Below are 83,866 nucleotides of genomic sequence, written 5' to 3'. Positions count from 1 at the left end.
TTATCTGATCAACCTATTCCTCATTAGTTGCTCCTCAGCAGAGCTAATTTCCGCTTCAGTTGATAACAACAAATGTAAAACTATTTTAGGACTAAAATTTAAATGTAAATTTGTACAAGGACTATCAATAAATAAAAGTTAAATCTGTAAACTTTTTTTAGGACGGGTCAGAGCAAAGTCGAAGCCACCAAGAAAAAAAGCGGGAGTGGAGGGCGGAAATGTGCGCCCCCAAAAAGATGAGAAAAAAGCCTTTCATCAAAGTCAACTGTGCGCCCCAAATAATTTAAACACGAATCCCAGTATCTAAGCAAATTTTCTTAAATTTGTAAATCTTTAAAAAAAATAAATATCTAACAAAAATAATATGAATCTTCACGAGTACCAATCGAAAGAAATTTTGGCAAAATACGGCGTAAACATCCAACGAGGTTTTATCGCAAATAATGTTGACGAAGCTGAAGCTGCAGCGAAAAAGTTGACAGAAATGAACGGAAACGAAGGCTGGGTTGTTAAAGCTCAGGTTCACGCAGGTGGACGTGGAAAAGGCGGCGGCGTAAAGTTTTCTCCAACCATGGAAAAACTGAAAGAAAATGCTAAAAACATTATCGGAATGCAGTTGGTGACTCCACAAACTTCAGCAGAAGGGAAAAAAGTGAATTTCATTTTAGTTGCGGAAGATGTTTATCAGCCAGGCGAAACTGAAACTAAAGAATTTTATGTTTCTATCCTTTTAGACAGAGCGCAGGGAAAAAATATGATCGTTTATTCTACAGAAGGTGGAATGGATATTGAGCACGTTGCAGAAGTAACGCCGCATTTAATTCATAATGAAGTTGTTGATCCTGCAACAGGATTGCAAGGTTTTCAGGCAAGAAAAATTGCTTTCAACTTAGGTTTAAGTGGTGCTGCTCACAAAGATTTCGTAAAATTCATCGCTTCTCTATACAATGCTTATGTTGGAATTGACGCTTCACTTTTTGAAATTAACCCCGTTTTAAAAACTTCTGACAATCGTATTCTTGCGGTTGATGCTAAAGTTTCTTTAGATGACAACGCATTATTCCGTCACAAAGATTTGGCTGAATTGAGAGATACAAGAGAAGAAGACGCGACCGATGTTGAAGCTGGTGAAGCCGGTTTGAACTTCGTGAAATTGGATGGTGACGTTGCGTGTATGGTAAACGGAGCTGGACTTGCAATGGCAACAATGGATATCATTAAGTTATCTGGTGGTAACCCAGCGAATTTCTTAGACGTTGGTGGTACTGCCGATGCAGAAAGAGTTCAGAAAGCTTTCGGAATTATCCTGAAAGATCCAAACGTAAAAGCAATTTTGATCAATATTTTTGGTGGGATTGTTCGTTGCGACCGTGTTGCGCAAGGTATCGTAGATGCTTACAAAGCCATGGGAAGTCTTCCGGTTCCATTGATCGTTCGTCTTCAAGGTACAAATGCTGTTGAAGCAAAACAATTGATCGATGATTCTGGTTTGCCGGTTCATTCTGTGATCACTTTGGAAGAAGCTGCTAATAAAGTAAAAGAAGTTTTAGGTCACTAAGATTTTCAAAATATAAAAGAGAAACCGTTTCATTAATTTGAGGCGGTTTTTTTTATTTCTTTTTAGGAGCTATTTCCGGCTTGGAGTTTATCCTGAGCCTGTCGAAGGGCTGTATCTTTTTCTCCTCGTTCCTCCTCAAAAAAGGATGCCGTTTCAATCCGGGCTAGTTTGGGGCGTGTTGCTGATTGAAGACTTTTGCAGAATATTTTTGTTATTTTTTGTAGCACAGATTCCACAGATCTTCACAGATTCAGCTGAAAAATAATGTCTAAAATTTCAGTTTAATGATTTGAAATGTCGTTGAGAAATCCTCATTCAGACAACTGATAAAATCATCTTCCTGTAGTTAATAGAAATCCCTACGCATTTTTGAAAAACCGATTTTTATAAAACCGTGTCAAGGTTCGAAACCTTGACACGGTTAAATACGCAAACGATTCATTTTAATACTTCATTTAAAAAGCCGAACGTTTTTATACTTTCATAAATTCCCAAAAATATCTTTGCGTGCATTGCGTAAAAACTTTTCGCCTTTGTGAGAAATCACCACAGAAATAGCAGATTTTCTTTCAAAAGATTTTCCACTGTCCAAAGTTTAAAATAAGTGTACATTTATATTGAAATAATTTTTCTTTATTCTACAAAACTTTTGAGCATGAAAAACTTCACCATCCCAAAACCATGTCAAGAAAACTGGGAAGATATGTCGCCCGAAGAAAAAGGAAAATTCTGTGGTGTCTGTCAGAAGAAAGTCTATGATTTTACGGAAACCCCTTCACTTGAAATTGCAAAGATTTATGAGCAGGAAAACAGAAACATCTGTGGCAGATTAAAACCAGATCAAACAATCAATTACAATAGGTTACAGAAATTCGTTGTCCGGATGAATCTTTATATCAATCAACATTTTTCACGGTTTGGCTTGCTGATTTCTGCCGTCACTTTTTTATTCGTACTTACAGGTTGCGAGAAAAAAATCGTGGTGCAGCAGCAGACTTTGGCTTCAGCAGTTGGGTCAGATACAACAAAACCGAAAATGCAGCCACTCGGTCAAGGTTTTCCTCTTGGAAAACTTGCACCGGTGAAGACAGATTCTTCTCTAATAAATCCTCAATCGAAGCCGAAAAAAAAATCGCTGGTACAGAAACCTAAGAAGAAAGTAGTGTCTATTCCTCCTCCATTTGTTACCGGTGAGATCGTGATGGTAGATTCTGCGAACATGCATAAAAATTAAGTGATAAATTTTAAATAAATTTATATCGGCAAAAAATTTAATTTCAATTAATGACCTGTTATTTCCCTTAAAGAGGATTTTTCTAAATATTTGTTGATCAAACAGGATATTTCTTGAGAATCGTTTTACTTTTCTTACGAAATGGGTCAAATAATAAATAATTTAAAACACACTATTATCGCTACTTATGAAAACTATCGCACTGCTTTTATCACTCTTTTTTATATCGTGTTTATCTCAAAATAAATCGAAAAAGATGAATCTTGAATTTGAAGATGTTTATCATCACAACTTTAGCCTTACGCCGGAAAAATTTTTGATTATCGATTCGCAAAAGCAAATGAACGCCGTCTATGAAGCAATCCGAAAAAATTATGGAGGCCAAAGATCACCTCCAATTCCACACGTAAACGATGACGAATCCTACGTAATTTTTAAACCGCTCTTAAAAAATTCGAACGATGTGAATATTAAAAGGGTGTATCTTCAAAACAATATTTTAATGATCGATGTAGAGGATTTTGACAATCCTCAAATTGCGAAAACGATTAGAACAGCGCCTAATGTTTTAATTAAAATACTTAAAAAAATAAGTCCCCAAAAAATAGACATTAAATATCCTAAACAATAAATTCAATTCCTACTTATGAAAACAAAAATTTTTACTCTTTCGCTGATGCTCCTCGTACTGATGGGTTTTGGCCAAAACTACTGGACCAAAGTTAATACTGTTCCAAAAGAGAATGTTGCGCAACGCTGGGTTCAGCCAAAAAAGATCACGGTCTATGAAGTCGATCTGGCTCAACTGAAAAATGATCTGTCAAAAGTTCCGCAGCGATTTTCTGCTGATGAATCAAAATTAATTACTTTTCCTCGTGCAGACGGCACTTTCAAACAGTATATCGTACAGGAAGCTTCTGTAATGGAGCCCCAACTTCAGGCGAAATATCCGGATATCCGCTCCTATGTTGGTTGGGAACAAAATAACAAACAAAACTCAATTCGTTTTAGCGTAACTCCAGACAACGGGATCAGTGCGATGTATTTTGATGGATGGGAAATCAGTTATTTAGATAACTATACCAAAGATCTCTCAAAATACATCTTCTACAAGAGAGAAGATCTGCCTGCAAACGACCGTCTTTTTCAATGTGATGTAAAAGAATTAAAAGAGCAAACCGAAGCCGATGTTAATTCAAAAGCACCTCTTGTATTTGATGGTAAATTTCGAACTTATCGTCTTGCACTTGCGGCAACCGGAGAATACACAGCTTTCCACGGTGGTACCGTTCCAAAAGCTTTAGCAGCAATGGCGGTAACAATGACAAGAGTGAATGGAGTTTATGAAAAAACAATTTCGGTTACCATGGTAATGGTCGCTAACAACAATTTAATTGTTTACACTAATGCAGCGACAGATCCTTACACTAATGATGATGGAGTTGCAATGTTAGATGAAAATACAGCAACTCTTAATTCTAAAATCGGGTCAGCTAATTATGATATAGGACACGTTTTTTCTACAGGCGGCGGTGGAGTTGCTGGTTTAGGAGTGATCTGTACAACAAGTAAAGCAGAAGGAGTTACAGGTTCTGGTGCGCCGATCAATGATGCATTTGACATTGATTATGTTGCGCATGAGATGGGTCATCAATTTGGGGGGAATCATACTTTTCGTGCAGGAACGGGATCTTGTGGTGGCGGAAATGTAAACAACGCGACCGCATTCGAACCGGGAAGTGGAACAACAATTATGGCTTACGCCGGAATTTGTGGGGTAAATAACGTACAACCGAATAGTGATGCCTATTTTCACTCTGCAAGTGTGAATGAAATGTACAATGTTGTTAGAAGAGGATCAGATTGCTCTGTAAAAACAGCAAATAATAATCAGGTTCCTACTGCAGATGCAGGTCTGGATTATACAATCCCGAAAGGGACTGCTTTTGTTTTAACAGGTGTTGGAACCGATCCGGATAATGATCCGATCACCTATTTATGGGAACAGCTGGATAATACCAGTAATACTCAACCGCCTGTTGCTACAGCTACAGGAGGACCAATTTACCGATCTTTGTTTGCTACAGTTTCACCTTCCAGATATTTTCCGGTGATGAGTTCAGTTTTAGCAAACAATCTTGTTCCAAAATGGGAAGTGACGCCAAGTGTCGCAAGAAATTTAAATTTCTCTCTTTTAGTTAATGATAACAGACCAACTGGAAATCAGGCAGCAAGAGATTTAATGTTGGTAAAAGTTGACAATTCAGGTCCGTTTGTTGTGACTTCGCAGTCTACCAATATTCAGTATGACGCTGCAAATGCAATTACAGTGACCTGGAATGTTGCCGGAACAAACGTTGCACCAGTAAATACAGCTCAAGTTCAAATACTTTTGTCTAAAGATAATGGTGCCAACTTCGATATTGTTCTTGCTACTGTTCCAAACAACGGTTCAGCTTCAGTAATGCTGCCAAATCTAGATATTGCTTCTGCAAGAATAATGGTGAAATCTGTAAATAATATTTACTACGCTTTGAATTCCTCTTTCTTTTCTGTAAAAAAGAATTTGGCGACAGGAGAGAATAACGTCAAAAGTATGGGCATTTATCCAAATCCTGCAAAACATGAAGTAAACATTAAAATGAACAAATATGAAAGTGCATCTTATAAAATTTATGATGCTTCAGGAAGATTAGTAAACTCCGGAAGCGTAACAAAAGACGGAAAAATTAATGTAGAGAAATTGATCAACGGAAATTACATTTTGAATATCGAAATGAAAACCGGAGAAAAATTAAGTGAGAAATTAATGATCAAAAAATAATTCTAAAATTTTTTAAAATATAATAGGATGCTGTTAATTCAGCATCCTCTTTTTTTATAAAATTTAATTTAAAGTACCTATTTATTAAGTACTTGGGTCAATCTGAATTTGAGTTGCTAATTTAATTCCAGATTCTTCTAATTTGTTTTTTAGTTTTAACAGCGCATCACTTTTAACCTTCGCGATATTTTCTCCTTTCTTCATGAAAAAACGGGCCTGCAAATAGAAAATTCCAAAAGATTGTTTCAAGATAATGACCTGAGCTTCATCGATATGATCTGTAGCATCGAAAGTTTTAATTTCATCCAGAATAACTTTTGTCGTTTTCTCCAGATCCTGATCGCTTGCAATTTGTAAATCAAGGAAAACTTTTCGCTGTCCTGATGCCGAATAATTGATGAATGGCGCACTGAAAATAAGTTGATTTGGGACGAAAACTTTTTTACCTTCATCGGTAATAATTTTAGTGGTCAAGAAGCCAATTTTCTCTACAACTCCCGTTACATCTTTAATGGAAACGTAATCGCCATCTGCAAAAGATTTGTCAATTCCGACCAAAGCTCCAGAAAACATCGAAGAAACTAGATCCTTCAGCGCAACTCCGGCGACCACTCCGGCAACTCCTAAACTTCCAATAAATTTCAGAACAAATCCGCCCATTCCCATTATTTCCAGAGAGATAAATGCGCCCGAAAGAATGATGAGAAATTTGAAAACTTTAATTAACGCGACAACCGATCTGTTCTTACTTTTGGGGAAAAATTTATGAAAAATCCTTACCGAAATCTTACTCAGAAAAGAACTTAGCGCTAAAAAAAGCAGGAATACCAAAATCCCTACCGCAATTCTGGGCGTTGCTTCCGCAAATCCTTTATACCATTTATCCAGAACAGAAAGTATTGTTTCGTAATAATTCATAATTCAAATGTAAGACAATTTTTAAAGTCTCTTCTTAGCAATTTTCTGTCCAAAACCTAAAATCTAAAATTGCACAACTAACAAATATTCAGAATTATCTTATATTTGCCCTCCACAAGAAAAACGGCTTGTTGATTCCAGATTCGTTTGGGGTAGGAAAGTCCGGACACCTTAGAGCAGCAAAGCGGATAACATCCGTCGGTCGTGAGATCAGGACAAGTGCAACAGAAAGTATGTATATTAATTTATAGTGAAACCAGGTAAACTCTTTGCGGTGCAATGTTAAGTATATCGGATTTTTTCAGAAATGAAAATAGGAGTGGCTCGCTCCAAAAACCGAGGGGTAATCAGCTAAAGTTTTGCAGCAATGTACAACGTAGATAAATAACAGGCATTTTGACTTCGGTCAGTTTACAGAATCCGGCTTATAGTTTTTCTTGTGGGTTTTTTAATTCTGCTATTCTCAAATTCTCTTTTACTAAAGCTTTCAAAAGAACTTTATATCCGAAGTATAACAATATGCAACCTCCCAGATTAATTGCCCAAAATGTGGCGTTAAAGGCATTCCGTGAGAAATAAGAGTGAAATTTAAATCCAAATTCTGAGTACGCCAAATAGAGGAAAGATGCATTTAAGAGGAAATGTAGAAGAATCGAATAAATGATTTTTCTGGTCTTATAGTAAATAAATCCTGATAGCATTCCCAGAAAAAAGGTCGGTAATAAATTATTGTAGGAGGGTAAATGAATTGCTGAAAATAGGATGGAGGATACAATGATCGATAACCAAAAATTATATTTTTCTAAAAGTTTCACAAATAAAAATCTTCGAAAAAATATTTCTTCAAAGACAGGCGCGAAAATTATTAAACCAATGACATAAACGATACTGTAATGATTTTTTAGATTAGCCCACGTTTTTTGATGATAATTATTAAAGGTGCCGTTTCCCACTTTCAAATACTGATAAATATAGAAAAGAGGTTTTGTGAAAAAGTAAAAGCCTGTGAATATAATAATTACAGCAAATATTATATCAAAATTAACTTTCTTTTCGTCCTCATATTTGAAGTGAACTTGTTTAAATATATAATAAGTCCACAACCCATAAAACGTAAAATTCAAAAAAAGTTGAGTAGCTAAAACAAGATCAGTTCCTTCAGTATTATAAAAGTAGTCTCGCGAAAATAGAAGTGGAAAGTCGATTAGAGTTGTGCTTAACTGAAATAAAACGCTAATTAAAATCGCTTTCCAAATCTTCATATTTTCTACTGCTGACTGAGTTTATTCACTTTCCAGATGTTTTTTTGCATCGGCCAAAGCTGCAGTTTCTTTCTCTGAGAGCGTCAGGAATTTCAGATTCATTTTTTCTAAAGCATCAATGATGATCTGAATTGCGGCAACTCTCGTAAACCATTTATGATCTGCGGGAAGTACGTACCAAGGCGCGCAATCTTTTGAAGTTTCGTTGATCGCTTCTTCGTAAGCTATCATATATTGATCCCACAACGCACGTTCCGGCAAATCACCGGAAGAAAATTTCCAGTTTTTATCGGGCTCGTTAATTCGGTCCAGAAATCTTTTTTTCTGCTCTTTTTGGGAGACGTTCAGAAATATTTTCACAACGGTTGTTCCGTTTTCAGCCAGATGTTTTTCAAAGTTTCGAATGCTTTCATACCGGTTTTTCCAAAATGTAGCGTCAAAATCATCGACAGAATCCCAAACTTTTTCGCTCAGGTTGTATTCAGGATGAACCTTGCACACCAAAACACTTTCGTAATGACTTCTGTTAAAAATACCAATTTTTCCTTTTTCCGGAAGCGCAATATAATGACGCCAGAGAAAATCATGGGAATATTCTTTTGTACTGGGTGCTTTAAAACTGTGTACAACACAACCTTGTGGATTTACGCCACCAAAAACATGTTCTATTAGAGAATCTTTTCCCGCCGCATCCATGGCTTGAAGTACGATTAGTAAAGATTTACTGCCGTCAGCGTACATTTTTTCCTGTAGTGCACGCAGTTTTTCCTTTTCTTTCTCCAGCATTTTTTTGCCCTCCTCTTTATCCAGTTTTCCGGAGTATTCAGTGTCGGCTTTTTTGATGGAGAATTTTCCTTTTACGATATAGTTGTCGCTGAAATTTAAATCCATTGTTTTAATTTTTCATTAAAAATAAAAAAATCACTTCAATTAAGAAGTGATTTCATGATTTATTTAAAAAACTTTTAATTAGAAAGTTTTCTTTTACTATTTTTTTGCTTTAGCTGACTTTCCTTTTTTCATAGAAGTGTCAGTGGTAGCTTGATCCATACCCATAGTCGAAACTTTAGCGTCTGCTTTGGTTTCTACTACCGCTGCTGCTGTAGTCGCTGCTGTTAAAGCCGCTCCTCCTTCAATTGTTCCTTTGATGTTGATCACTGATCTGCTGTTTGCAGGGTCGTTAGAATAAACTTCAATAATTTTTGTGAAAGGACCTACAAGTGTTGTGTTATAACCTACTTTGATCTGAGCTGTTTTTCCTGGCATAATAGGATCCTGGCTCCATTCTGGTGTTGTACATCCACAAGATGCCTGAACTTTAGAAATAATTAGAGGTTTGTCTCCCGTATTTTTTACTACGAAAAATCGGTGGCCGTCTGCACCAGCTTTAACATTTCCGTAGTCAAAGGTTGTTTTGTCAAATGAAATTGTTTGTGCTGAAGCAAATACTAAAGATGCGGTTAAAAATAAACCTGATAAAATCTTTTTCATATTTTTAAATTGTTTTTATTGATTGTTTGATAAAATTTCTATGACAAAGTTAAAAATTAAATCAATATGAAGATAATTTTTTTTTATTTGCCTATTTTTGCATCAATTAAGCCAAAGAACAGCCTTTATGCAGATTTCAGAAAAATATAATCCACAGGAAACAGAAAATAAGTGGTATAAATACTGGTTAGAAAATAATTATTTCCATTCAGAACCTAACGAAAAACCACCATATACCATCGTCATTCCACCGCCAAATGTGACGGGAATTCTTCACATGGGCCATATGCTGAACAATACGATTCAGGATGTTTTGGTTCGTCGTGCAAGAATGCAGGGTTTCAATGCTTGCTGGGTTCCGGGAACTGATCATGCTTCTATCGCAACGGAAGCGAAAGTAGTGGCAAAACTGAAATCGGAAGGAATTAACAAATCAGATCTTTCCCGCGAAGAATTTTTAAAACATGCGTGGGACTGGACCGACAAATATGGCGGAACTATTTTGGAACAGTTGAAAAAATTAGGATGTTCTTGCGACTGGGAAAGAACGCGTTTCACTTTAGAACCAAAATTATCTTCTCAGGTTATTAAATCTTTCGTAGATCTTTATAATAAAGGACTCATTTATCGAGGTTACAGAATGGTCAATTGGGATCCGGAAGCTAAAACCAACATTTCTGATGAAGAAGTGATCTTCAAAGAGCAAAATGGAAAACTCTATTATTTAAAATATAAAATTGAAGGAACAGAAGAATTTCTTTCCGTTGCAACAACCCGTCCTGAAACCATTTTCGGTGATACTGCAGTTTGTATCAATCCTAATGATGAGCGTTACGCCCATTTGCGGGGTAAAAAAGTAATAGTTCCCATCGTTGATCGCGTCGTTCCTATTATTGAAGATGAGTATGTCGATATTGAATTCGGAACAGGTGCTTTGAAAATTACGCCAGCTCATGATATTAATGATTATGAGATCGGGAAACGACACGGTTTGCAAATGATCGATTCTTTGGATGATGATGCGAATTTAAATGAACACGGTTTACATTACGCCGGAAAAAACAGATTCGAAGTTCGGAAGCAAATTGCGAAAGAACTGGAAGAAAAAGGTCTTTTATTAAAAGCAGAAGATTACGTCAATAAAGTTGGAACTTCTGAAAGAACCGGCGCCGTTATCGAACCAAAAGTTTCTGTACAGTGGTTTTTGAAAATGGCAGATATGGCAAAACCTGCTTTAGATGTCGTGATGAATGATGAGGTGAAATTTCACCCGGAAAAATTCAAAAATACCTATAAACACTGGATGGAAAACATCCGCGACTGGAATATTTCCCGTCAGCTTTGGTGGGGACAACAAATCCCGGCTTTTTTCTATGGTGAAGGACAAGATGATTTCGTAGTTGCTGAAACAATTGAGGAAGCTTTAATTTTAGCAAAAGAAAAATCCAACAACCAACAATTGACGGTCGATCATTTAAAACAAGACGAAGACGCACTCGACACTTGGTTTTCATCTTGGTTATGGCCAATGTCAGTTTTTGACGGAATTTCAGATCCAGATAATAAAGACATCAATTATTATTATCCAACTTCAGATTTGGTAACAGGACCCGATATTATTTTCTTTTGGGTCGCCAGAATGATTATGGCTGGTTTGGAATATCGAAAAGAAGTTCCTTTCAAAAATGTTTATTTCACCGGAATTGTTCGTGATAAACAGCGTCGCAAAATGTCGAAGCAATTAGGAAATTCTCCAGATCCAATTGAATTGATTGAAAAATATGGCGCAGATGGAGTTCGTGTAGGAAGTTTACTAAGTTCCGCTGCAGGAAATGATTTGCTTTTCGACGAAGAGTTGATGTTGCAGGGAAGAAATTTTGCCACCAAAATCTGGAATGCCTATAAATTGATTCAAGGTTGGAATAAAGACTCAACGATCAAAGCCAACGATTCTGACAAACAAGCCATCGCATGGTTCGGAAATCAAATGGATAAAACCATTGCAGAAATTGCTGATCAATTCGCAAAATTCAGGATTTCTGATGCATTGCATTTATTGTACAAATTGATTTGGGACGATTTCTGTTCCTGGTATCTCGAAGCCATTAAACCAGCTTATGGTGAACCAATTTCACAAGAAGTTTATGATCAAACGATTGTTTATTTTGAAGAATTGATGAAATTGCTTCATCCATTTATGCCGTTTTTATCAGAAGAATTATGGCAGAACATTTCCGAAAGAACAACCGAAAATGCTTTGGTAATTTCTCAGCAGAAAAAAGATGCAACCTTTAATGAAAGCATTATTAGGGATTTTGAAACTTCAAAAGAACTCATTTCCGGAGTTCGTAATTACCGTCAAAGCAAAGGGATTTCTCCACGCGAAGAAGTAGAAGTTTATACCAATGCTTCCGGTTTTGATAATGAACAATTGGTGAAGAAATTAGCCAATATCTCTCAGATCAATTTCACTGCAAAAACCGATAAACCAAGTTATTCTTTCTTAATTGGAGGAACAGAAGTTTCAATTCCATTGAGTGAGAACCTTGATCTAGGGGAAGAAAAAGAGAAAGCTGAGGAAGAAATTAAATATTTGAAAGGCTTTTTAATTTCCGTGGAAAAGAAATTATCCAACGAAAAATTCGTAGCCAATGCAAAACCAGAAGTGGTAGAATCTGAACGTAAAAAACAGAAAGACGCACAGGACAAAATTGTTCTTCTCGAAGAAAAATTAAAAAAACTCTAGTAATATTCATTCTACAATCAAAAAATAAAAGGCTTAGGAAACGTTGTTTTTTTAGCCTTTTTTCTATTATCTTTACTTTTTCATCATAATTATGCAGCACCTGGATAACATAAAAAACCTTTTTACCAAAAATTTTGTAGAGAATCCTTTACTCGAAAGCTTCGACGCGGGAATAATTAATCTTCCGACTGGCAGAGTTATTGCCTGCGATCCGTTGATTACGAACGATATGAAAGAATTCAAAATAAATTTTCCACAGGGGGAATTTCCCGTTTTGGTGCATAAAGAAAGAGAAAGCAATTGTATCGCTTATGTAGAAATTATTTTTGCCGATGAGGAAATTGTAGAGTGGAAACTCGCAACTACTGAAGATCAGAATACTGATGACCTAAAAGGTGAAGAAATTTTTGGATATCCTGTAGAAAGCGGAATGGGTTGTTTCATGGATTTTGAAACTCAGGATTGTCTCAATCATCTGGAAACGAGATTGTTTCATCGGAAAGGCGCAGAATTTCTAGGAATTTACGAGGAGTTTTTCCACGAACATTTTTTTGATCAGAATGGTGCAATCGATCAGTTTGCCTTTTTAAAACCCGATGAGGAAAAAGACGGCAATATTTTCGCTTTCGAAACCGGTTATGGAGAAGGATTTTATGCAAGCTATATCGGTTTTGGAAAAGACAGTCAACCTTTGAAACTCGTTACAGAATTTATAGAAATCGGGAGTTAATTAAAGTTAAATGATTTTCCAATCTCTAATTAAAAGAATAAATTTGTAAGCAGGTCTTAAAGGCGCGATTTATCGCGTCTTTATCTTTAAATAAATTACAGGTATAAAAATTTCAGAAAAAATGAATATCACTTCAGAACAACCGAAAATTATCGTCGTAGGAAGTTCTTCCATCGATCTGGTGCTGAACACGCATCATTTGCCGAAACAAAACGAAACCGTGATGGCCGAAAAATCGGAAAGTTTTTTTGGTGGAAAAGGCGCAAATCAAGCCGTCGGAACTTCCCGACTTGGCGCGAGTGTATATTTTATAGGTTGTGTCGGTATGGATCCTTTTGGTCAGCAGATCCTGCGGAATTTAGTTGATGAAGGCGTGAATGTTGGATTTGTTTCGGAGAACGAAGAAGTTGCAACAGGAACAGCGTATGTCACGGCCGCAGAAGGTATTAATTCTATCGTAGTAGTTCCTGCCTCTAATTATTGCTTAAAAATTGAGAATATCATTGAAGCTGAAAAATATTTTACAACGAGTGATTTAGTTTTAGTTCAGCTGGAAATTCCTATGGAAGTGGTTGAGTTTACTGTCGATCTCGCCAGAAGTAACAACAAAAAAATCGGAATTTATGCTTCTCCCGCAACAAAATTATCGCAGGAGATGATAGAAAGTGCAACTTTCATTGTGGCAAAAAGTGATGAGCTGTCAATTGTTTTTGGGGATGAAAACCGGGAGCAGATTTTAAGAAAATATCCGAACAAACTTTTTGTACGCGACGATTCAAATTCTACGACTTATTTCAACGGTTCTGAGATGAAATATTACCGAAATGATCACGATTCCGTTCTGCATAAAATGGGGATGGGCGATGCTTTTACTTCAGGTTTTGCAATCGCGCTGTGTCATCAAAATTCGGTTGATGAATGCGTTAGATTCGGGAATGATGTTTCCCTGAAAGTTGCAAAAAACCGCGGCTCTCAAAGTGGTTTACCTTATCTTAAAGATTTCATCGCAGAGTAAATCCTATTTTTAACATATAGAAATTTATCACTCTTCTTTTCTAATTACTTAATTTTAGAGAATGTTTTCACCCTTAATTATTAAGGTGAAATTTAAATCTATGCAAGAAATTATACTTACAACTTCTGATGAACTTCCTATTTCTGTAAAAGTTTTTGATCCTGAAAATTCGAACGGAAAGTTATTGCTCATCAATTCTGCAACAGGAGTAAAACAGCAGGTTTATTTTTCATTTGCCAAATATTTCGCCGATAATGGCTTTACCGTGATCACTTATGATTATCGCGGAATTGGAGAATCGAAACCTTTAAAAATGAAAGGTTTTGATGCAACCATGCGGGTTTGGGGAACTGAAGATTTTAAAACAGTCACCAATTTCATTAAAGAAAGTTATCCCGATCACCGAAAATTTTGTCTCGGACATTCTGTTGGAGCGCTAATTCTCGGAATGAATGAAGATGCTGCTATTTTCGAAAAATTTATTTTCGTTGCTACGCAAGATGCGTATGTTGGAAATCTTACCTGGAAGGTCGCAGTTGCCGGAATATTAGGTTTTGGAATTGCCGTTCCTTTTACGACCGAGTTATTTGGCTATTTCCCTGCTCATCGTTTTGGTTTGGGCGAATCTTTACCGAAAGGAGTGGCGTATGATTGGCGGACTTTAATTTTAAATAAAAAATCGACGAGCCGACTTTATGAAAAACTTGAGAAGAATATTTCCAAAGATTTATTGCAGGAAACTTTCATTATTTATGCAGAAGACGATCCTTGGGTGACGATGCAAGGAATGGAAAATCTCATTAATAATGTTTATCCAAATTTAAAGAAAACCTACCGCAAAATTCTCGTTTCAGAATCGACCAAAAAAGAAATTGGTCATGTTAATTTTTTCCGGAGTTTTAATAAAAGTCTTTGGCAGATCCCATTAGAGCAACTTTAAAAAAAATCCGGAAGATTTTCCCTTCCGGATTTTTCTAAATTATTGAAATTGGTTTTCAAGACTTTTCAGTTCCGAAATGATGCCGTCTAACTTAGCATCCTGTTTTTTAATTTCCTTTTTACCGAGATAAAAATAGGCGAAAAGCATCCAGGAATAAGTGATGGCAAATGCAAGGACCATCTTCCATAGATCTGTATTTTTTAGCAATTCGTACATATAAATTCCTATTGCAGTGCCCAGAAACAGATAATAAATTGGCATGTTCCAGTGTCTTTGTTTTTTCTGAAATTCTCTGAAATTCTGCCACTGTTTTAAATGAAAACTCGGTGTTTGAGTTTCATCGATCTTACTGATTTTTTTTGCCGTAAAGATCATTAAAAATGCCTGAAGAAAGCATACTGTTGAAATGATAACCATCGATAAAATAATAGGGATGGTTTTTAAATTCGAATCTAATGAAATCATTAAACCCAAGATGAAAATTCCGGTTACTAAGAGCAAGATTGCGCCTTTGGTGTACGTGTTTTTAAGTTTCATACGATTGTTTTTTATTTTTGAAATATTGGTATTTTTTGTTGGAATCTTTGTTTCAGATTGTTGCCAAAGATTTTCCAGTTCTTTAAATTCTTCCATAATTGGTATATATTTCCTGAAGTTCTTTTTTGATTCTGTGAATTTTTACACGCAAATTATTTTCTGTTATTCCGGTGATTTCTGCGATCTCTTCGTAGGATTTCTCTTCCAAAACTAACGTAATAATGATCCGTTCGCTTTCTTTTAGTTTGCTGATGCATTCGTACAAACGGTTGATTTCTTTCGAATTGTCGTAGGTTTCTTCGTACACTAATTTTGAAAGAATAATTTCGGAATTTTGATCTTTATTTTTTTCTTTCTTTAATCCAACCAAACACGTGTTGATGGCAATTCTATAAATCCAGGTTCCGATTTTACTTTCATTGCGGAATTTGGGCAAACTGTTCCAGACTGCAATCCAGGTTTCCTGATGAAGATCGTCTGCAAATAATTGGTCACCCGAATAACTCAGACATAATTTGTAAATCCTGGGAGAAAATTCCTGATAAAGTTGATCAAAATCGTAAGTCATCTTTTTGATGTTTTGTAAAAGTCAATTTTAAAATGATGATTTTTCATTTGCAATTTTTTAACGTTAAGAAATTCTCGTTTTCTACTTTCTGTACATTGGATACAAATATTCTGAAATTATTACAAGAATTTTAAAAAAAATTAATTCAAAAATTATAATTCTACATTTCAGCACATCTTTTAAATTCCTTAAATTTACATCAAGCATTTAAAAAAAATGAAAATATATACAAAAACTGGCGACAAAGGTGAAACCGCATTATACGGTGGAACCCGCGTCTCTAAAGCTTCCGCAAGAGTAGAATCGTACGGAACAATCGATGAACTGAACTCTTTTATTGGTTTTGCGAAAGCTGAGATCTCTGATGCAAAAGTTTTAAATCAACTTAAAAAAATACAGTTCGATTTATTTACCGTAGGTTCAGAATCTGCAACTCCAACCGATAAATTAACTTTAGCCAACGGGAAATCACGCTTGGCTTTAATGATTGCCGATACAGAGATTGAAGAGCTTGAACATTGGATGGATGATTTTGAAAAAGAACTGAAACCGCTTCAATATTTTATTCTTCCCGGAGGTGGAAAAGGACCAACCTCGCTTCATATTTGCAGAACGGTTTGTAGGAGAGCCGAAAGAAGCTTGGTTTTCTTAAATGAATCTGAAGAAGTTCGTCCGGAGCTGATCAAATATTTGAATCGACTTTCTGACTATTTATTTGTTTTAGCACGTTATGTTTCGCATTTACATAACGAAGCAGAAGAATATTGGAATCCAAATGACCGATAAAGCTCTCCTTTTCATCAACGGAGTTCCACCCAAAAATCTTCCCGAAATAGAAGGCTATTCTTTGATTGCCTGTTCCGACGGTGCATTTCATTATTTAAAAGAGAAGAAATTTCCGCTTGAAAAATTAGATTTTATTTCAGGTGATTTCGATTCACATTCCGGGAAAGATGAAAATATTTATGAAGAGAAATTCATTTATACTCCAGATCAGGACAAAACCGATTTCCAGAAATCCTTGGAAATTATTGCAGCACGAGGTCTTATAAAAGTTGATGTTTATGGGGGAAGTGGCGGAGAAATGGATCATTTCCTTGGTAACTTGACCGTAGCTTTTCTATTTAAAAATACTCTCAATATTACTTTTTTTGATGAATACGGAATTTATTTTTTTTCACCGAAAGAATTAGTTTTAAATAATGTGAGGGGAAAAACAATTTCGTTGTATCCGTTTCCGATAACTAAAAATATTACGACAAAAGGTTTGCAGTGGCCTTTAAATAAAGGAGATTTAGACATGACAAAGAGAATTGGCACAAGAAATGTTGCATCCGAAGAAACCGTTTCTATTGATTTTGAAAATGGAGATTTGGTGATTTTTGTTTCAAAGTAGATTAATTCCACTTCGTTTTGAATGATAAAATTTCAACCTAATTCTTTTGTAGTCTTATCAAATGTCAATAAATAAATCTTTAAAACCACTTTTTTTCCCCAAATTTGCATTTCTAATCCTTAAACACTTTTTTATACAATGAAGATTAAATACTCAGAGCTTATTGACCAAACCCTCTATTTCCCAACCGAAGAATTTAACGTTGCTGATAATACTTTACAGTTCCACGATATTCCTTTAATGGAAGTGGTAGAAAAGTTTGGAACGCCTTTGAAGTTTAATTATCTGCCGAAAATATCGATGAATATCGAGCGCGCCAAAGGCTGGTTCAAAGAAGCTATTGAAAAACATGACTACAAAAAAGGATATAAATACTGTTATTGTACCAAATCGAGTCAGTTTGCTTTTGTTGTAGAAGAAGCCTTGAAAAATGATATTTCGTTGGAAACTTCTTCCGCGTATGATATGGATATTATCAAGTCACTTTACGAAAAAGGTACTTATGGAAAAGATGTTGAAGTGATTTGCAACGGTTTCAAAACCGACGATTATCTCGCAAAAATTTCCGATCTTATCAATAACGGTTTTCAAAATATTATTCCGATTCTCGATAATTATCGGGAGTTAGATAAATTGACAGAAAGCATTGATTCTACCTTTAATATCGGAATTAGGATCGCTTCTGAAGAAGAGCCGAAATTTGAATTTTATACCTCCAGATTAGGAATTGGTTACAAAGACATTATTCCTTATTACAGTCAAAAAATTGCAGAGCATCCGCATGCTCGATTGAAAATGCTGCACTTCTTCATCAATACCGGAATCAAAGACACTGCCTATTACTGGAACGAATTATATAAATGTTTGCGTGTTTATGCCCGTTTGAAAAAGATCGCTCCGGAAGTTGATTCCCTCAATATTGGTGGTGGTTTCCCAATTAAAACTTCTTTAAATTTCGATTATGATTACCAGTATATGGTGAACGAAATTGTGTCCCAGATCAAAAAATTCTGCGAAGAAGAAGGCGTTGAAGAGCCAAATATCTATACTGAGTTTGGTAGTTTTACCGTTGGCGAAAGTGGTGGTCATCTATACAAAATAATTTCTCAAAAACGCCAGAATGACCGTGAAAAATGGAACATGATCGACTCTTCATTCATGACGACTTTACCCGACACTTGGGCGATCTCCCGAAAATTCATTATGCTTCCACTCAACCGATGGGAAGATACTTATGAACGTGTTTTTCTGGGTGGATTAACCTGTGACTCCGATGATTACTACAATTCTGAGCAACATACAAATGCCATTTATTTACCCGTTTTCAGCGAGACGAAACCTTTGTACATCGGTTTTTTCCACACTGGAGCGTATCAGGAAACCATTGGCGGTTACGGCGGCGTTCATCACTGTTTGATGCCTCAACCAAAACATATTCTGATCGATAAAGACGAAGAAGGAAACTTCACCTACAAAGTTTTCCGCGAAGAACAAAAAGCAGAAGATGTTTTGAAGATTCTGGGATATTAAATAGAAATCATTCTTCGAGAAAAGAAGAAATTTTAAAAATAGTAAAAGGAGCAACAAGTGAGTTGCTCCTTTTTAATTGAGGTCGCGCTGTCCACTTTATCTTTTCCTTTTTTTGAAAAAAAGAAAAAGGATGCCGTTTCCATCGCGGCTAGAATTTCAGATATTTTGTTATTTCAAAGCAAAATATTGTCGTTGTAAACAGTGATACATTTTAAATGACGGAAGAACTATTTATAAATAACAGTAATAATATAGCGGTCATAAGGTTCTGCTTTTACAACGGTAGTTCCATATTTAAGATTTAAAATCAAATTGGAATTCAGATTCTCAGGATCAATAAAATTCTTCTTTTTAAAATTATAATTTTTACTTCCAAAATAAGTTTTGTAAATCTTAATTTGATCTTTTTCTACCAAACCTTCCGTAATTATTTCCTTATCAACCACGGTAACGGCTCCTCTGGATTTATTAAATCTCATCGGAATAAATAAAAACATAATTGACGAAGTGTATCTGCCACTAGTATAATTCACGGATTTTTCAATATCGCGCTGAATTTTAATCACATCTCCTTTAAGTGTATAACGGCCATATTTTGTGAGAGGAACTTCGATTCTTCCTAGGTAGTCAAGCGAATCTCTAGAAGTGTTTTTTATTGTAGCTACATAAAGATGTTTTTCTTTATCGTGAAAAAAATAAAAAGTGAGATCTTTATTTTCTAAAATCTCGGTGTAGACTGCGTTAGGTTTGAAATTAGCCCGACTAAATTCTTGATTTTGTGCTGAAATTATTTTTGTAGAACTACAGCTCAATACACTATTAATCATAAACATAGAAAGCAAAAAGTATTTCATAAGCATTATAATTTTTTATACTCAAATAATTTTTAACTAAACTCAGCGAGGTAGATGTTATTCAAATTTGTTGTGAATTAGCCATAAATGTACTTTCAATCTTCTCAAACTCAATTTCTGCAAAGTCTGAAATGACCAAATTTGCTTTTTCATAGTTTTGAGCCAACGAATGTTCACTTTTGTAAGCCACGCAAAATATACCTGCAGAATGTGCTGCAATAATTCCATTCGTAGAATCTTCAATCACCATGCAGTTTTCTTTGGCTTCATTCGCTATTTCAGCAGCAATTAAAAATACTTCCGGATGAGGTTTTGACTCTTTCAAATCGGCACCACTTATTTTTCCAATGAAATATTTCTCCAATGCAAATTTCTCAAAAACCATATTTATCGTCGTCATACTTGCAGAAGAAGCCAACACGAGTTTAATTCCGTTTTCAAAATAATTTTCAATCAAATTTTTAACTCCGGGAAGAAGATGGAAATCTGCATCATTATAAAAATAATCCTTGAAATATTTTCTTTTAATGACCGCTAATTCTTCCTGATTTTTTTCAAGTTGATATTTTGAGACCAAAGTTTCGCAAACTTTCTTTGTCGACGCTCCCGTGAAAGAAGTGTATAATTCTTCGGAAACCTCAATTCCCAGATCATGAAACATTTTATAATACGCTTTTCGGTGGAGTGGTTCAGTGTCAACGATGACTCCATCCATATCAAATAGTACTGCTTTTAATGGCATTTGAGAATTTTTACAAATTTAAGGATTTAGAATGAGTAATTAAAAGTAGAACCTCAAAAGAGATTTCATTTTTATTAATTGTAACGCCATTTTCTTATCTTTGACAATCTAAATTCAAAACTTAAAACCGAAAATAATTCATGAAAACATACGCCGGAATTCCCGAAGAAAATGCTCAGCTGGAAACTTCAAAAGTAATGCTCGTAACCGTTCCTTACGATGGAACTTCCACTTGGGGAAAAGGTGCTGACAAAGGTCCGGAGCTTTTTTTAGATGCTTCCGAAAACATGGAATTGTATGATATCGAAACCAATACCGAGCCTTATTTGGAAGGCATTTTTCTTGGTGGCGAAATCATAGAAAAATCTTCACCCGAAGCAATGACAGAAGCAGTTTATCAAAAAACGAAAGAACTTTTGAGCAACTACGGAAAATTATTCACGCTTTTTGGTGGGGAACATTCTGTTTCTATCGGTTCAATTCGTGCAGTTGGAGAAAAGTATGAAAAATTAACTATTTTGCAATTAGATGCGCATACTGATTTGCGTCCAGATTTTCATGGAAGCACTTCCAATCATGCTTGTGCCGTTTTTGAAGCGAGCAAAAAGCACAATTTGGTACAGGTTGGAATTCGTTCTTGCGACATCGAAGAAATGGAACATGTAAATAAGGAGCAATGTTTCTGGGCACACGAAATCGCTAAAAAAGCAGACTGGATCGATGATGTTTTAGAAAAAGTTTCCGGAAATGTTTATATCACGATTGATTTAGACGCATTCGATCCATCGATTGCGCCTTCAACAGGAACACCCGAACCAGGTGGTTTGCAATGGTATCCAACTTTAGAATTGTTAAAAAAAGTTTTTGAAAAATGCAATGTGGTAGCTTTTGATATTGTAGAATTAATGGATTCTCCGATGCCGAAACCAACTGCTTTTTTAGCGGCAAAATTATATTATAAAATGTTGGCTTATTACCATTTGGGAAAAGGAAAATAGAAAATACAGTTTAAATTTATTTAGCTTTTCAGAGTAAAACAGATTTTATTACATCGTGATTCAAAATCTAAAAAGGATAATATTGATGAAAAATAGTACAATTTAGATTTCAATAAATACTACCATTGAATCTTGTGCGACCAATAATTATTTTTTATAAAGCGGATTTCTTTTCATAATATACTGTAAAGGATCGGCGAAAGAACCGTCTGTACTGGGAAAAAATGCTTTGTGTGAACGGCTGTAAATACTGGTATTGTCATCTTTGTAAATATGTACAGTTACGGCCACATTGTAATTTTGCTGTTTACTTTTGGAGCCAGTCGCAATACCGGTGATGCCAGTAAGAACATCATTACCCTTGGTTTCTGGTTTTACTTCGACACGTCCTCGCTCGTTTTCAATTTTATCGGCTTTGGTTTGCGATACGGTTCCAGTAATAATATATTCAGCGCCCACGATCTCACAAAGATCTTCCATCGTAAAATTTGCAATATTTTCTTTCTTAGCACCGGCTCTGTTCAAAAGTGCATTTGTAGTTCTGGCATCTAAAATTGTGTAACCAGGTGTATTCCTGGCGATCAATCCATAAGTGTCTTCCTGCGCTTTCAAACCGATTTGCTCGGGTCCCAAATCATTTTCAACAAAAAAAGTAAACGGCATTATTGCAATCTTATTCTTTCTTTCAGCGCGGGTATATTTTTTTGCAGATAAATCTTTATTGTCGTTTTTAACCACTTTATTATTATACACCTCAACTCTTCCACTTGAATGTTCGATTTTTTCAATGTCAGAATTTTTCACCGTGTATTCTGCTTTTTCTCCCTCATAGACAAAAGTAACTTCATTGGCAGAAACTTTTACAACAGTTCCTTTCATTTCTTTTCCATCCATCAATTTAATAATGTGAGCGCTTTTTGATGCATTTTGTGCACTTAAATGCAGCGACAAGCAAACGATAGCAACTAAGGTGTAAATTTTTTTCATCTCAATATGTTTTTATACAAATATAAAACTTAATCTTAATCTAAAAATATGTTTTGCAAATGTTTATTAAGTGATTCATGAATATTCAGAGCTATCAATTTCAATTATATTAAGTTGTTGTTAAAAATTTGAAATTTTTCGAAGAAAATTAGGATAAATTTGTAATTTTTAGGTAATGTTAAAAGGTGCAAAATGTGAGGTTGTTGCTACTGCTGTTGATATATAAATATTACTTTAAAACATCAACTTCTAAAGAACTGTCCCCAAATATTTTGATCATCGCTTTTGTATAATCTTTCTTAGTCGCAAAATTTGGATTATCCATAAATTTTTGAGGGTTTACCGTAAACAAAGGAAACCAGGTGCTTGAAATCTGAATCTGAATTCGATGTCCTTTTTTGAAAGTATGCATCACATCCTGTAATTTAAAATCGACCGCGGTTTTTTGATTCGGAACCAGAGCTTCCGGCTTTTCCCGCGAATTTCTAAATCGTGCAGGCATAATTTCGCTTCGCACCATTTGGTGATAATTGCCATAAATCACACCGTCTTTTTTCTCTTTCGGTACAAAATCTTCTGGATAAACATCAATTAATTTTACGGCGAAATCTGCATCAGTAGATGTAGAAGCAATATTGAGTTTTGCCATTAATTCTCCGCCGAAGGTCATGTCTTCTGTTAGAATATCTGTCGTAAAAGTGGCAACATCTGGTCTTCCTTCTGCAAATCTCTGGTCTTCGCTCATGTAATTTCTAGGAGTAAAACCATTAAAATCTTTCAAGTTCGCTGAACTCAAAACTGGGTTTGAAGGATCGCTGTAATATTCCGTAAAATTATTAGCAGCGGAATTTTTCAAAGTTCCATCTGCCATATAAAAATTCATTTTCTTCGCGTTTTTCGGCGGATATTGCGCAAATTCCCGCCATTCTTTACTTCCGGTATCAAACATCACAGCTTCCGGAATTCCCGCATCGGTTTTGGTATCGCCTTTTAAATAATGATTAAAGAATTTAGTTTCCAGATTTTTCTGGTAGTAAGTCGCGATGCTATCTCCGAAATAAATGTCGTTTTGAAATGCTTTTCCGGTTTCTCTTCCCCAACCACCGTGAGAAAAAGGTCCCATAACGATAGTATTCTTCGCTTTCGGACTCGTTCTTTCAATCGTTTTATAAATATTTAAAGGTCCTGAAAGATCTTCAGCATCAAACCAACCACCAACAGTCATTACGGCGTGATTGACGTTTTTCAAATGAGGAAGTAAACTTCTTTTTTGCCAGAAATAATCATAGTTTGGATGGTTCATAATTTCGGTCATGAAGAAATTATTTTTATAATATTTTTCGTAACCATCTTTCAAAGTTCCCATGTCTCTGTAGAATTTCAAACCATCTTCTGACGTCGGTTTAATGAAAGTGTCCATAAACCAACCCTCTTTTTCAGCCTTCGTTTTCTGAATTCCAAACACAGGGAACGTTCGGAAATATCCTAACATGAATTTTCCATTATGTAAAAAATCATTGTTCCAAAAATCTGAGATTGGCGCTTGTGGAGAAGATGCCACTAAAGCCGGATGATCAGACAAAATCCCTGCAGCCGTATAAAATCCCGGATAAGAAGTTCCGTACTGACCGACTTTTTTATTATTGTTATCTACATTTTTGATGAGCCAATCGATGGTGTCATAAGTATCGGTGCTTTCGTCCACATCTTTTTTAGATTTGTGTTCTACTTGCGGCGTCATATTCGTCCAGCTTCCTTCACTCATATATCTTCCGCGAACATCCTGGTAAACGAAAATATATTCATCCTGCATCAAATATTTATTAGGACCCAAAGATCTCGGAAATTCAGTTTCTCCGTACGGTGCAATGCTGTAGCAGGTTCGCTGCATTATAAAAGGAAGTTTTTTATTTTTCGAAATATCTTTTGGCGTGTAAATAGAAGTGAAGAGTTTCACACCATCGCGCATCGTGATATAAACTTCTTTTTTGGTGTAATGATCCTTAACAAAAGTATTATCCGGCTTGTTTTGAGCAAAGCCAAAAATCATTAAAAAGATAAAAGTAATTTGAAAGTATTTTTTCATATGTAAATTTTATTATTTTTAGTGGTCATATGTAATCGCCTTTTCAGTTGTCGTCTCCTTTAAAAAAAACCTAGCGATTTCATAGAAATAATTTTGAACGAATTTATAAAATAAAAAACAGAAATTTGAACTTTAAATTATATTCATGGAATTATTTGAAAATATCGCAGATCCACAGAAAAATCTCCTTCCACAAGATGGAACGGTAAATTATTACGGTAAAATTTTAAAGGAAGAAAAAGCGAATGAATTCTTTGATCATCTTTTCAAAACAATCGAGTGGCGAAATGATGAAGCCATCATCTTCGGTAAAAAAATCATTACGAAAAGAAAAGTGGCGTGGTACGGCGACGAAAATTTCGAATACACTTATTCCAATTCCACTAAAAAAGCTTTGAAATGGACGCCGCAACTTTTAGAACTCAAAAAATTAACAGAAGAAAAAACCGGTGAAAAATTTAATTCCTGTTTGCTCAATCTGTACCACGACGGAAATGAAGGAATGGCTTATCACAGCGACGGCGAAAAAGATTTGAAAAAAAATGGTGCAATTGCTTCTTTAAGTTTTGGTGCCGAAAGAAAATTTTCCTTCAAACATAAAATAACGAAAGAAAAAGTTGAATTGGTTTTAGCCAACGGAAGTCTGCTGATAATGAAAGATCAAACTCAAAGTTTTTGGGTTCACCGATTACCGCCCACAAAAAAAATATTTGCACCAAGAATCAATCTGACCTTCCGGATGATAGTTAACAACTCTTCTCTTTAACCATCTTTATTGTGCCATATTCTCTACGAATTAACTGTTATATGATAAATTTTAAGAAAAATTTATCATATAGAAAGATTTAAAAGAAGATATTATTATTAAATTTGAATTCATAATTTTTAACATTAAATACATATAACTATGAAAAAAACAATTGCAATGGCTGCTTTGGCACTTGCCGTGTCTATCGGTTCTATCTCTTGTAAAAAGAAAGTTTCTGATGCAGAGCTTCAAACTCAGGCAACTACTGTTGTAACTGCGAATCCAAATGCGTCGGTTGAAGTAAAAGATGGTACTGCACATTTAAGCGGAACTTTTGCTGATCAAGCTTCAAAAGATAATATGATAGCTTCCTTAAAAGCGATTCCTGGCGTGAAAGATGTAATGGATATGTCTACGATCGCAGCTCCCGTTGTAGTAGAGACAGTTTCTGCAGTTGATCCTATGGTTCAGCAAAAAGTTACAGATGCCGTGAAAGATTTCCCTTCTGTAAAAGTAGAAGTGGTAAATGGCGAATTAACTTTGACAGGAAACGTTTCTCAAGCACAGGCAAAACAAATCAAAATGTCTGTAGATGCTTTGAAAGCAGGGAAAGTAAATTATAACTATACCGTAAAATAATTAAAAATGAGTGCATTACAAGATAAATACGCTGGAGTAATTTCTGCAGCACAATCAGCCGGAGTTTCAAATCTTCAGGTTACAGAACAGGATGGGATTCTTTATGTTTCAGGTCACGCTGGTTCAAGTTCTGCAAAAGATGCGGTTTGGAACGCTTTAGGAGCGATCGATTCTACGTATTCCGCTTCCGATATTAATGTTGATGTTCAGGTTGCTGGTTTGGCAGCTGGAGCTTCATTAACGGTTGCTACAGAAGATTCTAATTTGAATATCCGACAGGAAGCTTCTACAGATGCTGCCATTGTTGGTAAAGCTGCAAAAGGCGAATCTGTCACTTTGGTTGAACAAACCAACGATGATTGGTGGAAAGTGAAAACTGCCGATGGAGAAGAAGGTTATGCTTACGCAAGATATTTGAAAGCTTAATTTCTACTTAAACATACTACGGAACCTCTGATTTTTCAGGGGTTTTTTTATTTTGGGCCATCCCGATAAGAAACTGATGTTTCTTATCGGGACCGCGCTTTTCGCTGCAATCTTTTTTTGCCAGCGCTTTTCCCTGCACAAAAAAAAGGATTTCCACTTCAATCGCTTGTCCAGAGTTTCGGCGATTAAATTAAAAATATAAATAGCATTGAGCTAATCGCTTGTCCAAAAGCAGAAATCTAAATCAGTGTTTCGCAAAAAAACATATATTTGTAACCGTTACAAAAAATCAACATATGAAAGGTCAAAACAAACTGTTCATCTTTATTATCATTGCCTTAGTTATCGGGGTCATTATGGGTGGAGTTGTTCATACGCAATATCCAGAAAGTTCAGCGGGATTTTCGAAAAATATTAAATTACTCGGAACTATTTTCATCCGTCTTGTACAGATGATTATCGCGCCTTTGGTTTTTACCACTTTAGTAGTGGGAATTGCAAAAATGAGTGACATCAAAATGATTGGTAGAGTCGGCTCAAAAGCGATGCTTTGGTTTATTACCGCTTCTTTAGTTTCGTTAATGATCGGATTGGCTTTTGTAAATTGGTTAGAACCTGGTCGCGTTATGCAACTCGCAAAACCTGCTGCAGATGCAGCCGGAGATGTGGTCGCAAACAGTCAAGGTTTATCTTTAGAAGAATTTGTAAAACATATTATTCCGAAAAGTTTGTTTGAAGCATTTGCCACCAATGAAGTTTTACAGATCGTAGTTTTCTCCATTATGTTCGGAATTGCTTTAGCTAATATGGGCGAAGAATATACGAAACCTATTGTTCGCGCTTTAGATATTTGTGCACATGCCATTCTAAAAATGGTCGGTTATATTATGTGGTTTGCGCCACTTGGAGTTTTAGGAGCCATCGCAGCAGTAGTTGCCACAAATGGTTTTGATATTTTCAAAGTTTACGCCATTTATTTAAGAGATTTTTTCTTCGCCTTGGCAATTTTATGGCTTGTTCTCTGCATCGTAGGATATTTAATTTTAGGAAACCGACTTTTTGAATTATTACGAAGAATAAAAGAACCTTTGCTCATCGCATTTTCTACCACAAGTTCCGAAGCGGTTTTCCCGAAACTCGTTGAAGAACTGGAAAGATTTGGGTGTAACAATAGAATTGTCTCCTTCATTTTACCTTTAGGATATTCCTTTAACCTCGATGGAAGTATGATGTACATGACTTTCGCAGCGATATTTATTGCCCAGATTTATGGCATCGAGATGACTTTGGGGCAACAGATCATTATGCTTTTAGTTTTAATGTTAACCTCAAAAGGAATTGCCGGCGTTCCAAGAGCGAGTTTGGTCATCATCGTCGCGACTTGTACCATGTTTGGTATTCCACCAGAAGGAATTGCTTTGATTTTACCAATCGACCATTTTTGTGATATGGGAAGAAGTATGACCAACGTTTTAGGAAATGCTTTAGCAACATCTGCTGTTTCCAAATGGGAAGGACAACTTGATAATCATGGCGGAGATTTGTAAATTTTTATTAAAAGAAAGTATCAAAACTTTAGTAAAAATTTGAAAAGGCTGAATTAAAAAATCCCGCATAATTGCGGGATTTTCTCGTAAAAATCTTTAGTAGATTATTTTACAGCTTTCATTGCATCTTCAGAAGCTTTTAAATGACCTTCCAAAGTTGAAACTGTTTTAGAAGCAAATGCTTTCAAATCTCCTGTTCCCTCGGTAGCTTCTTTTTTGAATTCTGCGATATCTTTTTTGTGGTCAGTTACCATCAAATCGGTATATGCTTTATCGAAATCTGCTCCTTTCTTCATTTTTAAATCGTCATACATTTTTTGTTGATCTGCATCCATTTTGGTAGGTAGCATATATTTTGCGGTCATTGCCCAACTTTTCAGTTCGTCGTTTGCTTTGGTATGATCTTCTTTCATCATTTTTCCTAAAGCTTTCACTTTCGCGTTCATTCCGCTGGTTTCAGCAAGTTCACCCATCATCACTTCCATCATTCCTCCTTTTGCTGCTGCATCTGCGAACATTTTGTCTTGGGCACTCATGGTTCCCATTGTTCCCGTCGTGGATGTCATGGATGTAGAATCCTTCGGCATCATCGAAGAATCAGTGGTTGGTGCAATCATCGAACTGTCTGTAGCATTATCTACCACGGTTGTTTCATTTTTTTTGCAAGAAGCTAATGCAGCTACAGCCAAAATTGCTAAGATTGAATTTTTCATAAAAATTGAATTTAAAATGTTGTGTATAAATTGTTTAATGTTTTTTAACTTTTTATATCGTGCAATTATTTTGCCAAATTAGAATTGAGTTATTCAGAGGTATTTCAACTTCATCGAAGTAATTTTCAAAATAGAATTTTCCTAAATTAAATTGATGTTAAAAATTTAATGATGTAAATCTTAGAGTCCTCTAAAAAGCGATGTTTACTTTAAAGTTTATTCTATAAAAGAAAACACCAACTTTGCGAGAGTTGGTGTTTTTAAATATTTATAATAATTTTTTTATTCCTTAAAACTTTTGGGATTTTCAATTAACGCTCCGTGCACAAGAGCTGCTACAGCTCCTCCTAATATTGGCGCAACGATAAATAACCAAAGTTGCGAAATTGCTGCTCCACCGGCAAAAATTGCGGGACCGATACTTCTAGCCGGATTTACAGAAACTCCCGTAATTTTTATTCCTACAATATGAATGAGCGTAAGAGACAAACCAATTGCTAACCCGGCAAATCCACCGTTGATATTTTTTGTTGAGGTAGAACCCAAAATAACCAGAAGGAAAATAAAGGTGAAAATAAATTCTGCTACAAAAGCCGCTACCGTATTGTATTCTCCCAAATAACCTGCTCCCCATCCGTTGGATCCTAAAGCGTAAGGTTTTAATTCAAAACCTGCAATTTGATTTGTTACTATAACATATAAAATCCCGGAGCCAATGATTGCTCCAATAATTTGGGCAATGACATAAAATGCTGCTTCTTTGGCTTTCATTCTTCCCGCAACGACCATGGCGACTGAAATAGCTGGATTAATGTGGCAACCGGAAATGTGGCCGATCGCATAAACCATGGCGAGAACACTTAAGCCAAAAGCAAAAGCGATCCCTAAAAGTCCGACCCCATTTACGTCTGGAATTCCATTGGATGCAGCAATTATCGCGCTTCCGCAACCCATTAAGACCAGGACCATTGTGCCGAGCATTTCTGCTACAATTTTTGATGTTAAGGAAACGTTCATTTTTTTTTAGTTTTTAGTTAATATTATGATATCAGTTATTTAAAAAGTATAATGAAGTCTTGTGAAAATCTGTCTTCCAGAGAATCCCATTTGAACAGGGTCGAAAATTCCTCCAGACTCAGTATTTCCATCAGAAACAGCCGGAACCTGTAGGTTTGGATATCTGTTGAATACGTTTTTACCTCCTATGGTCCAGTTGAAATTTTTAGTAAAATCATAACCGAAAGAAAGATCCGTCGTTACTTTTGCACCATATTTTTGATAATCGTCTGGACCATTATAACCGATCAAAGTGACCTTATCGAATCTTACCAGCTGTAAATTCGTATTGAATTTATTGATCTTGTAATTTAAACTCAAATTAAATTTGCTCTTAGGAGCCGAAGCCAAAATGAATGCTCTTTCTCTTGGACTTAAATAAACATCTTCTTTGCCCTTCAGTTCAGGAGTTGTATTCACAGAAGTGATTTCCATATCATTAAAGTTAGCGGCAAAACTTGAAGTTAATTTACCGTTTCCAATATTTTCGGTGTACGTTAAAATAAGATCAAGTCCTAAAGTTTTGGTGTCGATGGCGTTGGTGAAAAACTGTGCCTGATCAATATGATTGTCAATCAAGATTTGGCCAATTTTATCATCGGTTTGATCAAAATTTCCGGTCAGTACGATTCTGTCTTTCACCTTTACGTAATAACCATCAACTGTTGCGGTGAATTTATTAGAATTAAAAGTAAATCCGGCACTTCCATTAACCGATTTTTCCTGTTTCAATTGTGGAATTCCTACCGATTTCGCCAGGAAGCTGTCATTCGAAGCTAACTGAATTGTCACGAGTTGACCACCCTGAAAATTGGTAAAGTTTAAACCATAAAATTTCTGAACCAAAGAAGGCGCGCGAAATCCGGTAGAAACCGATCCCCGAAAAGCAAATTGATTGGTGATCTTATATCTGGTTGCAAATTTTCCGTTAACGGTACTTCCGAAATCACTGTAATTTTCGAATCTTCCTGCAGCACTGATCATCCAGTTTTTCGTAAGATCAAGTTCTGTGTCCAGATAAGCTGCAACATTATTTCTTCCTTGATTCACTGCCATAGAGTATCCCGGAAATCCTTGTGAACCAGCTGGTCTCACATTTCCGGAAAGCGGATTTATGACCAATAGATCTTCGGGAGTAGAAGCCGTTACAATGTTTCCATTAATGTCGTACGCTGCATAAGATTGCTCTTCTCCCTTGATGATTTTAAATTGTTCGTATCTAAATTCTGCTCCAAATGCCACATTTAATCCTTCTAAAACTCCAAAACCTTTCGACGCATTGAAGCCACTCGTATTCTGTAAAAGCGAATGACCGCCTGCATCAAAACTTGTTTTCGAATTGGCACCCAAAGTCGCGTTTACGGTATTGTTGATGTTGTATGTGAACTGATTGCTCCCGAACGCATTGTATAAATCGACATCCCAGTTGGTAACTTTAAATTTAAGTCCATTATTAAAATTGAAATCTTTGATTTGCGTGTTTTCGATCGGATTGAAACCATCCGGATAGATCGAAGGTGCATTTCCATCTGCATCGGCGCTTCTTGTCCAGGCGTAAGCATCGGTGTTGCGGTAAGAATACCCTCCAAAAGAGTAAAAATCGGTTTTCTCAGAAACGGGGATTTGCGCGTTGTAAAAAAGATAATAATTGTTTGATTTTGCATCTCCAAATCTTTGTCGTGGCGCAGTATATAAATCCGGATTAGCATTTCGAATGGCGTAACCTTTAGAAATAACCTCGCCCGTAATGTTGATGAATCCGCCTTTGTTACCGATTCTCGCACCGTAATTTCCGCTGACATCTAAAGTAAGTCCGTCTAATTTTTTGTCAGAAACAATTTCATTTCCACCGTGCGGACTTCTAAATAAATTTAAGCCGTAAAAAGCCTTTGCTTCAAAACCTTGTTTTCTGTCGTTTAAAATAACATTGATTACACCTGCAATTGCATCGGAGCCATACTGAGCAGAAGCGCCATCTCGCAAAACTTCTATTCTTTTGATCGCATCAAGAGGAATCGTGTTCATGTCTGTACCAGAATTTCCGCGACCTTTTGTTCCAAATAAATTGACGAGAGAAGATTGATGATATCTTTTTCCGTTCAGTAAAACCAATGTTTGGTCGGGACCTAAACCGCGCAAAGTTGCAGGATCTACCGCATCTGCGCCATCAGAACCTGACTGTTTATTAGAATTAAAAGAAGGTGCTGCAAATTGCAAAAGCTGGTTTACATCAACCTGTCCTGTTGCCTGGCTGATTTGTTTTACATCGATTACATCTACCGGAACAGGAGTGTCAATTGCTGTCCTTTTTTTATTTCTGCTTCCGGTGACGGTGACTTCATCAATTCCCTGAACAGATAATGAATCAGAATCTTTCTTTTTTTCCTGTGCAGACACAAATAGAGAAGCACAAAGAACGATCGGTAGAATGAGTTTTTTCATGTATTTTAATTTTAAATCAAATGTAGATAGAAAATTCCGAAATATTAACCTTCTTTGTGTTAAAAACAACAACAATTTAACATAATTAGTAAGTTTAATGTAATTCAAATATGGTTTTTACTGATCATGTTTAGTGGCAAAAAAACGGAACACAGAAAAAAATCTTTTTCTTTGAATTAACAAAATGCAGACATTAATCATAACTTTTACTCATTCTAAATAACAAAAATTTCCGTAAATTTGTCATCCAATTTATTATACAGAATTATGTTGACGAAAGAAAAAGTTCAGGCGTTTTTGAAAGAAATAGAAGTTGATGATCTAGTACACAATTTCCAGGTAATGGGAAATGATGTTTATATTGATATGACGGCACATTCACCGGCAATGCACGAAAAAAAGAAACTTGAAGCAGCAATGAAACAGGCATTCGCTTCAGAATTTGGGGAAGAAGTTGTTTTGAAATTAAAGATCGCTTCACCGGAACCTTCGGAAGTTCAGCAAAATCAGATCAAAGGAAAACAAATCAAAGGAATTCAAAATATCATCGCCGTAGCTTCCGGAAAAGGAGGTGTTGGTAAATCTACTGTTGCGGCAAATCTTGCGGTAACTTTAGCAAATATGGGTTTTAAAGTGGGTATTTTAGATGCTGACATTTATGGACCATCAATTCCTACCATGTTTGATACTACAGATTCAAAACCAATTTCAGTAGAGATCGACGGTAAGAATTTAATGAAACCTGTAGAAAATTATGGTGTGAAAATGCTCTCTATTGGATATTTCTCCGGAGCAAACCAAGCCGTAGTTTGGCGTGGACCAATGGCTTCAAAAGCTTTAAATCAAATGATTCGCGACGCAGCTTGGGGTGAATTAGATTTTCTTTTGATCGATCTACCTCCGGGAACCGGTGATATTCATTTGTCTATTATTCAGGAAGTTCCCGTTACAGGAGCCGTGATCGTGAGTACGCCGCAACATATTGCATTAGCTGATGTTCGTAAAGGAATCGCAATGTTCCAAATGGAAAGTATCAATATTCCGGTCTTAGGTTTAATTGAAAATATGTCGTACTTTACTCCGGCTGAATTACCGGATAACAAATATTACATTTTCGGAAATCAAGGCGCACAATATTTAGCAGAAGATTTAGGAATCCCTGTTTTAGGAGAAATTCCTTTGATTCAAAGCATTAGAGAAGCGGGAGATGTTGGTCGACCTGCAGTTTTGCAGGAAGGTTCAAAAATCCAGGAGATCTACATCAAAACTGCCCAAAATATGATCGAAAGTCTGGTAGAAAGAAATAAATCACTTCCTCCAACTGAAGCGGTAAAAATTACCACAATGGCGGGATGCTCTTCAAAAAAATAAGCTGGAATTTACTTCCAGAAGCTTATAGAAATAAAAAATAGCGGTTTAGAAAAAACCGAATTTATATCACAAAAGAAAAATGAAAACAGAGATGAAACACGAAGAAACAGTGACGAAAGTAATGGATGCGCTGGAAAGTATTCGTCCGTTTCTTAACAAAGACGGCGGTGATATAGAATTGATCGATGTGAAAGATGGTATCGTGTCCGTAAAACTTCAAGGGAACTGTAATGGTTGTCCCATGAGTTTTTCGACCATGAAATTAGGCGTAGAAAATACCATTAAACAATTTGCACCCGAAATTTTAGAAGTAATAGAGGTAGAATAAATAAATGATACCCTGTAAATAAACTTGGCAATTCAGTTTTGGATTGCCTTTTTGATTCTTATATTTAAAAATTACAGCAGAATTAAAATAGTAGCGTAAAAAATTAAAGGTTTAAAATTAAATTGATATTTTAGCGCATTAAATTTAATAAAATATGATTGCCATTGTTGACGGCGGCTCCACAAAATGTGATTGGGTGATCCTCGAAAATTCCGGAAAAACCCATTTGAAAACCACCACTTTGGGATTCAATCCAAATATCATTAACCCCGATTTTATCGTAAAAGAGATCGACAGAAATCAGGAACTCTTTTTTCTAAAAAACCATATAGAAAAAGTCTTTTTTTACGGTTCAGGTTGCGGAACTCCCGATAATGCCAAGAAAGTAGAAAATGAATTTGTAAAAGCTTTTCCGCAGGCAGATATTTCCATCAAAGAAGATATGACTGCAGCTGCTTATGCCGCTTATAATGGGAAACCTGCAATTGTGTGCATTCTCGGAACCGGTTCTAATTCCTGTTTTTTCGACGGTGAAAAAATTAGAGTTGATCTACCTTCGCTCGGTTTTTTAATTGGTGATGAAGGAAGCGGAAGTGCTTTGGGAAAACACCTTTTGCGCAGATTTTTTATGAAAAAGTTACCCTCAGATTTAGAGCAGGATTTCCGCGCCACCTACAACCTTACGATTGAAGATGCCATTCATAATATGTATCATAATCCCAGAGCGAATGCTTATCTGGGAGAATTTAATAAATTTATTGCAGAACGAAAAAAACATCCTTATTTTCAAAATATGGTTTTCGATGAATTGAAGAATTTCTTAGATTATCAGGTCCTTCCATATCCTGAAGCCGGGGAAATAGAGATCAATTTTATTGGATATATTGCTTTCATTTATGAAGATATTTTAAGATCAGCTGCGGCTGAACTCAATTTAAAGATAGGAAAAGTAGTTCAGAAACCCATCGAAAGTTTAGTAGATTATCACCTTAAATATATTTTGAATTAAAGTTTAATTCAAATTTCACCTTCAACATTGATGATTAGAACTATCATTAAATGTTGATCAATTTTCACATTTGCACTTGCAAAAAACAGAAAAACATGTCAAACAAAACGAACAGAGACGAGAAGAATTTTAAAGAAGCAGTCCTCGATTATCATAGAAGTGAGCCGAAAGGAAAGATAGAAGTTGTTCCTTCAAAGCCACATTCTTCGCAGCGCGATCTTTCAATCGCATATTCTCCGGGTGTTGCGATCCCTTGTTTAGAAATTGAAAGAGATCCGAAATTAGCTTACGAATATACAGGCAAAGGAAACTTGGTTGCTGTTATTTCTAATGGAACTGCAGTTTTAGGTTTAGGAAATATTGGTGCCGAAGCTTCAAAACCCGTGATGGAAGGAAAAGGACTTCTGTTCAAAATTTTCGCCGATATTAATGTTTTTGATATTGAAATTAATGAGACTGATCCCGATAAATTCATCCAGATCGTTAAAGGAATTGCGCCAACTTTTGGTGGTATTAATTTAGAAGACATCAAAGCTCCTGAAGCATTTTATATAGAGCAGAAATTAAAGGAAGAGCTCAACATTCCTTTGATGCACGATGATCAGCACGGAACGGCAATTATTTCTGCGGCTGCACTAATTAATGCCCTGGAAATTGCCAATAAAAAAATTGGTGAGGTAAAAGTTGTTATTAATGGAGCCGGAGCTGCAGCAATTGCGTGTACGAAACTTTATTTAGAATTGGGTCTGAAAAAAGAAAATGTTTTGATGTGCGATTCAAAAGGAATCATCAATCACAAAAGGGAAAATCTTACTCCAGAAAAACTCTTTTTTGTAGCGAACACAGAGATGGAAACTTTAGCAGACGCATTAAACGGAGCTGATGTTTTTATAGGACTTTCAAAGGCAGATGTCATGACTGCAGAAATGCTTTTGACGATGGCAGAAAATCCTATCGTTTTTGGTTTGGCAAATCCGAACCCTGAAATTGAGTACGAATTAGCGATGGAAACTCGAAAAGATACCATCATGGCAACTGGAAGAAGTGATTATCCTAATCAAGTGAATAACGTTCTTGGTTTTCCTTATATTTTCCGTGGCGCACTCGATGTTCAGGCAACTGGAATTAATGAAGCAATGAAATTAGCCGCAGTTAAAGCGATTGCTGACTTGGCCAAAGAACCTGTGCCGGAAGCAGTGATTTTAGCTTATAATGTTAAAAATTTAAATTTCAGCAGAGAATATTTTATACCGAAACCTTTTGATAACCGATTGATCACCCGAGTTTCCAAAGCCGTTGCAAAAGCTGCTATGGACAGTGGAATCGCCGGAAAACCTATCGAAAATTTTGATGATTACGAAAATGCTTTGCTCGACAGAATGGGTCGCGACGAGAAACTCATCCGAATGATGCAAAACAGAGCGCGTTCTAATCCAAAAAGAGTTACACTTGGCAATGCCGAAGAATACAACGTTTTGAAAGCTGCTCAAATTCTTTACGAAGAAGGAATCGCACAACCAATTTTACTGGGAGAGAAAAAATATGTGAAGGAACAAATGAAAAAATTCGGTATCGAACTCGATGTTCCAATTGTTGATCCAATGGATGATGATCAGGAAGAAAATCGCCTTAAATATCGCGAAACGCTCTGGAAATTGCGTCAGAGAAAAGGAATGAACGAGTACAAAGCGAAAAGATATGTTCGACAAAGAGATTACTTCGGTCCTTTGATGTTGCATCATGGTGACACCGATGCTTTAATTGTCGGTTTTTCGAAAAATTATTCATCCACGATCAAACCGATTTTAAAAATTATTGAAAAAGAAAAAGGGGTTGATAAAATCGCTTCTATGATGATGATTATGACGGAAAAAAGACCTTTGTTTTTTGCCGATACTTCCATCATTCCAAATCCGACATCAGAAGATTTGGTGAATATTGCGAAAATGGCTGAAATGACTGTAAAAACGTTCGCCATCGAACCGAGAATTGCCATGTTATCTTTTGAAAATTTCGCAGGTATTTCGGAGACTTCAAAAAAAGTAGCAAAAGCAGTTTCAATGCTTCATGAGAAATTCCCGAATATGATCGTTGATGGTGAAATTCAACCGGATTTTGCCTTAAACGCTGATCATCTTTCCGATTATCCATTCTCAAAACTGGGCACAACTCCGGCGAATGTGTTTGTGTTCCCTAACTTAGAAAGTGCAAATATTTCCTATAAAATTATTCGGGGATTAAAAGTTGCGCAAGTTGTAGGTCCTATTTTAATGGGTCTTAAAAAACCTGTTCACGTTTTACAAATGCGCGCAAGTGTAGATGAAATTGTGAATTTGGCGACAATCGCTGTTTTAGATGCACAGAGAAGAGAGAATGCTTAATTTTATATAATTTTCAAAGTCTGAAAAGGTCTTTGTTCAACTAAATATTTAATAAAACGCTACTAATTTTAGTAGCGTTTTTTGTGTGAAATAAATTTCTATAATTTTTGTAAGTTAGGGCTCTGAAAAAAACATTTCATTTTTTTTAAGTTGGAATGTGATTTTTCAGATGTTTTCAAGTATGTTTTGGATTTAAATGTATCCATTTCTTGAATTTGAAAATTGTATTAACTTCAAAAGATTTATAAAATAAAATGATTTATTCACTCAAAGGAATTGTTCAGGAACTCAATCCAACTTCTATGGTTATTGATGTTCAGGGAGTTGGTTATTATGTTGGCGTTAGTTTGCAGACTTCCGAGAAATTATTGCTTGGAAAAGAAACTTTTCTCAATATTCAACAGATCATTCGGGAAGACGCTCATTTACTTTTCGGTTTTAACACAATTTTAGAAAAAGAGATGTTTAATCTGTTAATAAGTGTTAATGGAGTAGGGCCGGTTTCTGCCATCATTATGTTATCTTCTTTGAACTTAGAAGAAATATCAACAGCAATCCTTTCCAACAATAGTTTACTCCTGCAAAAAGTAAAGGGAATTGGCACCAAAACCGCTGAAAGAGTGATTGTTGATTTAAGGGATAAAGTCCAAAAATTCAAGGATTCTGACGAAAATATTTCTACATTTGCAAATAATAAAATTAAAGAAGAATCGTTATCTGCATTAGAGGTTTTGGGAATACCCAAAAAAATGAGCGAGAAAATTGCAGATCGAATTTTAAAGCAAAATCCAGATTTTTCAGTAGAACAATTGGTGAAGCAAATCTTAAAAAACATTTAACATTTGAAGAAGAATAATTTTTTTCAGCATACATTCTTAGTTATTATTTTCTTGTGTTTTTCTTCTGCAAGTATATTTGCACAGGTAAAACCGCAAGACAGTTCGTCTGTACGACAGGATTTCTCCCTGCCGAATCCTATGCGATATGAGGCATTTTATGATGTTTCCAGCGGAATGTATTTTCTCTATCCCAAAGTCGGAAATATGGTCGTAGGAAATCCTGTTTCCATGACTTCTTCCGAATATCATCAATATATGCTGAATAATCAGCTGAGCGAATATTATAATGAAAAATCGGCGACGAACAATTTAGGCTACAAAAAAGATCAGACTGATGCACTGAAAAAAGGTTTACTTCCGAGTTTTAAGGTAAAAAACAGGCTTTTTGAAAATATCTTTGGTGGAAATAAAATTGAAATTATTCCACAAGGTTTTGCTTCTTTTGATATCGGTGGTCTTTACCAAAAAATTGACAATCCATTAATTTTACCTCAGAACAGAACTAGTTTTGCGATCGACATTCAACAGAGAATTCAGCTGGGATTAATTGGTAAAGTCGGTGAAAACCTACAACTTAAAGCCAATTATGATACTCAAAGCGGATTTGCTTTTGAGAATAAGATGAATTTGGTTTGGCAGGCAAAAGGAAGCTGGAAAGATCTACAGACCAAAGGTTTAAACGATAAAACTACTGGCGGCGAAGATAAGATTATCAAAAGGGTAGAATTTGGAAATGTGAATATGCCGCTTTCTACGAGTTTGATTCGTGGTTCAGAATCATTATTTGGTTTAAAAACAGAATTTCAACTCGGAAAAACGACGGGAACATTGGTATTCTCTCAACAACAGGGGGAATCTCGCAGCATTATCGCTCAAGGTGGAGGTGTGATGAATACCTTTAAATTGAATGCGATCGACTATGAAGACAATCAGCATTACTATATCGGACATTATTTCTTAGATAATTATGATACTGCCTTGTTGAATTATCCACAGATCAATTCCAGAATCAGCATCACTCGAATTGAAGCCTGGGTTCTAGATCAAGGTTCCGGAAATCTTCAGGATCAGAAGGGAATCTTAGGAATTCGTGATTTAGGAGAAGGCATTTCAGGATATCCAGATAATTCCCAAAACACGCTTTACCCTCAAATTGTCGGTTTAGGAACAGGAATTCGAGATGTGAATACCGCTTACAACGCGATCAACGGGAAATCTTTTCCGAATGCAAACGGAACTCCAGTAACTTATACTGATGGTGAAGAATTTATTTTTAATAGAAAAGCACGGAAATTAAATCAGAACGAATTTACTTTTCATCCGCAATTGGGTTATATTTCCCTGAATCAGCGGTTGAATGATAATCAGCTTTTATCAGTTGCTTATACTTTTACCTTGAATGGAGACAGCAAAGTGTATAAAGTTGGAGAATTTTCAGAAGAAAGTCCGGTTTTGATCACCAAGTTGCTAAAATCAAATATAAAAACAACGACTACGACTCCGATGTGGGATTTGATGATGAAGAATATTTATTCATTGAATTCTAATCAAATTAACAGCGATGGTTTTTTACTCAATGTTTATTTAAGAGACCCAACCAACGGTAAAGTAAATTATTTGCCAAATACTCCGGTTCAGGATACGAATTTATTGAAATTATTCAACTGGGATCGGTTGAATATGAACAACGATTTACAGCAAAATGGAAATGTAACCGGAGACGGAATTTTCGATTTTGTACCCGGAATCACGATCGATGCGCAAAATGGAAAGGTGATTTTCACCAAAGCAAAACCTTTTGGGGCTTATTTGCAAGGTGTTTTAGGCAGCAGTGATCCGAAATATGTTTTTAATGATTTATACGATAAGTTCAAAAATGTAGCTTCTGAAAACAGACTGGCTTTAGGATATACCATGGAAGGTCGATTCAAAGGTTCGCAGGGAACCGGGATTTCTTTAGGCGCGATCAACGTTCCACAAGGTTCTGTGAAAGTTACTGCGAATGGTGTTCAGCTTCAGGAAGGAATCGATTATACGGTTGATTACATGCTTGGAACGGTAAATATCATTAATGAAACCGTAAAACAATCAGGTCAGGCGATTAATATTTCGCTGGAAAATCAATTGACTTTTAATACACAGAGAAAAAGATTTTTGGGATTAAATTTAGAAAGAAAATTTAATGAACATCTTACGATCGGTGGAACGGTGGTGAATTATGCTGAAACTCCTTTAACCCAAAAAGTGAATTTCGGGCAGGAAGCGGTGAATAATACAATGGCAGGTTTCAATGTTTTGTACAATAATGAATTGCCTTTCCTTACGAGATTGACCGATAAAATCCCATTCATCAATACAGAAGCGCCATCTAATTTAAGTTTTGCTGCGGAAGGAGCTTACTTAATTCCGGGACAGAATAAAGGAACGGGAGACCAGTCTTATATTGATGATTTTGAACAGACTACTTCTAAAATTTCGTTGAAAGAACCGGCGATGTGGAGTTTGGCTTCAAAACCTGAGAAAAATCCAAATGATCCTTATTTCGCGAATGGAACCTTAAATAATGATCTCGCTCAAGGAAACGGACGTGGTTTGTTAACCTGGTACAATATTGATCCACGATTCTACGGAATTGGTGGAGCCGCTCCAGGAGGAATTAATGCTCAAGCACTTTCTAATCACGCTTCACGAAGAGTTCAAACCAGAGAATTATACAACTCCAGAGATTTTGTTGCCGGCGAACAACTGTACACCAATACTTTTGACCTCAGTTATTTTCCAAAGGAAAGAGGGCCTTATAACGTGAATCCAAATGCAGAATCAACTCAGCAAAGATGGGCTGGTTTAATGCGTCCGATTTCGGTTTCCAATTTTGTCAATTCTAATATTGAATATGTGGAATTCTGGATGATGGATCCTTATGCAGACGGAAATCCTTTAGGTGCAAATCCTAAATTATTGCTTCAATTAGGAAATGTTTCAGAAGATGTTTTGAAAGATGGCAAATTGATGTATGAAAATGGTTTGCCTACACCAAATGTTCCTGCAAACACGACTACAACTAATTGGGGAACACAGCCGAATCAGTTTCCGATTTTGTATGCTTTCTCTACCGAAAACGAAGAGAGAACAGCACAAGATTTAGGATATGACGGTCTTGATGCTCAAGGTGAAGCCACAAAATTTGGAACTAGTTTCATCAATCCTGTAACCAAAGTGACTGATCCTGCTTCCGATGATTTCCTGTTTTATCTTTCTGATAAATTCCAGGGCGCTCAAGCTTCATCACTTACAGAAAGATATAAATATTTCCGTGGACCGGAAGGAAACTCACAAAGCAATACGCTCGAAGTTGCCACACAAACTCCTGATGCGGAAGATGTAAACAGAGATTATAACTTAGATCAAAGCGAAAATTACAACCAGTACACCATCAATTTAGATAAATCGAGTCTCGCAGTTGGACAAAAATTTATCGTTGATGAAAAACAAGTTGATGTAACATTCCAAAACGGACAAAAAGGAAGTAACAAATGGTACTTATTCCGCGTTCCTGTTCAGCAATTTGATAAAGATCCTACTTCTGGAGGTTCAAAAGATCCTTCCATTTTAAATAATGTTCGATTCGCAAGAATGCTTTTAACTGGTTTTGACCAGGCTTCAACGATTCGATTCGGAACTTTGGATTTGGTAAGAAGTGACTGGAGAAAATATACGAAAGATATTGCCACAACAATTACCGATACAGAAGGTGTAAATCCTGTGGACAACGAAAAAGTTGATGTAGGTAGTGTAAACTTAGAAGAAAACGGATTGAGCCAGCCTCCTTACGTTCTTCCTCCAGGAATTGACAGACAGGTTTTGAGCGGAAATGCAGGTGCACAAAGACAAAATGAATCTTCACTTTACATGAAAACACAGCCGATTGCTGTGAAAACTACAAAAGGAGTGTTCAAAAATGTTGCTTTGGATATGCGTCGTTATAAAAAATTAGAACTTTTCGTACATGCAGAAGATTTAAGAAATCCAACTTCAACGGCTTATGATAAAGATGCAACCTTCTTCATCCGTTTCGGAAGCGATGCGACTGATAACTATTATGAATACGAAGCGTCATTAAAATATACCGCTACAAACGCCAGATCACCTTTAGAAATTTGGCCTGCGGAAAATACAATGAACCTGGAAATTCAAAATTTTGTAGATGCGAAATTAAGACGAGATTCAAATCCAAATAACAGAATTGATGACCGTTCTGAAGATCTTGATTATGGTGCGATCGATCCGTACAAAAAAATATTTATTAAAGGTCGCCCAAGTTTAGGAAACGTAACAACAATTATGTTGGGTGTTCGAAATAAATCCTTGACCAACACAAAAGATTTGGTTCTGTGGGTAAATGAAATCCGTCTTTCTGAAATTGAAAACAAAGGCGGTTATGCCGGAAATGCAAGCGTGAATTTTAATTTAGGAGATTTCGCTTTGGTGAATGCAAATGCTTCAGTTTCGAGTATTGGTTTTGGTGGGATCACCGAAAAACCTGCGGAAAGAGCGCAATCTGCACGTTCTGCCTTCAGTATTAATACTACAGTGAACGTGGATAAATTTTTACCTGAAAAAGTTGGAATGAAAATTCCGGTGAATTATTCTTACACACAAACTATTGAAGATCCGAAATATAATCCGTTAGATAATGATGTCACTTTTGATCAGGCTCCGAATAAAGAGGAACTGAAAAAAGTTGCACGAACTTACACGCAGCAGCGAAGTATAGGTGTTGTGAACATGCGTAAAGACAGAATGAACCCGAATAAAAAACCGAAATTCTATGATGTAGAAAATCTTTCGGTAACTTCGATTTATAACGACGACTTCTTTAGAGATGTTTATACTAAGAAAAATTACCGTCAGTATTTGAGAGGGTATATTGATTATAATTATTCCTTCAAACCTTATGTTTTAAGACCTTTTAATAAAATAGTAAGCGATACCGCCAAATCGTATAAATACTTAAGATGGTTGAAAGAAGTAAACATAAATCCGATTCCGACAAGATTGTCTTTCCGTGCAGAGATCGACCGTAATTATAATGAGCTCGAATTTAGAAATATCGAAGCTATTCTGAGTAGAACTCCGGGTCAGGATTTTGATGTGATAAGAAACAGAAACTTCTATTTCGGGTGGCAATATGGGATAGGATTTAATTTTACGAAATCTTTAAAACTCGAAATTAATTCTGCAATGCGAACGCTGAACGATAATTTGAATGTTTATGATATGAACACCAATTCAATTTTCGCTAATCCGTTACGTGCAGGAAGACCGGTATTGTATAATCACAAAATACAGTTGAATTATAAATTCCCGTTCGAATATTTACCGTATCTCGACTTTATCAATGCTGAACTCGGTTACGGATTCACCTATAACTGGAACGCGAGAAGTACCGTGTTGACGACTTTTGTAAATCCTGATACCAAGCAAGCTGAAAGTCTCGGAAGCATTGGTCAAAACACCAATAATATTGTAGCAACTGCTGCTTTCGATGTACCGAAATTCTTCAGTAAGTTTAAATATTTCCAGAAGATCAATACTACGATGCAGAAACGCAAACAGGAAATTGATTCCCTCAACAATGTTTATAATTTAGCCTGGCAAAAGAAAGGCAAAAAGAAAAGTTTCAAAAATTATAAATTCAAAAATAAATTGAATCCTTTCCAGGGGATTGCGTATGCATTAACTTCCATCAAACAAATTGATGTTTCTTATAATGAAAATAACGGAACAGTGCTTCCCGGCTTACTTTCTGCACCAAATTGGTATGGTTACGGACAAACTTTAGGTGGTCCTACTTTTGGCTTCCTTCTAGGTTCACAAGCAGATGTCAGAAGAACGATTATTGAAAATGGATGGCTTTCTTCATCTAATTATATGAATGATCCTTACTCGCAAATGAAAAATCAAAATTTCTTAGCGAATGTGCAGGTTGCACCAATTAATGATTTCCGGATCGACTTCAATTTCCTGAAAAATTATAACAGCAATTTCATTCAGGGTGGTTATAATGTAGATGCAGATTCTAATCCGGCAAATGGTTTCCAGAACTCTTTTGGTACCGATATGATCAGCTATTCCAAAACAACATGGACTTTTAATACCGCCTTTAAAGACGGAAAAAGTATTTACGATGCGATGTATGAAAATGCAAAACAGATCTTCATTCAGTCGGGTGGTTCTTACATTGAAAGTAACTTCAAAGCGGGTCGTGGATTAGCAGATGCTTATGTTTTGATTCCTGCATTTCAAGCGGCTGTTGAGGGCAGATCTGTAAATGGCAGGCTTTCAGATCCGAAAAAATCTGGATTCCCGCTTCCAAACTGGAGAGTTACGTATTCTGGCTTGAAAAATATTCCGTTGATTAACAGTCAGTTTTCAAAATTTGATATTCTTCATGGTTATACTTCAACTTATACTGCAACAGGAATTCAGTCAAGCGTAGATTATTATAACAGACAAAATAATGCAAACGCACCTCTTGGCGACAGTTTTGGGAATGGATTCAATCCATATACATTCTCTCAAGTTGGTTATGTTGAAGCTTTTGCGCCATTGATCGGTGCCGATGTTACGATGAGAAATAACATGCAGTTCCGCGCGCAGTACAATCGCGACAGATTGTTCATGCTTGGTTTGGTCAATCAAACTTTGACTGAAGATGCCGGTAATGAATACATCGTAGGTTTTGGATATATTCTAAAAGATCTGAAAATGAAAATCAATTTTAAAGGTAAAGCAAGAACTATTAAAAGTGATTTAAATGTTCGTGGTGATTTCTCCCTCAGAGACAGCCAGACCCGAATTACCAATATTTTACAAAATGATTCACAAATTACAGGTGGTCAAAGAATGATGAGCTTTAAATTCTCTGCAGACTACAATATGTCTCAGAACTTTAATCTTAGATTCTTTTATGATCAGTTGTTAACCAAATACAAAATTTCCACAGCATTCCCTCTTTCTACAATAAGAGCAGGTTTAACGGCAACATTTACTTTTTCTGGAAGTGGTGGTTTCTAAAAATTAAAAATATTTATTTTTCTAAAAGTCCCTCCCCATCGGTGAGGGATTTTTGGTGTGAGAATAGAAATTAAATCCTTAATTTTGCTAATCATTATATAAACTTATGAGTAAAAATTTCGACAACGACGACGATCTATTCACTGGTAAAGGATATACTCCTTTAAGAGATGATGCTTTTGAAAAATCTCCAGAAGAAAAAATCGAGATTATCCAAAAACATTTCCACGAGATCATGGAGACTTTAGGAATGGATATGACCGATGATTCTCTAAAAGATTCGCCAAGACGTGTTGCAAAAATGTATGTGAATGAAATTTTTGGCGGACTTCTTCCCGAAAATAATCCACGCATTTCGACCTTTTCAAATAAATACAAATACCGCCAGATGTTGGTGGAAAAAGACATTACGGTTTATTCATTTTGTGAACACCATTTTCTTCCAATTATTGGTAGAGCGCATGTTGCTTATATTTCTAATGGTGAAGTTATCGGACTCTCAAAGATCAACAGAATCGTAGATTATTATGCCAAACGTCCTCAAGTTCAGGAACGATTGACCATGCAGATCGTCGAGGCTTTAAAAGTAGCGCTCGGAACCAAAGATGTAGCGTGTATCATTGAAGCGAAACATTTATGCGTCAATTGTCGCGGTATAAAAGATACCGCAAGTTCAACAACGACTGCGGAGCTTAGTGGGCTTTTCAGAACCAATCCGATCACGAGACAGGAATTTCTTCATTATGTAGGAAGCCGCTCTAATTTGGATTAATATCAAACTTTCAACAAAAATGAATTTAAAAATATACAATTCCCTTTCCGGCGAAAAAGAGATCTTTAAGCCAATTCACGAAAATAGCGTTGGAATGTACGTTTGCGGACCTACCGTTTATAGTAATGTGCATTTGGGAAATGTGCGAACTTTCATGTCTTTCGATTTTATTTACCGCTCTTTAGTTCATTTGGGTTATAAAGTTCGGTACGTTAGAAATATTACCGATGCAGGACATTTAACCGATGACGGCGACGTTGACAATGACCGTTTCGTGAAACAATCTCGTTTGGAGAAATTAGAACCAATGGAAATTGTACAGAAATACACCGTCGATTTTCATAAAGTTTTAGAAGTATTTAATTTACTTCCACCAACGATTGAACCAACCGCAACCGGACATATTTTAGAACAAATTGAACTGACTCAGAAATTAATCGACAAAGGATTCGCTTATGAAAGTAATGGCTCTGTTTATTTTGATGTTCTTGAATACAATAAACGAGGCTTAAATTACGGCGAACTTTCTCATAGAAATATCGAAGAACTTTTTGCCAATACCCGAAATTTAGACGGTCAAAACGAAAAAAAGAATGCACCAGATTTTGCACTTTGGAAAGCAGCATCTCCCGCTCATATTATGCGTTGGAATTCTCCTTGGGGCGAAGGTTTTCCCGGATGGCATTTAGAATGTACTGCAATGTCAACTAAATATCTAGGTGAAAAATTCGATATTCACGGTGGTGGAATGGATCTTAAATTCCCGCATCACGAATGTGAAGTCGCACAGGGAAAAGCTTGCAATGGAACCGAACCCGTAAACTACTGGATGCATGCCAATATGTTGACCATGAATGGACAGCGAATGAGCAAATCTACCGGAAATTATATTCTACCGATGGAACTCGTTTCCGGTAGTAATGATTTTTTTGAGAAACCTTTTCATCCTTCAGTTGTGCGTTTCAATTTTATGCAGGCGCATTACAGAAGTGTTTTAGATATCTCCAATGAAGCCATGGTTGCGAGTGAAAAAGGATTCCAGCGTTTGATGGAAGCCATGAAAATATTGAAAAATTTTGAATTTAAAGAGGTAGATAATTCACCTGTTAATCATCAATCGCCTACAATTAACTTAAAATCCTGGAAAGAAAAATGTTATACCGCTTTAAACGACGATTTTAATTCGCCAATTTTGATTGCACATCTTTTCGAAGCGGTTAATTTCATCTTCAAATTAAAGGATGGAAAAGAAACCATCTCTGAAAATGATTTAGCGGAATTGAAAACTTTAATGAATGATTTTGTATTTGATGTTCTCGGTTTACAGAATATTGAAGAGAATAATAATGCGAAACTAGACCAAACTTTGCAGGTTTTAATTGACTTAAGAAATCAGGCCCGTAAATCCAAAAACTTCGACCTTTCCGACCAGATCCGCGACCGTTTGCTTGCAGAAGGAATCGAGTTGAAAGACGGAAGAGAAGGAACGAGTTATTCGATCTCTTAAGTTTTATTTTAAAATCTATATAATCTATCATTGAGTATTAATTCTCAAATACACGTTCAAAATTTTTTCAGATTAATTAGAAAAATCAATATGCGAATCTTCTTCAAAATTCTACTTCTTTTTTTACCTTTTCTCGTTTATTCTCAAAATGAAAAAATGATCAGAGGTTTGGATGGAAATCAGAAAAAGATGTTATTGAACCTTTTGAGAAAAGATGCTACAGTTTCTATTTTTTCCAGGCAGCATCAATATTATTTAGATTCTATTCTTACTATACTTCCCGAAGATCCTTTTTTTTGGCAGCAAAAGGCGATGCCGTTATTCAAGCAAAAGAAATATGAACTTGGTATGACGTATTTAAATAAAGCAGTTGATTTAGACGACTCTAATCATTACCGAGAATATCGCGCATTTATTAAATGTATTTTCCAGAAAAGCTATTTAGAATCTTTAGCAGAGTTTAATTATTTAGCAGAAATTAATGGATCAAATGGAGTTATAATGGATCATATTTATGACTTTTGGAAAGGTTTATGTTATTTGCAACTAAATGATTTTGCTACTTCAAAGACATTCATTGAAAAATCTGTGGCATTTGGACTTAAAAATGATATTGTAAATCCTTATGAAATGTTTTACTTAGGAGTTATAGAATTTGAAACTGGTAATTATTTCAAAGCAATCGAAAACCTTGATAAATCTCTCAAATTATATCCAAATTTTTCTGACGCCAAATATTTTAAAGCATTATCATTAATGAATCTTAATGAAACTGCAAAAGCAGAAATCCTACTTTTAGAAGCCCAAAACGACTTGCAAAATGGGTTTACATTCAATGAAGGAAATTCTTTATATGAGCAATTTCCCTATCAGGTCACTGGTTTTATGTATGCTAACGTGGTCAAATTGTTTGAAGTTAAAAAATAATTTTTCAGAGATGTGTTGCTAATAAAAAATACTTTCTCGAAAATAATTGACTATATTTCTCATCAAATTAAAAAGGATGAAAACTAAATTTACTTTAAAAATAGATAAATCTGTAATTAAAAAAGCCAAGAAATTTGCTTTTGAAAAAGAGCGAAGTCTTTTTGATTTAATAAAAAATTATTTGCGGATTTTAACCAATGAAGATATAAGTTCAGAAGTTGAAATATCCGCAAACTTACAATCTATGAAAGGTGCTTTTGAAATGTCGAAAGATTTTGATTATAAGAAAGACATAACTTTAGCTTTATCTAAAAAATATCTTTAAGTCACTCACTTAAAGTTTTAAAATTTAATTTGTAATTTTGAAATAAATAGTAATAATATGGATATTCAAACGCGAAAAATAGAGTTTATTCAAGAATTTTTGAAAGTACAGAGTGAGGAATTAATTTCTCAGTTAGAAAGCGTGTTGAAGAATAAAAAAATTGATTTCAAACCATTTACAATTGATGAATTTAACGAGAGAATTGATAAATCAATGGAAGATTCAAAAAATAATAGGGTCACAGAAACCTCAAATCTACTTTCAGAAATTAAACAATGGTAATCCACGTTTATTGGACGCATTTTACTAAAAATGAATTAAAGAAAATATTTAAGTATTACGAGTTTAAGGCAAGTCGCAAAGTTGCTTCTGATTTAGTTGAAGGAATTATAAATAAAGGGAATTCATTGAATTTTCAAATTGGAATCGGACAAAGGGAAGAATTGCTTATTAACCGAAAAGAAGAATTTAGATATCTGGTTTTTAAAAATTACAAGATTATTTATTGGTTTAATGATGCGAAAAACAGAGTAGAAATCACAGATGTTTTTGACGCAAGACAAAATCCCATAAAATTAAATCGTCAGAAGTAATTAATTTAATTTTTATAATTACCATAATTCTTATGCAACATCGCAGAGGTATTTTTTTTATTTCAATTCTAAATTTTAATATTTCATTTTTAAATTTTTTTCAGCGTCTTTCATTTTGTACTTTGCAAGACGCTATAAATCAGCGATTAAACCTATTTAAATTTTATACTAAAAACAGAAAAAATTATCATATTTTCCCTAAATTGCAGTTTCAATTGAGAAACTATGAAACTGTATTTTAGAATTAATTTTCGGACGAAAATGGGCGAGAAGCTCCAACTCTTGGTCATGGAAGATGGAAGTGAAGATAAATATCATTTCCTAAATTATAATGAAAATGGAAACTGGGATGCCGAAGTAGATTTTTTTTCTAAATCTATTTCCTACAAATACCAATTGGTAAATGATGGCGGAACGATTCTCGATGAAGAATTTTCTCCTCATAAACTAAGTTTTTCCCACAACTACAAAGAATTTATCATTTTTGATGTTTGGAATAAAAAGAATTTTCCTGAAAATTATCTCAATAATAAAATACTTAAAAATAAATTAAGAGGTTTTACAGCAGAGAAAATTTCAGTTCTCAAAAAGCATACTCATTTATTTCGTTTAGAAGCGCCGATTTATCATCCGAACTGGAAAATCGTTTTGGTCGGAAATAGCGAAGCTTTAGGAAATTGGGAATATTTGAAAGCTGTCGTAATGTCTCAAACAGATTTTGGTATTTGGGAAGCTTCTATTGAATTGCCTTCTGACCAACTTATTCAATACAAATACGGATTATTAAATACAGATTCCGGACAAGTTTTCGATATTGAGTACGGCGATAACCGTTGGGCGTTACCAAATGCTGAGAAAAATATTCTTCAGATTAAAGCAGATCATTTTTTCAAATTCAAATCGTTTGAAATGTATCACGCAGCCGGAGTTGCAATTCCGGTTTTTGCACTGAGATCTGAAAATGGTTTTGGCGTGGGTGAATTTCCAGATTTGAAAGTTCTTGCAGATTGGGCGAAACAAACCAATCTTTCAATGTTGCAGATCTTACCGATCAACGATACAACTGCGAATTACACGTGGACCGATTCTTATCCTTATGCAGCGATCTCTGTTTACGCACTTCATCCACAATATCTGTCGATTGAAAAACTCGAATTTTCTTTACCGAAAGATTTAGTAGAAGAATTTAATGCTAAAAAAGCTGAATTGAATTCCTTAAGTCTCATCGATTATGAGCAAATGATTTCTGGAAAATGGAAATTTGTAAAAGCAATTTTTGACACGAATAAAGAGAAGATTTTGAAAGATCGGAATTTCAAAAAATTCATGAAAGATAATGAAGAGTGGCTTCTGCCATATTCTGCTTTTTGCGTACAGCGCGATAAATACAAAACGCCCAACTTTAACGAATGGAAAACGCATAAGAAATATATAACCGGAAAAATTACGCCATTTTTTAGTGCTAAAAGCAAAGATTATGATACCACAATGCTTCACGCATGGGTTCAATATCAACTTCATTTGCAATTGAAAGACGCAATCGATTATACACACGGTCTAGGAATTTCTGTAAAGGGAGATCTACCAATCGGTATTTATAGATATTCTGTTGAAGCATGGACGGAACCGGAATTGTTTGGAATGGATTTTCAAGCCGGAGCACCGCCGGATCAATTTACAGATCTTGGTCAAAACTGGGAATTCCCGACTTATAACTGGGAGGCGATGAAGGAAGATGGTTATCGATGGTGGAAAAATCGTTTCAAAGCTTTGGAGCAGTATTTCGATGCGATGAGAATTGATCATATTCTTGGGTTCTTTAGGATCTGGAGAATGCCGATGAGCGTCACTCAGGGAATCTTAGGTTATTTTTATCCTGCAATTCCTGTGAGAATGGAGGAGTTTCAAGCCAGAAATATTCCTTTCAATGAAAACCGTTATTGTAAACCTTTTATCAATGATCAGATTCTTTGGGATTTTTTCGGCGATGAGAGAGATGCGATTCATAATCAGTTCATGAACAATCATTTTGATGGAACTTATACTTTTAAAGAAAAATTTGATACCCAAAGAAAATTATCAGATCATTTCAAAGAAAATCCGCAAGGTTCGGTTGAAGAGCAGCTAATTTCTCTTTGTGCAAATGTCCTTTTCTTGCCAGAAGAAACGAAAGATGGCGAAATAGTTTATCATCCAAGATTCAATATCAACAAAACGAAATCATTTCAATATTTACAGGATTGGGAGCAAAAAGCGATCTCTGATTTATATGTGGATTATTTTTTCAAACGGCAAGATGGACTTTGGTATCAAAAAGCCATGGAAAAACTGCCTGTCATTTTAAATGCAACCGACATGTTAATTTGTGGCGAAGATCTGGGAATGGTTCCGGATTCTGTTCCGCAAGTCATGGATCGATTGGGAATTACGGCTTTGAAAGTTCAAAGAATGCCTTCAGAAAATATTGCATGGTACAATCCGAAAAACGCTGGCTATATGAATGTGGTGACTGCAAGTTCGCACGACAGTTCAACATTGCGACAATGGTGGCATGAGGATCGTAATTTCACGCAGGAATATTTCAATAAACAACTGGGACAATCGGGAACCGCACCCTGGAATTTAGAGCCACAACTCGCAGAAATCATCATGAAGCAACATCTTTATAATGACGCGATGTTAGCAATTTTCCCTATCCAGGAATTTTTGGCGACAGATTCAGAATTAACCAATCCAAATATGGATGAAGAACGGATTAATAATCCTGCAGTTTTCCCGCATTACTGGAGATATCGAATGCATCTGAATGTTGAAGAGCTTTTGAAAAAAGAAGATTTTAACCAAAAGATTGGCGGATGGATCAAAGATTCAAATCGGATTTAATTAAAATAAATTAAAAAAGATCAATTATTTTTATGATTTGGTATCTGTTTTTTAATAATTGATTATCAATTGCTTACGATATTGTAGAGGGAAGTTAGAACTTTGGTTTTAACTTCCCTCTTTTGTTTGCATCAAAGAGGGTAGGAAAGCTTTTAAATCGTTTACTCTAAAGGCTTTAAGCCAAAAAAAATGGCATACTTTTCTAATAGGAAAGTATAAGTAACAAAAACAAACGTAGATTAAAATGAAAAAAATATTTTTTGGACTTTCGGTGTTTTTATCAGCATTGATTTCCGCGCAGAATTATCCGGATCATTATCCGACCAATGCCAATAACAATAACAGCAGTTATTATGGTGATGAAGAAGATGCTACGTATTTTCCAGATGATTATTATTATGAATATCCTTCAGATTATTATACCAATGATTTTTATCAAAGTTCATATAATGATTACCGAAACAGTATTTACGATGTAAACTGGAATAGTTTTTTTGCAAGACATCGGTTGTCTTCCTGGCAAATTCAGCAAATCATGATTTTGAATGACAGTTATCCTTCTTACAGCGCCTGGAATTCTTATTACAGATACAATCCGGACAGATGGTATTACGATCGGTTTTATGCGTTGCAAAATATTATGGGACCCCGAATTTTTGTAGTCTTCCAAAATAATTATTACCAGGGATACAATCCGGTTGTTTATTATCAAAATTATAGAAGACAACATTATGTAACCAATATTTATGTCGTGCCGAGATACCGAAACATCAATATCAACCGATATCGAATCGACAGAACGCAATATCAGCAAAACAATCCAAGACAGGAGATGGGTTTCAGAGACAACGGCAGAAACACCAATGGGAACTGGCAGAATAATTCGAACAATTCCGGTTTTAGAAGTAACGACAATTTATCAACCACGCCGAGAAATAGTGGGTTTAGAAGCAACGCAGATACTGCTGTTAAAACTAACCCTCAATTAAATGACAGCGGATTTAGAAATAATTCTGATGTAAAACCTCAAACCACAACTCCTCAAACTAGTGGCGGATTTAGAAGTAATGCAGAAACTGCTGTAAAAACCAGCCCTCAAATTAATAACGGAGGATTTAGAAATAATTCTGATGTAAGACCTCAATCGACAGCTCCGCAGAATAATGGATTTAGAAATAATAATTCAGGATCGAGAAATAGCGACGCTGGTTTGCGAAATAAAAGTCAGGAAAGGAAAATAGAAAAAAATTCTTCACAGCAAAAACGTGCTCCGGAGATCAGAACTTCCAACAGTTCCGGATTTAGATTTACAGGAAGATAATTCAAACAAATATAAAGAGAGCAGTTTGCAAAGAGCTGCTCTTTTTTTTAAAATATTGTCGAATAGACATCATAATCAATGATGATAATTTTGTATAAATTTTACTCATAATTTAAATTAACAAAAATTTATGATTCTGCTGTTTAACATCAATGGAAAAAATTTATCCAAACGTCAAATAGCAACAAAATAATTAAATAATAAAAAAATGAAAAAATTACTTTTAAGCGCAGCTTTCTTAGCGATAGGAACATTTGCAATGGCGCAACAAACTGATCAGATGCAAAGCACTCAAAATATGAAAATGAGAGATCCAGCTAAAATGGAACAAAGAAGAGCTGACAACATGAAAATGATGCAGTCTGAATTAAATCTTTCGCCTTCGCAGGTTACGCAGATCAAAGCTATGCATGACAAAAAAATGGAAGAACGAAAAGCAAATTCTTCTCAAATGACAGGCGACCGTAAAGCCAAAATGGAAATGATGAAAAGCAATCAGGATCAGTGGAACTCTGACATGAAAACAATTCTTACTCCTGATCAATACACAAAATGGCAATCTAAGAAACAAGAAAAAATGCAGGATAAAATGCAGCATAGAAAAGGAAATATGATGCAAAAAGATATGAACACAATGCCTGCAAAAAACTAGTTCATAATTTTAATTTTTTTTTATGGGAGCGGAAAATTTATTTTCCGCTTTTTTCTTGTTCGCCACCCTTGAAATCTATATATTTGATAAAAAGCAATTTATGATATCGAATGAAATAGCAAACTTGATCAATCACCAGATCGCACAGGAGCAGTACGCTGCACAATACTACTTGTCAATGTCTGCGTGGTTTTATGGAAAGGATTTAGATGGTATTGCCAATTACTTTAGAATTCAAAGCAAAGAAGAATTAATGCACGCCGACAAAATGTTTGATTTTTTGAATGATGTAGGAGCCGAAATAAAAATGGGAGCCATCGAACAGCCTCCCTATGAATTCGCAAATGCTACTGAAATTTTTGAAAAAGCGCTCGCACACGAAAAAATCATTACCAAAAGTATTTTCAATATTTTAAAGAATGCTAATAACGAAGGAGATTTTGCCACGGTTTCATTTCTGCAGTGGTTCGTAAATGAACAGGTTGAAGAAGAAGCAAATGCATCGCAACTCGTTACCAAAATAAAAATGGTTTGTGAAAATCCTTCTGCACTTTATCTTTTCGATCAGGAATTAAGTCAGCGTGTTTTCGTTCCAAACCCGGTAAATTAGTTTATATGATAAAACAATTTTACCTTTTTATTTTTTTGGTCTTCTCAGTTTTCAGTTTTGCGCAGGATTACAGCGTTTCATCGATTCCCGAAAACCTTTTAAAGAATGCAAATGCCGTAATTAGAGAAAGTTCTGAAGATTACGTTTTGAAATCGGTGAGCGATATGGAAATAAAGCAAACCACCGCAATCACTATTTTAAGTACTGCGGGAGATCAATATTCCCTGGTTGTAATTCCCTACAATCCTACCACGAAAGTCAGCAGCATAAAAGTAGAACTTTATGATGCGTATGGGAAATTATTCAAAACTTTTACCAAAAAAGATTTCTCAGATTACACCAATAATCCGAGTTCCGGTTTGTATGTAGATGACCGAATTCTCGTATTGAGACCTATATCTACCAAATATCCTTTTACCGTAAAAACGAGTTATGAAACCAATACTTCCAACACGGTTTATCTGAATAATTTCAAACCATTACGTTCTTATGACATCGCTGTGCAAAAAACGACGTTCTCGGTTTTGAATAATTCCGGAATAAAGATAAGAACGAAAATAAAAGATACTCCGTTAGCGAAAGTGATGCATTCTGAAGAGGGAAATTTGTGGAAATATTCTTATGAAAATATTCCTGCGATTGTAGAAGAAAATTTGGCCCCAAGTATTGATTATCTGATTCCGAAAGTTGAATTTTCTCCCGAAAAATTTACCCTTGAAGGCAAACAAGGCGACATGACAAACTGGAATACGTTCGGTAAATGGTATTATGAAAAGTTGATCACCCCAGTTTCAGCCGTAACTCCGGAGATTTCAGCAGAGATTTCAGCCTTAAATTTATCGGGAACAACCTCTGAAAAAGTAAAAACGATTTATCAGTACATGCAAAATAAAACGCGCTACGTTCTTATCTCAATGGGAATCGGCGGTTGGCAACCAATGCCTGCTTCAGAAGTAAGTAAAAAAGGATACGGTGATTGCAAAGCATTGACAAATTACATGCGGACTTTACTTACTGCAGCGGGAATTCCATCTTTTTATTCTGTCATTTACAGTGATGATTCGGTGCTGACTTTTGATAAAGATTTTCCGAAACTTGCGGGTAACCACGTAATTTTGATGGTTCCCACGGAGAAAGATCCAATTTGGTTAGAAAATACTTCACAACGCGTTGCCTTTAATCATCTTTCTTATTCCTCTCACAACCGAAATGTTTTGGCAGTGAAAGAAACTGGCATCGAAATCATCGACACTCCCATTTATCAACCGGAAGAAAGCAAAGAAAAATTAGTTGGTAAAATAAAGATCGCAGAAGACTGCAGCATCGCGTCTGAGGCTAATTTCGAATTTTCTGGCGGTCAATATGATACTAATTTAAGGCTTTTCAGTTTGAAAAATGATGAAATGATCGAAGCTTTGAAAAGCAGACATTTCAATTTAAAGATCGATCAGCTTTCCATTAATAATTTAAAAAATGACAGAGATCACGCTGTAATTAACTATGATCTTTCATTGAAAGCCAATTCCTTTTCAAAAAAATTAGGAAATGATATGTTCTTTCCGGTCATGCCTTATTACCAAGCGACCACTTTTTCTACAAATGACGAGAGAGTTTTGCCCTTTGAGACGTCTTTTCCTTTTCAAGATGATTATGAATTGGAATATAGTATTCCAAACGGTTATGTTTTTGGCGAAGTTCCTGCTTCCGCTACTTTTTCTACAGAATTTGGTTCGTACACGATCAACTTTAATATAAAAGACAATAAACTTTCTGTACACCGCATCTTAACCATTAAAAAAGGAATTTATCCAAAAGAAAAATTTAAGGAATATGTTGCTTTCAGAAAAAAAACGGCGAGTAACGACAATACCAAAATCTTAATATCAAAATTATAATGAAAAAAATTCTACTCTCTTTCTGTCTTCTTTTATTTGGTTTTATTTACTCTCAGCATAAATTTTTGGAAACTCCGAAACTTTCCGATGAAGATCTAAAAAGGGAGAAATCCGAAAAATATCCAGACGCACCTGCAGAAGTTTTATATCGGTCCATTCATTTCAGAGTTGATTATGACGGATATATCTATAAAGATGTAACTGATCGCGTGAAGATTTATAATAAAGATAATGCTTCTACCTTTTTAGATCATCAAATTTCAATCTATAAAAATAGTCAGGGAAAGAGGGAAACACTCAGTGATTTAAAGGCTTTCACTTCCAATTGGGAAGATGGAAAAAAAGTTACCACCAAAATAGAGCGCGACGAAAAATATCAGTCTAAAGAAGATAAAAATTATACGATCACTAAGTTTGCCTTTCCGAATGTTAAAAATGGCTCTGTTGTAGAGTTTTCATACAGTCTCTACAGCCCCTTCATCGGTTCTACACCAAGGATTTTAATTGAAGATGAAATCCCAATAAAGTATATAGAGTACGTTTTCGACACCCCAAAACTAATTGGATACAGCATAAATTATAACGGTAAATTGAACCCAAGTTTCCGGGAAACTGGCGATCGTATAATGTATGGCAGTGATTACAATATTTATCGGTTTGCTTATGAAAACGTTCCTCCCTACAAAGAAGAAAAGTATGTACTAAACAATGATAACTATAAAACTGGAATCAAGTCCGAACTAAATTCTATCTTTCTTGGAGCACAACTAAAATCCTATACGCTAACCTGGAAGGATGTTAGCAAGAGATTATATGAAAATGACAACTTTGGTGAAGAACTAAGAAAGAAGAATTTAGTCAAAGATCTACTTCCTATTGCAATAAAAGAAATCCCGTTAAAAAGCGATCGTGCTCGAGCCATCTTAAAATTTGTGCAGAAAAATTATACATGGAATAAAGATGATGATGTAGTTACAGATAAAGGAATTAAGAATCTTTTGACTAACAAGATCGGGAACACAGCCGAACTGAATATCTTATTAATTTTATTATTGAGAAGTGCAGATATTGATGCAAATCCAATTGTTTTATCAACTGTAAAACGCGGAATGTTAGCGGGGTACCTTCCTTCTATGGCACAACTAAATTTTGTTATGGCTTCTTATGTTGAAGGTAAGAAATTTATACTTTTAGATGCGACTTCTAAGCAAAGTGACCTTAATATGATTTCTCCACGTGCGTTGAATTATTACGGATTTTACATGCCAAAAGATGACGCCAGCCAAATTAATATTGTGTTCCCCGAAGTAAGTAAAACCATTCTCAGCGTAAATGCAAAAATGAATGCTGATGGAACTTTCGAAGGAAGTTTTGCAGATCGCGACACTAAATTATATGCAATGATGGTGAACGAAAGTTTTCTGGCAGACAAAGAAAAATACGCTAAAACTTACAAAGACTTGTACAAATTTCCTTACTCCAATTTTAAACAGAGCGTTCAGGAAAACAACGATTTCGAAACGAGTTTCGACTTTACTTCTGATACATTTACCGATGTTTTAGGCAGTAAAATGGTATTTAATCCACTCTTATTTTTGTATTCTCAAAACCATGATTTTGATCAGAAAGAACCGCGGAAAGCACCGCTTGAATTTTATTCCGCCTACGATAGAAATAAGAAAGTAACCATTACAATTCCTGATAATTACGTCTTTGAAAATGTGCCGAAATCCAAAAAATTCCGTACCGATGATAATGCGTTGCAATACACGTATTTGGTGACGCAGGAGGGAAATAGATTAACGGTAGAAACGAGCGTTCAGATTGATGATGCAGTATTTCCGGCAGAATATTATCCGGCTTTCACACAGATTTATGACAATATTACTAAGATGGAAGCGCAAGTTGTAACTGCGGTAAAAAAGTAGAAATTTAAAAATTTAAAGCATTAATTTCCGATTTTCTTTCATGTCTTGAAAAGAATCTTAATGTTGAGAAATAAAATAACATTTAATTCCTGTCTCCGTTTTCGAGGCAGGATTTTGTTATCCGTAAATAATCTTCGTCTCCAGAACTTTTTTACCTAGTTTTTCAAGGACAGATTTGTATTCATCAATTTGTAACTGATGTTTTTCCTTAAAGTCACCTGTTTTAAAATCGAGAATAATAAAGCCATCTCCAGTGTCAATCATTCGATCTGGACGGTAAATTTTTGAGTCCCCATTCTCTGAGATCATAATATCTTTTTCATTTATAACCACTTGATTTTCAATAAAATATTTCGAATATTCTGGGTTTTTAATGAAACCATAAAGTCTTTCACTAATTTCAGATTTCTCCTCCTCTGTGATCGTACCTGCCAAAAGATAAGATTGCAAGGTTTTTTCTACCTCTTTTTCTGTGTTTATTTGAGCTAAAATTTCGTGCGTGAAAATGCCGATCCGCACTTTTTCTACGCGATTCTGGTAACTTTTTGAAGGAGTTGCGATTTTAATTGCTTCCAGATCTGCTCTTTTTTCGGTCTTAAATTGAATGGGTTTTGTCACCATTTCCGAAGTTTTATCCTTCGTTTGTTTTTTTAAATTTTCCTCCGAAATTTCATATAAATCAAAGGAAGACAATTCTTCCCCAGATTCATTTACAGGAATTTTAGGTTCTAAAAATTCATAGATCTCCAGGTGATTCGTCGTTTTATTTGGTTTTTGAATATAGAAAAAAAGTTGTTCTACAGCTCTCGTAGTCGCAACATATTGCAAACAGAAACGGTCGATTTTATTTTGATACGCATTTTCCTGATTAAATTTTTCCATTTCAGGATCATAAACTTCAAGCTCCTTTGCGAAAGCATTGATGTTGACTGCAGATAAACCATTTTCAGCCTCAATTTCGAGCCAGTTCGTAAATTTCCCGTCTTTATTTGAGTTTTCCATCGGCAAGAAAACAATTGGAAATTCTAAGCCTTTTGCTTTGTGAATCGTCATCAGTTTGATCGCATCCAAATTATCAGACGCCTGAATTGTCTTCATATTGCCTTCTTCATCCCAAAACCGGAGAAAATCTTTAAGCGTAGAACCGGTGTTTTGACAATACGCGTAAAGCATTTCGAGGTAGTTGAAAAGGAAATCGGTTTCTTTATGATCGACCGCGAATTCCTGCAAATAATTTTCGATCAGATTATAGAGGTTCAATTGAAGCAAATGATTATGTTTCAACTGAATGTCATATTTCTTTTCGATGAAATCTTCCATTTCAGATTTATTGGCGAGTTGCAGCATTTCTAACATTTCAGCAGTGAAATCCTCAATTTTTATTCTGCCCAAAACATTTAAGTAGTAAAGCATTTTTACGGCAAACTGATAATTTTTCGGATTCTGTTCCCAGCGTAAAAACTCCGTAAGCGCCTTTAAAGTGGAAGATAAATTTAGAGTTAAACCCGAATCAGAAATGGTTTTGATGAATTCTTCTTTGTTTTGATAGCTGATTTTTAAATTTCCCAACAACTGCGAAAAACTAAAAATATCGAAATTTCCACGACAAAGAATCGTAATGTCAGAAAGGCTGAATCCATTATCAACACAACTTTGAATATCGGTTTTCATTTGTTCCGCAACTTCTTCATAAAAAATACCTTTCGTTGCATTTTCCATCAAATTAATGCGAACACGACCTTGTAATTTTGATTCCGAAATTTGCTGAGAATCGGGCCCAAATATTTTTTGATGTTCTTCCTGTGTAAAACTGGAAAAGAATTGATACAATTCATTATTGAAATCCACGATATTCTTTGCACTTCGCCAGTTGCTTCCCAGATTTTCTAATTCGGCAAGAACAAGTGATTTTTCTTTATGATTAATGATGTCGAGCATGAGTTTAGAATCTCCGCCCCGAAATCGATAAATGCTCTGTTTTGGATCACCCACCAAAGTAAAACTCATGTCGCTGGACGAAACTGCATGATCTCGCAAAGGAATAAAATTTTGCCATTGCAGAAAAGAAGTGTCCTGAAATTCATCGAAAAAGTAATTCGAAAATTTAGTTCCAATTTTTTCGTAAATGAATGAGGACGGTTCATTGCGTAGATTTTCGTGGATCAGAATGTTAAATTTCGATAGTAAAACTAAATCGTTTTCTGCTTCGATTTCTGCGAGTTTATCCTGAATATCTTTGTTAACTTTTAAAGGTAAAATTGCCTGAAGGATTTTCTCTTTTTTTTGGGTGAGAATATAATTGATGATGATTTTCTGTCTATTTTTCAGCAAATAATCAAGGATTTCCAAGATTTCGCTTTCCCGGTTTTTGCTTGTGGCAGAAGCTCCTGCAAGAAATTTATTTTTTGCACTTTCCTCATTACCTGGAAAAGGAAAATCTTTCCGCTCCGAGCGATAATATTTTAATGATTCGTTGAAAAATTTCGCAATACTGTTGCTGTTTCCGCCGGCAAAATCACCGACTTGCAGATTTTTTTCAATCACTAATTGAGCTGAAGTTTCCAACAATTCTATATTTTCCTTTCTTAGATTTTTCAGATCTTCCCGAAGCTTATTTTTAGACTTGTCATAAACTTCCCAATCGAAATCTTTGTTCTCATGCAAACGAAAATAGTGTTTGTCCTGCACATATTCTTTCGCGGAATCGTACAAAGTTTTGTTGAGGTTAACGCGGTCATTATTATCTAAACTGTAGTTCACAAAATCCATAAAAGCACCGGAAACATTGTTTTCTTCTCCAATATCTTCCAGCATTTTATCAACCGCTTCCATTAGAAAAGGTTCCGGATTAATTTCGAGATTGAAGTTTTGCGCCAAACCTAGTTCGTAAGAAAAACTTCGAACCAAACGCGCATTAAACTTGTCGATCGTTCCAATATTCAAAGTAGAGTAGTGGTGAAGCACGTAATCTAGAATTTTTTTCGAGCGTTCATGCAGATCATTTAAAGAAATAGTAAATCCCTGACTTTTCAGTTTAATTTGAATGTTTATCAGATCTTGATTCGAGGCAAAAGAGTCAGTAGAAAAGTTCTTTAACCACTCGATAATACGGTGTTTCATTTCGTTCGCAGCTTTATTGGTAAAAGTCAGCGCCAGAATGTTTCGAATTTTATCCGGTTGCGAAGGATGCTTCAAACAAATCGCTAAAAGATTCTGTACCAAAGCGTACGTTTTGCCTGAACCTGCTGAAGCGTTGATGACCGTATAATTTTTTTGCATCTTGTGAATTAATTGAGTTTAAAAGTAGTAAAAAATTTGCCATTCCGAAAAAAAATCTTACTTTTGCAATCCAAAATGAGATGTAAATTATGTTAATAATCCCAGTAAAAGATGGTGAATCCATCGACAGAGCCTTAAAAAAATATAAAAGGAAATTTGACAAAACAGGAACTATTAGAGCTCTTAGAAGTCGTCAACAATTCAACAAGCCGTCTGTTGTTAAAAGACAGGCCAATGTGAAAGCTGCTCACAAACAAAGACTTTTGAGCAAAGAAGAGCAGGCTTAAGTCAAATTTTTCTTAGCAAAATACCTAAATCACTTTTCAAATAGTTATATTTGAAGAGTGATTTTTTGTTGGTATATTATGATAGAACGATTTTTGGAATATATTGCGGTCGAAAGACGGTATTCACCACACACTTTGACGAGTTACAGAAAGGATCTGGAGGATTTCTCTCTCTTTCTGCTTAAATCGGAAGCGCATCAGGATTTTGATCTGGTTGACAAAAAGATCATCCGCAATTTTATGGTTGCCCTAAGTGAAAAAAAAATCGCTAAACGCTCTATCAACCGCAAACTCTCTTCTCTGAGAAGTTTCTACCTTTTTCTGTTGAAAATTGGTCAGGTTAAAATATCTCCTTTAGAAAACATTCAATCTTTAAAATTTTACGCCGAGAAACAAATTCCTTTTTCTGAAGAGGAAATGAGCAATCAACAACTGCCGGAATTCCATCCAAAGAAAGGCAGTTTCCTAAAAGAACTCATCATCGAAACACTTTATCAAACAGGAATGCGGCGTGCAGAACTGGTGAATTTGCTTTTAGAAAATGTAGATTTTAGCAAAATGGAGATGAAAGTGATCGGAAAAGGCAACAAGGCTCGAATTATTCCTATTTCAGAAAAACTCGCTGTTAATTTTCGAAAATATTTAACTGAAAGGAATCCGCTGAAAGAGTGGGAGATGTACTTTTTCATTAATCCAAAGGGCAAAATTTTGAATGATAAGTTTGTCTATTCTACCGTAAATTACTATCTTAGTCTTGTAACTTCAAAGAAGAAAAAAAGTCCCCATATTTTAAGACACAGTTTTGCAACACACGTCTTAGAGCATGGGGCTGAAATTTCTAAAGTGAAGATGATCATGGGTCATTCGTCGCTTGCCTCAACGCAGGTTTATACGACTGCCAATATTGAACAATTAAAAAAAGTGTTTAACAAAGCTCACCCTCGAGCTAAAAAAAATGTAGATTTATGAAAATTTCAGTACAGTCAATGGGATTGACGCCACACGCACCGCTTGAAGAACATATTGAAAAAAAATTGGGCAAACTCGAAAACTATTTTGACAAAATAGTAGAATGCAAAGTTTTTCTGAAAGTTGAGAACAAATCAGACAAAGAAAATAAAACAGTAGAGATACTTTTGGCTGTTCCGGGTGATGATATCGTCGTAAAAAAGACTTCTGCGTCTTTTGAAGAGAGTTTAGACTTGTGTGCTGAAGTAGCTAAAAAGCTGTTAATCAAGAAAAAAGAACTGGCTTAAAAAAAAATATAAAAATATCTTCAAAATAATTTGCGGATTTCAAAAAAACTCACTTATATTTGCACTCGCAAAAAGAGATAAGTAGTTCTTTAAAAATCTTTGCCTCCGTAGCTCAGCTGGCTAGAGCAGCTGATTTGTAATCAGCAGGTCGTGGGTTCGAGTCCCTCTGGAGGCTCATTGAAAAAAATAAAATTGGGGAGATTCCAGAGTGGCCAAATGGATCAGACTGTAACTCTGCTGTCTTACGACTTCGTAGGTTCGAATCCTACTCTCCCCACATTTTTTTCTATTTATTTTGCGAGATTGTAAATTTATTTTAAATTTGCAAACCGTTTACCAACAGTTTTTGGAAACAAAAATGCGGAAGTAGCTCAGTTGGTAGAGCGTCAGCCTTCCAAGCTGAATGTCGCGAGTTCGACCCTCGTCTTCCGCTCTCAAAAAAATCACAATCATTTTTATGGCTTGTGATTTTTTTTTAATTTTTCGCCGACTTAGCTCAGGGGTAGAGCGTTTCCTTGGTAAGGAAGAGGTCGTGAGTTCAAATCTCATAGTTGGCTCTGTAGAAATCTCTCAATCTTTTGGGAGATTTTTTTTGTTTAAATTTGTTTTTCAAATCCTACTATGAAAATACTTTTATTAGAAGATGATCTTATTCTTTCTGCCGAACTCAGCACGTTTTTGGAAAACAGTGGGTTCGAAGTAAAAAAAGTATATGATGGTGACCTCGTCCTGCGTGAGGTGGATCAGGATATTTACGACATTTATCTGTTGGACATCAATGTTCCTAAATTAAATGGTCTCAAAGTTTGCGAAATAATTAGAGCGCACGATCAAAATGTTCCGATCATTATGATTTCTGCGTACAGCGACCTTTCCAGTAAAAAAGATGCGTTCAGTCTATTAGCAGATGATTATCTTGTTAAACCTTTTCAGTTTGAAGAGCTTTTGATGAGAATCAATTCATTGATCAGAAGGAAAGATATTGATGCGAAGTTTTCTGATGAGATCATTAAGATAGAAGATCTTACCATTAATAAAACGGAACAGAAAGTCTACCGCAATAATCAGGAGATTTCACTGACCGTAAAAGAATTACAACTTTTGGTTTTTTTGGCAGAAGCAAAAGGCAGAACGGTTTCTAAACAGCAGATCACAGAACATGTTTGGGAACATAATTTTAACACGAATACCAACACTGTTGAAGTGTATATCAATTTCCTCAGAAAAAAGATCGATAAAGATTTTGATGTGAAGCTAATTCACACCCGTTCTGGGTTTGGGTACTATCTAAGTCCTGCATGATGATGTCTCTGAAGCGTAAAATAGCCCTAAATCTAAGCATTGCATTTTCTTTGCTATTTGGTATCGTGATGGCGATTATCTATGTTTCATTCAACTCTTTCCGGCGCGATGAATTTCGGGAGCGATTCGAAAAAAGATTAGAATTTTCGGTGAATTACATTTCGCAGTCGAACGGGTTTAACCAAAGCAATCCTAATCTTTTTAGTGAAACAGCTGATAATATTATGCTCAATGAAAATATCTTGATTTTCGATGGCAAGAAACATTTACTATACAGCACCATAAAAGACAAAAATATTAATTGGGACAATGGTTTGCTAAAAAAATTAGATGCTGACAGTACTATTTACAACGAGCAAACAAAACCTGAGATTTATGCTGCTTTAAGAAATATTCATGGTAAAAATTATTACATCATTACTAGTGCGATGGATACTTCCGGTCAGTCAAAACTGGATTTCTTGAAATATCTTCTGATTTTTTCCTACATCATGAGTATTATTCTCATCTGGTTTTTCAGTTATTACATCATCGATAAATTTTTGAAGCCTTTAGAAAAACTAAAGAAAGAAATCTCTGAAGTTACGGCCCATAAACTAACGACGCAGATTCCTGTGAAAGCTTCCAATGATGAAATTGGAGTTTTAGCGCAGTCTTTCAATACCATGATCGTTCGTTTGAATGATGTTTTTCAGTCCCAAAAGGATTTTACAGCGAGTGCTTCTCACGAAATCAGAACGCCTTTGACCAGGATTGCGTTTCAATTAGAAAATCTAACGAAAGCAGAATACCATTCGCCAAAAACATTGTCGGTACTCTCACAAATCTCCACAGATATTTATCAATTGTCTGATCTTACCAATTCACTTTTGGTTTTAACAAAGTTCGATAAAGAAAATATTCAGGATATTTATGAAGAAGTGCGCATTGATGAAGTCATTTTTGATGCTTATGGAATTGTAGAAAAAAACTTTCCCAACTTAAAAATGGATTTCCAGATTTCTGAATACAGTTTAGAAAGTGGTCAACTCACCGTGAAAGGTGTAAAATCTTTACTGGAAGTTGTTTTTATTAACCTTTTCAAAAATGCCGCTCTGTACACCGAAAATGATATGGTGCAGGTAACGATTGAAGAATCGAAAAATGCTTTAACGGTGAATGTTCTAAGTTTCGGGAAAACAATTTCTACGGAGGAACAAAGCCGTTTATTCGATGCTTTTATGCGTGGAAGCAATTCTCAGAAAATTACCGGTTCCGGTTTAGGCTTACGAATTGTGAAGCGAATTTTAGAATACCATCAAAGCGCCATCACTTACCAAAGTCGTTATGACAACGAAAATAATTTCAAAATTACCTTTCCGTTATAGCTTTTTAATCTTTTTTTAAGCTAAACTTAAGTTCCTTTTAAGGTTATCTCTTCACTTTTGTCCCATTAAAAAAGGATAACTATGAACAGACTGATCTTGATGGGTCTTTTGATTTCTTCCGGAGCTTTTGCGCAACAGAAAATTGCGCTCAATGAAGCCGAAGAAGCTTTCGTTAAAAATAATTTACAGCTTATTGCAGAGCAATACAATATTTCCATCGCCGACGCCGACATCATTCAGGCGAAAATCTGGGAACTTCCGGAAGCAAGTTTTCAAGCCAATGTTTACAATCCCGAAGATAAAAGAGTTTTTGATGTTGGTCCATCCAAAAGTTTAGCCGTTCAGCAGCTTTTCGTTTTAGGTGGAAAAAGAAAAAATGAAATCGAATTTGCTAAATCGAACAAAGAATTGGCACAACTTCAGTTTTCGCAGTTATTGGTTGGTCTGAAAACCAAATTGCGGGAAAATTTTTATTCCATTTATTTTGATCAGAAAAAATTAGAAAGCATCAATAAACAATTGAGTTTTCTAACTGATTTGGTGAAAGCTTACAAAGTTCAAACTGCCAAAGGAAATATCGCTCTTAAAGATGAGGTTCGTTTGCAGGCGATTGTTCTCGATCTTAATAATGAAAAATTACAGATCAAAAACAGCATTTCTTCTCAACTACAGGATCTTCATACTTTAACAGGAATCAGCGGTGAAATTGTGCCGGAAATGAACGATGAAGAAGTTGATGCAACCATCAGAAGACAAACGCTGAATTCTTTAGATGAAATTAAACAGAAAGCTTTAGAAAATAATGCCGATTATCTGTATGTCGCAAAAGCCATTGAAAACAGTAAATCCTATTACAAATGGCAGAAATCATTAAATATTCCTAATGTCACAGGTGGTTTACAATGGAATCAAAGCAACGGAATTTTCAAGAATGAAGTTAATTTCACCGTCGGAATTCCAATTCCTTTATGGAAACAGAACGAAGGAAATGTTCAGAAAGCAAAAACCCTGATCGATCAAAGTCAGAAAAATTCCGAATTCAAAAAGCTCGAAGTTGAAAGCAACGTTACTGCAGCTTATCAAACCTGGCAAAATAATTATGATGCGTATTTCAGCATTGAACAAAAAGACCTCAATAATCTGGATGCCGTTTACAAAGGAATGCAGGATAATTTCAGAAAAGGAAATGTCACTCTGATCGACTTCACCGATTTTACCAACAGCTATAAAGAAACGGTTTTGAAAATCAACGAAATGCAAAAGCAGGTCGTGATCTCTGCTGAAGAACTGAACCAACTCGTACAAACTCCTATTTTCAATTAGTTATGAAGAAGAATTTATTTATTTTATTGGCATCATTCGCTTTGTTTGCCTGTAAAAAAGAAGAAGAAAAAAAAGAAGCAGCTCCGGCGAAAGGTTTTGTCATCAGTAATTTAATGATGAAATCGACGACTTTGGCAACAGTTCAAAATGAATATATCAAAGATGAAATGGCTTTTTTTGGAAAAATCGCAGCCGATAAGAATCAGTATATCGATATTTTCCCTTTGGTCGGTGGAAATGTAGTTTCCGTCAATGCTGAATTGGGAGATTATGTGAGAAAAGGAAAAGTCTTAGCGACCATTAGAAGTACCGAAGTTGCAGGCTATCAAAAAGATTTAAGCAATGCCAAAACAGATCTTGTCGTTGCGCAAAATAATCTACGTGTAGCACAGGATTTATTTACAGGTAAACTCAATACCGAAAAAGATGTTTTGGAAGCAAGAAGTCAGGTTCAGAAAGCACAGGACGAGATGCGAAGATCACAATCTGTGAATCAGGTTTACAATATGCGCAACGGAAATATTTACTCCGTTGTTTCCCCAATTGATGGTTACATCGTTCAAAAAAACATCAATAAAAACATGCAGTTGAGAAATGACCGTTCCGATAATATTTTCGATGTTGCGAATACGAAAAATGTTTGGGCAATCGTGAATGTGAATCAAAGCGACATCAATAAAATTTCTTTAGGAATGAAAGCGGAGGTTTCAACTTTGGCTGCACCTGATAAAGTTTTCTACGGTAAAATCGATAAGATCTTCAAAATAATCGATCCAGACACGAGTTCGATGCAAGCCAGAGTTGTTTTAGATAATGCGTCTGGAGAACTGATCCCCGAAAGTAAAGCCACCATCAAAGTTTTTCAAACCGAAAATATGACCGGACTTTCCATTCCGTCAAAAGCCTTAATTTTTGATGATAACCGATATTATGTGGTGCTCTTCAAAAGTCAAAGCAATGTAAAAGTGCAGGAAGTAAAAGTGGCAAAACAAACTCCGGATATCGCCTACATTTCCGACGGTCTCAAAGAAGGTGATAAAGTGATGACGAATAATCAACTGCTGATTTATCGATCGCTCAACGAATAATTTAGTTTCCTTTTCCTTTAAAAAAAATACATCGACGTTTTCGTTCGTAGTAAATAAAAAATTCATGAAATCGCCAGTGCAATATTTTTATATTTTAAATAAATGAAAAATTGGCGATTCCATTTGACCTAAAAAAAATTAGAAATTACAAATGAATAAATTTATAAAAAATATCATCGCTTTTTCCTTAAAAAATAAAGCGTTCACTTTTATTTGGGTCTCTATTTTGGCGATTGGTGGTTTTATCAGTTTTAAAAATATGCCGATTGAAGCCTTTCCAGATGTTACCAATACCCAAATTGTAATCATCACGCAGTGGAATGGTAGAAGTGCCGAAGAAGTAGAGCGTTTTGTCACGACACCGATTGAGTTGGCGATGAGTTCCGTTCAGAAAAAGACCAGTGTCAGAAGTTCAACCATGTTTGGATTATCGATCATTAAAATTATTTTCGATGATGGTGTTGATGATGCTTTTGCGAGAAATCAAGTTAATAATCAGATCAGAACCGTAACACTTCCCGATGGAGCTGGTCCCGAAATTCAACCGCCGTATGGACCAACTGGCGAAATTTACCGATATGTTCTTCAAAGTCCGAAAAAAGATTCGCGGGAATTATTGACGCTTCAAACTTGGGTTGTTGATCGTGCCTTGCGTGGAATTCCGGGAGTTGCAGATATTAATGTTTTTGGTGGTCAGGATAAAATTTACGAATTAAGTATTGATCCGAGAAAATTGGAGCAATATAATCTAACAACTTCTCAGGTTTATGATGCCGTAAATCAGGGAAATCTCAATGTTGGTGGAGATGTTATCGAAAAAAACGGGCAATCTTACGTTGTTCGCGGAATTGGATTATTAAAATCAATTCAGGATATAGAAAATGTTACCATTCAAAACGAACATGGAAATCCGATTCTCGTAAAAAATGTGGCAACCGTTCAGGAAAGCGCGTTACCAAGAGTTGGACAAGCTGGTTACAATAATCAAAATGATGTTGTCGCAGGAACCATCGTAATGCGGAAAGGCGAAAATCCCGTGGAAGTTTTAGAACTGGTCAAAGCGAAAATCGACGAACTGAACAATAAGATTTTACCCAAAGACGTGAAACTGGTGACTTTCTACAACCGGGAAAACCTCATGGATTTCACCACACATACAGTTCTTCACAATTTAATTGAAGGAATTATTCTGGTCACCGTCATCGTATTTATATTCATGGCCGATTGGCGCACGACTTTTATTGTTTCGATCATTATTCCATTATCATTATTATTTTCTTTTTTATGTTTGAAACTGGCGGGAATGAGCGCAAATCTACTTTCCCTCGGAGCGGTGGATTTCGGGATTATCATTGATGGAGCCGTCGTCATGGTCGAAGGAGTTTTTGTGATGTTAGATCACAAAGCGAAAAAATACGGCATGGAAAAATTCAACAAAATGGCAAAAGCAGGTTGGATAAAAAATACCGGAATCGGTTTAGGAAAAGCGATTTTCTTTTCTAAATTAATAATTATCACATCATTAATACCTATTTTCTCTTTTCAGAAAGTAGAAGGTAAAATGTTTGCACCATTGGCTTATACTTTAGGGTTTGCTTTGATGGGAGCGTTGTTATTTACTTTAACGCTCGTTCCGGTTTTGTCGCATATTCTTCTTAATAAAAATGTGCGAGAAAAAAACAATCCGTTCGTGAATTTTTGGGATCGGATCGTAGTAAAAGGTTTTCTGTTCACCTTTAAAAATAAAAGAATGAGTTTAATGGTTGCAGTTGGAATTTTGGGAGCGACATTATTTTCAGCTAAATTTTTAGGAACCGAATTTTTACCGCCGCTCAATGAAGGATCGCTTTGGGTCACCGCAGAAATGCCGATGAGTACTTCGCTGGATGAATCATTAAAAATTACCGATCAATTAAAGAAAGTCATTATGTCTTTTCCTGAAGTAACGGGAGTGCTCTCACAAACGGGGAGAAGTAATGACGGAACCGATCCTAATGGTTTTGGTTTCGTGCAGTTTGCCGTGAATTTAAAACCAAAAGAAGACTGGAAAAGAAAAATCACGATGGATAATCTCATTGAAGATATGGATGGAAAGCTGAAACAATATCAGGGAATCACGTTCAACTATTCTCAGCCGATCTCTGATAACGTGGCTGAAGCAGTTGCAGGTTTTAAAGCTGAAAATGGAGTAAAAATTTATGGTGATAATCTCAATACGCTTGATCAATACGCAAAACAGGTTTATGAAATTATTAAAAAAGTTCCTGGGGTAAAAGAGCCCGGAATCATTAAAAACATTGGACAACCGGAAGTAAGCGTAATTCTCGATCGGGAAAAAATGGCGCAGTATGGCGTGAATCTTAAAGATGCGCAGTCGGTTTTAGAAACTGCTTTTGGTGGGAAAACTGCTTCTGAATTATTTGATGGCGAAAGAAAATTTGATATCAGAATTCGATATGAAAAGCAATACCGAAAAGATGAAAATGATATTGCACAATTGATGGTTCCTTCACAAGCAGGAGCTTTGATTCCATTAAAAGAAATTTGTGAAATACAGCAAGATAATGGTGCAGCCTTTATTTATCGGGATAATATCAAACGGTTTATTGGGATTAAATTTTCGATACGGGATCGGGATTTAGGAAGTACGATTGCTGAAGCACAGGAAAAAGTTGATCAGATTAAGCTTCCGGAAGGCTATAGTTTTGGCTGGACGGGTCAGTTTGAAAATCAACAGCGCGCCTCCAAAAGATTAGGACAAGTGGTGCCGATAAGTATTATCATGATTTTTTTCCTGCTGTTTATTCTGTTTGGTAATATTAAAGATTCCCTTTTGGTTTTAGCTAATGTTCCTTTTGCTTTGATTGGAGGAATTATCGCTTTGCACATGACAGGAATGAATTTCGGGATTTCTGCTGGAGTAGGTTTTATCGCCTTGTTCGGGATTTGTATTCAGAATGGAGTATTGCTTCTTTCCGAATTCCATCAAAATATAAAAGCGGGAATGTTGGTCGCAGAAGGAATTTTAGAAGGAATAAAAGTGAGAACCAGACCAATTGTGATGACCGCATTAATGGCGTCGGTTGGATTATTACCGGCTGCACTTTCTACAGGAATTGGATCAGAGTCCCAAAAACCATTGGCAATCGTTATTATTGGAGGATTGTTTACTGCAACTGTTTTAACGTTATTAATATTCCCCATTATATTCTGGATTTTTAATAAAACAAAAAAATCAGAGACTGTTTAAACTACTGGAAATAACAGATTTAAAGATAATAACTATTTTCAATATTAAATCTTTGATGTAGAACGTTTTAATAAAAATTTAAGTTGAGAGAAATTAAGTAATAATGATAAAGTTTCCTTAAAAAAGGAAATGTTTCGAGAAATTCATTTATAGAATTTTCACGAATAAATAATTTTCCTTAAATTTGCACTCCGATAAATCGGTAAAATATCAAAGGTGTAGGCAATATTTTTGAATGTTAGAAATTTTTTGTAAAAAAAAGATTTTCAATATTCAAAAAATAACTATATTTGCACACCGAAAAATTAAATAATTAATTAATAAATAATTTATATCATGGCAAAGGAAACGTTTAATCGTAACAAACCACACTTGAACATTGGTACCATCGGTCACGTAGACCATGGTAAAACTACACTTACTGCAGCAATCAGTAAAGTATTATCTGACAAAGGATTCGGAACAGCAAGAGATTTCTCTTCTATCGATTCTGCACCAGAAGAAAAAGAAAGAGGTATTACAATCAATACTTCACACATCGAATATGAAACTGCGAACAGACACTATGCTCACGTAGATTGTCCAGGTCACGCCGATTATGTTAAAAACATGGTTACAGGTGCTGCTCAAATGGACGGTGCTATCTTAGTTGTAGCTGCTACAGACGGACCAATGCCTCAAACAAGAGAGCACATCCTTTTGTGTCGTCAGGTAAATGTACCTAATGTACTTGTTTTTATGAACAAAGTAGATATGGTTGATGATCCAGAATTGTTAGAATTAGTAGAATTAGAAGTAAGAGAACTTTTATCTTCTTATGATTATGATGGTGATAATGCTCCAGTAATCCAGGGATCTGCTTTAGGTGGATTGAATGGAGATGCTAAATGGGTAGCGAAAATCGACGAATTAATGGAAGCTGTTGATACTTGGATTGAACTTCCAACAAGAGATGTTGACAAACCATTCTTAATGCCTATTGAAGATGTATTCTCTATTACAGGTCGTGGAACTGTAGCAACAGGAAGAATTGAAGCAGGTGTAATCAATACTGGAGACGGTGTAGATATCGTAGGTATGGGTGATGAAAAATTAACATCAACTGTAACTGGAGTAGAAATGTTCAGAAAAATCCTTGATAGAGGTGAAGCTGGAGATAACGTAGGTATCCTATTAAGAGGTATTGAAAAAACCGACATCAAAAGAGGTATGGTTATCGTAAAATCTGGTTCTGTTAAACCACACAAACACTTCAAAGCTGAGGTTTATGTTCTTTCTAAAGAAGAAGGTGGTCGTCACACTCCATTCCACAACAAATATCGTCCACAGTTCTATGTAAGAACTACAGACGTTACAGGTGAGATCTTCTTACCAGAAGGTGTAGAAATGGTAATGCCAGGAGACAACTTAACTATTACTGTAGAATTGTTACAGCCAATCGCTCTTAACGTAGGTCTTAGATTTGCGATCAGAGAAGGAGGTAGAACAGTTGGTGCAGGACAGGTAACTGAAATCTTAGATTAATTTCTAAATAAATATTGAAGTCCCGTAGGGAAACTTACGGGACTTTTTTTTAATTTACGGGCATCGTCCAATGGTAGGATACCGGTCTCCAAAACCGTTGATCAGGGTTCGAGTCCTTGTGCCCGTGCAAAAAAAAGATAATGAGCTTAGTTGATTTTATAAAAGGTTCTTATACCGAATTCAAGGATAAAGTTGAATGGCCGAAGTGGCCTGAATTGCAATCGTCCACAATCGTGGTTACAATTGGAACAGTTGTTTTAGCAATTTTCACTTTTGGAATAGATTCACTTTTTAGTAAATCGATTGCTAATTTCCTTACTCTCTTTATCAATCTTTTCAATTAAAATTATTTTCCAAAATGAGTGACACTAACTGGTATGTACTGAAATCAATCAGCGGACAGGAAAATAAGGTGAAAACCTATATTGAGAACGAAATGAAACATTATGGGCTCGAAGCTTTCGTAACCCAAGTGGTCATTCCTATGGAAAAAGTAATCCAGCTGAGAAATGGTAAAAAGGTCCCAAAAGAAAAACCTTACTACCCAGGTTACTTAATGGTTGAAGCTAATTTAGCAGGAGAAGTTCCTCACATTATCAAAAATATTCCGGGAGTTATTTCTTTTTTGAGTTTAACCAAAGGAGGAGATCCAGTACCAATGCGTAAATCTGAAGTAAACAGAATGCTTGGAAGAATGGATGAACTTTCTGAGTTCGCAGTGGAAGCAAATATTCCATTCATCGTTGGAGAAAATATCAAAGTGATCGATGGTCCTTTTAACGGATTTAATGGGACGATCGAAAAATTATTTGAAGATAAAAAGAAAATAGAAGTTTCAGTAATGATTTTCGGAAGAAAAACACCAATGGAATTAAGTTATATGCAAGTAGAAAAGGTTTAGACCTTACTTCTTAATAAATACAAAAAGAATCAAGTTACTTGGTTCTTTTTTTTGTTTTAAAATTAAAGGTTTAATTTATCATTTAAAGAGATTTTGTTTGAATTTGTTATTGACTTAGTAGTAATAGGTCTGATTTAGAACAAATAGGTATCAGATTCGTAAATTAAAGTCATAAGATTAATAATTTTTCGTAATTTAGTTCGCTAAAATACAACGATGAAAACTAAAATTACTTTCTTATTATTGATCGTCAGCTTTGTGCTGTCTTACGGACAAGAGCAAAATTACGATTTACTAAAACCCTATTCCGAAACCAAGATTATTTATGATCGTGTTTATCCGGTTTCAGATGCGACTCATCTTAAAACCAACCAAGTTTCTGCCAACAATTTCCTGCAGGTTTATCATGAAATTCAACGAGCTGATTATTTGCAAAGACTTCCGAAATTAGATGATGTTCAGAAATTAGCCGATGCTGGTTTTAATAATCATAATATTCCGCTTTCGTTGTTGATTGCAGATTTTGATAATTTGAAATCCACTGCTTTCGAAACCCAAAAAGTTTCTTTGAATTCTAAAAATCAGCTAGAATTAAAAGGAAAAGCTACCGATGTTTTCGATCAATATCAAATCAATCTTTTAGGAACTGTTTTAGGTAAAACCAAAGATAATCAAGCTACTTTTATTCTAAAAAGTAATTTGATATTCAATACTACAAAACGAACAGTTACTTTTATTGAAGTAAAAGAAAAAAATACTTGGAGAAAAATTAGTATTGACCAACCTTTTACATTAAATTTTAATGAGAATGGTCTAAATACAATTCCCTATAAAATTCATTTCACTGACGGAAAAATTATTTCGCAGTCATTTGTGATCGATATTCAATATCAAAAAAGAGCAGTCGAAGGAAAAGGAACTTCTGCTTTTCAACCCAATGTTGTTACCAATATTTCTTCAACAATTCCCTACAAAGGTTATGGCGAAGCAACCGCATTTCTTGGAAAAGGTGAATACGAAGTTTTTCTGGATACGGTAGACGGTGTTTTAGATAAACCAATTATTTTGGTAGATGGTTTTGATCCTGGTGATACTCGAAATACTTCGGCGATTTATCAACTTTTAAATTATGGCACCAATCAAAATTTAGGCGATGTAATTCGAGCTCAAGGTTATGATGTAATCGTTTTAAATTTCCCAACTTATACCAGAGATGCTTCTACAACAATTATTGATGGTGGTGTAGATTATATTCAAAGAAATGCCATGATTCTGGTAGAATTAATGAAAAAAATTAACGCTGAAAAAGTAGGAACGGAGAAAAATGTTCTTATCGGGCCAAGTATGGGCGGATTGATTTCGAGATACGCATTAAGATATATGGAACAAAATAGTTTGAGTCCTGATACTCGACTTTATATTTCCTTCGATGCACCACATTTAGGAGCAAATGTTCCGATCGGATTTCAACATTTGTTCAATTATATGGGTTATGGTCCATTAGGAGATGTTACTTTGCAAGGGATTGTAAATGGAATGCTGAAAAGTCCGGCTGCTAGAGAAATGTTGATCGATCATTTTGAAGGTCATTTAAAAGCGGGTGATGCTGTAGAATTTGATCCCGCTAAATTATTACCTGTTGGTGCTCCTAATTACAGAACGCCTTTCCAAACTGAACTGAATACGATGGGATTTCCAACAAGTACGAGAAATGTGGCCATCAGTAATGGTGCAGGAAATTCAACTATGACGGGAACTCCGGGAATGGTGGTGATGGATCATACTTTTAATACTTCCAGCAGTCAACGTGCGATTATAAAGGTAAATTATACTCCTCTAAAAAATCAAACTTTAGAAATAAGCAATTTCAAAGGTCAGCAGAAAATTTTTATTTGGATCACTGGATTTTCAAGTGCAGCGAGTGCAAAATCTACCACGACTTCTGATGGTTTAGATACTGCTCCAGGTGGAAGATTTAATTTGAGTCAGTTTGCAGCTGCAGCAGGAGGAAATCCTCTTCTTACAGAATTTGTGAATAATTTGAATATTATGTATTTCAATTTTATTCCCGCATTAAGTTCTTTAGCAATAAACGGTAACAATTATTACTCACCTGTTACCTCTTCCTCCGTAACGCCTTTTGTCGCCTATTCTGTTCCCACTGTGAATGAAGATCACGTGACTTTAGATACTCAAAACGTAGCGTTTGCTTTAAATGAAATTTTGAATTCCAGTACTTTGGCAACGGGAACAAATAATGTTACACATCAGATTTGGGTAGAAAATCCCGTGAAAAATTCTTTGAAAATTAAATCCAATTATTTAATGAAGAATGCTCAAATTACAATTGCTGATTATTCAGGCAGAAAAGTTTTTGCAGGTAAACAACAGGATATTTCGGGAATGACAGAAATACAAGTTAACCTGAGTAATGGGGTTTATATAATGACAATAACTTCTGGTAAAGAAACCATTACGAAGAAAATTATTGTAAAGAATTAAAAATAAGTAATAAATAACCGAAAGCCACTTTTTAAAAAGAGTGGCTTTTTTAATTGATGCAAATTCTTTCTAAAAATCAAGCAATTACCTCTTGTGTAATCAAAAAATATTCTTAATTTTGCAGTCCGAAATGTAAAGTAGTTGGATGAAACAACCTTTGCAGATTTATAAATGCTTCCACATTCATAAATTATTAATTTTATTAAAAAATAACAATGGCTAAAAAAGTCTTTAAAATGGTTAAGCTCCAAGTAAAAGGAGGAGCAGCAAACCCATCTCCACCAGTAGGTCCAGCTTTGGGTTCTGCAGGGGTGAATATTATGGAGTTTTGTAAGCAATTTAACGGAAGAACTCAAGACAAGCCGGGACAAGTTTTACCTGTAGTAATTACAGTATTCGAAGACAAATCATTTGAATTCGTTATTAAAACTCCACCAGCTGCAATCCAACTTTTAGATGCTTCTAAGCAGAAAAAAGGTTCAGGAGAGCCAAACCGAATCAAAGTAGGTTCTGTATCTTGGGATCAGGTTAAAAAAATTGCTGAAGACAAAATGGTAGATCTTAATTGCTTTACAATGGATGGCGCACTTACAATGGTTGCCGGAACTGCAAGATCTATGGGATTAAGAGTAACAGGAACTAAACCAACTAACGCTTAAAACTTATAGATATGGCAAAATTGACAAAAAAGCAAAAAGAAGCTTTAAGCAAATTAGAAAAAAATAAAGTTTACACTCTTGACGAAGCTTCGGCTTTGGTAAAAGAAGTAAATACTGCAAAATTCGACGCTTCTGTTGACTTAGCAGTGAGATTAGGTGTTGATCCTAGAAAAGCCAACCAAATGGTAAGAGGCGTAGTTTCTCTTCCACACGGTACTGGTAAAGATGTAAAAGTTTTGGCATTGGTAACTCCTGACAAAGAAGCGGAAGCTACAGCAGCAGGTGCAGATTACGTAGGTCTTGACGAATATTTACAGAAAATTAAAGACGGTTGGACTGATGTTGATGTGATCGTAACAATGCCTGCAGTAATGGGTAAGTTAGGTCCATTGGGTAGAGTATTAGGACCAAGAGGTTTGATGCCAAATCCAAAATCAGGTACAGTAACTATGGATATCGGTAAAGCGGTAGCTGAAGTAAAAGCTGGTAAAATTGATTTTAAAGTTGACAAATATGGTATCATTCACGCTGGGATTGGTAAAGTATCTTTTGATGCTGCTAAAATCAGAGAAAATGCTGCTGAATTAATTCAGACTTTACTCAAATTGAAACCAACTGCCTCTAAAGGTGTTTATGTGAAAAGCATTTATTTGTCTTCTACCATGAGTCCAGGTATTGCAATTGATACTAAATCTGTAAACTAAAATCTGAAGAACAATGACAAAAGAAGATAAAGTATTAGTAATACAAGATATAAAAGGAATGTTACAGGACGCGAAAGTAGTCTATGTTGCAAACCTTGAAGGAATGAATGCTGCTGCGACTTCAGATTTCAGAAGACAAGCATTTAAGCAAAATATTACACTGAAAGTTGTAAAAAACACCCTGTTGCAAAAAGCAATGGAACAAATGGAAGGTGATGTAGATTACTCAGAAATGTTCCAATCTTTCAAAGGAAACACTGCTTTGATGATCTCTGAAACTGCAAACGCTCCGGCTAAGTTGATTCAGACATTCAGAAAAAAAGCTGAATTTCCTGCTTTGAAATCTGCTTATTTGCAAGATACATTCTATGTAGGTGACGAAAATCTAGGAACTTTGGTTAACATCAAGTCTAGAGAAGAAATGATTGGCGAAATCATCACATTGCTACAATCTCCGCTTAGAAATATACTTTCTGCCCTTCAGAATAAAGATGAAGCTACAGGAAACGCTGAAGAAGCTGCTCCAGTTGTAGAAGAAGCTGCACCGGTTGCAGAAGTTAAAGAAGAGGTAAAAGCAGAAGAAACTCCAGCTACAGAAGTTGCTCCAGAAGCAAGCAGTGAAGCTACAGATGCACCAAGTGCAGAGTAATTAGACTCAAAAACAAATCAAAATAAATCGTTCAACAATTAAAACATTATCAAAATGTCAGATTTAAAAAAATTAGCGGAAACGCTTGTAAACTTAACCGTTAAAGATGTAAATGAATTAGCTACTATCCTTAAGGATGAGTACGGAATCGAACCAGCTGCTGTAGCTGTTGCTGCTGGTGGTGGTGCTGCAGAAGCGGTAGAAGAAAAAACAGAATTCGATGTTATCTTGAAAGCTGCAGGTGCTTCTAAATTAGCAGTTGTAAAATTAGTTAAAGATTTAACTGGTGCAGGTTTGAAAGAAGCTAAAGATATGGTAGATACAGCTCCGACTGCTATCAAAGAAGGTATTTCTAAAGACGAAGCTGAAGCTTTGAAAAAACAATTAGAAGATGCAGGTGCAGAAGTAGAAGTAAAATAATTCTCCCACAACCTTATTATAAAGCCGTTTCCTGAAGGAAGCGGCTTTTTTTATAAACTATTCATCAATTCGGTGGTAATATTTTAAAGGACTGATTTAAAATTCTAAATTATATTTAACAAAAATTAACATCCGTTTGATAAATAAATTGATTATAATTTAAATGCAGAAAATATTATCATAATAGTAATTTTAACTACAAGTTGTAATTTTGAAATAATTTTATTATCAATGATAAAGTAATAATAATTTATTAATTAATAATTCGTAATTTCTTTTTACGTTTTTAGGTATTTTTATAGTAATGACAAAGGGTGTTTTAACCCTTTATATTATAAAATTTCTACTTTAATCTAATTTATAGATTGAATTATTTTTTATTTATTATTTTTGTGGAAGATTATTTCTTTTAGATTTGATCTGAAAAAACACAAAACACAAACACAAGCTTGAAAGAAAATTTATTCTTTAGAGCAACACGATCAACAGTTAAAAAAAGAGGATTTAATTCTGTTTTTTTTAATTTGATTCTGTTGCCTCTTCTGTGCATCTCCTCGTTTTTTAGTGCGTCTGCATTAAAAGTTGATGTTCCGCAGCAAGATCAACAGGCAATAATTTATGTTACTGAAAATGCAGTTGTTTTCGGAACAGAAGATGTTACTAACGCTTCCATTGTAAAGATAAAAGCGCCGCTTGAAGCAAAAGATTCTAAAAACATCACAGATTCCAAAATCAAGAAGGAAATACCAATTGCTAAGAAAGAGTCTAGAAAGCAAGCTGAAAATCTTCCAAAATTATCCAAACCCAAATTCGTATTTAAAAGTTCAACATCAAATCAAAACTTTGGTGCTGGTAGTTTTTCAAATACAAGAAATTCTATAATCAATCCTGTTTTTTTTGCGAAGAATGTTATTGTGTACCATCATACAGCGCTCAGTATTCCAGTATTGTTATATTTAATTAATATTTATACTGCAGAATTTTCTAAAACTGCAGCACTTTCACAATTCTTATTTTCCCGACCTCCTCCTTTTTGTTAAGAAAAAAATCATTTTATTCTTATATCAGATTATATCTATGGAACCAAGTTCCTTAGAATAATTCTTCATGATATTAAAAACATTAGAACATTAAACACAAATATAATGAAATTAATAATTTATTCATTGCAAAAACAGGTACGTATGTTTCGCATATTACTAGTTTTTGCCACAATCCTCTGTAGTAATTCTCTATTTGCAGACGGCTCAAAAGATCTTTATCCAAGTGGTGCGGTAGGCTTACGTGCTTATCTCCGATCAAGTTTAACCCCAACGGAAAACTGGCCATTTCCTAATGAGGGAGTCCATTATGTCTATGCAAAGGTCGGTGAACGAATTGCATTAGCATCCAGTGCGCAAAATTCTGGAGGAAATTCTAGAATTAGATTGTTTGCACCCGATGGTAGTCTAAAGGTTAACGATAATACCATTGCAGGTCAAATACCAAACAGGACTGCAGAAATAGCTGGACCCCAGTTGTCTGGATCAGCTTCAGGAGGAAGATATATCCCTATTTATTACCAGGTTCCAGCCAACGGTGCAGGGATTTATCGGGTAGAATTCGTAGCTAGAGGAACAAACGACCCCAGTACAACTGTTAAGGCAAATGCGTCCTGGTCTCAAGGTAATGATGTGTCAATTATGGCATGGGATGTTTCGGTTATCAGCGTGGGAAGTACTGCTTTTATCCCGGGTAGAGTTTATACAAACGTATTAAACCTTAGTAATGGACTAAGTAATGTTAGTAGCGACGGTTTTTATGGAAAATTATATGCGCTAACTAAAGACGGCTACACTTATCGTGTAAATAATAATGGCAATAATGGGATTTATTTTACATTTTTTGTAAATAATAACGGTTTTATCGATGCTACTACACAGGATCCTGTTTATAAAAGCTTAAATGGCTCCACATCTGGTTTTTTAGCGGGTAAAGTACAAAATCCAAATAGCGCAGATACTGCTAAAAATATAACTCATAAAATGTTCTATACCCTGCCGAGTGCTGATCTCCCGTCCTCATCTGTGGGTGCAGTTCCGGGTTCTACTACATGGCTAAAAGATGCTGTAAAAACTCCCCAGGTCACAGGTGTTTCAATTGTTGGAGTTGAGGGTACTACTGGGCAAATAAGTAAAAAAGGTGGCTATATAAAATTCAATGCAGATGTACAGGGCAATTATAGTATCGCTATCGAAGGTACGCCCGCAAATCCTAGTTTTGTAACGCGCGTACTTGTAGGATCTTCTGCAGCAGGAGCCAATCAAATTTTTTGGGATGGCAAAGATGGAGGCGGAACACAGTCACCAGTTGGAACATTTCCAGTTAAAATTACAATCCGTCTACAACAGGCGGAAGTCCACTTTCCTTATTTTGATATGGAGTACAACCGCTTCGGAACTATTGTAGAACTTCTTGATCATACTCAGTTAAGTTTACCAACTCCAGTAGTTCAAGTCGTTTCAGATATTGTTTACTGGAATGACATTGATATTCCTAATGTAACCAATGGTTCAAATTCGTCCCCTAAAAATAATAGCCATTTGCCACCGGCAAATAGTACTGGAATAAGTAGTAATACCAATGGACACAAATGGGGTGTGGGAGGAAGCGGTACCAGCGGACTGTTTGGAGATGTTAAATCAATTGATACGTGGACCTTTATTAAGGCTGAAGAAACTACTGTGACTACAAGTGTAATGGTGAAAAGTGCTGATTTAATGGTTTCTTCTATCACTCCCGATAGAACAAATGCTTTAGTAGGAGAACAGATCGCTTACACCGTAAAAGTGAAAAATGGTGGGACAAGCGATGTAACAGGTGCTCCATTCTTATTTAAAATTCCTACTGGTTTATCTCCACAAAATATTCAGTTTATTAATAATGGATGTGGAAGCGAAAGCTTAGCAATGAGTTATAACGCGGGTACTAATACTTATACCTCAAATCTTAATCTTCCAAATGGGTGCGAAATCACCTACATCATCACGGTAACTGTTACTAATCTAGCTACAACAGGTAATCAAATTGTAGAAGCTGCGATATTACGTACCAACGATGTTACTGATCCAGATGCAACAAACCCTAATATCACTATTCCGCCTACAAATCCTTATTACGAATGTGCAAATAATGGAATCGGTGGTTCTTGTAATAATATTAAGACCAATAATATTGTAGTGGTTACTCTTGCATGTTATGAAGATCCAGATACTACAAATGCCGGCGTACCTACGAAACAAGGCATCACTTTGCTACAAAGAGCTGGAGGTACAAACACTGATTGGCCAATGATTAGAAAATCTGCACATACAGTGTTAGAATCCAATACCAAAGGTTTTGTAATTACCAGAATGACAAGTGATCCGATTATACCGGTTCCCGCAAACCACATTAGTAAAATTACCAATCCACAGGAGGGAATGATGGTTTATGATACTTTTGCGAAATGTTTAAAATTGTATGACGGAACTGGTTGGAGCTGTTTTAACACTCCAGCTTGTCCATAAACATAACTAAAATAGGAGCATTTTTATTTCAACATAAAGATGCTCCATATTTTAATAATTAAAAAATATAATAAAATGAAAAAATTAATATCAGCAATACTTTTAACAGGATTCACCTTGGGAAACGCGCAAGTAATTATTGGTGATGCAATAGGTACTGCATCGGTAAAAACATCCGTTTTACTAGAATTTGCGCTGGGAAACAAAGGTTTGATTTTACCTTACGTAAGAACTCTTCCTGCTCCTGCGCCAATCACTCAGGGAACAATTTTGTTAGATGCAAGTACAGCAACTGCAGCAAGAGTTAAATTTTCCAACGGAACAAGTTGGGTTGATTTAAGTGGACAAGATGCAAATGTTACTGCGGCTCTGACTATCCAGCCAACATCTGTCGTTGAAACCACTTCAAAATCTATTATTGGCGCCAGAAGTTCCAGTGCAGATGGTGTTTTAGTTTTAGAATCTTCAACTAAAGCGATGGTTTTACCACAAGTTAATAAAGTGTCGGATATTCCAAGTCCTTCCCCAGGAATGATGGTTTATGTAAATAAAACTGGCGCAAAAAGACTTGCCGTTTACAATGGCAGCAAATGGAGTTATTGGAAACCATAAAAAATGAATTTATAAATTAAATTTATAAGTTAATTTTAATTCCGTCCATAATATGGGATTATACTTTTTATCCTAGACTATAAAGACCCTTTTGAAAAAAAGGGTCTTTATTTATAAAGCCTTCAAATTATAAAATTTTATATTCAGTTTACTCAATCATAGCGAGGTGCAATTAAGATTTCATGTAGTCAAACGAAACTGCCAATTTCTACAAAATTAATCTTACTACAAAAGTAGCTACCTTGATTAATTTCACCGGTGGTGCTCCTAAACCTTTAGATATTGCCTACAACAAAGTAGATGGTTTATTGTACGGTGTTGATAATACCACAGATAATTTATTTACGATTAATCCTACTTCAGGTGCAGTTACTTTTATAGGTGCAACTGGTAATGAAAGTAGTTTTGGTGCAATGTACACTGATACTATTACGGGTGCTGTATATGGTAATTCAAATACAAATGATGCTATTTACAGTTTTAATAAAACAAGTGGTGCTGCTACTCTGATTTCTGCCTCGATCTCCGCTACTGGCAATGACGGTGCGCATTGTGTAAATGCACGAGTACAATTTCGTGCAGAATTATCAATTACTAAAACAGATGGTAAAACCGAATATATATTCTACCCTCATTTCTCTAGACCACAATTAGCTGTTTCTTAATTGTTTTTTATGCTGCTGATTTATACTTTTCCAGTGGTTTTTTAAGCTGTATTCCTTGATGACTTCTGTTGTGATATCTCAATAACCATTTTTGTATTCCCAGATAAAGCTCTAATCCATCTTTC

General features: G+C 35.4%; 66 protein-coding genes, 5 tRNA genes, 1 other RNA gene and 2 pseudogenes. 60 read left to right on the top strand and 14 right to left on the bottom strand.

Translation table 11 applies throughout. From position 1 onward, the window contains the following. The first annotated feature begins 364 nt into the window (after positions 1-364). The 4 genes from sucC to OA86_RS12515 all read left to right on the top strand — a co-directional run bounded on the left by sucC (position 365) and on the right by OA86_RS12515 (position 5,616). Positions 365-1,558 carry an ADP-forming succinate--CoA ligase subunit beta gene (gene sucC / locus OA86_RS12530; RefSeq protein ID WP_039353840.1) on the top strand — a complete coding sequence of 398 codons (1,194 nt, stop codon included), beginning with the start codon at positions 365-367 and terminating at the stop codon, positions 1,556-1,558. Positions 1,559-2,213: 655 nt separating this feature from the next. Beyond that, entirely contained in the window at positions 2,214-2,792 is a 579-nt protein-coding gene (locus OA86_RS12525; protein ID WP_039353839.1) for a hypothetical protein, read from the top strand. Between the two features lie 256 nt (positions 2,793-3,048). Continuing rightward, positions 3,049-3,423: a hypothetical protein gene (locus OA86_RS12520; protein ID WP_039353837.1), complete on the top strand. Its 375-nt coding sequence runs from the start codon at positions 3,049-3,051 to the stop codon at positions 3,421-3,423. 15 nt (positions 3,424-3,438) lie between these two features. Beyond that, positions 3,439-5,616: a reprolysin-like metallopeptidase gene (locus tag OA86_RS12515; RefSeq protein ID WP_074781427.1), complete on the top strand. Its 2,178-nt coding sequence runs from the start codon at positions 3,439-3,441 to the stop codon at positions 5,614-5,616. A gap of 84 nt (positions 5,617-5,700) precedes the next feature. On the opposite strand, the gene OA86_RS12510 is transcribed toward OA86_RS12515, so the two are convergent. Further along, a complete protein-coding gene (locus OA86_RS12510) occupies positions 5,701-6,534 on the bottom strand; it encodes a mechanosensitive ion channel family protein (RefSeq protein ID WP_039353834.1) in 834 nt (277 codons plus the stop codon). Positions 6,535-6,649: 115 nt separating this feature from the next. Here OA86_RS12510 and rnpB point away from each other — a divergent pair. Continuing rightward, positions 6,650-6,978, top strand: an RNA gene (rnpB, locus tag OA86_RS15405) — RNase P RNA component class A. Between the two features lie 194 nt (positions 6,979-7,172). On the opposite strand, the pseudogene OA86_RS16190 reads toward rnpB, so the two are convergent. The 3 genes and pseudogenes from OA86_RS16190 to OA86_RS12495 all read right to left on the bottom strand — a co-directional run. Continuing rightward, a pseudogene (locus OA86_RS16190) lies at positions 7,173-7,796 on the bottom strand (CPBP family intramembrane glutamic endopeptidase); the annotation flags it as partial. A gap of 21 nt (positions 7,797-7,817) precedes the next feature. Next, a complete protein-coding gene (locus OA86_RS12500) occupies positions 7,818-8,687 on the bottom strand; it encodes a PPK2 family polyphosphate kinase (protein ID WP_039353830.1) in 870 nt (289 codons plus the stop codon). A 96-nt stretch (positions 8,688-8,783) separates the two neighbouring features. Then, positions 8,784-9,287, bottom strand: a complete 504-nt coding sequence (locus OA86_RS12495) for a DUF1573 domain-containing protein (protein ID WP_074781426.1) — start codon at positions 9,285-9,287, stop codon at positions 8,784-8,786. A gap of 127 nt (positions 9,288-9,414) precedes the next feature. Here OA86_RS12495 and OA86_RS12490 point away from each other — a divergent pair, with 127 nt between their 5' ends. The 4 genes from OA86_RS12490 (at position 9,415) to OA86_RS12475 (ending at position 14,718) form a co-directional block, all read left to right on the top strand. Continuing rightward, positions 9,415-12,033, top strand: a complete 2,619-nt coding sequence (locus tag OA86_RS12490) for a valine--tRNA ligase (protein ID WP_039353827.1) — start codon at positions 9,415-9,417, stop codon at positions 12,031-12,033. A 91-nt stretch (positions 12,034-12,124) separates the two neighbouring features. Then, positions 12,125-12,763, top strand: a complete 639-nt coding sequence (locus OA86_RS12485) for a DUF4241 domain-containing protein (protein WP_039353825.1) — start codon at positions 12,125-12,127, stop codon at positions 12,761-12,763. A gap of 121 nt (positions 12,764-12,884) precedes the next feature. Then, positions 12,885-13,778 (top strand): ribokinase, encoded by an 894-nt coding sequence (locus OA86_RS12480; RefSeq protein WP_039353823.1) that lies wholly within the window; start codon positions 12,885-12,887, stop codon positions 13,776-13,778. 100 nt (positions 13,779-13,878) lie between these two features. Continuing rightward, positions 13,879-14,718 (top strand): alpha/beta hydrolase family protein, encoded by an 840-nt coding sequence (locus tag OA86_RS12475; RefSeq protein WP_039353820.1) that lies wholly within the window; start codon positions 13,879-13,881, stop codon positions 14,716-14,718. A gap of 39 nt (positions 14,719-14,757) precedes the next feature. Here the strand turns inward: OA86_RS12475 and OA86_RS12470 are convergent, their stop codons facing one another. Then, complete coding sequence (locus OA86_RS12470) at positions 14,758-15,351, bottom strand: hypothetical protein (protein ID WP_039353817.1); 594 nt, start codon at positions 15,349-15,351, stop codon at positions 14,758-14,760. Next, complete coding sequence (locus tag OA86_RS12465; RefSeq protein WP_039353814.1) at positions 15,338-15,823, bottom strand: RNA polymerase sigma factor; 486 nt, start codon at positions 15,821-15,823, stop codon at positions 15,338-15,340. Before OA86_RS12465 ends, OA86_RS12470 begins: the two co-directional genes overlap by 14 nt. Positions 15,824-16,039: 216 nt before the next feature. On the opposite strand from OA86_RS12465, the gene OA86_RS12460 reads away from it, so the two are divergent. The 3 genes from OA86_RS12460 to OA86_RS12450 all read left to right on the top strand — a co-directional run bounded on the left by OA86_RS12460 (position 16,040) and on the right by OA86_RS12450 (position 18,749). Continuing rightward, a complete protein-coding gene (locus tag OA86_RS12460) occupies positions 16,040-16,609 on the top strand; it encodes a cob(I)yrinic acid a,c-diamide adenosyltransferase (protein WP_039353811.1) in 570 nt (189 codons plus the stop codon). Then, positions 16,599-17,219 carry a thiamine diphosphokinase gene (locus OA86_RS12455; protein ID WP_039353808.1) on the top strand — a complete coding sequence of 207 codons (621 nt, stop codon included), beginning with the start codon at positions 16,599-16,601 and terminating at the stop codon, positions 17,217-17,219. Before OA86_RS12460 ends, OA86_RS12455 begins: the two co-directional genes overlap by 11 nt. Before the next feature lie 138 nt (positions 17,220-17,357). After that, positions 17,358-18,749, top strand: a complete 1,392-nt coding sequence (locus OA86_RS12450; RefSeq protein WP_039353804.1) for a type III PLP-dependent enzyme domain-containing protein — start codon at positions 17,358-17,360, stop codon at positions 18,747-18,749. A gap of 227 nt (positions 18,750-18,976) precedes the next feature. On the opposite strand, the gene OA86_RS12445 is transcribed toward OA86_RS12450, so the two are convergent. Both OA86_RS12445 and OA86_RS12440 read right to left on the bottom strand, forming a co-directional pair. Continuing rightward, on the bottom strand, positions 18,977-19,603 hold the full coding sequence (locus OA86_RS12445) for a hypothetical protein (RefSeq protein WP_126340485.1): 627 nt from the start codon (positions 19,601-19,603) through the stop codon (positions 18,977-18,979). 61 nt (positions 19,604-19,664) lie between these two features. Further along, positions 19,665-20,345: an HAD family hydrolase gene (locus tag OA86_RS12440; protein ID WP_039353800.1), complete on the bottom strand. Its 681-nt coding sequence runs from the start codon at positions 20,343-20,345 to the stop codon at positions 19,665-19,667. Positions 20,346-20,485: 140 nt separating this feature from the next. Here OA86_RS12440 and speB point away from each other — a divergent pair, with 140 nt between their 5' ends. Next, positions 20,486-21,343 (top strand): agmatinase, encoded by an 858-nt coding sequence (gene speB / locus OA86_RS12435; protein ID WP_039353797.1) that lies wholly within the window; start codon positions 20,486-20,488, stop codon positions 21,341-21,343. A gap of 147 nt (positions 21,344-21,490) precedes the next feature. Here speB and OA86_RS12430 read toward each other — a convergent pair whose 3' ends face one another. Continuing rightward, a complete protein-coding gene (locus OA86_RS12430; RefSeq protein WP_039353795.1) occupies positions 21,491-22,330 on the bottom strand; it encodes a hypothetical protein in 840 nt (279 codons plus the stop codon). 229 nt (positions 22,331-22,559) lie between these two features. Continuing rightward, positions 22,560-24,416, bottom strand: coding sequence for a CocE/NonD family hydrolase (locus tag OA86_RS12425; RefSeq protein WP_039353792.1), 1,857 nt, complete (start codon positions 24,414-24,416; stop codon positions 22,560-22,562). A gap of 145 nt (positions 24,417-24,561) precedes the next feature. Between OA86_RS12425 and OA86_RS12420 the strand changes: the two genes are divergently transcribed. From OA86_RS12420 to OA86_RS12405, 4 genes are all read left to right on the top strand, one after another. Beyond that, complete coding sequence (locus OA86_RS12420) at positions 24,562-25,182, top strand: alpha-ketoglutarate-dependent dioxygenase AlkB family protein (RefSeq protein WP_039353790.1); 621 nt, start codon at positions 24,562-24,564, stop codon at positions 25,180-25,182. Positions 25,183-25,323: 141 nt separating this feature from the next. Further along, entirely contained in the window at positions 25,324-25,803 is a 480-nt protein-coding gene (locus tag OA86_RS12415; RefSeq protein WP_039353787.1) for a BON domain-containing protein, read from the top strand. Between the two features lie 6 nt (positions 25,804-25,809). Further along, positions 25,810-26,229, top strand: a complete 420-nt coding sequence (locus OA86_RS12410) for an SH3 domain-containing protein (protein ID WP_039353784.1) — start codon at positions 25,810-25,812, stop codon at positions 26,227-26,229. Between the two features lie 296 nt (positions 26,230-26,525). Beyond that, entirely contained in the window at positions 26,526-27,776 is a 1,251-nt protein-coding gene (locus tag OA86_RS12405) for a dicarboxylate/amino acid:cation symporter (protein WP_039353781.1), read from the top strand. A 104-nt stretch (positions 27,777-27,880) separates the two neighbouring features. Here OA86_RS12405 and OA86_RS12400 read toward each other — a convergent pair whose 3' ends face one another. From OA86_RS12400 to OA86_RS12390, 3 genes are all read right to left on the bottom strand, one after another. Then, positions 27,881-28,489, bottom strand: coding sequence for a DUF4142 domain-containing protein (locus OA86_RS12400; protein WP_039353778.1), 609 nt, complete (start codon positions 28,487-28,489; stop codon positions 27,881-27,883). A 282-nt stretch (positions 28,490-28,771) separates the two neighbouring features. Further along, a complete protein-coding gene (gene aqpZ / locus OA86_RS12395) occupies positions 28,772-29,506 on the bottom strand; it encodes an aquaporin Z (protein WP_039353776.1) in 735 nt (244 codons plus the stop codon). Positions 29,507-29,545: 39 nt separating this feature from the next. Beyond that, positions 29,546-31,987 carry a TonB-dependent receptor plug domain-containing protein gene (locus OA86_RS12390; protein WP_039353774.1) on the bottom strand — a complete coding sequence of 814 codons (2,442 nt, stop codon included), beginning with the start codon at positions 31,985-31,987 and terminating at the stop codon, positions 29,546-29,548. A 267-nt stretch (positions 31,988-32,254) separates the two neighbouring features. On the opposite strand from OA86_RS12390, the gene OA86_RS12385 reads away from it, so the two are divergent. The 18 genes from OA86_RS12385 (at position 32,255) to OA86_RS12295 (ending at position 58,405) form a co-directional block, all read left to right on the top strand. Then, a complete protein-coding gene (locus OA86_RS12385; protein ID WP_039353771.1) occupies positions 32,255-33,358 on the top strand; it encodes an Mrp/NBP35 family ATP-binding protein in 1,104 nt (367 codons plus the stop codon). A gap of 91 nt (positions 33,359-33,449) precedes the next feature. Continuing rightward, the gene (locus tag OA86_RS12380; RefSeq protein ID WP_039353861.1) at positions 33,450-33,686 is read left to right on the top strand and encodes a NifU family protein; all 237 of its coding nucleotides are present in this window, start codon (positions 33,450-33,452) and stop codon (positions 33,684-33,686) included. A gap of 154 nt (positions 33,687-33,840) precedes the next feature. Beyond that, positions 33,841-34,695 carry a BadF/BadG/BcrA/BcrD ATPase family protein gene (locus OA86_RS12375; protein WP_039353768.1) on the top strand — a complete coding sequence of 285 codons (855 nt, stop codon included), beginning with the start codon at positions 33,841-33,843 and terminating at the stop codon, positions 34,693-34,695. 95 nt (positions 34,696-34,790) lie between these two features. Next, complete coding sequence (locus OA86_RS12370) at positions 34,791-37,076, top strand: NADP-dependent malic enzyme (protein WP_039353767.1); 2,286 nt, start codon at positions 34,791-34,793, stop codon at positions 37,074-37,076. A 254-nt stretch (positions 37,077-37,330) separates the two neighbouring features. Then, positions 37,331-37,915: a Holliday junction branch migration protein RuvA gene (gene ruvA / locus OA86_RS12365; RefSeq protein ID WP_039353764.1), complete on the top strand. Its 585-nt coding sequence runs from the start codon at positions 37,331-37,333 to the stop codon at positions 37,913-37,915. A gap of 3 nt (positions 37,916-37,918) precedes the next feature. Next, the gene (sov, locus tag OA86_RS12360) at positions 37,919-44,992 is read left to right on the top strand and encodes a T9SS outer membrane translocon Sov/SprA (RefSeq protein ID WP_039353761.1); all 7,074 of its coding nucleotides are present in this window, start codon (positions 37,919-37,921) and stop codon (positions 44,990-44,992) included. 106 nt (positions 44,993-45,098) lie between these two features. Further along, positions 45,099-45,764 carry a GTP cyclohydrolase I FolE gene (gene folE / locus OA86_RS12355; RefSeq protein ID WP_039353759.1) on the top strand — a complete coding sequence of 222 codons (666 nt, stop codon included), beginning with the start codon at positions 45,099-45,101 and terminating at the stop codon, positions 45,762-45,764. Between the two features lie 19 nt (positions 45,765-45,783). Further along, complete coding sequence (gene cysS, locus OA86_RS12350) at positions 45,784-47,271, top strand: cysteine--tRNA ligase (protein ID WP_039353757.1); 1,488 nt, start codon at positions 45,784-45,786, stop codon at positions 47,269-47,271. A gap of 156 nt (positions 47,272-47,427) precedes the next feature. Beyond that, positions 47,428-48,198: a tetratricopeptide repeat protein gene (locus OA86_RS12345; protein ID WP_169743956.1), complete on the top strand. Its 771-nt coding sequence runs from the start codon at positions 47,428-47,430 to the stop codon at positions 48,196-48,198. A gap of 76 nt (positions 48,199-48,274) precedes the next feature. Continuing rightward, positions 48,275-48,523, top strand: coding sequence for a DUF6364 family protein (locus tag OA86_RS12340; RefSeq protein WP_039353755.1), 249 nt, complete (start codon positions 48,275-48,277; stop codon positions 48,521-48,523). Between the two features lie 57 nt (positions 48,524-48,580). Further along, positions 48,581-48,805 carry a hypothetical protein gene (locus tag OA86_RS12335; RefSeq protein WP_039353752.1) on the top strand — a complete coding sequence of 75 codons (225 nt, stop codon included), beginning with the start codon at positions 48,581-48,583 and terminating at the stop codon, positions 48,803-48,805. After that, the gene (locus OA86_RS12330; RefSeq protein WP_039353750.1) at positions 48,799-49,116 is read left to right on the top strand and encodes a type II toxin-antitoxin system RelE/ParE family toxin; all 318 of its coding nucleotides are present in this window, start codon (positions 48,799-48,801) and stop codon (positions 49,114-49,116) included. Before OA86_RS12335 ends, OA86_RS12330 begins: the two co-directional genes overlap by 7 nt. Positions 49,117-49,341: 225 nt before the next feature. Next, positions 49,342-51,999, top strand: coding sequence for a 4-alpha-glucanotransferase (locus OA86_RS12320; RefSeq protein WP_039353745.1), 2,658 nt, complete (start codon positions 49,342-49,344; stop codon positions 51,997-51,999). Positions 52,000-52,243: 244 nt separating this feature from the next. Next, positions 52,244-53,320, top strand: coding sequence for a hypothetical protein (locus OA86_RS12315; RefSeq protein ID WP_052257512.1), 1,077 nt, complete (start codon positions 52,244-52,246; stop codon positions 53,318-53,320). A gap of 208 nt (positions 53,321-53,528) precedes the next feature. After that, entirely contained in the window at positions 53,529-53,972 is a 444-nt protein-coding gene (locus tag OA86_RS12310) for a hypothetical protein (RefSeq protein ID WP_039353743.1), read from the top strand. Between the two features lie 100 nt (positions 53,973-54,072). Then, a complete protein-coding gene (locus tag OA86_RS12305; protein ID WP_039353852.1) occupies positions 54,073-54,582 on the top strand; it encodes a ferritin in 510 nt (169 codons plus the stop codon). A 5-nt stretch (positions 54,583-54,587) separates the two neighbouring features. After that, positions 54,588-56,477, top strand: coding sequence for a DUF3858 domain-containing protein (locus OA86_RS12300; RefSeq protein ID WP_039353740.1), 1,890 nt, complete (start codon positions 54,588-54,590; stop codon positions 56,475-56,477). Continuing rightward, complete coding sequence (locus OA86_RS12295; RefSeq protein WP_039353737.1) at positions 56,477-58,405, top strand: DUF3858 domain-containing protein; 1,929 nt, start codon at positions 56,477-56,479, stop codon at positions 58,403-58,405. Before OA86_RS12300 ends, OA86_RS12295 begins: the two co-directional genes overlap by 1 nt. 117 nt (positions 58,406-58,522) lie before the next feature. Here the strand turns inward: OA86_RS12295 and OA86_RS12290 are convergent, their stop codons facing one another. Continuing rightward, on the bottom strand, positions 58,523-61,684 hold the full coding sequence (locus OA86_RS12290; RefSeq protein WP_039353734.1) for a UvrD-helicase domain-containing protein: 3,162 nt from the start codon (positions 61,682-61,684) through the stop codon (positions 58,523-58,525). 89 nt (positions 61,685-61,773) lie between these two features. On the opposite strand from OA86_RS12290, the gene rpsU reads away from it, so the two are divergent. The 25 genes and pseudogenes from rpsU to OA86_RS12165 all read left to right on the top strand — a co-directional run. Further along, entirely contained in the window at positions 61,774-61,971 is a 198-nt protein-coding gene (gene rpsU, locus OA86_RS12285) for a 30S ribosomal protein S21 (protein ID WP_039353731.1), read from the top strand. A gap of 78 nt (positions 61,972-62,049) precedes the next feature. Then, entirely contained in the window at positions 62,050-62,940 is an 891-nt protein-coding gene (locus OA86_RS12280) for a tyrosine-type recombinase/integrase (RefSeq protein WP_039353728.1), read from the top strand. Then, positions 62,937-63,227 carry a ribosome hibernation-promoting factor, HPF/YfiA family gene (gene hpf, locus OA86_RS12275; RefSeq protein ID WP_039353725.1) on the top strand — a complete coding sequence of 97 codons (291 nt, stop codon included), beginning with the start codon at positions 62,937-62,939 and terminating at the stop codon, positions 63,225-63,227. The genes OA86_RS12280 and hpf overlap by 4 nt, the downstream gene beginning before the upstream one ends. Before the next feature lie 101 nt (positions 63,228-63,328). After that, positions 63,329-63,402: transfer RNA gene (locus tag OA86_RS12270), tRNA-Thr, on the top strand. Positions 63,403-63,421: 19 nt separating this feature from the next. Then, positions 63,422-63,504 (top strand) — tRNA-Tyr (locus OA86_RS12265). A gap of 83 nt (positions 63,505-63,587) precedes the next feature. Continuing rightward, positions 63,588-63,660: transfer RNA gene (locus OA86_RS12260), tRNA-Gly, on the top strand. Between the two features lie 52 nt (positions 63,661-63,712). Then, positions 63,713-63,784: transfer RNA gene (locus OA86_RS12255), tRNA-Thr, on the top strand. A gap of 64 nt (positions 63,785-63,848) precedes the next feature. Then, positions 63,849-64,529, top strand: a complete 681-nt coding sequence (locus tag OA86_RS12250) for a response regulator transcription factor (RefSeq protein ID WP_039353723.1) — start codon at positions 63,849-63,851, stop codon at positions 64,527-64,529. Between the two features lie 68 nt (positions 64,530-64,597). Continuing rightward, positions 64,598-65,896 carry a sensor histidine kinase gene (locus tag OA86_RS12245; RefSeq protein WP_246008034.1) on the top strand — a complete coding sequence of 433 codons (1,299 nt, stop codon included), beginning with the start codon at positions 64,598-64,600 and terminating at the stop codon, positions 65,894-65,896. An 81-nt stretch (positions 65,897-65,977) separates the two neighbouring features. Beyond that, positions 65,978-67,219, top strand: coding sequence for a TolC family protein (locus OA86_RS12240; RefSeq protein WP_177187124.1), 1,242 nt, complete (start codon positions 65,978-65,980; stop codon positions 67,217-67,219). Positions 67,220-67,221: 2 nt separating this feature from the next. After that, entirely contained in the window at positions 67,222-68,307 is a 1,086-nt protein-coding gene (locus OA86_RS12235; RefSeq protein ID WP_039353720.1) for an efflux RND transporter periplasmic adaptor subunit, read from the top strand. 151 nt (positions 68,308-68,458) lie between these two features. Next, positions 68,459-71,557 (top strand): efflux RND transporter permease subunit, encoded by a 3,099-nt coding sequence (locus tag OA86_RS12230; RefSeq protein ID WP_039353717.1) that lies wholly within the window; start codon positions 68,459-68,461, stop codon positions 71,555-71,557. 336 nt (positions 71,558-71,893) lie between these two features. Continuing rightward, a complete protein-coding gene (tuf, locus tag OA86_RS12225; protein WP_039353714.1) occupies positions 71,894-73,081 on the top strand; it encodes an elongation factor Tu in 1,188 nt (395 codons plus the stop codon). 56 nt (positions 73,082-73,137) lie between these two features. Then, positions 73,138-73,208: transfer RNA gene (locus OA86_RS12220), tRNA-Trp, on the top strand. A gap of 13 nt (positions 73,209-73,221) precedes the next feature. Beyond that, positions 73,222-73,425, top strand: a complete 204-nt coding sequence (gene secE, locus OA86_RS12215) for a preprotein translocase subunit SecE (RefSeq protein WP_039353711.1) — start codon at positions 73,222-73,224, stop codon at positions 73,423-73,425. A gap of 14 nt (positions 73,426-73,439) precedes the next feature. Further along, a complete protein-coding gene (gene nusG, locus OA86_RS12210; protein ID WP_039353708.1) occupies positions 73,440-73,982 on the top strand; it encodes a transcription termination/antitermination protein NusG in 543 nt (180 codons plus the stop codon). A 216-nt stretch (positions 73,983-74,198) separates the two neighbouring features. Next, positions 74,199-76,484, top strand: a complete 2,286-nt coding sequence (locus OA86_RS12205; protein ID WP_039353705.1) for a T9SS type A sorting domain-containing protein — start codon at positions 74,199-74,201, stop codon at positions 76,482-76,484. Between the two features lie 215 nt (positions 76,485-76,699). Beyond that, complete coding sequence (gene rplK / locus OA86_RS12200) at positions 76,700-77,143, top strand: 50S ribosomal protein L11 (protein ID WP_039353703.1); 444 nt, start codon at positions 76,700-76,702, stop codon at positions 77,141-77,143. A gap of 11 nt (positions 77,144-77,154) precedes the next feature. Then, entirely contained in the window at positions 77,155-77,847 is a 693-nt protein-coding gene (gene rplA / locus OA86_RS12195; RefSeq protein ID WP_039353700.1) for a 50S ribosomal protein L1, read from the top strand. Positions 77,848-77,860: 13 nt separating this feature from the next. Beyond that, on the top strand, positions 77,861-78,496 hold the full coding sequence (rplJ, locus tag OA86_RS12190) for a 50S ribosomal protein L10 (protein ID WP_039353697.1): 636 nt from the start codon (positions 77,861-77,863) through the stop codon (positions 78,494-78,496). Positions 78,497-78,550: 54 nt separating this feature from the next. Then, on the top strand, positions 78,551-78,916 hold the full coding sequence (gene rplL / locus OA86_RS12185) for a 50S ribosomal protein L7/L12 (RefSeq protein WP_039353694.1): 366 nt from the start codon (positions 78,551-78,553) through the stop codon (positions 78,914-78,916). 533 nt (positions 78,917-79,449) lie between these two features. Further along, positions 79,450-79,956, top strand: coding sequence for a hypothetical protein (locus OA86_RS12180; protein WP_143071376.1), 507 nt, complete (start codon positions 79,450-79,452; stop codon positions 79,954-79,956). Positions 79,957-80,100: 144 nt separating this feature from the next. Further along, on the top strand, positions 80,101-82,464 hold the full coding sequence (locus OA86_RS12175) for a phage tail-like protein (protein ID WP_052257511.1): 2,364 nt from the start codon (positions 80,101-80,103) through the stop codon (positions 82,462-82,464). A gap of 75 nt (positions 82,465-82,539) precedes the next feature. After that, positions 82,540-83,076 (top strand): phage tail-like protein, encoded by a 537-nt coding sequence (locus OA86_RS12170; protein ID WP_039353842.1) that lies wholly within the window; start codon positions 82,540-82,542, stop codon positions 83,074-83,076. A 206-nt stretch (positions 83,077-83,282) separates the two neighbouring features. Next, positions 83,283-83,741: pseudogene (locus OA86_RS12165) on the top strand (DUF6923 family protein); the annotation flags it as partial. Positions 83,742-83,866 lie beyond the last annotated feature (125 nt).

The organism is Kaistella jeonii (assembly GCF_000812865.1).
Classification (GTDB): domain Bacteria; phylum Bacteroidota; class Bacteroidia; order Flavobacteriales; family Weeksellaceae; genus Kaistella; species Kaistella jeonii.
The sequence above is the reverse complement of the archived record's forward strand: the minus strand, read 5'-3'. Positions and strand labels throughout refer to the sequence as shown.

What these genes read in the sequence shown, in the direction of transcription:
- sucC (WP_039353840.1), top strand. Translation starts at nt 365, where the DNA reads ATGAATCTTCACGAGTACCAATCGAAAGAAATTTTGGCAAAATACGGC.
- OA86_RS12525 (WP_039353839.1), top strand. Translation starts at nt 2,214, where the DNA reads ATGAAAAACTTCACCATCCCAAAACCATGTCAAGAAAACTGGGAAGAT.
- OA86_RS12520 (WP_039353837.1), top strand. Translation starts at nt 3,049, where the DNA reads ATGAATCTTGAATTTGAAGATGTTTATCATCACAACTTTAGCCTTACG.
- OA86_RS12515 (WP_074781427.1), top strand. Translation starts at nt 3,439, where the DNA reads ATGAAAACAAAAATTTTTACTCTTTCGCTGATGCTCCTCGTACTGATG.
- OA86_RS12510 (WP_039353834.1), bottom strand. Translation starts at nt 6,534, where the DNA reads ATGAATTATTACGAAACAATACTTTCTGTTCTGGATAAATGGTATAAA.
- OA86_RS12500 (WP_039353830.1), bottom strand. Translation starts at nt 8,687, where the DNA reads ATGGATTTAAATTTCAGCGACAACTATATCGTAAAAGGAAAATTCTCC.
- OA86_RS12495 (WP_074781426.1), bottom strand. Translation starts at nt 9,287, where the DNA reads ATGAAAAAGATTTTATCAGGTTTATTTTTAACCGCATCTTTAGTATTT.
- OA86_RS12490 (WP_039353827.1), top strand. Translation starts at nt 9,415, where the DNA reads ATGCAGATTTCAGAAAAATATAATCCACAGGAAACAGAAAATAAGTGG.
- OA86_RS12485 (WP_039353825.1), top strand. Translation starts at nt 12,125, where the DNA reads ATGCAGCACCTGGATAACATAAAAAACCTTTTTACCAAAAATTTTGTA.
- OA86_RS12480 (WP_039353823.1), top strand. Translation starts at nt 12,885, where the DNA reads ATGAATATCACTTCAGAACAACCGAAAATTATCGTCGTAGGAAGTTCT.
- OA86_RS12475 (WP_039353820.1), top strand. Translation starts at nt 13,879, where the DNA reads ATGCAAGAAATTATACTTACAACTTCTGATGAACTTCCTATTTCTGTA.
- OA86_RS12470 (WP_039353817.1), bottom strand. Translation starts at nt 15,351, where the DNA reads ATGGAAGAATTTAAAGAACTGGAAAATCTTTGGCAACAATCTGAAACA.
- OA86_RS12465 (WP_039353814.1), bottom strand. Translation starts at nt 15,823, where the DNA reads ATGACTTACGATTTTGATCAACTTTATCAGGAATTTTCTCCCAGGATT.
- OA86_RS12460 (WP_039353811.1), top strand. Translation starts at nt 16,040, where the DNA reads ATGAAAATATATACAAAAACTGGCGACAAAGGTGAAACCGCATTATAC.
- OA86_RS12455 (WP_039353808.1), top strand. Translation starts at nt 16,599, where the DNA reads ATGACCGATAAAGCTCTCCTTTTCATCAACGGAGTTCCACCCAAAAAT.
- OA86_RS12450 (WP_039353804.1), top strand. Translation starts at nt 17,358, where the DNA reads ATGAAGATTAAATACTCAGAGCTTATTGACCAAACCCTCTATTTCCCA.
- OA86_RS12445 (WP_126340485.1), bottom strand. Translation starts at nt 19,603, where the DNA reads ATGAAATACTTTTTGCTTTCTATGTTTATGATTAATAGTGTATTGAGC.
- OA86_RS12440 (WP_039353800.1), bottom strand. Translation starts at nt 20,345, where the DNA reads ATGCCATTAAAAGCAGTACTATTTGATATGGATGGAGTCATCGTTGAC.
- speB (WP_039353797.1), top strand. Translation starts at nt 20,486, where the DNA reads ATGAAAACATACGCCGGAATTCCCGAAGAAAATGCTCAGCTGGAAACT.
- OA86_RS12430 (WP_039353795.1), bottom strand. Translation starts at nt 22,330, where the DNA reads ATGAAAAAAATTTACACCTTAGTTGCTATCGTTTGCTTGTCGCTGCAT.
- OA86_RS12425 (WP_039353792.1), bottom strand. Translation starts at nt 24,416, where the DNA reads ATGAAAAAATACTTTCAAATTACTTTTATCTTTTTAATGATTTTTGGC.
- OA86_RS12420 (WP_039353790.1), top strand. Translation starts at nt 24,562, where the DNA reads ATGGAATTATTTGAAAATATCGCAGATCCACAGAAAAATCTCCTTCCA.
- OA86_RS12415 (WP_039353787.1), top strand. Translation starts at nt 25,324, where the DNA reads ATGAAAAAAACAATTGCAATGGCTGCTTTGGCACTTGCCGTGTCTATC.
- OA86_RS12410 (WP_039353784.1), top strand. Translation starts at nt 25,810, where the DNA reads ATGAGTGCATTACAAGATAAATACGCTGGAGTAATTTCTGCAGCACAA.
- OA86_RS12405 (WP_039353781.1), top strand. Translation starts at nt 26,526, where the DNA reads ATGAAAGGTCAAAACAAACTGTTCATCTTTATTATCATTGCCTTAGTT.
- OA86_RS12400 (WP_039353778.1), bottom strand. Translation starts at nt 28,489, where the DNA reads ATGAAAAATTCAATCTTAGCAATTTTGGCTGTAGCTGCATTAGCTTCT.
- aqpZ (WP_039353776.1), bottom strand. Translation starts at nt 29,506, where the DNA reads ATGAACGTTTCCTTAACATCAAAAATTGTAGCAGAAATGCTCGGCACA.
- OA86_RS12390 (WP_039353774.1), bottom strand. Translation starts at nt 31,987, where the DNA reads ATGAAAAAACTCATTCTACCGATCGTTCTTTGTGCTTCTCTATTTGTG.
- OA86_RS12385 (WP_039353771.1), top strand. Translation starts at nt 32,255, where the DNA reads ATGTTGACGAAAGAAAAAGTTCAGGCGTTTTTGAAAGAAATAGAAGTT.
- OA86_RS12380 (WP_039353861.1), top strand. Translation starts at nt 33,450, where the DNA reads ATGAAACACGAAGAAACAGTGACGAAAGTAATGGATGCGCTGGAAAGT.
- OA86_RS12375 (WP_039353768.1), top strand. Translation starts at nt 33,841, where the DNA reads ATGATTGCCATTGTTGACGGCGGCTCCACAAAATGTGATTGGGTGATC.
- OA86_RS12370 (WP_039353767.1), top strand. Translation starts at nt 34,791, where the DNA reads ATGTCAAACAAAACGAACAGAGACGAGAAGAATTTTAAAGAAGCAGTC.
- ruvA (WP_039353764.1), top strand. Translation starts at nt 37,331, where the DNA reads ATGATTTATTCACTCAAAGGAATTGTTCAGGAACTCAATCCAACTTCT.
- folE (WP_039353759.1), top strand. Translation starts at nt 45,099, where the DNA reads ATGAGTAAAAATTTCGACAACGACGACGATCTATTCACTGGTAAAGGA.
- cysS (WP_039353757.1), top strand. Translation starts at nt 45,784, where the DNA reads ATGAATTTAAAAATATACAATTCCCTTTCCGGCGAAAAAGAGATCTTT.
- OA86_RS12345 (WP_169743956.1), top strand. Translation starts at nt 47,428, where the DNA reads ATGATCAGAGGTTTGGATGGAAATCAGAAAAAGATGTTATTGAACCTT.
- OA86_RS12340 (WP_039353755.1), top strand. Translation starts at nt 48,275, where the DNA reads ATGAAAACTAAATTTACTTTAAAAATAGATAAATCTGTAATTAAAAAA.
- OA86_RS12335 (WP_039353752.1), top strand. Translation starts at nt 48,581, where the DNA reads ATGGATATTCAAACGCGAAAAATAGAGTTTATTCAAGAATTTTTGAAA.
- OA86_RS12330 (WP_039353750.1), top strand. Translation starts at nt 48,799, where the DNA reads ATGGTAATCCACGTTTATTGGACGCATTTTACTAAAAATGAATTAAAG.
- OA86_RS12320 (WP_039353745.1), top strand. Translation starts at nt 49,342, where the DNA reads ATGAAACTGTATTTTAGAATTAATTTTCGGACGAAAATGGGCGAGAAG.
- OA86_RS12315 (WP_052257512.1), top strand. Translation starts at nt 52,244, where the DNA reads ATGAAAAAAATATTTTTTGGACTTTCGGTGTTTTTATCAGCATTGATT.
- OA86_RS12310 (WP_039353743.1), top strand. Translation starts at nt 53,529, where the DNA reads ATGAAAAAATTACTTTTAAGCGCAGCTTTCTTAGCGATAGGAACATTT.
- OA86_RS12305 (WP_039353852.1), top strand. Translation starts at nt 54,073, where the DNA reads ATGATATCGAATGAAATAGCAAACTTGATCAATCACCAGATCGCACAG.
- OA86_RS12300 (WP_039353740.1), top strand. Translation starts at nt 54,588, where the DNA reads ATGATAAAACAATTTTACCTTTTTATTTTTTTGGTCTTCTCAGTTTTC.
- OA86_RS12295 (WP_039353737.1), top strand. Translation starts at nt 56,477, where the DNA reads ATGAAAAAAATTCTACTCTCTTTCTGTCTTCTTTTATTTGGTTTTATT.
- OA86_RS12290 (WP_039353734.1), bottom strand. Translation starts at nt 61,684, where the DNA reads ATGCAAAAAAATTATACGGTCATCAACGCTTCAGCAGGTTCAGGCAAA.
- rpsU (WP_039353731.1), top strand. Translation starts at nt 61,774, where the DNA reads ATGTTAATAATCCCAGTAAAAGATGGTGAATCCATCGACAGAGCCTTA.
- OA86_RS12280 (WP_039353728.1), top strand. Translation starts at nt 62,050, where the DNA reads ATGATAGAACGATTTTTGGAATATATTGCGGTCGAAAGACGGTATTCA.
- hpf (WP_039353725.1), top strand. Translation starts at nt 62,937, where the DNA reads ATGAAAATTTCAGTACAGTCAATGGGATTGACGCCACACGCACCGCTT.
- OA86_RS12250 (WP_039353723.1), top strand. Translation starts at nt 63,849, where the DNA reads ATGAAAATACTTTTATTAGAAGATGATCTTATTCTTTCTGCCGAACTC.
- OA86_RS12245 (WP_246008034.1), top strand. Translation starts at nt 64,598, where the DNA reads ATGGCGATTATCTATGTTTCATTCAACTCTTTCCGGCGCGATGAATTT.
- OA86_RS12240 (WP_177187124.1), top strand. Translation starts at nt 65,978, where the DNA reads ATGAACAGACTGATCTTGATGGGTCTTTTGATTTCTTCCGGAGCTTTT.
- OA86_RS12235 (WP_039353720.1), top strand. Translation starts at nt 67,222, where the DNA reads ATGAAGAAGAATTTATTTATTTTATTGGCATCATTCGCTTTGTTTGCC.
- OA86_RS12230 (WP_039353717.1), top strand. Translation starts at nt 68,459, where the DNA reads ATGAATAAATTTATAAAAAATATCATCGCTTTTTCCTTAAAAAATAAA.
- tuf (WP_039353714.1), top strand. Translation starts at nt 71,894, where the DNA reads ATGGCAAAGGAAACGTTTAATCGTAACAAACCACACTTGAACATTGGT.
- secE (WP_039353711.1), top strand. Translation starts at nt 73,222, where the DNA reads ATGAGCTTAGTTGATTTTATAAAAGGTTCTTATACCGAATTCAAGGAT.
- nusG (WP_039353708.1), top strand. Translation starts at nt 73,440, where the DNA reads ATGAGTGACACTAACTGGTATGTACTGAAATCAATCAGCGGACAGGAA.
- OA86_RS12205 (WP_039353705.1), top strand. Translation starts at nt 74,199, where the DNA reads ATGAAAACTAAAATTACTTTCTTATTATTGATCGTCAGCTTTGTGCTG.
- rplK (WP_039353703.1), top strand. Translation starts at nt 76,700, where the DNA reads ATGGCTAAAAAAGTCTTTAAAATGGTTAAGCTCCAAGTAAAAGGAGGA.
- rplA (WP_039353700.1), top strand. Translation starts at nt 77,155, where the DNA reads ATGGCAAAATTGACAAAAAAGCAAAAAGAAGCTTTAAGCAAATTAGAA.
- rplJ (WP_039353697.1), top strand. Translation starts at nt 77,861, where the DNA reads ATGACAAAAGAAGATAAAGTATTAGTAATACAAGATATAAAAGGAATG.
- rplL (WP_039353694.1), top strand. Translation starts at nt 78,551, where the DNA reads ATGTCAGATTTAAAAAAATTAGCGGAAACGCTTGTAAACTTAACCGTT.
- OA86_RS12175 (WP_052257511.1), top strand. Translation starts at nt 80,101, where the DNA reads ATGTTTCGCATATTACTAGTTTTTGCCACAATCCTCTGTAGTAATTCT.
- OA86_RS12170 (WP_039353842.1), top strand. Translation starts at nt 82,540, where the DNA reads ATGAAAAAATTAATATCAGCAATACTTTTAACAGGATTCACCTTGGGA.